The sequence below is a fragment of the Bacillus sp. FSL K6-3458 genome (assembly GCF_038005045.1).
GTDB lineage: Bacteria > Bacillota > Bacilli > Bacillales > Bacillaceae > Bacillus > Bacillus altitudinis.
In genome coordinates, this window is sequence record NZ_JBBOSI010000001.1 from 1 (window position 1) to 113,393 (window position 113,393).

Genomic DNA, 113,393 nt, shown 5'->3' on the forward strand with positions numbered 1-113,393 from the left:
ACTTGATTTTAGCCCTTTGTCTTCTTTTCAGCGTGATAGAAAACCTTTGCAGTCTAGGAAGGACGAGTACTGGCGCGGAGCGAATTTCACATTCGTGAGCACCAGCACGCAGGACTGACAAAGAATGCGAGGGTTTGTCTACACGCTGAAACCATTCATAGACTGAATGATCTTATTTGATGTATTGTCCCATATCGACTTGATTTGCATCAAAGATTTGGTATTCACTGATTCGATTTTTTGTTTTAGAACCATCATACGTCTCTAAAAAGCTTTGGTCATAAAAAGTCAGACCATACATTTGCTTTTCGTTCTCGTACACTCTGATCCAATAAGATTCTTTTGTTTCTTTTTTAGATCCAGTTAATTTCTTTAATTGAATACCCGAAAATTTCTTCAGCAGCTTTTGAATATCCTCTTTCTTGTCCACCACAACGCGCTCATCATCATGCTCAATTTGAATGGAAGTCACTTTATCTTTATCAATCGAGACCACATCATCAAAAGCATATGTTTTGGCATTGATCATAAAATAAAGACCTATTCCGATGAAAATAACGACTACTAAACCAATGATCCACTTCTTCAACCTAACTCCTCCTTCAATTCACGCCATCCCTATACAAACAGCGAGGTCCAATCATCCTCCTCAGAGAATACTTGAATCCCATGCTGTTTCAGCAAGGCAGACGTCACACCGTCCCCAGCCTTTGTCTTCCCGTTAAACTCTCCCCGATAGATCATCCGGCTTCCGCAAGAAGGGCTGTACTCTTTTAACACGACGGATGTTGCGCCAAGAGTCTGAACCTGCTTAAGCGTGTCTTGTGCACCATTTACATACATCTCTGTCACATCTGTTCCATGAACATCAACAACAGCAGCCTGCCCCCGTAAGACATCATGACCATCTCCACCAATAATTTCAGCGGGAGGTCTTGGTGTAGAGAAACCGCCAAGCAGCTCAGGGCAAACTGTTACCGCCTTTCCTTCCTGCACAAGCTCCTCGATACGTTGATCTAATCGATGGCTGCCATTATAACGGACCTTTAATCCCGCAAGACAAGCGCTGACAACGATCATGTATGTTCCTCATTTCTATGTATTGAACGTTTTTTGCTGACTTTAAAATAAATCCATAAAGGCAAACAGAGTATCGTGTACATCAAAAAGGGGAGAGCACAATACAAAACAGCCGCCCACATGGACCCTTCAACTCCTGTGATCCCAAAAAAATAAACAAATAATAGCAAGCTGACAAACAATCCGACGAACGGCATGATAAATACATATTTTTTGAAATTTTCCATCATCTCTTCCACCAACACGGTTCCCTCCCTCAATCATTATCACGAATAACGTCAATATATGTTAATTTTACCATAAAAAAACCGAAAGCATCTAGTTTATAGAAAGCTTTCGGTCCGTTATTTATATCTTTTCCTTCCAAGCCTTTAAGAAGCGCTCAATAACCTGTAGCTCGTCTTCATTAAATTCATGGAGGAATTCTAAATAGGAGGAGACTGCCTGTTCATGAAGCTCATCATGCAGTGCCGCAAGCTGTGTGCCTTCCTCTGTGAGTGAATAATAGACGGATTTCTTGTCACCTTGCCGGTGGCAATAGTCGACCATGCCTTTTTCGATGAGCTTTTTCACAGCCTTTGTAATGGCTGGTTTTGATAGTTTTAGTTGTTGTGAAAGAAATGTATTATTGGATTCATTAGGGTTTGCTTGAATCATAGATAAAATATGAAGCTGTGTAAGTGTCCAATCTTGCTTGAGTGTATCAGTCGTGGTAATCAGTGGATCTGTTGGATCGTTCCGTTTCTTTTCCCTATGCATAATCAAATCTTGAATCGCTTTTAAGACAATCTGCTCGTTTGTTTCCATCTGAACCTCCACTCTTAACTGGTTAATAAAATGGTACTAATAATCAATAAAGGAGTCAAAAGAAATGTGGGGATGAGGAAAAGAATGGGTCATAAGACCTGATAAATAAGAGAACTTTTTTACTAGATTACAAGAGACCGCACAATTTCCTTTTCTTTGCTATTATTTATGATAAGTAACCCTCAATCAAAAAAAGAAGGTGAGAGAATGAAAACAGAACAGCAAATGGCCATTCGCCAGTTAGAAGAAAAAATAAATTTGTTTTCTTCTGTTGTCAACGGATCGTTCCTATCAACGGAAGATTTCGTTTTATCAAACACGCATATATCAACTGACACGTTCAATTTGTTATTACCCATTTCAGCGCACATACAAGATCAACAAAAAGTGGAAGCTGCCATCGAACAAATGCAGCAACAGCAGCTAGCATTCAGCACATGGATTACTCAAAGCCTGCTCCACCCCGATTGGTCGAATATCATGCAGAAATATGGGCTTCAAGAAGTGGAACGCAATACCATCATGATGCTTGAACATACAAACGACATCGATCAAAGGACCTCTCAATGGCTTACGATCAAGGAAGTGACTGACGATCAAACCTTTCTCGATTATCAACATTTATTTATCGAACTTTTCGAAGGATCACCTGAGGCAATCGCTTTAAACAGCTATTTCCAGCGCTTTTCGATTGAACGATTACACCCGAGTACCCGCATGTTCGATGGATATGAACACAACAAACCGGTCACAACGGGCTTATTGATTGAAACAGCAGACAGCTACGGTATTTATGATGTCATCACAAAGGCAGAACACCGCGGAAGAGGACTTGGCAGTGACATGTTTCATTACCTTCTGACCCAAACAGATAACAAACAAAAGTGTGTGATGTTACAAGCCTCAAATGACGGCAAACATATCTATCAGCGTGCCGGATTTCAACCAATTGGAGAAATGGTAGTTTTTGGATAGACGATGACATTTTTCCTGACTTATCAAGGGCAAAGAAAGGCATCCTGTCTCTTCTTTGCCTCTAACATCTCATCACAAAAATGAATGTACATTCATTCACTCCTTTGGTACATTTAAAAAAAGGAGCTGAAGAACAAATGGTTCGACCAGGCGATCAATTTCAAACAAGCAAAACCTATACGCATGAAGATGTGATTCAATTTGGCGAGATGACAGGTGATCTCGGCAAACATCATACCGAGCTAGATGATCAAGGCAGGCTCATGGTACACGGCTTTCTCACAGCAAGTCTAGCCACGAAGCTTGGCGGTCAGTTTCATTTTATCGGTCAAGAGATGACATGTACCTTCATACGCCCTGTTTATACAGGTGACACCATTACCTGTCAGATGGCCGTCACCAAGGTAGAACCCCTTGAAAAATACCATCGTGTCCACCTTTTTTCCCGTTATATCAATCAGCATGGAGAAGAAGTCATTACTGGTAAAAGCGAAGGTGTGGTTTTAAAAAAATAAAAAGCTGCCTACGAGGAGGCAGCTAACAAATACGAAAACGATCTTATTCATTTCTATTCAGCGTGATGCCCTCGATCCATATAAAGCGGCGGTCTCTTTAATGAAATCACTGCACAGCTAAAGGCAATCAGCACAAAAACAGCACCGAATTTAGCCAAATCAACAGATGAACCGGTCATTGTAAACATGACGCCACCCACTGCTGATCCAATGGAAATCCCAATTTGCAAAGCGGATGTATTCAAACTCTGCTGAATATCAGACGTCACAGGGTCTGTTTGAATCAAATAGCTCTGCAAAGCAGGTGTCAGTGCCCAGCTAAGAGCACCCCATAGGACAACCATCACCATAAAGAGCATAAACACTCCCGCTGTATAAGGAAGGATAAACATCACAATGGCAAACGCCATGGTCACAAGCAAAATGGCTTTTCCTGATCCTAGTTTGTCACTCAGCCAGCCGCCAAACCCATTCCCGCCAATCGACGCAAGCCCGAAGACCAAATAACAAATACTAATCCAAAACGGAGTCATATGCAGAACTTCCATCAGAAATGGCGTGAAATAAGAATACAGCATATAGTGACCAGCAAGCATGAACAAACTAATCAAATGTGCACTGAAAATTTTCGGATGCCCTAAAGAACGAATTTGTTCTTTAAGCGGCGTGACTTTTTCAACAGGCATTTTCTCCAATAGAAAATAAATGAGTACCATGGATATGGCTGACAGAATACTGATTCCTAAGAACATCACTCTCCAGCCAAAGCTCTCTGTAATAAAAATACCGATCGGTACACCGAGAACAAGTGATGAGCTAATTCCAATAAAAATCAGACCTAATGCTTTCGCTCGATGCGACGGTTCCACCAGCTTGGCGGTAATCGTCAATGATAGCACCACAACTAGCGCTGTACTCATGGCAATCAGGACCCTAGAGATCATGACAAGGGCAAAGGTGGAACTAAAATATGTGAATACATTGCCTAATGTAAAGACCAATAATGCGATTAAATAAAGACGCTTTCGTTCGATTTTGGCTGTAACGGTCAGTAGCACCGGTGCTGAAATAGCATACACAATCGCAAATACCGTGATCAGCTGCCCAGCTGTCGCAAGAGACACATTGAGATCCTCTGCTAAACTTGGCAAAATGCCCCCGACCACAAGCTCAACTAATCCAACCGCAAAAGTAGAAACAGCTAATAAATAAACTCTCCAGTTCATGTCTAACATCCCTTCTCTATATCATGGCTTTCACTTTTGATACAGGGTGCAGACAAACAAAAAAACCCTGATTACAAAAAAGGAAAGCGCGCTTTTGTAATCAGGATTTATCGGATCCTGGTAGAAACCCTCAAACCATATTATTGAGGTTATACAAGTCTATTTTTTTCTTCAAATATATTAGCATAGCCTTCCATAACGTGCAAGCTGCAAAAATAGAAAATGTTTGCCAATGGCTCTTCGACATAAACGACCTCAGAAAGGCATGAAATGAACTTGCGGACCAACTTGCTTTCTCCCCCATTTACAGGTAAACTGATGAAAAATCAACGAACAAGGATCAACGTAGATCTGGAATAGTAGCTTGAATCGATCTTTACCAGAGAGGGAACGGTGCTGAGAAGTTCCTACTGACATCTTCAAGTGAACCTGCCGATTTAGTTCTGTTTCATACAGCGGTTCATACCGTTATCATGATCGAGTGTAAAGCTGTGCTTTAAATTAGGGTGGTACCACCAGGAATGGTCCCTAACTTAAAGCACAGCTTTTTTGTTTTTTTAAAAGGAGGAAAAAGACGATGTCAAAGAAACAATTTGTTGAGAAAATTACAAGCATGGAAGACGACTTTGCCCAGTGGTATACAGATGTTGTCACAAAAGCGCGTCTCGTCGATTATTCAAGCGTTAGAGGCAGTATGATTATTCAGCCATACGGTTTTAAAATTTGGGAGAATATTCGCGACGAACTTGATCGTCAAATCAAAGAAACGGGTCACGAGAATGTCTATATGCCGCTCTTTATCCCAGAAAGCCTTCTCCAGCAAGAAAAGGATCATATCGAAGGCTTTGCTCCTGAAGTGGCGTGGGTGACACATGGCGGTGATTCGGAATTACAAGAAAGACTCTGCGTCAGACCAACCTCTGAAGTGCTGTTCGCCGAGCATTATAAAAACATCATTCACTCCTATCGTGATTTACCAAAGCTATATAACCAATGGGCCAATGTCGTCCGCTGGGAAAAGACAACACGTCCATTCCTTAGAACCCTTGAATTCCTCTGGCAGGAAGGGCACACTTGTCACGAGACAGAGCAAGAAGCGATTGAAGAAACAGAAAAAATGCTCCATGTCTATGCGTCTATTTGTGAAGAGCTTCTAGCGATCCCTGTCATTAAAGGAAGAAAAACAGAGAAAGAAAAATTCGCTGGCGCTCGCTTCACCTATACGGTTGAAAGCTTGATGCATGACGGAAAAGCCCTGCAAACCGCCACTTCTCACTTCTTCGGCAACGGATTTGCCAAGGCGTTTGGCATTGAATTTTTAAATCGAGAAGGAAAATTAGAGCATGTCCAGCAAACATCATGGGGCTTCACCACAAGAATCATTGGCGCTATGATCATGGTGCATGGCGATGACAGAGGACTTGTCCTGCCGCCAAACATTGCGCCAACCCAAGTACGTGTTGTGCCAATTGCTTCCCATAAAGAAGGTGTCCTCGATCATGCCTATGAATTAAAGGATCGACTCGCCCGCATCGCACGCGCTGACATCGATGCAAGTGATAAACAGCCAGGCTGGAAATTCAACGAATGCGAAATGCAGGGCATCCCATTACGCATAGAAGTAGGACCAAAGGATATGGAAAAAGGCCAGGTCATGCTCGCAAGACGAGACACTGGTGAAAAGCAAGCCGTCACATTAGATGCACTTGAACAAACCATCACGTCCACGCTTGAAGACATTCAACAGACGATGTACGAAAAAGCAAAAGAAAGATTACATGAAAAAACATCAAACGCCCACACAATCAAAGACATCGAGCAGCTTCTTGCTGAAGAAAACAGGTTGATCAAAGCCATGTGGTGCGGTGATGAAGACTGCGAAAACGACATCAAAGAGAGAACAGGGGCGACATCACGCTGTATCCCGTTTGAACAAGAATCCGTTTCTGACACATGTGTCTGCTGCGGGAAACCTGCTTCTGATATGGTGTTCTGGGCAAAAGCCTACTAATCATGCTTCAAATTGTTGACAAGGGCTAAAATGAACTTTATTTTAGCCCTTTGTCTTCTTTTCAGCGTGACGGAAAGCCTTTGGACTCTAGGAAGGACGAGCACTTGCGCAAAGCGAAATTAAAAATCATGAGCGCCAGCATGCAGGGCTGACAAAGAATGCGAGGATTTGTCTACACGCTGAAGCATCTTATACGATGCTTCTTTTTTGTTAAAAAGAGCCAAATATCCATTGACCTCCTTCACACAATCCCCTATAATTCATATTAATATAATCGGTTTTTAAGACTTTAACTGGAGTGGTGATCTATGAAGCGCTGGCTCTCAATTTTTAACGAACGTTGTCCAAAATGTAAAACAGCATTAGATGTCTCGAAGTCCAATGCCTTGCAAGGCAAAGTCGTGAAAACATGCCCCAATCTTCATTATCAAAAAGAGTACCACCCTGCACTTGAAACGTATATCGAGCACGATGACATAAAATAAAAAAGACCAACACATGGAAAAGAGCCCTTGCTCTCATTTGTTGGTCTTTTTCTTATAATAAATCCACCCAGATTTTGATCGCTGTGGCTGTAATCATCACGGCAAGCGCCCATTGCAAATAAACGGCATTGATTTTCTGACCAATTTTCGCCCCAATCGGCGCAGCAATCAGACTGGCCGCCATTAAGACAAGAGCAGGCATGAACATGACTTGACCAGTCAGCACTTTCCCAGCCGATGCGCCGATCGCAGAGAGAAACGTAATCGCCAGAGACGAGGCAATCGTCATCCGCACAGGGATTTTGAGAATCGATAGCATCACCGGCACTAAAATAAAGGCACCGCCTGCACCTAATACACCCGATACACTTCCGATCACAAAGGCAATACCAGCCGCCATTCCTTTATGAAAGGTCACCTCTCCATCCGCTTCTGCCTGCTGACCTTTTTTCGGAACAAGCATTAAAATGACAGCGACAATGGCAAGCAGACCATAGACTACATTGATGCCTTTCTCTGGAAGGAAATGTGATAAATAGCTGCCTAATAAACTCCCTGCCAATATACTGCTCCCCATATATAAGATCAATGGTCGATGTAAAAATCCGCTTTTTCGATACGCCAGCACACCGCCGAGTGTCGAAAATAGTACTTGAATGGCACCAATCCCTGAAACCTCGTGTGCCGATAATGCCATCACTCCGACTAGAGGCGGGATATAAAGCAGCATGGGATAGTTGATCACCGATCCTCCTATTCCGACCATTCCTGATAAGAAGGAACCAATAAATCCGATGATAAATAAAGTAATGAAAAATGCAAAATCCACGCTGATCTCCTCCTTTGCAAAAGGAAAAGGGGCTCCCTCATAGATACCCCTCTCCCCTTTAGGACCCTTTTCTCACCCAGAACTTCAGCACATGCCCTTCATCCGTCTGCGTGACCAATTCATGTCCGCTTGACTTAGCCCATGCAGCCAAATCAGCTTTGGCCCCTTTATCTGTTGCATGTATTTCTAATACTTGGCCTTCTGCCAAGTCGTTCATTTTTTTCTTCGTCCGAATAATCGGCATTGGGCATGCAAGCCCGGTTACGTCTAAAATGTGATCTGATGTCATCTGATCATCCCTCGCTTCTTTATTTTATTGAACATTATCGAATCGCACAACGGTTTGGACCAATTTCCATGTCTCGCTGCGCTTCCTCGTCTGGATGCAGCTTCCCCATATTGGTAGACCGAATGTCTTGATAAGCGTTTGGCTGTGCAGGTAGATCCTGCGTGACCATTTGTCTAAATACGTCTTCATCTTCAATGTTCAGCCCGTGATTTTCTTCAAACAAAGCGCCTAGCTCCTTCCAAACGCTCCCGTCTTCATTCAGCTCATCCACGATCATAAAATGTGCAGGCAGCACAATCAATTCTGCCGAAAGCGCCGTATATCGTGTATAAAGGGTTTCCCTCAAATCACCTACCCAGTCCTCCGCCATACCGGCTAGATCAGGTCGTCCGATCGAATCAATGAACAAAATATCACCTGAAAGGAGGTAACGGCCGTCTACGATAAAAGAGGTTGAACCAATCGTATGGCCCGGTGAATAAAGGGCATGAATCTCAATCTCCGTCGCTCCAATCGTCACACGCTGTCCTTCTTCAAGGTGTTTGTAATCAAATGTCACCTCTTCGGCGTCTTTTGGCGGTAGCCAATAGATAGCACCAGTCAGTTCAGACAGCTTTTTCCCGCCAGATATATGGTCCGCATGAAGGTGCGTATCAAACACATGCGTCACCGTGACTTGATGTTTTTTAGCAAATTGCGTATAGACCTCCGTCATTCTAGCCGCATCAATAATCGCAGCTTCCCCATTCGACATGATCATATAGGACAAGCACCCCTTGCCCATTCGCACAAATTGGTACAACTCTCCACCCCCAGTTAAATCACCGATCTTCACTGGCTCTAAATGCTCACTCCATGCCTTCATGCCGCCTTGCAAATAATGGACCGTTCTACCTGCCTCTGACAGCATCTCTGCCACCATAATAGAAGAGCCTTCTTTCGCACAAACGACCAGTACATCTAGGTCATCCGGTATGTTCTCCACCATATCCTCTACGCCATCAAGAAGCTCAAAGTAAGGCACATTTAAATATTCAACGGCTTTCCCTTCAATTTTCCAGTCCTGCACATCTGATTCGTTTCGTACATCCAACAAAAAGATCGGCTCTTTGTTGATGATCTTTTTTGTTAACTGTTCTGCGGTCATTGCTTTTACAGTCATTGGTTCATTCAGCTCCTATTTTTCAATCTCTCCTGTCCAGCTGTTCATGCCTGGCACTACATTGATCAATTGATGAAATCCTTTTTCTTTTAACTTTTGTGCGGCTAATTCACTTCTTCTGCCTGAATGACAGATGAGGTAAATGAGCGTCTCTCGGTTCAATTCTTCAGCACGTTGTTCCACCTCACCGAGAGGGATGTGAACAGCTCCTGGAATATGACCCGCTTCATATTCATCCGGCTCTCGTACATCTAAAATAAACAATGACTGATCTTCTTTTACCTTCTGTTGAAACATGTTCAACGACATTTCCGAAATCATTGACTGCTCCTCCTCCTGTTTCGCTCCGCCTTTACGAATCAAATGATGAAGCACCTGTCCTTCTACTTTTGTTCCTAAAAATTCATGACCGGCGCTTTTTGACCAAGCTGCTAAATCCGCTGTAGACCCTTTATCGGTTGCTTGCACTTCAAGCACATCTCCTGGCAAGAGCTCATTCATTTGTTTTTTCGTTTTGACAATGGGCATTGGGCATGCCAATCCTTTTGCATCTAGAATTGCTGTTGGTTGCTGCATTGTTTTTCCTCCTTTTATAGGGGTGGGGGTATATTTTAAAGCCTATTTATACCTATAATCGCCAAGCATTCATGCCACCCTTGATATTCGTAATGTGGGTAAATCCCTGTTTTTTTAACAATTTTGCCGCCTGCATACTTCTCATCCCGCTCTGGCAGATCACATACACTTCTTTGTCTTTCTCAAGCTCATGCGCTCGTTCCTTTAACTGGAATAAGGGGATATTTTGAAATCCTTTTATATGATTTGTTTGAAACTCTAAAGGTGATCGCACGTCTATCAGCTGTTGATGCCGACTATGCAATTTAGGTTTCAGATGAGCTGCGTCCATTTGTTTCACACCCCGTACGGGAAGAAAACGGCTCACAAGCAAAGCGATCACAATGATGAGCAAAAGCATTTGAATCATGTATGGACACCCCCCTAGATAAATAAGTTCACATTCCCGATTTCTGCCTCTGCTAAATACGCTGCCACACCGGCATATTGAATGTCTGCTAGTAATTCATTCTCCTGTAACCCTAAAAGATCCATCGTCATCGTACATGCCACGAGATTGATCTCTTGTTCCTTTGCCATATCAATAAGCTGCGGCAGGGTCATGGCATTGTGTTTATTGATCACATGCTTGATCATCTTCGGTCCCATTCCTGCAAAATTCATCTTTGACAGCCCCATTCGATCAGCGCCACGCGGCATCATTTTGCCAAACATTTTTTCTAAAAATCCCTTCTTCAGTGGCACCATCTCTTCCTTACGCAACGCATTCAGCCCCCAAAAAGTATGAAAAATAGTCACCTCGTGATCATAAGCTGCTGCGCCATTTGCAATAATATAAGCGGCCATCGCTTTATCATAATCTCCACTAAATAAAACAATTGTTGTTCGTTTCTTTTGTTCTTCCATCATGCTCCTCCTTATATCAATTACCCATAGGGGTATACTAAAAACAAAAAATATATACACATACCGGTAAGGGTATATTATAACAAGTAAAAAAATTCGTCAACCTCCAAAGGCTGAGGAATTTCTTACCGGCTTTTCACCAAGAGCTCAACCGCTTCTTTGACAAGCCCCTCTGTATCCTTGCCCTGCTCAAGACTTTCACGGACACATTGCTCAAGGTTTGTACTCACAATCACACCCATCGCCCGATCAATCGCATTACGAGATGCAGATAGCTGCGTCACCACCTCGCGGCAATCCTTTCCCTGCTCCATCATCGCAAGAACTCCTTTAATCTGTCCTTCAATCCGGCGAAGACGATTCTTCATCTGCTGATTATACTCCACGTTTAACACTCCTTTCTCTTTTCCCTATGATCAGATAGTATACCCTGATAGGTATTTAGTCAAACATGATGAATCAGTATAAAAGAGCTGCTGAGAGCAAATGTCGCAGCAGCACGTTCTCTTTAAGCACTCGCTTCCTCTCGAGAGCGCTTATTTCCTTTGTAAATAAAATAAAGAGCGATCAGCATAAAGAACAATGCCAATATGCGTTTGAGATCAAGTAAAATCACCAAGCTATGGAACCAGCCAAAATGATCAATGACCATTCCAATGACAAGCTGCCCAGCAATCCCCGCAATATTCGCAGCAATGACACCGATTTTCGGAACAGCGATCACTGTCAGGATTAAATAAGCCGTTCCAAGAAAAGCCGCACTCAACTGCCACTTTGGTGCATGCAAGAGATTCAACAGATGGCCGCTCCCAAAGAATAAAATCAGAATGGTTAAAAACATCGTACCCGTTAAAAAGGTCAAAAAGGTCGTTTCAATCGTACCCGCTCTCCTGCTAAACGTACCGTTTATGGAAGATTGCGCACTTAACGTAATGCCTCCGATTAAAGTAAATATAATTAACAATAATGCCATATCGACTTTCCTCCTAATGAATAAGAATAAGGGCAATGATCATTGAAATGACCGCAAATACCTTCTCTTTGTTTACTCTTGTTCTCTGACTCCCAAGCCAGCCAAAATGCTCAATCACCATACTCATCAACAGCTGACCAATAATGACAGCGACCATCGTTACCCCCACACCAACGAATGGAACACTCACCACAATAGACGTTAAATACACAACCCCCATCGCTCCGCCAAGTAGCGACCATTTTGGTGCCTTCAACGTATAGGAAAGGTCACCTTTGCCAAAAAAGAGCCACAATAGCCCCATAATAATTGAACCGACAAAAAAGTTATAAAAACTCGTTTCTAACTGTCCGATCGACTTCCCAAGCTCCGCATAGATGGCTCCTTCAAAACTAAGTGCCGCACCCGCTAATAGTGCAAGCACATAAAAAATTAAACGCATCATTAAATCTCCTTTGATTCATATATTTATATATCTAGATAAATAGATATATAGAATAGAAAAAAACAGAAATCACACATCCTTTAGATCTCTGTTTTCATATATTGTCCGATCTGTTGGATAAATTCTTCATTTCGTCTATAGTATGTCCATTGTCCATGCCGTACCGATTCAAGCAGACCAGCCTTTTGCATCAAATGTAAGTAGCTAGAGACCGTTGATTGAGAAATTTGCGCCTTTTCTTGAATATCCCCAACACAAACGCCCCCCTTATAACTAACCTCCTTCGGTAAATGAGCGCCTTGCTTAGGAAAATGCTTCTCTGGTTCCTTGAGCCACTTTAAAATATTCAACCTTGTTTCATTCGATAATGCCTTAAACACATCAATAGGTTCCATGGCAGACATTGTATATCTAGAAATACCGATATGTCAAGCCATTGCATATTCACCTCTAAATTGGTAAAAAGGAAATAATCAACGCTATAAGGAATATTTCAAGGAAAGAGGGCAACCCATGACTTTACAGCATTATATTGGATCAAACAAAGAACTGCCACTTGGTACCATTGGTCAAAATCCTACCTATAAACCATTCTCTGAACTCACCTCACCCAAAAACAATGAGTATTTTAAAAGAACATACAGATGCTATTGAGATGTATAAACACCATTTACCAGAAAAGATATAGGCCTGGGGGCAAGAAGCCTCAACGTGAAACTAAACCGGTGCTCATCAGCATCGGTTATGCCCACTTCTCACTGATGGCATAGGATCTCTTTTATATTTAATGGCCATAATAACCTCATCCAAACGATATCTAATCTACCCTTCAATTAAACGTTTCAACTTAAGCTCCGTTTCAGTATCCTCAACTGGAGTATAGACACTGCATCTTAAATCAGTATCCCCATACACTTGTAATGAAGTGAGATTAAACAACATTTTCCCTACCTTAGCATGACGAAATTCAATTAATACTTCAGGTGCATAACTGATCTCATTTTCATTCCATATTTTACGAAACTCAGGATATGCCTGCTCCATTTCTTCTATAAATTGCTCATACCAGTCATCCGCCACATACTGTCCATAATACGTTCTAAATATGGCGATATATCCTCTTACAAAATGCTCCCAATTCACGGCTAAACTTTTAAATTCCTTTCTTGCGAATAGTAAGCGGATGATATTCCTTTCTGCCGGGATGATTTGCTCAAAGTCCAAAAATACATTAGCTGCTGCTCGATTCCACCCAACAATCTGACTTCTTCTATCAGATATAATCGTTGGGCAATAACGAAGTTCCTGCAGAATTTTCACTAAAGCCGGACTGATTTCCTTCTCATTCTCAATGATATAGGATTGTTTCACACCTTCCTCTAACGCTAAAGCGTACAAATATCTCCTTTCATCGTTATTTAATTGTAATGCACTAGAAATCGCATCTAATACCGAAGTAGATACTTTTATATCTCTGCCTTGCTCTAACCATGTATACCAAGTAAGACTCACACCGGCTAGTTGAGCCACTTCTTCTCTTCTGAGTCCTGGTGTTCTTCTGCGGGTTCCTACAGGTAAACCAACCATTTGAGGCGTGATTTTTGAACGTTGGTTTTTTAGAAATTCTGATAATGCTTGAAGTCTTGTTTCAGGTTTCATTAAGGTCTCCTTTTAAAATATTATTCATTATACTAGGATAAACAACAACTTGTAATAGGATAACACAATGGCTAAAGTTAATAAAAACAAGGAGGGAATGATCATGAAAAGAGTAGTCATTACTGGAATGGGAGTTATTTCTCCACTTGGAAATGATATAGATAGCTTTTGGAATCAACTCATGAAAGGACAATCGGGAATATCTCTCATTGATTCTTTTGATACGACTGATTATAAAACAAAAATAGCTGGAATCGTTCGTGATTTCGATGCAGATGAAATATTAGGGAGAAAAGAAGCAAAACGATTAGATCGTTTTAGTCAGTTTGCCTTAGCAGCCGCCGAACAAGCATTAGAACATTCACAATTACAGTTAGATCAAGTAGATCTTGAACGTTTAGGCGTATATGTTGGTTCAGGAATCGGGGGCATACAATCGCTTGTTGATAATGTGAATGTATTAGATAAACGAGGTCCATCGAGAGTAAGCCCCAGCCTTGTCCCCATGATGATTTCAAATGCAGCTGCGGCCCAAATCAGCATTAAATTAGGCGCACAAGGGCCATCATTGTCACCAGTCACAGCTTGTTCTATTGGGAACACCTCTATTGGTGAAGCTTTCAATGCGATCCGAAATGATGAAGCAGATATTATATTTGCCGGTGGAGCAGAAGCTGCCGTCAACCAGATATCTTTGGCTAGTTTTGGAAACGCACATGCACTGTCTACTAGAAACCAAGACCCAAGTCGAGCTAGCCGCCCATTCGATACAGATAGAGATGGCTTTGTTATGAGTGAAGGTGCAGGTATCTTAGTATTAGAATCATTAGACAACGCAATTCTTAGAGATGCGCCGATATTATGTGAAGTAGTGGGATACGGGGCTAGTTCAGATGCACATCATATGGTCGCTTCACACCCAGAAGGTAGGGGTGCCTACTTAGCCATGAAGAAAGCATTGAGAAGTGCAGATATATCAACAAGTGAAATCGATGTTATTAGTGCTCATGCAACAAGTACACAAGTAGGTGATCGTTCAGAAGTTCTAGCCATTAAGAAATTATTTGGTGATCGTTCAGGTGAAATTCCAACAACTGCGAACAAGTCAATGACTGGGCACATGTTTGGTGCTGCTGGCGGAGTAGAAGCGATTGCTTTAGTGGAAAGTTTGAGACGAGGAATGATTCCGCCAACTATTAATGTAGAGAAACAAGATCCAGATTGCAATTTAGATGTTGTATTAGAAGCGAGACAGCTTCCATTGAAATATGGGCTATCCAATTCTTTTGGTTTTGGAGGACATAATTCAGCCATCTTGTTAAAACATTACGATTGAAGTAGTGAAAAGGTGAAATAATGACAAAACAAGGGTTTATAGCCCTTGTTTTTTTATGGATAAGGATGAGAGTTTGGATTTAGTTATTAATTTCAAGACTCAACAATTTGGGAAACATTTAAAGTTCAAATCTTCTATTGGAACACAAACAATACATCTTAATTAAGAAATAAATGAGAACGCCCATAACATTTTAAAGGAAACTATCTTATTAGCCTCCTTCCTTTTATATCAATACACTATTATTGAATACTAAATAGCCTTAATCCCATTTTTCCATATGTACTTTTAATTCTGGTATACTTAATATCCTTTGTATCTCTGTATCATTTTCCGTATCTATATAACTTTCTTCTTCATGAGAAGATGTAACCAGCCATTCTTCTCCATTTTTGAAGAAGGACAAGTCTTCTGGTAAATTTGGTTGCTCCCAATCATATAAAGAATTTGCGAATTCTTTTAGAATACTCTTCGCATTTTCATCTGTATAATAGTAATAAACTTTTGCTGTATTGTTAAATAGCATTGTGCTAGCCCATTCTGATTGTTCTTTCATCTCTTTCAATGAACTTTCAAGTTTTTTTAGGAAGGGATCAAAAGATTTTAAAGATCCCATATCTTTTCTTAAAACTAAATGAAACTCATCACAAATTTCGAAAGCCAAATCAATTAATTTGGAGTACTGCTCACCTTTTGGATTTTGATCAATAACTAACATATTTACACCTTCTCATATACCCGTTTTTTAGATTTTTTGAATGTATGTTCTTTCATGCTTTTTAAACTCAGATTATGCAACATAAGTAACTCCTGTAATAGTCACCGCTAGACCTATTGAAATTAAATGTGCTAAGAGTGCTTCTCCACCAAACGAAGAGATTACTAGAATGAATAGTATATATTTATTTCCAACACCACTTTTAACACATATTTTCATAAAAACACAAAGCTATTATAACAGCTTGTTATTAATGATTAAATACACACAAGATAAATATAGTAATAAATTCCATTTAAAAGGCGTTAATATAGGTTTTCATAATTAATGAAGCGAATAAAAGAATTGAAAACAAATCTATCGAAAGTCAAAATTTCCACAGCAGTCCCTATAAATCTTTGACCTAATTATAGTTTTTTGATTTTTGCTCAGTTTCAAAATAAAGAACTATCGGTTATTATCCTACGTAACTTTTTTGAAGTAGTACTATCTAAATTCAAATGAAATTCCTTAAGCCCATCACCCTTTACACTCAAAAAGATTTGATCAATTATTTTATTTACTCATTTGATAAATAAATATGAAAGGAGGAGATTCCATGTCTACTAACAATAAACCCAACAGATTAATCACTGAAAAATCTCCATACCTTCTCCAACACTCCCATAACCCAGTTAACTGGTATCCATGGGGAAAAGAAGCATTTGATAAAGCAAAAAAAGAAAACAAGCCTTTGCTGGTAAGCATTGGCTATGCCACTTGCCACTGGTGCCACGTCATGGCACACGAAAGCTTTGAAGATCAACAAGTCGCTGACATCCTAAACGAGCATTTCATTTCAATCAAAGTCGATCGTGAGGAGCGTCCAGATATTGACTCGATGTATATGTCCGTTTGTCAGATGATGACTGGGCAAGGAGGCTGGCCGCTCAACGTGTTTGTCACGCCTGATCAAAAGCCGTTTTATGCGGGGACTTATTTTCCAAAAAGAAGTGCTTACGGCCGTCCTGGCTTCATTGAAGCACTGACGCAATTGCTGGATGCGTATCACAACGACCGAGATCATATTGAATCATTGGCAGAAAAGGCAACAAATAATCTGCGAATCAAGGCAGCAGGACAGACAGAGAATACGCTCACTCAGGAGTCGATTCACAAAGCCTATTATCAGCTCATGAGCAGCTTTGATACGCTGTATGGCGGCTTCGGTTCTGCGCCTAAATTTCCCGCGCCTCATATGCTCACGTTTCTCATGCGTTATTTTGAATGGACAGGGCAAGAAAATGCGTTATATGCTGTCACAAAAACGTTAAACGGCATGGCAAACGGCGGTATTTATGATCATATTGGTTCTGGATTTACTCGATATTCAACAGATGAAAAATGGCTTGTGCCGCATTTTGAAAAGATGCTGTATGATAACGCCTTGCTGATAAATGCCTACACCGAAGCCTATCAAATCACTCAACACCCTGAGTACGAAAAGCTTGTCCAAGACCTCATTCAATTTATCAAACGAGACATGATGAATCGTGACGGCTCTTTTTATTCGGCAATCGATGCCGATTCAGAAGGAAAGGAAGGGCAATATTACGTTTGGACAAAAGAGGAGATCATGACCCATTTAGGCGATGACCTCGGCACTTTATTTTGTGCGGTCTACCACATCACAGAGGAAGGGAACTTTGAAGGACAGAACATCCCTCATACCATTTCCACCTCATTTGATGACATCAAAGCAGCTTTTTCAATCGACGACAAAACCCTTCATTCCAAACTGCAATCCGCTCGACACATCTTACTCACTGTAAGACAGCAGCGGCCTGCACCGCTAATCGATGACAAAGTACTCACCTCGTGGAATGCGCTGATGATTTCCGCACTTGCCAAAGCAGGAAGTGTCTTTTATGTAGAAGAAGCCATACGCATGGCAAAACAGGCAATGTCTTTTCTCGAAACACACCTCATCCAACAGGGACGCCTCATGGTCCGCTTCAGAGAAGGGGACGTAAAGCATCTAGGCTTTATCGAGGATTATGCGCACATGCTAACAGCTTATATGTCTTTATACGAAGCGACCTTTGACCTAGATTGGCTGACAAAAGCAAGAGCCGTTGCTGAAAATATGTTTGAACTGTTTTGGGATGAGCAAATCGGGGGCTTTTTCTTCTCAGGCTCAGATGCAGAAGCGCTTATTGTTCGTGAAAAAGAAGTATACGACGGGGCCATGCCGTCTGGTAACAGCACCGCACTCCAACAGCTTCTGAAACTAAGCAGAATGATCGGACGTCAAGACTGGATCGAGACACTAGAGAAGATGTTCAGCGCCTTTTACGTCGATGTCTCTTCCTATCCAAGCGGACATACCGCCTTTTTACAAGGACTATTAAGCCAATATGCCGTAAAACGAGAAATCATTATTCTCGGGAAAAAGGGCGATCCGCAAAAAGAACAGCTTCTACAAGCATTGCAAAAACGATTCATGCCATTTGATCTCATTTTAACTGCCGAAACAGGGCAAGAATTAGCAAGGCTCGCACCTTTTGCAAAAGATTACAAAACGATCAACGACAGCACGACGGTCTATATTTGTGAAAACTACAGCTGCCGCCAGCCGATCACCAATCTCGACGAAGCGATGGAACAATTATTCCAAACTTGAGCTGTCATATGATGACTATGAGAAGACAAAATGAGGACAAACAGATAAAAAACATGTCAATCCGCTAACAATTCGTCTATACGGTTTTATTTTTCCTCTAAAACGGTTAGAATGCGCACTAGATGTTCTCATACCGAAGGGAGAGAAAATAATTGAAAAAAGTATCATATACACTCATTGCTTGTCTGTTATCAGTGGGGCTTGCAGCCTGCTCATCAAACGATGCGAAACAGGATAAGCAAAACGATTCAGCCAAAAGCAAGGAAACAACACAGGCTGACCAAAAAGAGCAGCAAAAGCAAATGGAAGAGATGCAAAAGAAATTAGACGCACAAAAAATTGATGATCAAAAGGTCGTTGCGACCGTCAACAAAGATAAAATCACAGGCAGTGAATACAATAGCGCTCTATCGACCATTCAAGGTCAACTTCAGCAGTCAGGACAAGACCCAACATCTAAAGAAGGCGCAAAAGCTGTCAAGAAGCAAACCATTGATGCGCTCGTAGGTCAAGAGCTCATCCTGCAAGATGCTGAGAAGAAGGGCTATAAAGCCTCTGACAAGCAAGTCGATAAGCAGCTAAAAGAAGAAAAGAAACAATTTAAAGACAATGCTCAATTTGAAGAAGCACTCAAAAAGAGCGGACTGACAATGGATCAGCTGAAAAGTGATATTGCCGACAGCATCAAATACAGCCAATATGTCGACAAAGAAATTAAATCAGCCTCTGTGTCTGAAAAAGACGTCAAAGCGTACTATGACCAATACGCCGAACAAATGAAAAAACAAAAACAAAAAGCACCTGATTTCAAAGACGTCAAATCACAAATCAAGAAGCAGTTAGAATCTCAAGAAAAGCAAAAAGAAGTACAAAAAGAAATTGATCAACTAAAGAAATCTGCAAAAATTGATGTATCAATTTAACCACTATTAAAAATCCGCCATTGTGCGGATTTTTTTCATCACTTCATGAACTGTTTTTCCAAAATAATGACAAAAGCCTCATCATAAACATCTTCTCCATCCGATATGATGGGAGTACAAAAGAAAGCGCTATCAATTCTTTTGTCTCTGAAAAAGTACAAGATCAAAGACAGACCTCGTACTTTTGTTTCAGTCATATCTACAAGAGGAGGATGTTTATGTTCAAATGGTTTAAACCGGCTCCGCATATCGACAGGCTCGATGATGCCAAAACAGACGAAACCTATAAACGGCTGCGGCTGCAAGTCTTTTTGGGAATCTTTATCGGATATGCGGGCTACTATTTGCTGCGCAAAAATTTCGCATTTGCCATCCCTTATTTACAGGAAGAGGGGTTCACAAAAAGTGAATTAGGCTTTGTACTGGCGGCTGTTTCAATCGCTTATGGCTTTAGTAAATTCATTATGGGGATGATCTCAGACCGGTGTAACCCAAGATACTTTTTAGCCGCTGGACTCTTTCTATCAGCTCTTATCAATATTCTATTTGTCTCATTTCCATGGGTGACATCCAGTGTATGGATCATGTTTTTATTCATGTTCTTAAACGGCTGGTTTCAAGGAATGGGGTGGCCGCCATGCGGACGAACGATGGCGCATTGGTTTTCGGTGAGTGAACGTGGAACGAAAATGTCCATTTGGAACGTCGCTCACAATATCGGTGGGGGAATTCTTGCACCGCTTATCACATTAGGAATTGTTTTGTTTGCGACGTGGAAAAGTATCTTTTTCTTCCCTGCCATCATCGCCATTATCGTCTCCTTCGTCATCATTCTTCTCGTACGGGACACCCCGCAATCCGCTGGTCTTCCGCCAATCGAAGAATACCGAAATGACTATCCGGCACAACAATATGAAGATCAAGAAAAAGAATTAACCGTAAAAGAGATTTTATTTAAATATGTATTCAACAATAAATTCCTTTGGTATATCGCCATTGCCAACGTCTTTGTGTACTTTGTCCGTTACGGGGTCGTAGACTGGGCACCTACCTATTTAACAGAAGCAAAAGGATTCTCACCAGAGCATTCACGCTGGTCTTATTTCCTTTATGAATATGCAGGCATCCCTGGTACATTATTGTGCGGGTGGATTAGTGACCGCTTCTTTAGAAGCCGCCGCGCACCTGCTGGCGTACTCTTTATGATTGGCGTATTAATTGCGGTTCTTGTGTACTGGTTAAACCCTGCTGGCAATCCAATGGTTGATAACATTGCCCTCATCAGCATCGGGTTTTTAATTTACGGACCTGTCATGCTCATTGGACTGCAAGCCATTGATCTCGCTCCGAAAAAAGCCGCTGGCACTGCTGCCGGGCTGACAGGATTCTTTGGATATATTGGTGGCTCTGCTTTTGCTAATGCCATGATGGGCGTCGTCGTCGATCACTATGACTGGACAGGAGGTTTCATTTTACTAGTTGGTTCTTGTATCCTTGCGATTGTGTTCCTCGCCATGACATGGAATACAGGAAAGCGCGTAGAGCAAGCTTAATGAAAATCACATAAAAGATTCATCTCCGCCCAACATGCCCTTTACATCTATTTCTTATGATGGAGGCAGTTACCGTAAAAGGAGGATAAAATATGAAGAAAAGTAGATTACTTGCTTTCGTGTTACTCTCTTTTGCTTTACTGTCTTTTGGTTGGGTGCCGACCACCATATCGGCACATGAACATCTTTTATCTCCAGATCGCATTTTAACCGTTGCACACCGCGGAGCATCAGGGTATGCCCCAGAGCATACCCTAGCTTCCTACAAGCTCGCCACAAAGATGAATGCAGATTACCTCGAACTTGACCTTCAAATGACAAAGGATGGACACCTCATCGTCATGCACGATGAAACGGTTGACCGGACGACAAACGGAACCGGCTGGGTCAAAGACCTCACACTCGCCGAAATCAAACAGCTCGATGCCGGTGCATGGTTTAACGAAGCCAACCCCGACAAACAAAATGCCCACTTTATTGGACAGCAAGTCCTCACATTAGATGAGGTATTACGCTACTTCGGTAAACGAGAAAATTATTATATTGAAACCAAAAAACCAGACATCTATCCGCAAATGGAAGAAAAGCTATTGGCCGTCTTAAAGAAACATCATCTTCTTGGAAAACATACGAGAAAAGGGCAGGTCATTATCCAATCTTTCAGCCAAGAAAGTCTATTAAAATTGCAGAAACTCGCCCCTCGGCTTCCAAAAGTACAGCTATTAGATAGAGCACAAATGACGTCTATTACAGATGATCAGCTCGACTTCATCAAATCGTATGCAGTGGGGGTCGGACCGAATTTTAGAGCTTTGACACTTGAAAATGTACAGCAAGTCAGAAGCCATGGACTCCTCCTTCATCCATATACGGTAAACAGCGAAGCAGACATGACACGTCTTCTGCAATACGGCGTCACCGGTCTTTTCACCAACTTTCCAGATGTCTTTCAGCGTGTCAAAGCTTCTCTGTAAACGACAAAAGCCTTGCGGTTGTTCCGCAAGGCTTTTGATTATTTCACCGTTTGATCAGAAGAAGCTGTTTCAATCGGTTTTCGTTTACCAATTCCAAATACAAAAAAGCTAAGCGCCACTAAAATCAAGAACCCAATTGCCACAATGAGAGAAATTCGTGTATCCTGATTAATCAGCATAAACACAAGCACCATCAGCAAGAATCCGATTGTCAAATAGTTAGAAAATGGCGCAAGCGGTAGCTTAAATGGATGCTGATCAAGCGCTGCCCCCTTCGCCTTTCTGAAGCCAATATGACTAATCAAAATGACAAACCAAGGCACCATACCAGGAAGGACACTCGCACTATACACATAAACGAAAATGTTTGGCGGAGAAACGTAATTTAAGACCACCCCAACCGCTAAACCAATCAGCACAGCAAATGTCCCAAAATACGGTACACCATTCTTCGAAATTTTTGTAAAGAAAGCAGGTGCCTGTCCATTCACACCTAATGTATAAAGCATACGTCCCGCACTGAAGATTCCACTATTACAGCCGGACATCGCTGCTGTAATGACAACAAAGTTAATAATACCTGCTGCTGCCGTAATTCCAATTTTCGCAAACGTCGCCACAAATGGACTGCCGAGCGTATTCAGCTGATCCCACGGATACACCGTCACGATGACAAAGATCGCACCGATATAGAAAATCAAAATACGCCAGATGATGCTTTTGATGGCATTTGTCAGCGTCTTTTGTGGATTTTGCGCCTCACCTGCAGTAATCCCAATGAGCTCTACCCCTTGATAGGCAGCAATCACTAGGGACAATGCAAACAAGAAACCGCTAAATCCACCTGTAAAGAATCCGCCGTGCGCCCAAAGGTTAGACAAACCAATCGCTGTTCCACCATTGCCAAACCCAAAGAAAATAATGCCTAAACCTGCAATGATCATTAGAATAATCGTCACAATTTTGATCATCGCAAACCAGAATTCAAACTCACCGAATGACTTAACCGAAATCAAGTTGGCCGCACCTAAAATGATCATGGCGATTAATCCCGGAATCCACGCCGGTAACTCCGGGAACCAATATTTCATATAAGCACCTACGGCGATAATCTCAGACATTCCAACAATGACCCACTGGAACCAGTTACTCCAAGCTGTCATATACCCCGCAAGCGGATGAATATATTGATGCCCAAATGTAGCAAACGATCCCGTACTCGGTTCAAGATACAACATTTCTCCCATCGCACGCATAATAAAAAAGATAAAAATACCACACACTGCGTACGCGAGAAGAACCGATGGACCTGTCCATTGAATGGCTTTAGCTGATCCCATAAATAAGCCAACACCAATTGTGCCGCCAAGCGCAATCATTTGAATATGACGAGCACTTAACCCTCTCTTTAATTCCTTTTGAGCCACTTCTATTCCCCCTCATCAACAAACAACATAAAAAATAAAAAATCAGAATTTTCATTCTGATTCAAAATCTTCAATCTTTCGATGTATATTATCATAATAAATCTACCCTTAAAAAACAATTGTTTTTTTGAGGAAAACACTATTAACAAAATATTCTGACATAAAAAGATATTCAAATTATTTTATATTGATATATCGAATCAGAGGATCATCATCGCTTCAATGACCATCACTTAATAGAAAAGAACCTCCCCTTATATCGACCTCAAAGCTTTTCCCTCCATTTTTATAAACCATTCTCTCCTGATCATCAACACAAGGAAAGTCATTGTGAAAAGTACCTGATCTTTTCTTCACATAACAAATAAATCCATCATTTTCCGGAATTGCCACTTTGACAGAAGATCCAGTTGACGTCGATTTGAGCGAATGCAACATGGCCTTTGAATGTATCTGTACCCTTCTGCCTATTAAATTCAGATCAATATCTGAAAAAGCACCTACCATCTCCACTTTTGACGAAGTAGTACGCAGGCTCAATGTCTGCGTGTTGAGCTGTTGACTAGAGATAAGTCCACCCACTGTCTGCAAGTGCAGATGCTTGATTTCTCCCGTAAACATGGACTTTCCAGAAATCAATTGGCAGTCAGCCTCCTTCACCTTCAGTCCATTCAAGAATAGATTTGCTCCTTTACAATGAATAGACAAGGACTGTAACTGTGCCTGAGGGAGGTAAATCTCCAAATTCGTTTGATGAAGATGAAGCCCCAAGCTGATCGCTCGTTTTCTTTTATCTTGAATGACTAGCCTGCCTTCCTGCACTTGATGATGCAGTAAATACCGATGGGGGAATACGTGATTGGTGGTCTGCTTCATCAATAAATAAGGATGATCATGGTGATAAAGGCGAACATCTCCCACCAGCCAGTTTAACGAAAGTTCCGTTATTGCTTCTTCAATTTGAACCGTATACTTCACATGTCTCATCCCTTTCCCATCATGAATTACCTCGTTTGCAGCCGGCCGAGGCGGCTCCACAATTCCAAGATCACAATGAGGACTGCTGCAATCATCACTCCTGACAGGATGAGGTTCATTTGATCATTGCCATAAATGGCGAGCGATACATTTCCTAAAACAGCACATAAAACAATTGCAGTCAGGACGGTCATCAAAACAGATTTCTTACTCAACCCTATTCTCATCGCCATCATGCCAATCGCTTGAACACAAACAATCAACATAAAGAATGTTTTCATCAATTGAAACAGAGAACCTGCCGTCAGCGTATCGTGAACAATAGGGAAAAACAATTCAGTCACACTAAACACAACAAACGAAGGAATGATACTACACATCATCGCAAACGTTGAAAGGCACACCATCCATATCATATGAGAAAGGAATCTCACTGAATTGGATGTGCGTTCCTGATAAACAGTCTTGCCTACACGCCAATACAGCATAGCTGTGATGATAGAAAAAAAGATCATCCATACTGTACTCGTTAACAAATAAATATTCGTATATTGCTGAAAACCCGGTTCGCGTTCAATTTTTGCAGCAAACGCAATAAAATAGATGAATACTAGCAGCACAATACTCGCGATAAAACTAGCTTGAATATACTGCTTCATGTGGCTTTTTCTTAGCTCAACCTTCATAAAATGAATCATACGTCATCCTCCTATCAGTTGGCATTCTTTATCTTTCGGGCAGATCATACCCGCCAATTTCAGCATAGTGCGCTGTCACCTTTTGAATAAATAGATCACTCACAATATCCACGCCAAGACCCTTCATCATCTGCTTTAAAAAACACAAACGCTGGACCGTTTCTTCATGATTGCGGACAAACAAGGTGGGATTCAACCATATATTCACAAGAAGCAAAAATACTTCTGCCACTTCACCAGGAAACGCAGTTTCCATCGAACCATCCTCAATCCCTTCAATGATTAACTGTTTGATTCTCAAAGCATCCTGATTGACACCTGTCTTCATGCCTTCAATCACAAATTGCGGATTTTTCATCTGATCAATCAAGATCCCATCAATCGAATGAGACTGCGGGTCTGCCACAAGCTGCTCCAGGATAAGCTGCAGCTTCTCTTTCGCATGAGCTGCCTCCGTATGCTCAATTAACTCCTCAAGCTTCTCGGTTGCATAACGAAACTGCCGATCCATCACGCCGCGTAATATATCATCCTTCGATTTAAAATGATGATATATAGCCCCTTTAGACATATTCAATTCATGGATAATATCTTGCAAACTTGTCTTTTCAAATCCCTTTTCCTGAAACAACTTTGTCGACACGTCCAAAATTTGCTGCATCGTCTTTTCTGGATACTTATTTCGCGCCAGTTCAAACGTCTCCTTTTACATACCGACCGTCGGTATGTTTAATTATATTTTTCATTATAAACGGTTCATGCAGATTTGTATACAACAAAAAAAGACCGCTCACACGGTCTTCTCAAGCTCAAAATGCAAATTCATCGGCACATCTGGCAGAGCCGAAGCCTCCACCATATTCGTTGTAGGTGTTTTCTCATCCACTTCCTCAAATCGAAAACCGTCAGCCCAGACTGTTCCATGACCGCTGAGTAGCACTCCAAAATGAATGGATTCACTGCGCGTAGGAACATCTAATACGATCGCATATTGATTCCATTCCGTAGAATCTGTCACAGGTCGATTCTGCATATTATCAAACTGCACCGTATCACCCTTTCCGTCATCTACCCGCATCCAAATTCCTGCTGAAGATACATTCTCTGTTTTCAAGAAAGCAGAGAGCTTCAACCGCTTGCCTACATACTCTTTTGCTTGAAACCCCTGCATCATCGTCGCAAACTGTCCTTCTTGTACGCCTTCTTTAGATGATAAAACACCTGATTGCTTTCCCGTATGAAACTCTGCTGTATCAACACCCATCTCATACATATGCGGATGTGAACCACTCAAACCCCAGCCAGGTACTGCTTCATGTATTGTCATCGAATCTTCCTCCTTTTTCATTTGCATATCTCTCATCATGGACCTGTACATTCCGGGAGGTAAAGAATAAAGATGCTTAAAAGCACGCGTAAAGGCTTCCTGCGATTGGAATTGTAACGAAAAAGCGATGTCTAAAATCCCCTGATCCGTATACAAAAGAAGCTGTGCAGCCGTAGCTAATCTTCGTTTCCGCACATATTCCCCCATCGACAGCCCGGTTTCTCGTTTAAACACACGCAGCAAATGAAAATGTGAATATCCTACTTTATCATGCACCTGTTTCAGCGACAGCTCATCCATCAAATGCGACTCCAAATAAGAAATCACCTCTTGCGTCACCCGACTATACATCATCTCCCTCACCTCTTCTTGATCATAAAACAAATCAGTTCACTCGTTTTGATCAAAATTGCGATGTTTCATCTGTCCAGCTGAGGAGGAAAAACGCTAACGTGAGCGCTCGTTGTTCGATAGAAACTTCCTCACATCATCTGCGATTTCTTTTGATTTCGTATGATGCAAATAATGGCCACCTTTGAAAGTAACGACTTTTCCGTGGTCTACATTTTTCAGCAGCTCTTCATGCATTGGTTTCCAGTTTGGTGTTTCTTTCTCCGTTTGATCCGCTAGATAGAAAGCAACAGGGAGCTTCTTAGGGAAATGTAGGCGTTGAGCGTTTTTAAAATTGTTTCTAAAGTTTTCTGCCTCACTAGCTTGGCTTTCATCCAAGAAATTTCGGAAAGTCAGCATTTTAATCTGAGCTTTCGTTTGATCATCTACTTTAGGCATCACCAGTTGATCTGGATTCATTTTCACTATCAATCTGTAAAAGCCGGATTGATGAAGCAGCTGTAAGCTGGAGACTGGCAATTCATCTGCATCCTCCTGCTTAGGAAAACTACTATCAATTCCAACAAAGGCTTGGACTTCTTTTTCGTATTGATTCACATATTCTAATCCATAGATGCCAGAAATCGAATGACCCATTAGCGTATATTTTTTAATGTTGAGTTTCTGCAAACATTCATGAATCTCATCCACAATGTTTTGACTTGTCCTTACTTTATCTGTGTCGTCACTTAAACCATAACCAAACGGTTCAATCACAACGACTCTATAATATGGCGATAACTCCTTGACTAACGGTTCAAAATCCAGCACGGGTGAAGCAGTTCCATAGCCTGGGAGAAGGACAATCGTTTCTTTCCCATCGCCTTGAATGAGCACATTCATCTGCTTCCCATCCACCCAGACCTTTTGCCCATAAGCTTCTATTTTCCCTTTCTCCCGTTCATTACTAATGAGGTTTACAAAATAAACAGTAGCTAGAAAAACAACCATGACCGTGATAATGGTGCCTATGAAGATCAACATGATTCTCAATATTTTTTTCATTGGTTTTCTCTTCCCTTCATGATGAAGAACTCTAGCTCACATCCATCGATGAAAATTAATATTTTCTTTCACAATAGATGATGCCGATTGTATTTGCGCAAACACTTGATACATACATAAACGTAATTGCTATATAAAACCACTCTGTTGGAGATGAGAATTGATGGACCAAAGATTGAACGACAGCAACCAATATATAGGCTAAAGCCACACCTATAATGGAAAAACTTCCGGCTTTCGCTAAAATAAATTGACCTCGTTCATCATGTTTATATTCACGGTTTTTCTTAAATTGAAAGGCCGTGCTTAAAATAGAAAGGGTAATGAGAGAATAAAGTATGATCGTCGTTATCATTGTTGTTCCTCCTTGTCGACCTCTTGAAATACGTCATACAAATCAACTTCAAATGTCCTAGCAATTTGAAATGCTAATTTTAAAGACAAAGAATATTTACCATTTTCAATCGCTGCCACAGTTTGACGAGTCACACCTAACTTCTCTGCCAAATCCTTTTGTGTCCAGTCTCTTTCTGCCCGTAATACTTTCATTCTATTTTTAATTTCCATTTCAGATTCCTTCCTTAAAGGTTGTTTTATTTAACATAATGTTAAAAATAATTAACATTATGTTAAATAACAATAACCTTTTTTCTGCTGGATGTCAATTTCATATGAATCAAAAAAGAATCATCTACTCTGTAAAATTAAGGACAAGTGAATGTACCTTCTTATAAACAGAGTAAGTTTTATTATTTAATATCACACATTAAATAATTTAAAAGTACATCACTTATATGAGACTGACCCCATAAGATAAGGCAAATAAAAAACACCTTGAAGTTTGAAAGCGGATCGTTGTGATCCGATATAAAACATGGAGGTGTTTTTTCTATGGCGACAAGAGTGAGTTATCCGCTTGAAGTCAAGCAGAGGGCTGTAGAAATGAGATTGGCAGGCGTACTTATGAAAGAGAGGAATTGAATATCAAGAATAAGATGCAGGTTCAGACATGTGTGAGGTGTCATAAAGCTAGGGATACACACAGGTTCGAACAACCTAGATATTATAATTGTAGAATAAAACTAACATGCTTGCTATATTGGCAATATTATATTAAGGTGGAATTTTAACATGGCGATAGATAATATAAAAACGGGAAAACTCTTATATCATTTGACACGATTGTCGAATTTAGACTCTATATTGGAACATGGTTTAATATCAAGGAAATTAGTTAAGGATAATGGTGTTCGTTTCTTTGATATTGCAGATTCAGAGATTATTTCTAAACGTACAGAACTTGGACTGGATGAATATACTCCATTTCACTTTCATCCATATTCTTCATTTGATGTTGCTGTAAAAAGCACATATGAAGATGAAGATTTTATGTATATTTGTATTACAAGAGAATTAGCTAAACATAATAAGTTTAAAATATTACCAACACATCCACTTAATATTGAAGGAAATTATCATTTATATAACTATGACGAAGGTTTTGAAAAAATCGATTGGAATACGATGCACACATTAGGTACGGAAGATCGATATACTAAGAATGTAAAAATGGCTGAATGTTTGACGCCTTTATCTGTTCCTGCTAAGTTCTTTCAGTGCATTTATGTGAAAAATGAAAAAACAAGGTCGGTTGTTCAGAATAAATTGCAATCTAAAGGTATTAACGAAACGCCACCGTTTGTGAATATTGGACGGTGGTTATAGAAAATCTGCTAAAAGAAAGTGGGGTGAAAACGTGATTATTTATACAACTGGTGACTTGCTAGAATCGTCAGCCGAGGCACTGGTTAATACTGTAAACTGCGAAGGGTATATGGGAAAAGGCATTGCATATCAATTTAAGTTGAAATTTCCAGAGAACAATAAGGATTATGTCAAAGCTTGTAAGACAGGTGAGCTGCAGATTGGAAGGCTTCACTATTTTAAAGAAGACGGTAAAATTATAGTGAATTTCCCAACTAAAAATAAATGGAGAGCAAAATCCAAAATGGAATATGTAGAAAAAGGACTGGATGAACTCGTCCCGTTAATTGAAAAGTTAGGTATTCAATCCATAGCTATTCCGCCTTTAGGTGCTGGTAATGGAGGATTAGTTTGGAGCGAAGTGAAAACGATAATTGAGAAAAAATTGGATTTAGTAGATGAAAAGATCCAAATTTACATTTTTGAACCATCTCAAAATTACGTATCACAACCGAAAGTAGAACCTAATCTAAATTTATCAGCGCTTGTATTAATGAGTATTAAACATCACCTTAATAAATTTGATACGTTAAGACTTCAAAAAACAGCTTTCTATATGGACGTTTTTTCTAGGGAAAGTTACTTCAATTTCACTAGACATAAATATGGTCCATACGATAACTCTATTGCCATCATTAGTAAGAATATCAAAGAATTTCAGAAGTATCATGGTGTGATGAATACTGAAGAAGCATATGGGATTCTCTACAATAAAATTGTGAGCGGTCAGATAGAATTAAAAATGGGAACTTTAGAGCCATTTATCCAAAGAGCAGCAGAGTACGTTAACAGTTTGAGTTCTAACCATGAACTGGAATGCTTATCGACAATTACTTATTTATTAAAGGAGAAAGAAGAACTATCTCAGGAAGAAATTGTCGATGAATTTAATTACTGGTCAGAAGATAAGGCAAAGAGGTTTTCTGAAGAGGAAATCATAAATGGAATTGATAAGTTATTCGAAACGGATATTATTGAAAAAACTTTAATGGGATACGCGCTTAGCCAAAGGCGTGCTTTCCATCATAGTTAATTAGCAGAACTTTTTAGCATCTCACATGAGATGCTATTTTTTTATGACCAATCTTAGGAAGATGTGAAGCTCAAGTTTGATTTATAAAAATCTTTGAGTCGGAAAATAGTTTTTTGTTAAGCTCTTTTCAACAGATTTACAGTAATTAAAAGTGGGAGGTCAGTAATCCAAATTATCATAAAAACTTGTGTAAATTCAAGTAATACTTCAGCTAAATTGATTTCTGTTTCTTATTTTGTTTTAAAAAATACTGCACAGTACAAATATACTGTGCAGCAGGAAATTAAAAAGGACTAACCCCACAAGAACGTCCTTATTCAACTAAAAGTGCTTTAGCACAACAACAACATTATATTTTTGTTTTAGTAAATGAAGTCATTTGTTGTACAAAAAAAGGATCGATAGGGCATAATTTCTACTGCTCATCTATCTTTTTTAATTTATCTCTTAAAATGTCTGACATTAAATTGAACTTAATGTTGATAAGGGTTTAAGAAATATCTGGACTAATAATAAAACTTTTTGAAAAGGAATTCCTCAAAATGAATGATTCTTTATTATGATCTGTTTGTATTCTAGCTAAATTAAAACACTTTCCTCTGGTAAATCGCAGTAGAAAGTCCCCAAGACAGCAAGTAGATGAGCATAATCAGTACAGTTGACCCCGTATATACAATAGGGATCGATAAATTCATGATAAAATCAGTGATCCCACTGAATTGCTCTGCTAAATAGAAAACAACAGGCGGTCCCATAGCAGATAAGACGATAAAGCCAATGATCACTGCCGTTGTGATATAACCAGGCTTTAAGATATAAAACAATGGAAACGTACATGCTGCGAACAATAAAAACAACCCGCTGCCAATCGCAATATCTGACAGCGAAAACAGCTTCCCAAACACAAATAATGCAGCACTTGTCAGCACGATCGCAATACTCATATAGAAAATGGCGCCAAGATAACGTGATGCGATAATTTCTTTACGTGTATAGGGCAAGGAATTTAATAGAATATTCGTTTCTGCCTTCTCATCATAAGCATATGTGTTAAATGGAATGAAGACACTAGCGACTAGAAACGTTAATACTGGATGGACATCCATGAAAATGAAAAATAAGATAAACGGAATAAAAATAAGTAACTGCTTCTTTTGCAAAATCACATCACGCTTAATTAAATGAAACATGCGCAACCCCGCCTTTCAAATAAAACATGATATCCTCAAGCGACGCCGGTTCAATCACAACAGCATCCCCAAAAATAAGTTTCACCTCATCAATCCGATCTGTTAATGCTTCAAATCCGGCTGCCGTACGCTGAATATGGATAAACGCCTTTTCTGTGTCTCGATCCAGCAAATCCAGGCTCCCCTTCACCAGCGCATAATTCTCCGCCACCTCATGAATCGACTGTTGAAAGACCAATCTTCCATTTTGTATAAACGCAATATAATCCGCGATGCGATCTAAATCAGTCGTCATATGCGTTGAGAAAAAAATCGTTCGATTTCCATCAATCATCAATTCTTGTAACGTGCCGAGCAGCTCTCTTCTAAAGACCGGATCTAAACCAGCAGTTGGTTCATCCATGATTATCAGCTCTGCATGGTGCGACAGCGCAATCGCAAGCGATGCCTTCATCTGCATCCCTTTTGAAAATGTTTTGATCGCTTTATTCAGCGGAAGACCAAACTGTTCAATATATTGATAAAATAGTCTATCATCCCAGCGTTTATAGGCAGGTGCCACAATTCGTTTGATGTCTTTTAAATTCAATCCTGGGAAAAAAACGTTAGCATCGTAAACAAAGCCAATTCGTTCCTTAATCTCTTTTTCATGGGTGCGATAATCTAATCCAAAAATTTTAACCTCACCAGAATCTGGTTTTAACAAATTCATGATCATTTTAATCGTGGTCGACTTACCGGCTCCATTTTCTCCAATAAACCCCGTAACAAAGCCCTTTTTGACCTGTAAATCAAGATTCTGCACAGAAAAGTCTTTGAACCGTTTTGATACTCCTTTGAATTCAATCACATGCTCCACTCATCTCACTCCTCATACAAGAACTTTAATAACTGCTGCAATTCATCAAAAGATAAGCCTAATTCCTTGCCGTTTGTAACAACCGCTCCAAGCTGTTCCTCAATCACCTTCAATTTTTTCTCTCTCATGACCTCTAGGTTTTGCTCGGCAACAAATGATCCCTTACCGACAATCGAATAAATAAATCCTGCCTTCTCTAACTCTTCATATGCACGTTTTGTTGTGATGACGCTGATTTGTAAATCCTTCGCCAGCTTTCGGATAGACGGCAGTCCCGCACCTTCTGCAAGCTCACCCGTTAAGATCAACGATTTGATTTGCGTCGTAATTTGCTCATAGATAGGCTCCTTAGAATGGTTAGAAATCGTAATTTGCATATAAAAACCTCTTTTTTCTGTACTGGTATTCGCAATGAAATATTGTATATACACTATATATACATTATATACACACTGAAAAAATATTCAACTCCTTTTATGAACTTTTTTGAATGCGATCAACTAAAAAACCGCACAGCTCTTCAGCCATGCGGTTCCTCAACAAATCAATTTATCTCCAATATACCCATTTTCCCATAAGCCATTCCACAGGCCCTCTTCTCCACTTTTTCAAATAGAGATAGCTGATGAACAGCTGAGCTGTGTAAAGTCCAACAGCAAGTACCAGTCCAAACATTGAGCCCATTTGTCCGAATAACCCAAGTCCGTAAGAATAGAAAATCGTTGTACAAATAATAGATTGAGCCAAATAGTTTGATAAAGACAATCGGCCCAGTCCTGCAAGCAAACGTTTCAACCCTTGTGCAGCCTTTGAATAGTAGAAGAAAATAAAAGCTTGAATATAACCGATCGTCAGAACATAGGCTCCTAACGTCAACACCATTTCACTCCAAGGAGCATCACTGAACGTTGCACATTTTAAAGCGAGCCCGATGATAATCATCCAAACCCAGCCTTTACGATAAGCCATGCCTCGATCTTCTTCTGTCAAATGACCTTTTTTCCCGATCGCCATGCCAAGCAGTGCAAATGGACCGATCATGATAGGAGCATAGAGAAGACTTAAAATTGGTGTCAGAGTAAGTGTTACAATTGCCATAATGATGGAGACGATTACCATATCATCTTCGATTGTAATCCGGCTCAACACAATATCGCCATATGTACCAGTTCCATATACATTTGTTAATAATTCAGAATTTCCGTAAATAAAATTCATTAGAGATGGATAAATCACTAAAGATACGGCACCTAAAATACCCGACCATATAAACACTGTTTTGATTCGGCTGTGTATAAACATCATTAGGAAAAACGTACAAGCTCCATAATAGAGAAGAATGTCACCATTCCAAATAAAGATTAAATGCAGCATCCCAAGCACAATAAGACCAAAGCCGCGGCGGACGACAATAGCATTCGTATTCAGCCCCTTGGCCTTTGTGGATTCAATCAGTTTGATAAAAGAATACCCAAACAAAAAGGAGAAAATCGGATAAAATGACCCCTGGAACAAGATTTCCGTGACATATACCCCAAACTCCTGTCCCCATATGCTCGGATCAAACATCTTCTCAAAATCATAATCATATTGAAAATTAAGCATATTCACAATCAAAATACCTAATAAACTAAAACCACGTAAACTATCAATAAACTCAACCCTAGATCCCTTCAACACGACAGCTCCTTCGGAAAATATAAAAATAAAGCATATTTATCCTACCACACTTTTAAAAAATTGGATCTCATCCCCATGTGAAAAATCATGTTTTAAGGTAAATTTAATAAAAAAACCTAGAATTTAGATTCTAGGTATCCTACTTATGATTGATGACTCTTTTCATCCTTCCAAAGCACACGCTTCACATAAAACAAAATCCCCAATCCAAACAAAATCAACGGCAACTCCCAGTCTGCAGAAATCGGCAGCCAATTCAACAGCATGAGAATCAGCAAAACAGCTCCCACACTTGCATAAAAGACCACCGTTTTTTTCAATTCTTGGTTTGATTGAAACAAAGCACTCTCCTCCACAACTCTAATTATGATCGTTTTTCTAGTTTTTTTAATATTTTTTCCCAGCCGGTATCTCCCATTTTCCGATCAATTAATTGTCCCTCTTTATCTATGAGGCAAAAACTTGGCAATCCTTGAATTTTATATTTTGTGACAATCTCATAATCTTGATCCAACACAATGGGAGCAATGAGATTCTTTTCCTCCGCATATTTCGAAACAACCTCTATCGATTTTTCTTCTTCCGTATATGGAACATGGACACAGGTTAAATGGATACTCAACTGATCCACACTATGTAGAATGTGATCGGTTAATTCTTCACAATGCGGACAGTTAACTGACCAAAAATAAACAAGGTGAGTATGCCCTTCAGGTAAACACCGCTGATGTGAAGAATGAATCCAAGGAAGGTGCTCAGGCCATTTAAGTATTTGCGTTTCCACTACTCATCCCCCTTTTCTTTTAATTGAAAAGCGATGATTTTTCCTAGTGCCTCTTCTGCAGCAAAAGGGGCCACATTTCCTGATGGATTCTCTTGTTCCTGTTTTAGGCACTCGTACATATTTTTTTCGATTTTTGATGGGTCAATCCAAGAGATACACCACGACGCCCAAAAACAAGTAGGACCCTTATAGCGTTTTGCCAAAGGCAGAAGAAATGGCAAACTAGGCTGACCAATTCTCATGAGTGAGATCGCAGCCGCCATTCTTGTCTCCTCTTCTTCACTTTCTAACAGTTTGGCAAGAGCTTCTGCTGCGTCCCCTGCATCTGCTCCAAATTCACCAAGAACCGCTGCTGCAATATTCCGCAAAGAACCCTCTTCTTTTAAGGCTTCAACAAGCACTGGCACTGCCTCTTTTCCTGATTTCCTTAACTCCCCCATGGCTTGAACGATCGTTACTTCATTGGTATTGACTAAACGTTGAACCGATTGGGATAGCTTATCTTCTGGTTTCATGACAATCAACTCCTCTTTTTAATGAGTCCCACGGCATCGATAACACATCACATAACATACACATCCAGCAAATACACATGTCATCGTTGTAAACCAGCCATTAGTGAACAGATGAATCCCAATGATGACCGCAGCACTTATGACAGATCCGATGAGCAATGATCGATAATAGATGCCCAAAGAAAGACTCGCTTCTCGTCTCAAAGGCTGCGTAAAGGCAAAGAGCCGTATGGTCAAAAACCAAATATAAACCCCTACCCCATAAATGGCCCAATACAATACATCATGAATCTCTAACAAGATAAGAGAAATCAAGTAGACACCATACAACCAAAAGGTTTGAAACACTTCCAATAGAAGAATCTTTTGATATAAAGCACCCGGAAAAAGATACAGTACTCGCGTTTGCCCGTGTCTTACAATCCCAGCGTAATATGAACTGAGCAGGACAGATGCACCAATGACCAAAAAGAATAGAGTCAACCAATCTGAAAAATAAGAACTGACGACATAGTAAGTACCGATCAACAGCATGGTAGATAACAGATGGAAGGAAGCATACTTTTTGATCATCAATATTTCTAGCCAAAGGAAAGCCCAGATGCCCGTTAATGTTGAAAGCCCCCACCACGTCTTGCTTTTCTTTGGACTTATTGGATTTGCATGAACCTGTTTCCCCTCAAATTCCTCCCAAAATGCCGCCTCTTTGACTAACGACTCCATCATCTCTATACGATGACTCGACCTGTACATCATCATGAAAGATAAAATCATCGCTCCAAGTAATATCAATACAGAAATGAATGAAAACTCCTCTATCATGCGTCCGACTTGATACATCAAAGAAGCAGATATCTCCATCATTGACGACTGTTTCAATATCAATTGATTCAAAGTGAGCAATGAAAGACAACCAAACATCAGTATAAAACCAATGAAGAGCACTCGCTTATATACTTGAATGGTTCTTGCACAAGATACCGCAATCATCCATGTTTCGATCATACATAACAGCGCTGTTAACAGGAGTGATTTACCAAGTAGAAAAAAGTACTGCTGCGTTAAACAAAGAAGGAGGATATCAGCCATCACAGCAGAAACAATGAGAAGAGCACATCGCCAAAAAATGTGATATACCCATACACTCATCACAACTGTCCATAAGGAAGCACCACTTCCATACAACCACATGATATCGTTCATCTGACTAGGCAGCCTATTCGAAAACAAGCCAAAGCCAGTATAAAGAACAAATAAAACGACAATGATCCATCCAGCTGTACTTGCATTCCAATCGCCCATACTTGAGACTGCGCTCAGCTGAAAACCGATGGCAGCCATCATAAGTAGCAAGATCAGAAAGGGCATTTTCTTTTCTTGATTTTTACTGATCAAGCGCCTTTGGGATTTCATCCATAAAAGGGAAAGCGTGTTATTCACTAGACCACTCCCCTAAGAGTTGAATGACTTCTGCCCGCCACTTCATTTGTTCTTCCTGCCGCTTAGGAACAGTGATACTTTTCATGATGGCACCATCTCGAATCAATATCACCCTGCTAGCCGTATCAAGAACAAACTCTAGACTATGAGTGGACACAAGAACCGAACCTCCTTGAAGGCTCTTCTGTATCAGCCAATCTGACAGCCATTGTTTCGAAGGGATGTCTAACCCAACAGTCGGCTCATCTAAAATAAAAAGGGAGGCATCTTGCACAATGGCCCCTGCTAAGACGACACGCTGTTTTTGACCTCTTGAAAGCCTTCCGCACAATTCGTTCATCTTCATTTCGATATGTACTTCTTTCAACGCCTCAAATACCTTTTCTTTGATTTGTTTTAAACCTTTATGATAGCCCCTCGCACGGAATTGAACATGTTCAGCAACCGTTAAATCTGGGTACAAATATGGCTGATCTGGAATAAGAGCTACTTGTTTTTGGACATGAGAATGACCAGGAGGAAATCCCTCTATGAGTATTTCCCCTTGATCAGGTTGATAGAGACCTGTTAAACATCGAATGGTTGTCGTCTTCCCCGCACCATTAGGCCCAAGCAGCGCCACAACCTCCCCTGCTTCAATGGAAAATGAAAGGCCCTCTATCCCATCACCATTGCTATATCGTTTGCTTACATTCTGAACCTCCATGAATGGCATCAAATCTCTCCCTTTTATTAGAGTGATGTATGCTGAGGCTTTTTGGTATGTAGATATCTTTGAAGTTTAAATTGCCATAAGGGCATACAAACGAGCACAAAATTGTGAATAAAATGTGCCGCCAGTACACAAATAAATCCATAATGCATAAAAAGAAAACCAAGAAAACATCCAAAAATAAAAAGATGCGCCCAGCGAATCCATCTTGGATCATAACCAGTAACCTGATGCATAATTGCCCATAAAAAAGATGATATTAAAATGGACAATATCGCATTCCCACTAAACCAAAATATAAGAGAAATCATTAAGAGTCGGTATATTACTTCTTCCCCAATAGAACTTTGTAGACTCATATTAAGCCCTTGTCTTAAAGTAAATCCAGATAAAAACATACTTCTATTCGATAGTTCCGGAGAAATACGTAATTTATTCATTCTCTCTAACAGGTAAAAGACCAGTGATGTGATGCCTAGACTAATTAACCCAGCGCTAAGACCAATAAAAGTTTGTCCAACGATTTCATCTAAAAATTTCATTTCTAATTCATTCGCAAGAGCGCCTCCTGCCAATGAACATATAAATACTACAAATCCTGTCAATAATCCTGCAAACAAAGTAGAGAGTATACCAAGTAATTTAACAGTTTGAACACTCATCCTAGCATCGTAAGCATTTACTATCGTTAACTGTATATCCTCCTTAATTGTGAGAGATTGCACTAGTACAATCATGAAACCCAGCATAAAACTTAATGTGAGGTTAATTTGAACATTCATTAAGACTAAAACTAATATAGCCATGATCATCGCAGCAGCTGATCCTAACATACCTGAGAGACCAAAAGTAGACTCAACTTGTTCATCTCTTATTACTTTATTCATCTGATCCGTTAAAATCTCTGTATCTGTGCCGATATATGTGATCACACCAGATTGCATTTCAACTGTTACCTTAAGTCGGATATCTTCCTTTTCAGCGAGATACCAATATGTTTTAATTTCACGAAAATCCTCTTCTTTTGAACCAGAACCAGTTGGTTTTGTCTTAGCCCATAATCCCTTTGAAGAACAAGTCAATTGATCTTTTAAACCTTCTAGTGAAATCTGACCGTCTTTTTTAGATATTGAAGTTTGCCTTACATCTGCATAAAAAAAGGTCACTTCCCGTTTAGCGTTTACTCCTATCACGAATGATTGGTTTTGGTGAACAAAACGAACACGCCAAGACTCAACCAATCCCATTTCATGAAGTATATGTCGATTTTTTTTAAGTAAACCTAAATGATGTAACTTATTCACTGTTTCATGATCATACCAATAGACTGAATATACCTCCCAAGCTTCCACGTCTATGCCCACAAACTCTCTAATAAAATCGATACCAACTTTTCTTGCCTCAATTTTATCTAAAAGGTTTGATTCTATTGTTGACACTCTATACTTCGCAAACAGGAAGAGCCCTATCACTCCAAGACCTGACCACAAAATAAAAGTCATACTATTCATGAGTGATGCCTGCTCTCTTTTCATTTTCAAAGGGGAGATCTGGCTCGGATAGTTCAACTTTCCCTATACATTTACAGTTTTTCGCTTCACATTTCAATTTCAATAGACGTGTTGGTGAACCAATATCAGAAAAAGAATCAGTTAGAATATGACCTAAAGGAATATCCTCTAATTGACAAGGTGTCACATAACCGTCTGCCCTTATATACCAAGCCAAATAACCCGGTGTACAAAAATCAGTTGTAAAAGAACTATCTTCATGCTCCCAATCAATTATATTCAAATGATGTCCCCACTTAGAACGTGCCTGCTGTAACTGGCTTTGAACACGATGTTCAAATGAAGTTTCTAGCGCTTTAAAATTCTTTGTAGCACGTCCTACGGATAATGTCTTACCAGCACGGAAAATAGAGGCATTTGCTTTTGCACAATGATCAACAACCTCCGCTACTTGATCAGCGTTCATTTCATTGATGGTCATTGCAACAATTACAGGAACATTCACTTCTGTTAACCGCTGGATGGTTTCCATACTTTCCTGAAAAGCACCTTTCCTTCCCCTTAAGGAATTGTGAGTGTCGCTCGTACCGTCAATACTAATTTGTACAGATACATTTCCTAGATGACTGAGTAATTCCACTTCTTCTTGTCTCCAGTTTAAGCCATTGCTAAAAACGTTTACGTTCGTAAATAATGAACTCGCAACCATCACAATTTCTTTAAAACCCTTTATGAGCTTGGCTTCGCCCCCTGTTAAAGTCACATCAGCCACACCTTGCGCAGCTAGTTTTTGCATCACATTAATCCACTGGGAACATGTTAACTCTTCAGGATAGGGCTTACCGGAACTAGCATAGCAAAAGGAACAACCTAAGTTACAAGCGTTTGTTAATTGGAGAGTACAGCTAATGGGCAAATAGGACTGTAAAGATCCTGTAAATTGAATAGGTTGATCCAATAACCCCTGTGTCCAAGCTTCTGTAAAAGGATGAGCACTCAATTCTTCACGCAACTGATCAGCTGTTAGCTTTTCCTTTTTAACGATTTCCCAGATACGAGCAGTTTTGCTCACGTCTTTATTCTTAGATAATAAAAATGCAAGCTGAGCCCCTCTTCCACTCAATCTAAAGTAATACATTGATTTTCTATCTATCATGACTGCGCCATGAGGCTGCAAATGAATCGCTAGTTCAGGTAAATCGTATTCTGCCAGTTGATTACTTGACATAAATAGACACCCCTTTTATAGAATAAGGAGCTAGCAATATATGCTTAACTCCCTATGTTATTCATTAAATAGCTCTCATTGCAGGATGTGGCAGTGCACAAACTCGTGTCATTGCAATACTCTTTGAGGCCCAGCACCCCATACATCCAGCTGCCTTAACAATTGAAGTACCACCTGGACGCTTAAGGCTTTTTTTACTCACAGATTCCCATTCTTTTTGGTTTCTTGTCATAAGTAAAACCTCCTCTAGAAATTTGCATAGTGTCAATAGACCCAATCGCTATGCACCCTGATATTACCATATGAAAAATGTCGAAGTAAGGGGAATCATGTAAAATATTCTAAAAAAATACTTAAAAGGTATTTATATCAATAAATTAGAGAGAACTAAATATAAAAAAGATTGGATATGAAAATCCAATCTTTTATCCCATACTTCCCTTATGCAAAAATTTTTCATTATCTACCTCATCAAGACCATCATTAAGCCAACTCTTAAACCGAATCCATATCCCGACAAGCCCAAGCATCCACCTCAACCTTTAAAGCAGGTGAAGCCAAAGCCACCACATAAATCATCGTCATACAAGGCAGGTGATCCCCTAAAAACTGACCCATGATTCGTTTTCTACTCTCGGCATCAAACTCACCTACCAAATAAAACACAAGCTTTGTTATATCTTCTACTTTCATATCTGCCGCTTCTACATTGCGTTTTACATTCTCTAACGCTAGCTCGAGCTGTTCCATCGGGCTCGCTGGGATGGTCCCATCGACTTCCATCCCCACTTGTCCTGATAAGGTTAACCAACGCTGCGGTCCTGTTGTCTCTATTTGATGGATGTACGGTGCAACTGGCGCGTGAATGTTCTCAGGATTACGTGATGTTTTCATTGATCAAACCCCTTTTCTGAAAATACAATCAATTTACACCTATCATACCAAACTTTCTTCCCATCCTATCTGCGTATGCTCCGAACGAAGCCAAAAAAAAGACCTTTCTTCAAAAGAAAGACCTCTCTAAAATGATGCTCCGCTCCGATGCTCAATTTGATGAATCCAATTCAAATCCGCCTCTAAATGAAGCAACGTTCCAGAAATCAATAAGTACCGACTCTCATCACCTTGCACAAGACATTCCGTTTTCAGCTTCGTGAGTTCCATCACATCTTTCATGATGACGGCTTTCTGCTGCTGAAGCATTTCTTTTTCTTGATGAAATCTGATTTTCCGTGCACAGCCCCATTTAAAGTGAAAATCATCCTTTGCAGCATGATACGGAACAGGCGCCAACAGCCATGATTCCAGCTCTTGTCTGCCTTCTTCCGTCACGTCGTACAACTTTCGATCTTGGTCATCTATTCCCACTGCTGTCACCAATTGATCACGAATTAACCGATCAAGCGTTGTGTAGATTTGACCCGGATTGATTTTTCCTTTTATTCCGAGCAATGACTCCAGCTCTAGCTTTAATTCATATCCATGATGTTGCTGCTGACAGAGCGATGTTAAAATTCCGTATTTCACTGACATATGATTTAACCTTCTTTGAGAGATGATATCATCTCTATTTTACTCGCTGTCGCACTAGAAATCCACGAAGCCGCTAAACTGAGCGCAATTCCTGCGATCACTGCCAGCAACACATGCACAAATGGCAGCTGAAATGAAACAAATCCACCGAGCCAATCAGATTGGCTTGAGACATATAGAAGAATCACACCAAATAAAATGCCGCCAATCACACCTGATAACCCAATGAGCACACCTTCTCCGACGATCATTTTTCTCACCTGCTGCTTTGTCAGCCCAAGCGCCCGCATGGTGCCAATCTCAGATGTACGTTCAAGCGTATTCATCAACAGTGTATTGGCTGTTCCAATGCTCGCGAGCCCCATAATGAAAATGAGCATCATAGAAATTAACTCGTTCATACCAGTTAAAGCCGATGTCGTTGATTCAATCTCATCCTCTACTGTTTTCACCTTTGAAAGCCGCTGCCCAAAGTCTTCCCATAGCTGATCTCGTAAAGACTCACCGGCACCTTTGTCTTTTAACGTAAGCAGGATATCAAGGGGCTGCGTCCACCCTAAATCCTCTTGTAAAAATGTCTGATCGACAAATGCCACATAACCCGAATGATGAGAAGTCTTGACCACATCAATGACTTGTAACTGCTGCCGGCCAGAAGGTGCATTGAGATACACACTCTCTCCAATACGCCCACCCCATTCATCAAACGCACGCTCTCCTAACACGATAGAGGGGTTTTCTGCTAAATGTTGATACAAATCGCCTTTATTGTCATCTTCTATAAAAGACGGTCCCTTTTCCTCTACGCCGATCAGAGAAAATTGTCTTTTCTCTCCATCAGCCGTTTCCCATGTCAAAGGAGCCGCTTCCATCATCGGTTCCACCCGCTCAACAGCCTCATAGGATGACAGCTTTTCTTGATCCGCTTTCGTCCATGGGGCTTCAGAAGTAACCCTGAGATCGCCTCCATACGTTTGACGAATCTCTTTTTCGTAGCCATCTGGAGCCGATTCAATGACCGCACTTAAAAGCAAGATCACAGCAATCCCAACAGCTAGAATCGCCGCCGTATTAGCATTTCGATTCAGTTGCTGCGTGACATACTGCGCTGATAGATGACCTGGATAGCCAAAAACAAGCTTCAAAAGAGGCGCCAACAACCGGTTCAAAAAGAGCAGGAAAAATGGGAATAACAGAACCATGCTGGCTAAAATGGCAAGATAAGCAGCCGGATGATCCACCCATACAAATGAAAGCAAGCCTATCCCTATCGCCGCTCTAATGACCGATTGTTTCTTCGGTGCAGAAGTTTGGGTGGTGGATTTTAAAGTCAGCAGCACAGACGTTTTCCCTGCATGATAGATCGGAAATAACGAAAACAGCACAGGGAACACAATACCAACGATCACTGCTATTACAACAGGCACTTGCCAATCTAACGAATACACCATATCAAAAGCAAACACACCAAGCAGTGTTTGCATGAACACATCCCCAAGCCAAACGCCAATCGGCACCCCAATGACGGTTCCAATACAAGCCAAGATCAAAACCTCAATCAACATCAGCTTAGAAACAGAGCCCTGTGTATAACCGAAGCTCTTCATGATCGCAAATTCTTTTTTTCGTTCCATCACACTCGTATAGATCATATTAAACACGATAAAACCGCTCATAAACATCGACAGCCCTGCGATGAGGTAAAAGAACGTGTACAACCCGCCAATGTCATTACTTTGCCGGTCATCCGCCACCACAGGCTGGACAAAAACATCGGCATCCTTGAACTCTTTCTGTAAAGATTGAAAGAGCTGTTCCCCGCCTTCATTTGTCTGAAATCTCATATAAGAAAGCTGATGATCGAGTCCCGTCCAGTCTCTCAATAAATCAAGCGGCGCCATCACACGAAAGCTCGATGATTCTGCACCCTCCCAGTCACTTGGACTTGAAAGCAGCTGTGTATATTCCACAATGGCAGATACCTTCGCTTCGCCCAAATCAGAAAAACGAATGGTATCACCCACTTTTTTATTCAGCAGCTTCGCCACAACATCTGGTATGACCAACCCCTGATTATCCAAACGCCCTTCAATCACAGGCAGCTTCAGTAAAGAGCTCGTTTGATCTTGTACTCCGGTAATTCGCACCGCCCGTTGGTTAAGAGAGTGATCACCTTCTACCTCAAAAAACGTCTGTTTATCCAGCGCTAATAATGATCCTGTCACATCAGGATGTTTTAAAATGGAGGAGATCTGTTCCTCATCATACGTATGATCATCACTCAACACCCAATAATCTGCATCAGCGACATACATTTGCTCATAGTAATGAAACACATCATTTGTCGTTCGATCGGCAATGAGCATCGACGTGACAAAAGCGATCCCCACCATGATGCCTAAGACAGAAATGGCGAACCGCTTTTTATGCTGAAGCATGTTACGCCATGAAATTCGCCACATACTGAGCATAATCATCATCCTTTCTAGAAATCACTTGATCAATAACACCGTCTTTAAAAAGGATGATTCGATCCGCAAACCCCGCTGCGAAAATATCATGCGTCACCATGATAATCGTCTGCTTGCTTTCTCGATTGAACTTGCACATTAACGCCAAAATATCCTCCGCTCTATGCCGGTCCAAGTTCCCCGTTGGCTCATCTGCTAACAGCACTGACGGCTGATTGACTAAAGCTCTTGCAATCGCTACACGCTGCTGCTGCCCGCCGCTCAGCAAACTAGCCCGTTTCCGCCCAAGCCCATTCAAGCCCACAGCCTCTAACAGCTCTACAACCGTCTGTTGATTCTCCTTTGTTAAACGTCCATCTGCATGCAGCGGAAACGCCACATTTTCTTCGACAGTTAATGTAGGCAGCAGCTGATAATTTTGAAACACAAACCCAATCTGTTTTCTGCGAAAAATCGTTCTCTCTTTCTCATTCATCTCACTTAACTGATGCTCATCTATCAAAATCTCTCCATCAGTAGGCAGATCAAGCCCGCCTAACAGCTGAAGTAATGTACTTTTTCCAGAACCACTCGGTCCCATCACCGCTACAAACTCCCCTTCTTCTACCGTCAAATCAACGCCCCTCAGCACCTCAGTCCGCTCCTGGCCTTGAAAGAATTCCTTCTTCACATGCTTGATCTGAATCATCTGCAAACTCCTCCCATCCCTTTACGGAGTAATTATATACTAAGTATATATTATTTCAACATTTAAATCATGATAATATGTATTTACATCTTATTTATTACTTACTAAATATATAAAAAACCCTTTAGATTTTCATATCCAAAGGGTACATCATGCTATAATTCTTGTTTTCTAAAAAGAAACCATCCGATGAGAAAAAAGAAACCAATCAATACCGATACACCTAGAAAGCTTGTAAGTGCCTGATCCGAATAAGTCCCTCTATGAATCATCTCCTCAGCCGCACTTGTGACACCTTTAGGTGCAAACTTCCCTAATGCATCCTCATAAAACGAAGGAACGGTAAACAGGATGAGGTTGATCAAAAGGGAAACGCCGCCCGCAGTCACTGAACGCTTAAAGAACGCCGATGCACAAATGGTCGACACCACAATAAGCAGTAGGTTTGGATAATACAAAAGCGTTCCTTTTAACACATCGCCCCAAGCCACATGCCCAAATTGAATGTCCACATAATATACGGAAGCAAGCACCGCCACTATCAAACTAAACAAAGTTAAACAGGCATAGGCACATATTTTTGAGGCATAATAACTCATTCGACTGATCGGCTTCACCATAATCATCGCCGTCACCCCAGAGGCACGCTCTCCAGCAATCGTCCCCATCACGATCATAATGAGGATAAACACGCCGAGCGAATCAAATTTACTCAATGCACTGGCTAAAGCTTCTCCAGCACTAGGCTCTGGTATATAAAATGTAGACCCTTCAGGTAAATTCGCTGATTTCGACAAAAGATCTGGCAGCATTTTGAGTGTAATAGGCTGTGTGATCATTAAAATCGTGAAAATGATCGGCACAAATAAGATTTTATAACTAGTGAATAACTCCCTAAATTCCTTTTTCAACATCATCATGCCGTCACAACCTTCATGAAAATATCTTCAAGCGTTAGCTTAGATAGTCGATATTGGAGAAGAACACCGCCAGCTTCAGTGATGAGACCCGGCAGCTCTCTCAATGCCATTTGTTGATCTTTCACTCGTACCTGATAAGTGCCCCCTGTCTCCATGCATTCCTCCACCCAATCCCGCTCCTTTAACAAAGCCATTAGTTTCGTATTCTGTTGTTCTAACTGAAATTCAATCACGGGCTGGATATAGTCTTCTTTGAGCTGTTTCATCGAAGAGGACATCTCAATTTTGCCGCTGTTGATCATGATAATATGATCGGCCACCCTTTCAATGTCATCTAAAATATGGGTCGACATAAAGATCAGCATCTCATGCTTTAGACGCTCAATCAAAGTCAGGACGTCTTTTCTCCCCATAGGATCAAGTGCCGACACAGGTTCATCTAGAATAAGAACCTTCGGGCTGTTGATGAGTGCCTGCGCAATGGCAAGTCTTTGCTTCATGCCTCCACTATAGCTGCCAATAGCACGATCCTTCGCCTCATACACACGGCAAAGCTTCAACAGTTCCTCTGTTTTGGAACGAATGGTGTGTTTCTCTAAATGAAATAACCCGCCAACCCAATGCATCCATTCCTGCCCCGTCATATCCTGATAAAATGCAGGATGCTGCGGACAGTACCCAATCACCTGACTAATTTGATCCATGTCCTTTTCGACATCAAAACCTGCCACCTTCACAACGCCAGACGTAGGACGAGCAAGCCCCGTCAAAATCCGGATCGTCGTTGTCTTCCCCGCTCCATTGGCTCCTAAAAAGCCAACACATCCAACCTCCCCAACAGAAAACGAGACATCTTTTAACACTTCATGCCGTCCATACGATTTCTTCAGCCCGTGACACTCCAACATATTCAAGCAAATCCCCCCTACTAAGATTGTTTACGACCAAAAATGAAATACGCAATAGGACCAGCACTCGCCACAAACACAATCACCAAAGCCCAAACCCACTTCACTTCTCCCCTAATCCTCGATGGATCTCTTTTCAGCAAATCAAACAAACCAATCACCATTAAAATGGCTTGTAGCAAAATAAGAGGTAAAATCATCTTCATGTCCATCCACGCCACTCCTTTTTCAAACGTTAATTTGTTTTGGTATTACTTCTTTTGACGACATGAAAAGAGGATTCGTTCAAACAGATTTTATATTTATCGATCCAATGATCTATAAATATAAAAAAGCCCAGTGAAGGTTATTCACTGGGCTTGCTTGTGATGATCATGACGAATCTCGCAAAATCTTTTCCATTTTCTTTCCCTTGGCTAACTCATCAATCAGCTTATCTAGATACCGAATGTTTTTCATCGTTTCTTCCTCAATGTCCTCTACCCGAACACCACAGATGACTCCTTTGATTAAACTGCGGGAAGGATGAAGCTCAGGAGCCTCAGCAAAAAAGGCTTCAACGTCTATCTGCTTATCCAACTGTTCCTGCAACTCTTCTGGACTGTACCCTGTTAACCAACAAATAATCGTATCAACCTCAGCCTTCGTTTTTCCCTTTCTCTCTGCCTTTGCGATGTAGAGAGGATAGACTTTTGCGAAACTCATTGTGTAGATTTTAGGTTTGGTCATGTATCTGCTCTCTTTCTTCGTTAAATATTTAAACTGTCACGCTTTCTCAAGGGGACGCTCCCTCATTATGCACTTAGTATAATGTGTTAAAAATACAACTTATAAAAGATGATATATGCCTTTATCATTTCTCTCATCTTTCTTGAAAGCTCTATATTTAAGAAATTGAACGATACAAAATCCAAGGAATACACCTATTGGTCCTCCACTTGAGACAGGCCCACCAATTAAACAATAAGAAATGATAAACAATGCAATATAACCAATTATGAAAAAAACAATTCCCCATTTTTCTTTTTTTACGTATCGAATAAAAATAATATTTCCCCCTAAGAATATTTATCATAATAGCAACATGGAAATAGTATCTATCAATCAAAGTTCAGCTTAGATCTTTCAACTGTTAGTTCTATTGACACAAAAATACCCCTTTAGACAATTATATCTAAAAAGGTATCAAAAATCCGATTTTATTGAAACCTACTCCACCGTCACACTCTTCGCAAGGTTACGTGGTTTATCCACATCACACCCGCGGTGAAGTGCTGCGTAGTAAGCGATTAGCTGTAATGGCACAACAGATGCAAGTGGTGCAAGTGCTGGGTGTACAGCTGGAAGGACGAAACGGTCGCCTTCGTCTTCTAGGCCTTTTAGTGAGATGACACATGGGTTTGCACCACGTGCAACGACTTCTTTGACGTTACCGCGAATGCTGAGGTTCACGTGCTCTTGCGTTGCAAGGGCAATGACCGGTGTGCCTTCTTCAATTAAAGCAATCGTGCCGTGTTTGAGTTCTCCGCCAGCAAATCCTTCTGCTTGGATGTAAGAGATCTCTTTTAGTTTGAGTGAACCTTCAAGGCACACATAGTAGTCAAGTCCTCTTCCGATAAAGAATGCGTTACGTGTCACTGTGAAGAAGTCACGAGCGATTTGTTCCATTTCATCTTTTTGATCGACTAGGGCTTCCATTGCGTTTGCTACAATCCCAAGCTCTTTCACAAGATCAAAGTCAAGTGATTGACCATTTAATTCAGCTGCAACAGATGCAAGGATCGCAAGAACAGCGATTTGTGCTGTGTAAGCTTTTGTTGAAGCCACTGCGATTTCTGGTCCTGCATGAAGAAGCAATGTGAAGTCCGCTTCACGAGAAAGTGTAGATCCTGGTACGTTTGTGATCGTTAATGTTTTATGACCAAGCTCTTTGACTTGAACAAGTACAGCACGGCTGTCCGCAGTCTCTCCAGATTGAGAAAGGAAGATGAACAACGGCTTTTTCGATAGAAGCGGCATGTTGTAAGAGAATTCACTTGCTACATGGACTTCTACAGGTACTTTCGCCCAGTCTTCAATATATTGTTTACCAACAAGTCCAGCATGGTAGCTCGTTCCGCAAGCCACAATGTAAATGCGGTCTGCTTCTGCTACTGCGCTTGCGATATCGCCAGCGACTGACAGCTTGCCGTTTTCGTCTTGATATTCTTGGATGATTTTGCGCATCACTAGCGGCTGTTCATCCGTTTCTTTTAACATGTAGTGAGGATATGTGCCTTTCTCAATGTCGCTTGCATCCAGCTCAGCGATATAAGAAGGACGTGTCATAATATCACCGTCAAGGTTTTTAATAATAACCTCGTCTTTAGTAACAATGACCATTTCTTTATCCATTAATTCCGCATATTCGTTCGTTACTTGAAGCATCGCCATTGCGTCAGAAGCCACAACGTTGAAATCTTCTCCGAAACCAACCAATAACGGGCTTTTGTTTTTCGCCACATAGATTGTTTCTTTGTTTTCGTTATCGAAAAGGGCAATCGCGTAAGAGCCTTTTAGTTGAAGAAGCGTTTGACGGAAAGCTTCCTCTGTATCAAGACCTCTATTCACAAATTGTTCGATGACTTGAACAACAACCTCTGTATCTGTGTCGCTTTTTAGTGTGACGTCTTGTAAATATTCGCGTGTCAATTGTACATAGTTCTCGATGACACCGTTATGAACAAGCGTAAAACGGCCAGAAGCACTTTGATGCGGATGCGCATTTAGATGGCTTGGTACACCGTGTGTTGCCCAGCGTGTATGTCCAATTCCTGCTGAAGATGCCACGTTTGCATCAACGACTTCACGAAGCTCAGCGATACGTCCTTTTTCTTTGAACACATGCACGCCATCTTCGTTTGCCACAGCGATACCTGCTGAGTCATACCCACGGTACTCAAGCTTCTCTAAACCTTTTAATAAGATTTCCTTCGCATCATTCTGACCAATATAACCTACGATTCCACACATAAATATTCTTCCTCCCGATCATGTGAAAGGGACAAAGAAAGCCTACTAAAATAGAAGGGACATTTCTTCGTCCCTCTCTACATGTTTATTTTGGGAGATCATGTGTATTCCCTTTGTACAAAGAGTCACCTCTTTGCTTTAAAGAAACACTTACGGCTGTGATCTCTATATTTGATCAGCCGGGAGGCATCCGCCGAAAAATTCGATAACCTCCATCCTCGTCAACTAAGCATCTGTCTCGTTCGATCGCTTAGTTCGGGCGCTATAATTATAAGAGTGGCTGAACATCTACCCTGCCTTTCCTGCTAGAATAAAAATCCAGTAACACAAGGATGATTGTACTATAAGGTCTGACCTCCGTCAATCACAATTTAGCGGGTGATCCCTTTCATGTTAGAAAGTAAGACCTCCCTACACTATATGCGGTGAGGCTTGTCACGTTCTACCTTTGATGTGCTCTCTTATGTATGAAAGCAAGCAGCAAATTGCCCTCGCTTATATCATTCGTATAGAACTTTCCTCTTATGACGTTTATTCGAAAAAAAAGCAAACCGCTGCTTAGCGATTTGCTTTACATCAATTACTCAATACCCATTTCTTCTTTGACAACAGCCGTAATGCGAGCCACGTATTCATCACACAGCTCTTTTGTTTTCGCCTCTGCCATGACACGTACAAGCGGCTCTGTTCCTGATGGACGCACAAGGATACGTCCGTCACCGTTCATCTCTTTTTCAACCTCTTGGATCACAGCTTTTACTTTTTCATTTTCTTCCACTTTATACTTATCAGATACCTTTACATTCACTAGAAGTTGCGGGAATTTCTCCATTTCAGCTGCAAGCTCTGACAATGTTTTTCCTGTTGCTTTTAGTGTATTCACCAGCATGATCGCAGAAAGCATGCCGTCACCTGTCGTATTATAATCAAGGAAAATCAAGTGGCCTGACTGCTCGCCTCCGACATTATAGCCATCCTTTTTCATCGCCTCGACCACATAGCGGTCACCAACAGCGGTTTGAATGCTCTTAATGCCTTGCTTCTCAAGCGCTTTATAGAAACCAAGGTTACTCATGACCGTTGACACGACCGTGTCATCCTTCAATCGGCCTTCACCCTTTAGATAACGTGCGCATATGTACATAATTTGATCGCCGTCTACAATATCACCTTTTTCATCGACTGCAATTAAGCGGTCGCCGTCACCATCAAACGCAAGACCAATATCCGCTCCTTTTTCTTTCACAAAAGCAGAAAGTGCTTCTGGATGAGTAGAACCTACGCCATCGTTGATATTCAATCCGTTTGGTGATGTTCCCATTGTTGACACATCTGCATCTAAATCTGCAAATAAATGTGTTGCAAGAGAAGATGTTGCACCATGTGCACAGTCAAGCGCTACGTGAATACCTGTGAAATCCTCGTCTGCTGTCTGTTTCAAGAATTGCAAGTATTTCTGACCGCCTTCAAAGTAGTCATTTACTGTTCCAAGGTCCGCTCCAACTGGGCGTGGCAATTGATCGACCGGCTGATCCATCAGCTGCTCGATTTCATTCTCCTGTTCATCTGACAGTTTAAAACCGTCACCGCCGAAAAATTTAATTCCGTTGTCTTGAACTGGGTTATGCGAAGCTGAAATCATGACACCTGCTTCTGCATCCATTGCTTTCGTTAAATAAGACACACCAGGTGTTGAGATCACACCTAAACGCATGACTTCAGCCCCAATTGAAAGTAAGCCTGCTACGAGTGCTCCTTCTAACATATGACCAGATACACGCGTGTCTCGTCCAACGAGTACCTTTGGACGTTCTTTATCCTTCGTGAGCACATAGCCGCCAAATCTCCCAATTTTAAATGCGAGCTCTGGCGTTAATTCGCTATTAGCCACACCCCTTACACCATCAGTTCCAAAGTACTTGCCCATGTTTCAATCGCTCCTTTTTTACCATTCAAGAGGACGCTGCGTCCTCTTTGTTATCTTCTTTGACCCGCTGTCTTTGACTCGATTCTTTTTTTGCTTTATCTTGTGTAGATTCCTTTTGACTCTTCTCTTCCTGATCATCATCGGATGATTGATCTTTCCGATCATTCGTAGAAGCCGGCTGATCTTCTGTATCAGTAGAAGTCAGTTTCACTTTGACCTTCGATCTAGATAATGTCCATGTCACATTTTGAGGGCCATTCACTTGTACTTTGACCTCATGTGTTCCTTCGTTTAAGTCCCCGACATTGATATAGGCTTCAATATCTGAAGCCTTTAGTTTATCAATTGCACTCTTTGAACCTTTTGCTGTTAGTGTGAGACGCCCAGAAGACGGACTCACAAATTCAGAGCTAAGATCCTTGCTCAGACCCACGACAGAAATTGGGACATTATCGATCTTTTTTTCTTCAGCTGTTGCAACCTTCACTTTGATTTTAACAGTTTCAGGTGATACCTTTTTCACACCATCTGGCAGTGGAATGTCGGCATCAATCTCTGTATCATCTTTAATCTTGCTTAGGTCGAGCTTAACGCCGTCAATAAAATCAAGTGCATCCAGCACCTTTTGAGAACCGTAGACTGTAACCTCACTTGGGCTTGTCTCGATGCTTGAGATACTGATCCCATCTGGCAAGCTGCCCGTCCGCTCAATCTTAAACGGAACTTTCTTGCTTGGACTCGTAATCGGGACCGTAATATCTACCACAGACGGACTCACTTCGACTGGTAGCTCATTCCCGCTGCTATCATACACAGTGAGCTTCGCTTCTTTCTCAATTTGCTGATCGACATCCTCTAAGTTCACAAATGCTTTAATGACAGAAATTTTGTCGATCACGTCTTTTGAGCCAGTAACCGTGACATTTTTCGGATTCACAATAGGTTGCTCTGGTGAATAGCCGTCTTTAATTTTATTTTGATTATAAAATTCAGTTTCAACAGGGAATTCAGCTGTCGTTTTTTCTTGTATCGTCACAGTCGTCACAGACGGATTAATCGTTAATGTAATTCCTTTCGATACATCTCTTGCCTTCAATTCGACTTTATGTGTACCTGTCGTCAGGTTTTGCATATCTGCGTAAATTTCAAAATTTTTCGTTTGTCTTGCTGTTTTCACAGCACTAGTTGATCCTTTAATCGTGACATTGACTGTCTGCGGCACACCAGTGACTACATACTTTTCGTCGTCATAATATGCTTTAACAGGAATGTCCGTTAAGGTTGCTTCGTCTGTTGTCGATGTTGGGAAAAAGGATTCACCGATTTTTTTCGGCGTGGGCGCTTGCGCTGAATTGACTGCACCATACAGCAATAAAGCGAAGACCAATGCAAGAAACTTAACGGCCCAGCGATTATTCAAAATCTTATCCATTTTTCTTGCCCCTCCAATACCATTTGGTCGAGGAAGCATCTTTGCTGTTCTTACTAAACTCAGCAATCAGCATTTCTTCAAGCGCTTCTTCTGTCAATTCTCGATGGAGATCACCATTTCTTGCGACACTAATGCCGCCTGTCTCCTCGGAGACAATGACGGTTAAACTGTCCGTTACTTCACTAATACCAACTGCCGCCCGGTGACGTGTACCGAGCTCCTTAGAGATAAAAGGACTTTCAGACAGCGGTAAATAACACGCCGCAGCTGCAATCTCATCACGCTTCATAATCACAGCGCCGTCATGGAGCGGTGTATTCGGAATGAAGATATTAATCAGCAGCTCAGAACTGACCTTTGCATTTAAAGGAATTCCGGTCTCTATGTAATCATTCATTCCAGTATCACGCTCAATCGTTAATAGCGCGCCTATTCTTCGTTTTGCCATATAGTTAATTGCTTTTGTAATTGCCTCGATCGTTTTCTGCTGCTGTTCCTCTACAGGTGTTCCGCTTCTAGAGAAGAAACGGCCGCGCCCAAGCTGCTCAAGCGCTCTCCTTAGCTCTGGCTGAAAAATAATAATGATCGCAAGGAACCCCCACGTAATCGCTTGATCCATCAGCCATTGAAGTGTGTTAAGACCGAGATACGCACTCCCCATCCTGACGAGAACAATGACGACAATTCCCTTTAAAAGCTGAACCGCTTTTGTTCCGCGGATGACCATCATTAATTTATATATCACATACCAAACAACGAGAATATCAACAGCATTACCGAGGTACTGCAAAAAAGGAATATCCCCTAAAGCCATTTCCTCGTCCTCCAGAATTTTCAGTTATTCTTCGTTCGATTTATTTTTTATAAAAAAAGAGCCTATGTGTAAGTACATAGCGTGGCTATTATACCACATTTTGTTTCAGCAAGGAAAATAGTTGCCATATCTGGCTAGCATTCAAGTCTGTCCATCAATAGAAAAAGAGCAGTCCCTTAGAGACTGCTCTCAAACTGTTTGATTTACTTTTGCTCCTCTGGCCCAATGACCCGCATCACGTCTTGTGCTGTAGACTTCATTTTGTACCAAACCCAATCAAACACTTCATTAATTTCATTGATTTGACCAGTGACTTGTCCGGCAGAAGCAGTCAGCTGTTCTCCATTGACGACTGTTACGTTTCCATCAACCTTGCCTTCTACAATCAGCTTGCCATTTTTCACAGTGACATCACCTTTGACGGTTTCCCCTTTAGGTACCGTCACTGTATCATTTTCAACCACGAGATTCGGCTGCTTTGACACACTGAAATTATGATCCGTATTCCAGCTAGTAAACAGACTGCCTCCCATCAATATGACAAAGAGGGCAGCGGCGACCATTAGCGGATGAGCTTTGATCCATCTTTGAATCGACACACGCTTTTTCTCCTTTGGAAGACCTGCCATCACCTTTGCAGTGAAATCAGATGGTGCTTCTATATGAGATGTACTCTGCACGAGCGCGATGGATTTCTCAATTTGTTGAAAATGAGTACGGCATTCCTCACACGATTGCAGATGGCTCTTTAATTCTTTTTCATCTTCGGGCTCTATATCCCCGTCTAAATACTGATGCATAAGCAGGACGATTTTTTCCTGACAGCTCATCAAAATCACCTCACTCAAAGGTCTCTCAACTGTTTCCGGAGAGCCTCTCTACCCCTGTGTATTCTCGTTTTCACCGTACCAACTGGTATATTCAGAATCTCACTAATTTCTTTTAACGAGAGTTCATCAATATACTTTAATACGATGACCGAGCGATATTTATCGGGTAATCTTAAAATTTTTTGCTGAATGGTGCTCGATAATTCAAGCGACACCACCTCGTCCTCTGGCAAAATGCCGTCAGCCGCAATTTGAGAATACATATTCAGTCCTTCTGTCCCTGCCACCTCTGCATCTAAATAATAATCCGGCTTTTTTTTACGAATACGGTCGATGGTCAGGTTGGTTGCAATGCGGTACAGCCACGTGGAAAACTTACGATTCACATCAAAGCTCTCAATATTCACATAGGCACGAATAAACGCCTCCTGCGCAATATCTTCTGCTTCATGTGCATTCCCAAGCATACGATAGCACAGCTGATAAATTTTGTCTTTATACAGGTCTACGATGTCTGCAAATGCGTTCTGGTCGCCTTTTTTCACTTGCTTAATTCTCTTTTTAATCATTGTTTCCATAGTATATTCAACCTCTGCCTTCACCGGTCTTTATGTATACGAACCTCGTTCCAAAAGGTTTCATTCTCCTCTAAAAAATAGTGTAACAAATTTTTGACAGCATGTTACGCTTATCAGCCGGTAAAAACCTTAACATATCCTTAAATTTCCCCAAAATTAAAAAAAAGCGGGAACAAGTCCCGCTCTATAATAGCTTTTCACCCATTAAAGAACCAATTAATGCAACTGCCGCTTCTGCTGTTTTATTTTTCTCATCTAATACCGGATTCACCTCAACAAACTCAGCAGAAGTCAAAATACCTGCTTCCTCTAAAAGCTCCATTGCAAGATGACTCTCTCTATAACTGATGCCGCCAGCAACCGGCGTTCCCACGCCAGGGCACTCCGCTGGATCAAGGCCGTCTAAATCAAGCGACAAATGAACACCATCTGTTCTTTCTTTTAAATACGCAATGGCTTCCTCCATTACTCTCGTCATCCCTAATCGATCGATTTCATGCATCGTATACACTTTAATGCCTTTTTCTCTAATCAATGCCCGCTCTCCTTCATCTAAAGAACGAGCACCAATCAAGATCACATTCTCAGGCTTTACTTTAGGTGTATAACCGCCAATATTGATTAAATCAGCATGCCCAAAGCCGAGACTGACAGCAAGCGGCATCCCATGAATATTTCCAGAAGGAGAGGTTTCCTCTGTATTTAAATCACCGTGTGCATCATACCAAATGACACCTAAGTTTTCATAATGCTTGGATACACCGGCTAGTGTACCAATTGCAATGCTATGATCCCCGCCTAAAATCAGCGGAAACGAACCTGACTGCACAATACTGCTAACCTTTTCAGCAAGAAGCTGGTTCGCACCAGCATTCTCCGTTAAGTTTTTCAGTTTTTCACTTGTATAGAGACCTTTCTCATCATCCCTTTGCTCAACGGGAATGTCCCCTAGATCTTCGACATCAAATGAAAGCGATTCCAATTTTTCTTTTACACCAGCACAGCGAATGGCACTCGGCCCCATATCGACGCCCCTTCTCATTTGACCGAGATCCATCGGCACCCCGACAATTGTGACCTTCTTTTGATCTCCCATATGTACATCCCCTTTCCGTTCATGCTTATATTTTACTTTCTCGGTGTCTTCTGACTCAACTCAACAATATTTTGAATAGTTATACATTCCAATCGTCAAAATAAAAAAAGACACCTTTTTAAAAAAGGTGTCTTAACTGGGCTAGCTGGATTCGAACCAACGCATGACGGAGTCAAAGTCCGTTGCCTTACCGCTTGGCTATAGCCCAAAAATGGTGGAGGGGGGCGGATTCGAACCGCCGAACCCGGAGGGAGCGGATTTACAGTCCGCCGCGTTTAGCCACTTCGCTACCCCTCCACATATGGAATTGATAAAAGAAAAACAGTGCCGGCAAGAGGACTTGAACCCCCAACCTACTGATTACAAGTCAGTTGCTCTACCAGTTGAGCTACACCGGCATATGGTGGAGGATGACGGGCTCGAACCGCCGACCCTCTGCTTGTAAGGCAGATGCTCTCCCAGCTGAGCTAATCCTCCACATGATGGTGACCCGTACGGGATTCGAACCCGTGTTACCGCCGTGAAAGGGCGGTGTCTTAACCGCTTGACCAACGGGCCAGTTTGTCAAGTTTACTGTTTCCGTGAAGCTGACAAAAGTTATTATATACAGGTTGTCCCCCTTTTGTAAAGGGGATTTTTATTTTTTTTATTTTCTAACTATTCAACCCTCATCAGCACAACATTTCGACTGAAATATAATTTCAGTATTTAAATATAATATTGAAATTTCATGTCATACTCAATATACTGAAAATGAAGAAATAAGGAGGTATGTCACATGCAGCCATCTCAACTGCGTTCTTTGACAACAGAATCAAGAAACCCTAACACCATGAGAATTTCACAAGCAAGCCCGCTAGAAATACTCCAAATGATAAATGCGGAAGATATGAAGGTCGCTGAAGCCGTCAACCGTGTCCTTCCAGACGTAAAGACAGCAAGTGACTTGGCCTTTGAATCCATCTCGAATGGGGGCAGACTCATTTATCTAGGCGCTGGAACAAGCGGCAGAATTGGGGTAATGGATGCGGTCGAATGTCCACCTACCTATAGCATTTCACCTGATGTCATCGTAGGCATCATGGCCGGTGGAGACTCTACCTTTTCACATGCAGCAGAAGATGTGGAAGACAGTGAAGAAGCTGGTCAAAAAGATTTAGAACACATTCACCTGACATCAAAAGATACGGTTGTCGGAATCGCGGCGAGCGGTAGAACACCCTATATCATTGGCGCTTTAAACTATGCTAGAACCATTGGAGCAAAAACAGTAGCCCTCAGCTGCAATGAACAAGCAGAGATTAGCGAACTAGCAGACTGCGCCATTGAAGTCGTCGTAGGACCAGAAGCCATCACTGGGTCAACACGAATGAAAGCCGCATCCGCTCATAAAATGATTTTAAATATGCTTTCCACCTCTGTCATGATCAGACAAGGCAAAGTATATGAAAACCTGATGGTAGATGTAAAAGTAAGCAATCATAAACTGAAAGAACGCGCCATCACCATCATTCAGCATGTGACCAATGCTTCCTACGAACAAGCCGTAAAAGCCCTTGAAGCAGCTGATTTAGAAGTTAAAACAGCCATCGTCATGCTCCAAACCAAAACAGATAAAAAGACAGCCAAAGACCTGCTCAACAAAGCAGATGGTCACATCGACAAAGCCATCTTACGTCATCAATCTTAAAGGAGGAAACTCATGTCAGCAGGCGGACTCACCCTACTACACACAATGAAATCAAAGCTTCCCCAATCTGAAAAAATCATTGCAGACTATATCCTTGCCCATCCTGACAAAGTCATTAAAAGCACAGTGCATGAAATTAGTCAGGCTGCCGGTGCAAGCAGCTCTGCCGTCATCCGCCTCTGTAAGTCTCTCGGGCTGGATGGCTATCACGATTTGAAAATGCGGATCGCTGGAGATTTAATGCACACTGATAAACAAGGCTACCGGGATATCGAACAAGATGAACCACTTCAATCCATTATTCAAAAGACAGCAGGAAACACCATTCAATCGATCAAAGATACAGCCTCTATTTTAAATGTAGAAGCTTTAGAAAAAGCTGTTCAACTGCTGCTGAATGCAAACCAAATCCATTTTATCGGTGTGGGTGCATCTGGCATCGTCGCAGCTGATGCCCAGCAGAAATTTCTCAGAATCAATTATGCAGCTACAGCCTTTACTGACATGCACATCGCATCTACGGTCATCGCAAATGCTGGAAAGAATGACATTGTGTTCGGTATATCCTTTTCTGGAGAAACGTTAGACATCATCCAAGCCCTTCAGCTCGCCAAAGAAAATGAAGTAAAAACCATTGCTTTAACGCATCCAGGGCATACAAGCGTTTCTGCATTGTGTGATGTTCATCTATCGACGTCTGGTTCCAATGAAGCACCTTTTCGCAGTGCTGCCACTTCCTCTAGAATGGCACAGCTCTATTTAATCGATGTCTTGTTCCTCAGTTTAGCCTCTCGTCAATATGAACAGACGGCACAATATATTGACAAAACAAGGCATGCCATCCGCTCCATGAAACGAAAAACAAAGGGGGATTCAACATGAGTCATCAAAAGAAATATCAGCAGTTGGCGAAAGAAATCCTTTCACTCTGTGGTGGTTCTGAAAACATTTCTTCCCACACACATTGTATGACACGTCTCCGAATTACACCCATTGATCGTGAAAAAGTGCAAACCACCGCGATCAAAGAACTCGATGGCGTCATTGGCGTCGTCGAAGCGGAAACACTGCAAATCATTTTAGGAACAGGTGTTGTCAACCAAGTATCAAGTGCATTTGAACAGCTGCTCAATGCCTCAGGTTCATATGACTTAAACAACGAAGCACAGAAAAACAAACAAGCCATTTCACAAAAGAACCGCACACCATTCAAGCTGTTCTTACGGCGGATCGCCAGCATTTTCATTCCCATTATTCCAGCACTAGTTGCATCGGGTCTTATAACGGGTATTACAAAAGCGGTCGTGCAAGCAGGCTGGCTCGATGAAAAATCTCAAGCTGCGATTATCCTAACCGTTATAGGCTCAGGCTTGTTTGCTTATCTCGGTATATTAGTAGGAACAAACGCCGCAAAAGAATTTGGTGGCTCTCCTGCATTAGGCGCATTAGCAGGTATTCTCATCATTAACCCAGCTGCCGCTGATATTATGTTATTTGGCACTAATATTCTACCAGGTAGAGGCGGACTTATCGGTGTTCTTCTTGCAGCTATTTTTATGGCACTTGTTGAGACCCGGATCAGACGCTTCGTCCCGCAATCACTCGATATCATCGTCACACCAACCATCACACTACTCATTACAGGCATTTTCACGTACGTTATCTTCATGCCAGTCGGCGGATTTATATCTGATGCCATCACCTCTGGACTTACTTATCTATTAAACATTGGCGGTATTTTTGCCGGATTTGTTCTTGGTGCTACCTTCCTTCCTCTTGTTGTCACTGGACTTCACCAAGGCCTAACACCTATTCATATGGAACTGATTAATTCAATTGGAGATGACCCGCTTCTGCCAATCCTCGCTATGGGAGGCGCAGGACAGGTCGGTGCTGCTTTTGCCATTTATATGAAAACAAAAAAGAAAAAGCTGAAAAGAGCCATTGCAGGCGGACTTCCTTCAGGAATGCTTGGAATTGGAGAACCGCTCATTTTCGGTGTCACACTCCCGCTCGGAAGACCCTTCCTCACTGCTTGTCTCGGCGCTGGAATCGGCGGAGCATTTCAAGCCTATTTCCAAATCGCCACTAAAGCAATCGGGGTATCAGGTCTCCCATTAACCTTTATCGTTCACACACATCAAATGCTGCTTTACTTAATAGGTCTCTTCATTGCATATGTCGCTGGATTTATCTTCACATACTTATTCGGATTTCATGATGATATGGCTGTTGAATTCGAGGAAAATAAGCAATAGGAGGTCTAGCTCTTGAAGAAATATTTTCTCATCATCACAAGTCTGTTCATGCTCCTAGTGTTACCAGTACAAACATTTGCAACTAGCTCCCATCCTGTATCGTCTTTGTCTAAAACAGCACCTGAAGAATATCCCGTCTTAAAAAAAGCAAAACGACCGGAACAAGTAGGTTTTTCTTCTAGGCAGCTTAGGAAGGTTGATCACATGATTCAAAACGATATCAACGCAGGATTTACAGGGGCAGCACTCATCATTATCAAGGATGGTCAGATCGTCCATCAAAAAGCCTATGGCTACAGACAAAAATATAAAGGGACAACAGAACTCAAATTCTATAAGAAAATGAAAAAGAACACACTGTTCGATTTGGCATCCAACACAAAAATGTATGCCACCAACTATGCCCTGCAAAAGCTAGTATATGAACAAAAACTAGATGTAAATGAAAAAATACAAACCATCCTGCCTGACTTTCAAGATGAACCAGATGCAAAGGTAACCGGCAAAGATCAGCTTCGAGTCAAGGATCTTCTCACCCATTCTGCCGGACTGCCTTCCAGTGTTTTATTTTATAGCAAAGAGCAAGCGGGCTCTTTTTTCTCTCAAGATAGACAAACAACCATGAAATGGCTACCAAAGGTGCCTCTGCAATACAAGCCAGGCACTCAGCATATTTATAGTGATATTGATTACATGCTGTTAGGCATGATCATTGAGAAAAAAACCGGTATGCCACTTGATCAATATGTAGAGTCGACGATTTATCGACCGCTTGGTCTAAAACATACCATGTTCAATCCGCTGAAAAAGGGATTCAAGCCAAAGCATTTTGCAGCAACCGAGCGTCTAGGCAATACACGCGATGGTGTCATTGATTTTGAAAACATTCGCAGGTATACCTTGCTAGGTGAAGTCCACGATGAGAAAGCCTATTACTCAATGGCAGGTGTCTCCGGACATGCTGGACTTTTCTCTAATACATCAGATATGGCCGTACTGCTTCAGCTGATGCTCAATAAAGGAGGCTATGGGAAAACAACCATCTTTAACCAAGCTTCTATCGATCTCTTTACGGAATCATCAGACACGAACCCAACTTACGGGCTAGGCTGGCGGAAAAACGGCAATACTGACATGGAATGGATGTTTGGGAAGTACGCAAGTAAAGAAGCGTATGGACACACAGGCTGGACCGGAACGATGACTTTGATTGATCCAAAACACAATCTAGGCGTCGTCTTGCTGACAAATAAAAAGCATTCACCCGTCGTTTCACCTGAAGTCAACCCAAATCAATTTGAAGGTGACCTTTTCCCAACTGGTACTTATGGAAGCATCATGACTGCAATCTACGAATCTTTTAAGTAAAAGGAGGAATTCGATGTTAAAAGCTCTGTTCCCCGCTGCACTCGTTTTGGCCCTGCTCACCTCTTCCATTCCAACGGAAAAGGTGAGCTCCGCCCCTCTCCCAACTGCCAAACAAATGGTTCAGGACATGTCCTTGGATGAAAAAATTGGCCAAATGCTCATGCCAGACTTTCGCAATTGGCAAGCAGAAGGTGAATCAGCTCCCACAGGCTTCACAAAAATGAATAAAGAAGTCTCTCACCTTGTAGAAAAATATCATTTAGGCGGTGTCATCTTATTTGCAGAAAATGTCGTTGATACGAAACAAACCGTCAAACTCACACATGAATTTCAACAAGCATCACCCAACATTCCTTTACTCATTTCCATTGATCAAGAAGGCGGAATCGTCACAAGACTACAAAAGGGAACACATTTCCCAGGAAATATGTCGATTGGTGCCTCTCGAAGTAAGAAAAATGCTTATGACACTGGAAAAATCATCGGCAAAGAATTAAACGCTCTAGGTATCAATACAAATTTCTCTCCTGTTCTTGATGTAAATAATAACCCGAATAACCCCGTTATCGGTGTCCGTTCCTTTAGCTCTGACCCTGAACTTGTCACGAGACTTGGTCTGCAAACCATGAAAGGACTTCAAAAGGAAAAGACCATTTCCACATTAAAGCATTTCCCAGGACATGGTGATACAGCTGTTGATAGTCACTATGGTCTTCCGCTTGTAGAACATGATCTAGATCGTCTTAAAAAGGTGGAGCTGTATCCATTTCAACAAGCAATCAACGCAGGGGCAGATATGGTCATGACCGCTCATGTTCAATTCCCAGCCATTGATGACACAACGTATAAAAGCAAAAAAGATGGCGAGGACATTATGGTTCCAGCAACCTTATCAAAAAAAGTCATCACAAACTTATTAAAAGAAGACATGGGTTTTCAAGGAGTGGTTGTAACAGACGCCCTCAATATGAAAGCGATTGCAGACAACTTCGGACAGGAAGAAGCTGTGGTAATGGCTATTAAAGCAGGCGTCGACATTGCCCTCATGCCAGCACCTGTCACGTCCTTAAAGGCAGAAAAAAACCTAGAGAATGTGTTCAATGCTTTAAAAAGAGCAGTTCTCACAAACGAAATTCCGATATCTCAGATCAATCAATCTGTCGAAAAAATCCTTCAATTAAAGATCAAACGCGGCATCATTTCCGCCAATAAATCAGTAAGCCTTGAGAAGAAAATCAAAAAAGCCACACAGCTCGTTGGTCAAAAGTCGCACCGAAAAGCAGAACAAAAAATGGCACGCGAAGGAATCACTCTCCTTAAAAACAACGACAAAACCTTGCCTTTTAAGCCTAAAAAGAATGACAAAATCGTACTCATGGCACCGTACGAAGATCAAACAAAAGCAATGTCCGTCACAATTGAATCTCTGATCAAACAGAAAAAGATCAAACCTGTGCAAATCCAATCATACGCATTTGCAGATAAGAGCTTCTCCAAAGAAACAGCCAAACTCATTCAAAATGCTGACTATGTCATTACCGGCTCTTACGTTGTCCAAAATGACCCGGCTGTGAATGATGGCGTCATTGATGACGGTGTACAGGATCCGAAAAAATGGGCAACGGCCTTCCCTCGTGCTGTCATGAAAGAAGCAGCAGCACAAAACAAAAAATTGGTCATCATGAGTCTTAGAAACCCTTATGATGCGGCAAATTTTGAAGAAGCTGATGCCTTACTAGCTGTGTACGGTTTTAAAGGGTACTCAAACGGACAATTCAATCAACCGAATATTCCTGCGGGACTAGAAGTGATTTTTGGAGCGACCTCACCTAAAGGGAAATTACCCGTCGCTATCCCATCAGTCACTCATCCTAATCAAACCCTTTACCCATTTGGCTATGGACTCAATTTAAAAGGAAAACAGATCAAATAGGAGGGATTCTCTTGAAAAAGACAGCAAGCTTGATACTCGCTAGCATTCTCATGATCAGCACATTGACCGCCGCCTCCCCCGCAGATTCAGAACGAACAGATACAAAAGGAAAAAAAGCAACAGTCAAAACAGGTATCGAAACATTACTCTCAAGTAACCTCTCTTGGCTTAAAGGGAAAAAAGTAGGGCTTATTACGAATCCTACAGGCATTGATGCAAACATGAAAAGCAGTGTCGATCTGCTATTTGAACACCCCGATATTAAACTGACTGCCTTGTATGGGCCTGAACATGGCGTGCGTGGTGATGCACAAGCAGGAGAAGGCGTCGAATCGTATACTGACGAAAAAACAGGCCTGCCTGTTTACTCTCTTTATGGAAAAACAAGAAAGCCAACTCCTGAAATGCTCAAAAATGTAGATGTCCTGCTATTTGATATTCAAGACGTTGGTGCTCGTTATTACACCTATATTTACACGATGGCCTATGCAATGGAAGCAGCTAAGGAAAACAACATTCCATTTGTTGTCTTAGATCGTCCAAACCCAATAGGTGGGGTAAAAGTAGAAGGACCCGTATTAGAGCCAGAACACGCCTCTTTTGTAGGTCTCTATCCCATCCCATTAAGACATGGGATGACAACTGGAGAACTTGCATACATGTTTAACAAAGAGTTTCATATCAACGCTGATGTAAAAGTGATCAAAATGAAACATTGGAAACGATCCATGACGTTCGATGACACGAAGCTGCCGTTCGTCCTCCCTTCACCTAACATGCCGACCGTTGATAGTACCTTTGTTTACCCAGCAACAGGATTAATCGAAGGCACAAACGTTTCTGAAGGCAGAGGAACGACAAAACCGTTCGAACTCATTGGCGCTCCATATATCAATAGCAATGAGCTAGCAGATCATTTAAATGGGTTAAAACTAAAAGGCGTTCAATTTAGACCTGTCTCATTTACCCCTACCTTTTCAAAACATGCCGGGACTTTGTCTCATGGGGTACAGCTGTATGTCACAGACCGAAAATCATTCGAAGCAGTCAAAACAGGTCTATCCATCATCAAAGCAATACATGACTTGTATCCTAATGACTTTCAATTCCTACAAACAGGCAGCTTTGATAAGCTCATCGGGAATAGCTGGATCAAAGAAGAAATCAATAAAGGCACTTCCATCAAACACATCATGAAACAATACCACCATGACCTGAAAACGTTCGAAAAGAAACGGAAGAAATACCTCATCTATTAATCGCAAAAAAACCTCCATCTTAAAGGATGGAGGTTTTTTCATGATAAAGACTTAGTCACAGCAGGTACTTTCAGCTCGAAACGATGAAGTAAAAAGCCAAACAAGGCTGCAAGCACTTGCTGAAACAGCATGCCAATCACAACAGGAACAGCAACAGCAGGCGGGAAAAAGCTAATGGCAAGCACAGCACCCGCGCTAATGTTCCGCATACCGCCCGTATACACAATCGCCACAATTTCTCCTTGGGTACATTTCATCGCCTTTCCAATCAACCACGCAAAAGCATACCCACTCATCGCAATGAAAAAGACAGTCGCTGCTTTGCTAAAAAACGCCGCATCCAGTTCACGCAAATATGGGGCGACAACAGAACTGTTAATCGATACGACAACAAACAAGCCTAATTTTGAAAAAGGAGCCAAGGTCTGACTCATTGCTTTTGTCACCGATGGCTTTGCATACTGACGAACGAGCATCCCTAAAATAGAGGGCAGCACCACCATACCGAATAGTCCTTTCATGATCGCCATCATGTCCATATGGACCTGTGTACCAACGAAGATTGACAAGCTTACTGGCACAATCAATGGCGATAGCAATGTATCAATTAATATGATAGATAACGTTAACCCCACATTCCCTTTATACATTGCCGCCCATATTAAACTAGACACACCTGTCGGAATCACCATCGCAAGCGTCAAACCGGTGATCGTCATAGAATCACCCGCAAATATCAAATGCCCCGCTGACCATGCATAAAGGGGCATCAGCACATGCAAAATCATAAACGATAAAATCAAAGGCAATGGATGCATCACCGTATGCTTTAAAGCTGAAAAAGTAGATGACAAGCTCCCTGAAAATGTCATCACAGCAAACACCCAAGGCACCAAAAAGGTGAAATCTTTTAAATACGCCGCCAATAATACACCAAGTAGCACGCTGACAGGCGTAATGAGCGGCATCATCCGGCCGAGCACCTGATTCAAACGGACAAGCATGCCGGCCACCTCCATCCTTCACTTTCTTCCTTGTTCTATTGTAACAAACAGAAAAGTCTCTTTAAGATCCGATCACTTGTTTCATAAGTTTTTGACTAGACGTATCCATTCCAACTACGTCCACCTCTACACCAGCTGTACGATATTTTTCCTTCACACGTTCAATCGCGGCCACACCTGATTCGTCCCATATACGCGCTTCAGACAAATCAATCACAACCGTTTTCAGGTCGTTTCCATGATGGAAGGCTTGAATCAATTCAGTCACGGAAGCAAAGAAAATTTGTCCCTTAATTCGATAAATCCATGTACCAGCTTGGCTTTCTGTAGAGGTGATATGAAGTTTTGATATTTTAGCTACAAAGAATACGGCACTAAGCAGCACCCCTGCAAAAACACCCTTGGATAAATCATGAGTGAACACCACCGTCACGACCGTGACAAGCATCACAAGTGAATCTGTTTTTGGGTTCTTTTTCAGCTGCTGGAATGAACTCCAATCAAAAGTACCAATAGAAACCATGATCATGACGGCCACAAGTGCAGCCATCGGAATTTGAACAACCACATCACCGAGCACAAAAATCAATACCATTAAAAATGCACCAGCCACAAAGGTAGAAAGCCTGCCTCGTCCCCCTGCCTTTGTATTAATCACAGATTGACCAATCATCGCACAGCCAGCCATACCGCCAAAAAATCCTGCCACCACATTGGCAATTCCTTGGCCTCTCGCTTCCTTATTTTTACGACTAGACGTTTCCGTCATATCATCTACAATCTGCGCTGTTAATAAAGATTCAAGTAAACCAACCATCGCAAGTGCTAAGGAATAAGGAAAAATGATAGCAAGTGTTTCCCAGCTAAACGGTACATTGGGAATAAGAAAAGTTGGCAAAGAGCTAGGAAGCTCTCCCATGTCCCCAACTGTTCTGACATCAATATGCCCAAATACAGCAATCATCGTCATCACAATAATTGCAATAAGTGGAGAGGGAATAACTTTTGTGACCATCGGCAATACATAAATGATCAACAATGCTCCACCTGTCATGATATACATAGCCATGGATTCCCCAACGAAATGCGGCAGCTGGGCCATGAAGATCATAATTGCCAACGCATTGACAAAACCAACCATCACAGACCTCGGAATAAATTTCATCAGACGAGAAACACGGCACAATCCAAACACAATTTGAATCAAGCCTGTTAAAATCGTAGCTGCGAACAAATACTGCAATCCATGATCTGCAATCAAATTGACCATGACCAGCGCCATAGCACCAGTAGCGGCAGAGATCATACCTGGCCGTCCACCAACAAACGAAATCACAATCGCGATACAAAACGAAGCATACAAACCGACCTTAGGATCAACGCCCGCAATAATCGAAAACGCAATCGCCTCAGGAATCAAAGCCAAGGCCACTAAAATACCCGCCAGCACATCCTGACGCACATGTCCAAACCATTCTTGCTTTACAAATAAATCTTTCAAACCATCTACTCCTTTTTATATACATACCGTACAAGGAAAAAGAAGGCGAATAAAACCCGGAGATACAGAAAGGGAAAAACAATAACCAATTTCGGGGAAAAAGAGGAACGTACAGAGTCTTTTGTAAGAGAGGATGTCATCACTTTAGTAAGGATAAAAGAAATACGCCGAAGAATCAAGAACAAATAGAAGGAGTATATAGAAAGCTAAAGCAAAGCTTCCATCAAAATCGCTCGAGTCATTTTCTATTTTCATGAGCCTAACTAAGATCAATAAACGTCAATTTATTTTAAAACAAACAAAAAAAGCCTTCTCATCAACGAGAAACCTTAACATTTACCATTATCATATAGAGGAAAGCTTCCAAGCGGGCTCGAACCGCTGACCTCTTCCTTACCATGGAAGTGCTCTACCTACTGAGCTATGGAAGCATGGCTCCGCAGGTAGGACTCGAACCTACGACCGATCGGTTAACAGCCGATAGCTCTACCACTGAGCTACTGCGGAATGGATAAAGTAACTTCTTCCATTGGAAGGATATAAACAAAAAGCTTGGCGGCGTCCTACTCTCACAGGGGGAAACCCCCAACTACCATCGGCGCTGAAGAGCTTAACTTCCGTGTTCGGTATGGGAACGGGTGTGACCTCTTCGCTATCGCCACCAAACCTGATGGAGAGAATGTTCTCTCAAAACTAGATAACAATGTTCATTTTTCACATTAGAATATAGGTTAAGTCCTCGATCTATTAGTATCTGTCAGCTCCACGTGTCACCACGCTTCCACCTCAGACCTATCAACCTGATCATCTTTCAGGGATCTTACTTCCTTGCGGAATGGGAAATCTCATCTTGAGGGGGGCTTCATGCTTAGATGCTTTCAGCACTTATCCCGTCCGCACATAGCTACCCAGCGATGCCCTTGGCAGAACAACTGGTACACCAGCGGTGCGTCCATCCCGGTCCTCTCGTACTAAGGACAGCTCCTCTCAAATTTCCTGCGCCCGCGACGGATAGGGACCGAACTGTCTCACGACGTTCTGAACCCAGCTCGCGTACCGCTTTAATGGGCGAACAGCCCAACCCTTGGGACCGACTACAGCCCCAGGATGCGATGAGCCGACATCGAGGTGCCAAACCTCCCCGTCGATGTGGACTCTTGGGGGAGATAAGCCTGTTATCCCCGGGGTAGCTTTTATCCGTTGAGCGATGGCCCTTCCATGCGGAACCACCGGATCACTAAGCCCGACTTTCGTCCCTGCTCGACTTGTAGGTCTCGCAGTCAAGCTCCCTTGTGCCTTTACACTCTGCGAATGATTTCCAACCATTCTGAGGGAACCTTTGGGCGCCTCCGTTACATTTTAGGAGGCGACCGCCCCAGTCAAACTGCCCACCTGACACTGTCTCCCTGCCCGATAAGGGCAGCGGGTTAGAAGGTCAATACAGCCAGGGTAGTATCCCACCGATGCCTCCACCGAAGCTAGCGCTCCGGTTTCCAAGGCTCCTACCTATCCTGTACAAGCTGTACCAACATTCAATATCAGGCTGCAGTAAAGCTCCACGGGGTCTTTCCGTCCTGTCGCGGGTAACCTGCATCTTCACAGGTACTATAATTTCACCGAGTCTCTCGTTGAGACAGTGCCCAGATCGTTGCGCCTTTCGTGCGGGTCGGAACTTACCCGACAAGGAATTTCGCTACCTTAGGACCGTTATAGTTACGGCCGCCGTTTACTGGGGCTTCAATTCGCACCTTCGCTTACGCTAAGCGCTCCTCTTAACCTTCCAGCACCGGGCAGGCGTCAGCCCCTATACTTCGCCTTACGGCTTCGCAGAGACCTGTGTTTTTGCTAAACAGTCGCCTGGGCCTATTCACTGCGGCTTCTCGGGGCTTTAACACCCTAAGAAGCACCCCTTCTCCCGAAGTTACGGGGTCATTTTGCCGAGTTCCTTAACGAGAGTTCTCTCGATCACCTTAGGATTCTCTCCTCGCCTACCTGTGTCGGTTTGCGGTACGGGCACCTCTCACCTCGCTAGAGGCTTTTCTTGGCAGTGTGGAATCAGGAACTTCGCTACTAAATTTCGCTCGCCATCACAGCTCAGCCTTCACGGGAAACGGATTTGCCTATTTCCCAGCCTAACTGCTTGGACGCGGATATCCAATACCGCGCTTACCCTATCCTCCTGCGTCCCCCCATTGCTCAAATGGTGAGGAGGTGGTACAGGAATATCAACCTGTTGTCCATCGCCTACGCCTTTCGGCCTCGGCTTAGGTCCCGACTAACCCTGAGCGGACGAGCCTTCCTCAGGAAACCTTAGGCATTCGGTGGACGGGATTCTCACCCGTCTTTCGCTACTCATACCGGCATTCTCACTTCTAAGCGCTCCACCAGTCCTTCCGGTCTGACTTCACTGCACTTAGAACGCTCTCCTACCACTGTTCGTAAGAACAGTCCGCAGCTTCGGTGATACGTTTAGCCCCGGTACATTTTCGGCGCAGAGTCACTCGACCAGTGAGCTATTACGCACTCTTTAAATGGTGGCTGCTTCTAAGCCAACATCCTGGTTGTCTAAGCAACTCCACATCCTTTTCCACTTAACGTATACTTTGGGACCTTAGCTGGCGGTCTGGGCTGTTTCCCTTTCGACTACGGATCTTATCACTCGCAGTCTGACTCCCAAGGATAAGTCATCGGCATTCGGAGTTTGACTGAATTCGGTAACCCGGTAGGGGCCCCTAGTCCAATCAGTGCTCTACCTCCGAGACTCTTACCTTGAGGCTAGCCCTAAAGCTATTTCGGAGAGAACCAGCTATCTCCAGGTTCGATTGGCATTTCACCCCTACCCACACCTCATCCCCGCACTTTTCAACGTGCGTGGGTTCGGGCCTCCATTCAGTGTTACCTGAACTTCACCCTGGACATGGGTAGATCACCTGGTTTCGGGTCTACGACCACGTACTCATGCGCCCTATTCAGACTCGCTTTCGCTGCGGCTCCGCATCTTCTGCTTAACCTTGCACGGGATCGTAACTCGCCGGTTCATTCTACAAAAGGCACGCCATCACCCGTTAACGGGCTCTGACTACTTGTAGGCACACGGTTTCAGGATCTATTTCACTCCCCTTCCGGGGTGCTTTTCACCTTTCCCTCACGGTACTGGTTCACTATCGGTCACTAGGGAGTATTTAGCCTTGGGAGATGGTCCTCCCGGATTCCGACGGAATTTCACGTGTTCCGCCGTACTCAGGATCCACTCTGGAGAGAACAACATTTCAGTTACAGGGCTGTTACCTTCTTTGGCGGGCCTTTCCAGACCTCTTCGCTTATATCGTTCCTTTGTAACTCCGTATAGAGTGTCCTACAACCCCAAGAGGCAAGCCTCTTGGTTTGGGCTGTTCCCGTTTCGCTCGCCGCTACTCAGGGAATCGCATTTGCTTTCTCTTCCTCCGGGTACTTAGATGTTTCAGTTCCCCGGGTATGCCTTCTCATACTCTATGTATTCAAGTATGGATACTACTCCATTACGAGCAGTGGGTTTCCCCATTCGGAAATCTCCGGATCAAAGCTTGCTTACAGCTCCCCGAAGCATATCGGTGTTCGTCCCGTCCTTCATCGGCTCCTAGTGCCAAGGCATCCACCGTGCGCCCTTTCTAACTTAACCATTTCTTACTTTAGAAAGAATCACTATGTGTGATGAACTTTGCATTGCATTCAATGTGAATGTATTACTTATTGTTATCTAGTTTTCAAAGAACAATCCTGTCTCGCTAGAGACATGTTTTGAAGGAATGATCCTTCAAAACTAAACAAGACGAAAAACGTACGCTGCTCCATATATCCTTAGAAAGGAGGTGATCCAGCCGCACCTTCCGATACGGCTACCTTGTTACGACTTCACCCCAATCATCTGCCCCACCTTCGGCGGCTGGCTCCATAAAGGTTACCTCACCGACTTCGGGTGTTGCAAACTCTCGTGGTGTGACGGGCGGTGTGTACAAGGCCCGGGAACGTATTCACCGCGGCATGCTGATCCGCGATTACTAGCGATTCCAGCTTCACGCAGTCGAGTTGCAGACTGCGATCCGAACTGAGAACAGATTTGTGGGATTGGCTAAACCTTGCGGTCTCGCAGCCCTTTGTTCTGTCCATTGTAGCACGTGTGTAGCCCAGGTCATAAGGGGCATGATGATTTGACGTCATCCCCACCTTCCTCCGGTTTGTCACCGGCAGTCACCTTAGAGTGCCCAACTGAATGCTGGCAACTAAGATCAAGGGTTGCGCTCGTTGCGGGACTTAACCCAACATCTCACGACACGAGCTGACGACAACCATGCACCACCTGTCACTCTGTCCCCGAAGGGAAAGCCCTATCTCTAGGGTTGTCAGAGGATGTCAAGACCTGGTAAGGTTCTTCGCGTTGCTTCGAATTAAACCACATGCTCCACCGCTTGTGCGGGCCCCCGTCAATTCCTTTGAGTTTCAGTCTTGCGACCGTACTCCCCAGGCGGAGTGCTTAATGCGTTAGCTGCAGCACTAAGGGGCGGAAACCCCCTAACACTTAGCACTCATCGTTTACGGCGTGGACTACCAGGGTATCTAATCCTGTTCGCTCCCCACGCTTTCGCTCCTCAGCGTCAGTTACAGACCAGAGAGTCGCCTTCGCCACTGGTGTTCCTCCACATCTCTACGCATTTCACCGCTACACGTGGAATTCCACTCTCCTCTTCTGCACTCAAGTTTCCCAGTTTCCAATGACCCTCCCCGGTTGAGCCGGGGGCTTTCACATCAGACTTAAGAAACCGCCTGCGAGCCCTTTACGCCCAATAATTCCGGACAACGCTTGCCACCTACGTATTACCGCGGCTGCTGGCACGTAGTTAGCCGTGGCTTTCTGGTTAGGTACCGTCAAGGTGCAAGCAGTTACTCTTGCACTTGTTCTTCCCTAACAACAGAGCTTTACGATCCGAAAACCTTCATCACTCACGCGGCGTTGCTCCGTCAGACTTTCGTCCATTGCGGAAGATTCCCTACTGCTGCCTCCCGTAGGAGTCTGGGCCGTGTCTCAGTCCCAGTGTGGCCGATCACCCTCTCAGGTCGGCTACGCATCGTCGCCTTGGTGAGCCGTTACCTCACCAACTAGCTAATGCGCCGCGGGTCCATCTGTAAGTGACAGCCGAAACCGTCTTTCATCCTTGAACCATGCGGTTCAAGGAACTATCCGGTATTAGCTCCGGTTTCCCGGAGTTATCCCAGTCTTACAGGCAGGTTACCCACGTGTTACTCACCCGTCCGCCGCTAACATCCGGGAGCAAGCTCCCTTCTGTCCGCTCGACTTGCATGTATTAGGCACGCCGCCAGCGTTCGTCCTGAGCCAGGATCAAACTCTCCGAAAAAGTACAAAACCGAAGTTTTGCTTTTCGCCAGTTTGACTGACTACCTATGATGTATCATAGGATTTTTTTATAAAAACTCGAATTAACAGGTACGTTTTGTCTTGTTTAGTTTTCAAAGATCATCTTCGCCGTTCTTAGCGGCTTTAATAATATAACATTTCGCTTCATCTTATGTCAACAACTTTTTTCAAGTTTATTTCCCGAAGCGTTTGTGTTTGTCACTGTGTGTCAGCGACGATTAATAATATATCACGAAAACATTCTGTTGGTCAACGCCTTTTCATAACTTTTTTTAAAATAGTTTTATCGTGCATGTTAAACCCTTGTCCTGCATACAATCAAGTAACAATCTTGGACAAGGCAGGAGTGTTTGAATTGAGTCGATTATATGTGTTGCCTATTAAACGGCTGAAGCAAGTAGTCATTATTCTTGTAGCAGCCCTTGCAGCTGCAACCTTTTTTTATGTACAAAAGGCACCGCCGCTGTCGGTATTTAAAACAGAACAAGGACCCCGAGCAATTTATAAAGGAGAGACCTCATCAAAACACGCATCCCTTACGTTTAATATTGGCTGGGGAGACGAGAAGGCTGTTCCTATTTTAAATGTCCTCCGAGAGTACGATATAAAGAACGCCACTTTCTTTCTGTCTGCTTCTTGGGCTGAGCGTCACCCGGATATTGTGAAAAGGATTAAAGAGGACGGCCATCAAATCGGCAGCCTTGGCTATGCATATAAAAATTATAGCCAGCTTGAAGAAAACGAAATTAAGCGAGATCTTGTCCGTGCACAAAATACATTCCAAAAGCTTGGACTGGAAGACATTCAATTATTAAGACCGCCAACTGGGCAATTTAATGAAACGGTATTGAAAATTGCAACACAGTATGGCTATACCGTTGTCCATTACAGCATCAATTCTCAAGATTGGCTGAACCCGGGCGTCGACCAGATTGTTCATAATGTAAATGATCGAATGAAAAGCGGAGACATCATTCTCCTTCACGCCTCAGATTCAGCCACCCAAACCGCTCAAGCCTTACCAGCCATTTTAAAACACTTAAAAGACAAGAATTTAAGAAACGTCACGGTTGGCGAGCTTATCTCTAATACAAAAACAAAGTCAACTGAGGTTAAGTAGCTTTTGCTTTTGAAAACCGCGGCATAGCTAATAACTGAAACGCATTACAACCTAATAGCGGGAATAGCATTAAATATAGCCAGTCCTCTTCATTGACTCTAAGCGCCGGAAACCATTCTAACGACGTGATGACGACCATGAGAAACATTGCAGAAATAAATGTTTTCTTAGAGGACTGCTGCTGTTTAAAATAAGACACGATCAATGCAAACACACCGATAAAAACAGGCAGCCACAAGTATGGAAGAAATGATTCATTCTCCCCGAAAAACAAAAATCGCAAATAAGCTAAATCAAACAGCACGAAAATCACAAGGAATAACTGAATGGTATTCCATAAAGAATGCGACCTGAAAATCTCCAGCGCAAACCGGTGCACTGTCAAAAAGACAACAAACCCCATCTGACTGATTACACTAAAGATCATCCCCACACCAATAAACCAAAATAACACAGACGCAATCTCTAAAATCTCAAACGATACAAACAGCTTCTGATATTTCCCCCACTCCAGCGCAAAACCTACCACGCTTGTAATGACCGCTCCAACAGCCAGCACAGAGAAGAAAAAACGAACTAAATCCCGACTTTTCATTGAAATGACCCAACCCCTATTTTTGTTATGTATAAATTCATGTGAAACATTCATATTAAAAGTAAGACATGTAACGAAAGGAGCCACAGTATGTCAAAAGGCATCTTGCGTATAATGAGCTGTTTTCTTCTTTTATCTCTAACAGCTTGTGCTCCCAAAACCCAATCCTCATCTAATATGGACTATGACGAAACGAAAAAAATGGTCGTCGATATTTTGAAAACAGATGACGGTAAAAAGGCCATTCAACAGTTATTAAATGACGAGGCAATGAATGAAGCTTTGGTAATGGATGAACAAACTGTGAAAAAAACAATAGAGAAAACACTGACTTCTGATAAAGGCAAAGAGTTCTGGAAGAAGGTCTTTGAGGATTCTAAATTTGCCGAGACTTTCGCAAAATCCATGCAGCAACAGCATGAAAAGATGTTAAAACAATTGATGAAGGACCCTGACTATCAACAAATGATGATGGATATTCTCAAGGATCCTGAAATGGAAAAGAAATACGGTGAACTGGTCAAAAGCAAAGAGTTCAGAAAGCACTTAGAGAAAGTCATCACAGAAACATTGAGCAGCCCTCTCTATAAGAAGAAGTTCGAAGATGAGCTAAAAAAAGCAGTCTCTGAAAGCAGCAATGATTCCGGTTCACAAGGAAGCGGCAGTTAAACATCACCCGAGTGGCACAAGGTCCACTCGGGCTTTCATTATGCTTTCACTGTTAATTGTTCAATGACTTTATTGGCAATGTGTTGATACACTTCCCCTGTCGGATGACTCGCATCATAGACAGAAGGTGCAAAATCGTCCTCATTCCAATCAGGCTGTCTTAAAGGGATTTGACCAAGAACTGATACACGCAGCTCCTCCGCCAGCTTGTCCCCGCCGCCCTTTCCAAAGACATATTCCTTCTCACCTGTTTTTTTGCTTTCATAGTAACTCATATTCTCAACGACCCCTAGCACCTCGTGATCTGTTTGCAGTGCCATTGCGCCTGCTCTAGCAGCAACGAAAGCCGCTGTTGGATGCGGTGTCGTCACAATGATTTCTTTACAGCTCGGAAGCATCGTATGAATATCAAGTGCCACATCACCTGTTCCAGGCGGAAGGTCTAATAGTAAGTAATCTAATTCTCCCCACTCTACTTCGTGGAAGAAGTTATTTAACATTTTACCAAGCATCGGTCCTCTCCAAATGACCGGTGCGTTTTCTTCAACAAAAAAGCCCATTGAAATCACTTTGACGCCAAAGCGTTCCACAGGAATAATCTTTTCCCCTTTAACTGTCGGTCTGACGGTGATTCCCATCATATCCGGTACACTAAAGCCGTAAATATCAGCATCGATCAGTCCCACTTTTTTCCCTAGACGAGCCAGTGCCACAGCCAGGTTAACGGAAACAGTTGATTTCCCAACGCCGCCCTTTCCACTCGCAATCGCTAAGAACTCAGGCGGATTTTTAGAGTTGAGCAGGTTTTCTTCCTCATCTTGTGACGGCATAAACCTTTCAAGCGTTTCTTGAGGCAGTTCTTCAAAACGAAGTCCTACAGTGTTCGCGCCCGCTGCTTTTAAAGCTTGTACGATGTCTTGCTGCAGCTTCATCTGCTCAGCAGTGCCTGTTTTGGCAATCGCCACTTTTAAGCTCACATGCTCTTTTTCAGGTTTTAGGCTGATTTCCTTGATGGCATCCAGCTCACCGAGCGGTATATGAAGGAAAGGTTCGTCCATCTTCCCAACTAGTTTTCTCACATCATCTTGTCCGATCATAGCAGAACCTCACCCTTTATTGAATTCGTTTACAATCCAAGTATATCATACATATCCTTACAATGTCTGTCCTCTTTGCCTGCGATAAACAGGAAAAAGCCCCTTATTCAGGCGGCTCTTTTTGCTCTGTTAAATATCTTAAAATGCCTTTATAAATCGAAGCAGCAATTTGATCCTGATATTTAGGAGTCGCCAGCTGACCAGCCTCTTTTGGATTCGATAAAAATCCGATTTCGACAAGCGCTCCTGGCTTCGTGACATTTTGCATTAAATAAATCCCGTTGATTCGCTTCGCCTTGCGATCTGTGTTTTCAAGGTTGTTGCGCAATTCATCTTGAATGAACTTCGCTGCTTTTTCATTCTCTTCATACTTTCCGTAAAAGAACGTCTGTGCCCCGCTCCATTTGTTCGATGGGATCGCATTTAAATGAATGCTTAAATAGAGATCCGCTTCAGATTCATTGATGACTTTCACACGGTTTCTCAAATCCTCCGCTTTCTTTCGGGCATAACCCTTTGTATTCTTTGATGATAAATCAGAGTCATCCTCCCGGGTCATGAGAACAAGCGCTCCCTGCTCCTGCAAATAGTCTCTTATCTTCATGGACACATCCAGTGCAATCTCTTTTTCGAGCAACTCGCCGCCAACAGCACCGCCATCTGGACCGCCGTGACCCGGATCTAAATAGATGATCTTGCCGCTCAAAGGCAAGTTCCACGATTTCCACGAATCATCATTTAGAAACTGAAATCTGAATAAGAATAAGAGGACAATAAACCCGATTAAAAACCCTGTCCATTTCAGCTTTCTTTTCATCCCTGTCCCTCCCATACACCATTATTTTATAGATATGGGACAAGGGCTGGAAATATGCTTAGTGCAGTCGAAGCTTATGCCTTTTTTCTGATTCCCGAAAGCCTTCCTGCCACCACTTACTTAAAAATTCCTTCGCAAATGGATACAGACACGACATCTTACGCTCCATTCGGAACATATTCCCCCATGATTGCAAACACCCTGCTAGCTCCTCAACCAGCTCATCTTCTTCATGAACTGACCGCTTTTTTATATCATCGAAGGATTCACCATACTTACTCGACTCACCGTATCTCCCACCTGCTAAAAAAGCCTCAATGGCGAAATCAATACAGCCATCACTCATAATCCCAGCTGGATCATCTGCAAATGGGAACAGCTTCCTCGTGAATTTCTCGGAAGCGACCGTCACCTGTTGAAGAGACAATGTACGCAACAGTTTCTTTTCAAGCGTGACATCTCGTTTTGTTTTCAATTGATAAAATGAAAGAACTTCTGCCATGGACTGAACTCCTTTTTTCTTTGTATTGTTCGTTGGTTTGAACAAAACATGCAGTTCAGTAAATGGAAATCAATGCGCTAACGGATTGGAAAATTGTGATAAAATGAACATTTATATATAGAAAGCATAGAAAAGGGGCAAAATTCATGAAGAAGTGGATGTATATCCTGTTGCTACTAACAGTCGTCTTATCTGGATGCGGCAGTCAAGCGACAGAGCAGAAGAGCGACATAAAAGGAATAGAAGACATATCATTAAAACAGCTCTCCAAACACAAAAATTCTTATATTGGAGACAACGGAGCAGTCGGCGCTATTTTATCAGATCTTCCAGGTAACGTGATTCGCGAATATGAAATCGTAGATGAAAAAGCGCTAAAAGTAACATACGGCGTGAAAGAAAATACCAATGATACAGAAGAACAATTTGATGCATTTTGGTTTGATAAGAAGGATACCATTGAAAAAAACTACTTATATAATGCATTAGCACTTTTTATTCTTATCGATAACGTAGAGCAAGTGACGCTCAAGATGAACGCTAAAGACGAGCCATCCGTCACGTTTAAAAGAAAACAGCTAGAAAAAAAGTTGCCTCACTCTTTTAAAGAGTACAAAGACGATACAGCGCTTTGGCAAAAGGAACTGGTTGATGGAGTTGTGAAGTCAAAAGATAAACGTCAAGATGTATACAAAGCGTTTCCGGTGAAACAATCATAAAAAGCAGAGGGATGCCACCTTCTGCTTTTTATTTGAAATCAAGCTGCAGCTTCATCCCATCATGCGTGGCTTCAAACCCTAATTTTTCATAAAAATGGCGTGCTTCTGGCCTCTGTTTGTCAGTTGTCAGCTGATCATATGACACCCGCGGTCACTTGCGCGTTGAATAGCCCGTTTGATCAACAATGTGCCAATTCCTCTTCCTCTATGAGTCGAGGCTGTACGAACTCCTTCTATTGAAGCTCTCCATCCTCCTTGATACGTTAGAAATGGAGTCATTGTTAATTGGAGAACACCGACTACCTCTTCCCGATTACAAGCGACAATTAGTTCAATATTGGGATCCTGTTCGATCGAATGAAAGGCACTGAGGTAGCTTTCTCTTAATGGACGAGAGTAGCGTTCTCTCTTTTGGCCTAATTTGTCATCTGAAAGCATCAAAACGATGTTGTCGAGGTCTCCTTGGACGGCTTCTCTAAATGTCAATTGATTCAGATTCAATGAACACACCTCCTATCACGGAATGGAAACCTTTATTCATTTTCCAAAATACCAATTGATAGCGTTCTCATATAAAATTTTATCCGCCGCTTCCTCATCAAACATCTGTTGAATCAATTCAATATCAAAGTGTTCAAATGGCCGTTTCGCCCTTGTAGATGGAAGATCTGTACCAAACATCAGTGCATCAGGATTCGTTTGATAAATAGACGTCAATGCATGTTCGACCTTTAAATCAACACGCCCAAAGCCAGTCGCTTTCACACGAACACCTTTTTCAACCAGCTTGAGCAAATGCGGCAAACCTTCTTCAGATAAGCCTAGATGATCAATGGAAACGGCCGGCAGCTGTTCAAGCGTTGATGAGATGTCAGGAAGATGCTTAGCGTCTATGTAAATCTCACTATGCCACCCAGCCAGCTCATACACCCTTCTCGCAAAATAGTCGAGCTTTGAAATATCCTCCGAACCGCCCCGCTTCACATTAAAACGTAAAGCCTTTACCCCTTGTTGATTCAATTGAACAATCTCATCATCGGCTGCGGTAAAAGGTAATTGAGTCACACCGCAAAAAGCCGGTCCCATTTCATCTAGTGCTTTCAACAAATAGCCTTGATCAAAGCCCTGAAATGACCCTGATACAATCGCTCCACCTACAATCCCTAAATCAGCCGTCTCTCTCCTATAATCATTCACCACATAACTCGGTGGTGTATATCCTTGGTTTTCTTGAATGGGAAAATCAAAATCAATGATATGAAAATGTGCATCAAAGATCCTCATGCCCGCACCCCTCTTCTGCTTATTTGACCTGATTATATCAATAGCGAAAGCCAAGGGATATTTGGAATGACGAATTACTTCATATCATGAAAACTTATCAAGTTTTCCATTCCTCTCGTAAGATGGCATAATAAAACTCATCCCACCACTCATTTCCTTGTGGTATACATTTTTTAAAATATCCCTCTCTTCTCATCCCCATTTTCTCCATCACTCTCCATGACGGCACATTTTCAGGCTGACAAGTGGCAATAATTCGATGTAAATTCATTGTGTGAAAACCATGATGTAGGACAGCATAAGCAGCTTCTGATGCATAGCCTTTGTTTTGATATGCAGAATTGAAGACCCAGCCAATTTCATATGTGTGCTCACCAAAGTAAGGATGAAACACGATATGCCCAATGCCTGTATGATCTTCTTTTAATAGAACAGCAAAATTCTTGCCTGTCTCAAGACGATTATTTTTGACAAATTCCTGCGCCTCTTCTCTAGAAAAAACACCTTCTGGCATATACCTCATCACCACCGGATCAGATGTATATGCATAGACATCCTGCCAATCATCCTCATTAAACGGTCGAATGAGACATCTTTCTGTTGTTAGATTCATAAATGCCATCCCCCTTTAACATCATTTTTTAAACAGAAACCTGACTATGATCCTATTTTATATGTTTCCAGACAGAAAAAAACACAAATAAAAAAGCACCAGCAGGATGCTGATGCTTTTCATATAGGGTTTGTCTGTACAAACCCTTGTAAAACGTCCATACAATATAAAATTGATTAACGTTTTGAGAACTGAGGTGCGCGACGTGCGCCTTTAAGACCGTATTTCTTACGCTCTTTCATACGAGAGTCACGAGTAAGAAGTCCAGCACGTTTAAGTGGTGTACGGTACTCAGGATCTACTTCTAGAAGAGCACGAGAGATACCGTGACGAATTGCTCCAGCTTGACCAGAGAATCCACCACCGTGAACATTTACAAGAACATCGTAGCTGTTAGCTGTTTCTGTGATGTTCAAAGGCTGTTTCACGTCTTCGATTAAAGCAGCGAATGGAATGTATTCAGTAATTTCACGATTATTAACGACGATACGGCCTTCACCTGGAACTAAGCGAACGCGCGCTACAGAACTTTTACGACGACCTGTACCGTAATATTGAACCTGTGCCAAATTGTTAACCTCCCTTATAATTAACCGCGAAGTTCGTAAACTTCAGGTTGTTGTGCTTGATGTGGATGCTCAGAACCACGGTACACATTTAATTTTTTGAACATTTGACGACCTAGTGGACCCTTTGGAAGCATACCTTTGATAGCAAGCTCCAACATTTTTTCAGGGTAGTTTGTACGCATCTCAAGAGCAGTTCTTTGTTTCAAACCACCTGGGTGCATCGTATGACGGTAGTAAATTTTGTCCGTCAATTTCTTACCAGTTAATTCGATTTTCTCAGCATTGATGATGATCACGTGATCACCTGTATCAACGTGTGGTGTATAAGTTGGTTTGTGCTTACCGCGCAAAAGTGATGCTACTTCAGTAGAAAGACGACCTAGAGTCTTGCCTGCCGCATCAACCACTAGCCATTTGCGCTCAATTGTGCTTGCGTTCGCCATTGGTGTTGTACGCATGAGTTTCCCTCCTAAATAAATCAATGAATTTTCCTGAATCAAATGCTACGTTCTATTTCAAAACACAGATAAGTCTTCCGGGGCTTATTTGTGGGGTTGAAATACATACCATATGATATCTTATAACTTTCTGCTTCCTGTGTCAAGAACATGTTACACCTGGTTTAGTTGTCATAGAAAACTTCCCATAAATACAGTCCGTGACTGGGCGCAGTCTTGCCTGCCGCTTCGCGATTTCGGGCGGCAAGCATGGCTTTTATCTCCTCAGGGTGAAATTTACCAGAACCAATTTCAAGTAACGTTCCAGCGATAATTCGCACCATGTTGTATAAAAAGCCATTCCCTCTCACACGCATTTCAAGCCCGTCTGAGACGTTTTTCCACTCAAGGGCATAAATCTCCCTCACCTTGTCCTGAACCTCTGTATTGGCCGCACAAAAGCTTGTGAAATCGTGTATGCCAATGAGGTGCCCCGCAGCTTCTCTCATTTTGTCTGCATCCAGCCGGTAAGGAAAGTGGCAGGCATACTGTCTCGTGAACACATTTTGGTGCGTTTCCGTTGAGACCTTATAACGGTATTCCTTCGAAACGACACTAAAACGTGCATGAAACGATTCATCCACTTCCTCAGCCTTTAGAACCCTGATGTCATCAGGCAGGAGACTATTGAGGGCAAAAGGCCATCTTTCCATCGGGATGGCAAGCGGGGTGTCAAAATGGATGACCTGCCCCTTTGCGTGAACGCCACTGTCTGTCCGGCCAGAAGCCACAATCGGAATCAGTTCATCTTGTTTATGCATTCTAGCAAGAGCAGATTCAATCTCCGTTTGTACAGTACGCTGTCCTGGTTGCACTTGATACCCTTTAAAATGTGTCCCATCGTATGATACGGTACATTTTACTTTCATCTAGGCATCACCTAATTTCTAAGCAGCACAAGGAGTGCTGTTAACAGGATGAATAGAAGCAGCGTGAACGTGTCTTTCATGCCCCAGACAAGCTGACGGTATTTCGTACGCCCTTCTCCCCCGCGGTAGCCTCTCGCTTCCATAGCGGTCGCCAATTCCTCCGCACGCTTAAACGCACTGACGAAAAGCGGGACAAGCAACGGAACAATCGCTTTTAAACGATCTTTCACGGGTCCGCTTGTAAAATCAACACCTCTTGCCATTTGGGCTTTCATGATTTTGTCTGTTTCTTCGAGTAAAGTAGGAATAAATCGAAGAGAAATTGACATCATAAGAGCAAGTTCATGAACAGGTAGCTTGATTTTACGGAAAGGATGCAGCAGCTTCTCCATACCGTCTGTCACTTCGATAGGCGTTGTGGTCAACGTCAGAAGTGTTGTCATCATGATGAGATAGACAAAACGGAGTGAAATGAAAATCCCCTGTTTTAGACCTTCTTCATAAATATTCAGAAAACCAAAGTGAAAGAGCAAAGCGCCATCCTTTGTCATGAAGATATGCAGAATAAAGGTAAACAGAACAATCCAAAGGATGGGTTTCATTCCTTTGAGAATAAAGTACAGCGGCACCTGAGACACCATCACCACAAGGATCGTAAAGACCCCTAAAAGCCCGTAAGTGATGTAGTTATTCGCAAAAAAGACAATAAAGACAAAAAAGAAAATTGATAACAGCTTTGTCCTTGGATCAAGACGATGGACAAAGGATGTACCTGGCACATATTTGCCGATAATCATACTATCCATCATGATGTCGTGTCCTCCTGATATAAAGCTGTTAAGGCTTCTGCCATTTCATCCATAGTCAGAAGCGGTCTTGGAAACGTCATCCCCAGCTTTTCTTCGACAGCCTGCTGGAATTTGATCGTTTCCGGGAGGTCCAGTCCGAAAGAAGACATGTCGGTACGATTGGCAAATAGCTCCCTCGGCGTACCTGTCGCCTTTACTGTTCCTTTGTGCATCACAATCATTTGATCCGCATAATGAGCGGCATCTTCCATACTGTGTGTCACAAGGATCGTCGTCAGGTTGGCTTTTTGATGAAGCTCATAGAACATGTCCATGATTTCTTTACGTCCGCGTGGATCTAATCCCGCAGTCGGCTCATCAAGCACAAGCACTTCTGGCTCCATCGCTAGAACACCTGCAATCGCCACACGTCTCATTTGACCACCGCTTAATTCAAAGGGTGATCGAGATAACAAGGATTCAGGAAGGCCTACAAGCTTCAGCATCTCTTTAGCCTTGGCTTCTGCCTTTTCTTTTGGAACACCGAAATTCATCGGACCAAAACAGATATCCTTCAGAATGGTCTCCTCAAAGAGCTGGTGTTCAGGAAACTGAAACACGATGCCGACCTTTTTGCGAAGGGGTTTCATATCCTTCTGCTTTTTATTGGCTTGTAAGACCGTATCTCCAAGCGCAATGTTCCCCTTTGTTGGTTTGAGCAGTCCATTTAAATGTTGCAGCAATGTCGACTTGCCAGAACCCGTATGACCGATGACAGCCACATAGCTGCCTTCTTTGATGGAAGCATTGACATCATACAAAGCAAGACGCTCAAACGGCGTTTTCATTTGATAACGATGCTCTAATTCTTTGATCGTAATGTCCATAGCTCTTTCACCAATCCTTCTTGTGTCAAATGGGCATTTGCAAGCGGCACACCTTGCTGCTTCAATTGCTTACTCAACCGGTAGGAAAATGGCAGATCAAGTCCAATCTGAACCAGCTGTTCATCTAGTTCAAATACTTCCTCTGGTGTTCCCTCGGCAAATTTCTTCCCACCATTCATCACAATAACGCGGTCTGCCTTCGCAGCCTCGTCTAAATCATGTGTGATGGAAATGACCGTGACCGTTCCTTGTTCCTTCAGCAGTCTGACGGTTTCTAGCACTTCTTCACGGCCAATCGGATCAAGCATTGATGTTGCTTCATCCAAGATCATGATGTCAGGGCTTGCGGCAAGTACACCTGCGATTGCTACTCTCTGCTTTTGCCCGCCTGATAGATGGTGCGGCTCTTGATCAAGAAACTCCTGCATATTGACCTGTTTGACAGCCCAATCTACACGCTCTATCATCAATTCCCGCTCAACCCCGTTATTTTCTAAACCAAAAGCCACATCATCACGAACCGTTGAGCCAACGAATTGGTTGTCTGGGTTTTGAAAGACCATGCCGACCTTTTTGCGAATATCCCAAACACTTTCTTCTTTCAGCTCAATCTCACCAACCTTGACCGTTCCTGCATCCGGTAAAATGAGCCCATTCAGTACACGGGCAAGTGTGGATTTACCTGAACCGTTGTGGCCAACAATGGCAAGCCATTCATTTTGATTCACATGCAATGACACTTGGTCTAAAGCGGGCTTGTCCGCATCTTTGTGATAACGAAATACAATGTCTTTTACGTCAATTAATGTCTTCTCCATCTCTACCGGACCTCCTCTCAGCTCAACCTCTACTTTGCCTGTTGCTAAAAAGCCGTAGTATCTAAAAAAGGGCATAGATCCAGTTATGAACTGTCCCGCCCTTTCTTAGATACACGATATGTGATTAAACTAATTCAATGACAGCCATTGGTGCGCCATCGCCGCGACGAGGTCCAAGCTTCATGATACGAGTGTATCCACCTTGGCGATCTTCGTAGCGAGTTGCAACGTCAGCGAATAATTTTTGAAGTGCATCTTGGTTTGTTTCAGCGTTAGCTACTTCGTTACGAATGTAAGCTGCAGCTTGACGGCGAGCATGAAGATCTCCGCGTTTGCCAAGAGTGATCATTTTTTCAACTACAGAGCGAAGTTCTTTCGCACGTGTTTCAGTTGTTTCGATGCGTTCGTTGATGATCAAATCAGTCGTTAGGTCACGAAGCATTGCTTTACGTTGTGCACTAGTGCGTCCTAGCTTTCTGTATGCCATGTGATGTCCCCTCCTTAATTAGAGATGCTGTATGAATAAAAAACACACGAAAATCCTAGTTCACAATGAAACTAGTCAATCGTCTTTACGAAGACCCAGTCCAAGTTCTTCTAGTTTCGCTTTCACTTCTTCAAGAGATTTACGTCCAAGGTTACGAACTTTCATCATATCCTCTTCTGTCTTGTTAGCAAGCTCTTGAACAGTGTTAATACCCGCACGCTTCAAACAGTTGTAAGAACGAACAGAAAGATCAAGCTCTTCAATTGTCATTTCAAGCACTTTTTCTTTTTGGTCTTCTTCTTTTTCAACCATGATTTCTGCATGCTGAGCTTCGTCAGTTAACCCAACGAAAATATTTAGGTGTTCAGTTAAAATCTTAGAACCTAGAGCGATCGCTTCTTTCGGTCCTGTGCTTCCATCAGTCCATACATCTAGTGTTAATTTATCATAGTTTGTGATTTGCCCAACACGGGTGTTCTCCACTTGATAAGTTACACGAGATACAGGTGTATAGATTGAGTCGATCGGAATCACGCCGATAGGCTGATCGTCTCTTTTGTTTGCATCAGCAGGATTATACCCGCGACCTCTTTGTGCAGTCAAACGAACACGGAAGCTCGCATTTTTGCCAAGAGTTGCGATGTGGAGATCTGGATTTAAGATTTCAATATCGCTGTCGTGTGTAATATCAGCAGCTGTTACAGTTCCTTCATCTTGTACATCAATTTCAAGCGTCTTCTCTTCTTCAGAGTAGATTTTGAGTGCAAGCTTTTTAATGTTTAAGATAATCGTTGTAACATCTTCAACCACGCCTTCGATCGTTGAGAATTCGTGTAAGACACCATCTATCTGGATCGATGTTACAGCTGCACCAGGAAGTGAGGATAAAAGGATACGACGAAGGGAGTTCCCTAAAGTGGTACCATATCCACGCTCAAGTGGCTCTACGACAAACTTGCCATACTTGGCATCGTCGCTGATTTCAACCGTTTCGATTTTTGGTTTTTCAATTTCGATCATCTAATAAAACCCTCCTTCAAAACGTCGAAACCTCGAATAGAATCATATGAGATTCCATCCGAAATTCCTCATTGTTTAGTCCCGTATGTGCTCAGGCAACGAGTCGTGTATTCGTCTCATAAATAACTGTATCATAACCCATTATTGACAGGGACACAAAATCTATACAAACAAATTACACGCGGCGACGTTTTGGTGGACGGCATCCGTTATGAGGAACTGGAGTTACGTCTCTGATTGCAGTAACTTCAAGACCTGCAGCTTGAAGCGCACGAATTGCAGCTTCACGACCAGAACCAGGACCTTTAACAGTTACTTCAAGTGTTTTAAGACCATGTTCGATAGAACCTTTAGCAGCAGTTTCAGCAGCCATTTGTGCAGCGAAAGGAGTAGATTTACGAGAACCTCTGAATCCTAATGCACCAGCACTTGACCAAGAAATTGCGTTTCCATGAACATCAGTAATCGTTACAATCGTGTTGTTGAAAGTGGAACGGATATGAGCGATTCCAGCTTCAATATTCTTTTTCACGCGACGTTTACGCGTATTTTGTTTACGAGCAGCAGCCATTCTTTAACTACCTCCTTTACTTATTTTTTCTTGTTAGCTACAGTACGACGCGGACCTTTACGAGTACGCGCGTTGTTTTTTGTGTTTTGTCCACGAACAGGAAGTCCTCTACGATGACGGATTCCGCGGTAGCTTCCGATTTCAATTAGACGCTTAATGTTAAGTGAAACTTCACGACGAAGGTCACCTTCTACTTTAAGTTTGTCAATGATATCACGGATTTTACCTAGTTCGTCTTCAGTTAGATCGCGAACGCGAGTGTCTTCAGAAACACCTGCTTCTTTAAGGACTTGTTGAGCCGTCGTACGACCAATTCCAAAAACATATGTTAAAGAAATGACAACACGCTTATCACGTGGAATATCTACACCAGCAATACGAGCCATGATTTGGGCACCTCCTTGTTATTAGCCTTGTTTTTGTTTATGTTTTGGGTTTTCACAGATCACCATTACTTTTCCTTTTCTGCGAATCACTTTACATTTTTCACAGATAGGTTTAACAGATGGTCTCACTTTCATGTGTTTCCAACCTCCTTCTTCCGGAGTTGCTTTATTTGTAACGGTACGTAATTCTACCACGAGTTAAGTCATATGGAGATAATTCTACCGTAACTTTGTCTCCAGGTAAAATGCGAATGAAGTGCATACGGATTTTTCCTGATACATGAGCCAAAACTGTATGACCATTCTCTAGTTCAACTTTGAACATTGCATTTGGCAAAGTTTCTGCTACAGTACCTTCCACTTCAATTACATCGTCTTTCGCCATTCAAGTGTTCTCCCTTCTTCAAATCAGTAACTTGCTCTCTGATAAATGTTCAAATGAGATGTTCTCAATTGTCCATCTATCACCCGACCTGTTTTGAATATACTGTTCTGAACTTCCGGAGATACGCAATCATAAAAGGTTAAATGATTGATATTTTTTCTTAGGAGAATGAATTTACGCTTTTCTCCGTCTGCGATTAGTACATGGCAGCCATCGAACATGCCGATGACAACTGTATACTGATCTTGTTCTTTCCTTGGACTATACAGACAACCTGCCCGATTTGGGCCTGAAAGGCTTCAGTGAAGACCTAAATCTTAGTCAGTATATCAAAACCTGTATCTGTAATCGCAATCGTATGCTCAAAGTGAGCACACTTTTTCCCATCAACCGTTACAACCGTCCAGTTATCAGCCAATGTTTTCACATATCGGCTGCCTGCGTTCACCATCGGTTCGATGGCCAACACCATTCCAGGTTTGAGCCGTGGGCCTTTGTTCGGTGGACCATAATGAGGAATTTGAGGGTCCTCATGAAGATCCTGTCCGACCCCATGTCCAACATATTCTCTAACAACTGAGAAATTCTCATCTTCAACATACGTTTGTATGGCATGGGAAATGTTTGACAGACGTTCACCTGGCTTTGCTTCCTGTAAGCCCTTATATAGAGATTCCTCTGTGACTTCCAGTAGTTTGCGGTCCTCATCACTGATTACCCCAACTGGATAAGTCCAAGCAGAGTCACCATGATAGCCATTTAACTTTGCGCCGATATCGATACTAATGATGTCTCCATCACGTAAAACCCGTTTACCAGGAATACCGTGAACGAGTTCTTCATTCACCGAAACGCAAATGCTCCCGCGAAAACCATTATACCCTTTAAAAGATGGGATTGCACCCTGCTTTGTAATAAAACGTTCGGCAATTTGATCCAATTCTTTTGTCGAAATACCTGGTTTTATATGTTTCTTCAGCTCTTCATGAGTCAGTGCGACAATGCGTCCAGCTTCTCTCATAATCTCAAGCTCGCGAGGAGTTTTACAGATAATCATTTATTTAATCCCCCAAGCAGGTCCTTGATATCAGCGTAAACATCGTTAATGTGCTTCGCACCATCAATGTTTGCAAGATATCCTTTTTCTGAATAGAAGTTCAGTAAAGGTTCAGTCTGCTTTAAGTTCACTTCAAGTCTTGTCGAAACGGTTTCTGCATTATCATCTGCACGTTGATAAAGCTCGCCTCCACACTTGTCACAAACATTTTCTTTCGCAGGTGGATTGAATACTAAATGATATGTTGCTCCGCAATCTTTGCAAATTCTTCGGCCAGTCAGACGCTCCATCAAAGCATCTTTATCGACTTTAATATTAATGACATAATCAATCGTTCTGCCAAGGTCCTTTAGAATGTCTTCTAAAGCTTCAGCTTGAGCGACTGTTCGCGGAAATCCGTCCAGAAGAAAACCTTGTTCACAATCATTCTTGCCAAGTCTTTCTCTAACAATACCGATTGTGACCTCATCAGGAACAAGCTCTCCTTTATCGATAAAGGATTTTGCTTCGAGTCCAAGTTGTGTCTCCTCTTTCATAGCAGCACGGAACATATCTCCTGTTGAGATATGAGGGATCCCATAATCATCAACAATTCGTTCTGCCTGAGTGCCTTTACCAGCACCCGGAAGCCCCATTAAGACTAAGTTCATTTCGGATTTCCCCTTCCTTACTTAGAGAGGTTGGGCAGGAGCCCAGCCCTCTGTTTTATTTCATAAATCCACGGTAGTTTCGTTTCACTAATTGGCTTTCAAGCTGTTTCATTGTTTCAAGTGCAACACCTACAACAATGAGAAGACTTGTGCCGCCAATTTGTGCAGCGGAAGGTAATCCAGCGAATTGAATGAAAAAGATAGGAAGTATTGAAATCACGGCTAAGAAAATGGCGCCCACAAACGTGAGTCGGTACAAAATGCTCGTAATTCTATCTTGAGTCATTTTCCCTGGACGAACTCCCGGGATATAGCCACCCTGCTTTTGCAGATTTTCAGCCATTTGTTCAGGGTTTACTTGGACAAAGGCATAAAAATATGTGAAAGCAACAATCAGTGCTACATAAATCGTCATACCGATTGGCTTAGTATAGTCAAAGTTGTTAGTTATCCAGGTTGTCACATTATTTGTTCCGAAGAACGATGCAATCGTCTGCGGAGTAATAATGAACGAAACGGCAAAGATGACTGGAATCACCCCTGCTGGATTCACTTTCAATGGAAGGTGCGTTGCTTGACTAGCAGACATTTGTGCACGGCCAGTTCCTTTTGAATACTGAATCGCAATCTTTCTCACTGCCATTTGAATGTAAATAACACCGATAACAATGACAAGAATAGCAATCACAATAAGGGCAATTTTCAGGATTTGCATGAACAGCTGTCCATCTCCACCTACAAATTGCTGAGCGTACACTTGCTTTAATGTTTGAGGGATACCTGCGATGATACCGGCAAAGATAATAATCGAAATACCGTTACCAACACCGTGAGCAGTAATCTGCTCTCCCAGCCACATTAAGAATGCTGTTCCCGCAGTGAGTACGACCGCAATTAAGAGATACGTTGAAACACCTGGGTTTTCAATCAGCATGCCTCCTGCCATATTGTTAAATCCATATGACATTCCTAACGCCTGGATAAATCCTAGAACAATTGTAAAATACCTTGTGAATTGTGCTAATTTTCGGCGGCCAACCTCTCCTTGCTTTGACCACTCAGTAAACTTCGGTACAACATCCATCTGCAAGAGCTGGATGATGATCGAAGCAGTGATATACGGCATAATCCCCATTGCAAGAATGGAGAATTGGAAAAGTGCCCCGCCCCCAAACGTGTTGAGGATTCCGAAAACACTCATTTGATCCTGTGCCTGGAGAACTTCGGCGTTCACATTAGGCACAGGGATGAAAGCACCTATACGAAAGACGACTAACATTAAAAGTGTAAATATAATCTTATTCCGTATATCTTTCACGCGCATAAAATTGGAGATTGTCTTAAACAAGTTAGATCACCTCGGCTGTACCGCCAGCAGCTTCAATCGCTTCTTTAGCAGAAGCAGAGAATTTATTGGCTTTTACAGTTAATTTTTTTTCTAATTTACCGTTGCCAAGAATTTTTACTCCTGCTTTTAACTTGCTTATTGCACCAGTCTCTAGAAGAAGTTCAGGAGTGACTTCCGTTCCTTCGTCAAAACTGTTTAATCTGTCTAAGTTGATTACCGCGTAATCTTTACGGTTGATGTTTGTAAAACCACGTTTTGGAAGGCGTTGGAATAAAGGCATTTGACCACCTTCGAATCCAGGGCGTACACCGCCGCCAGAACGAGCGTTTTGACCTTTATGACCTTTACCAGAAGTTTTACCGTTACCTGATCCAATACCACGACCAACACGGTTGCGTACTTTACGTGAACCTTCTGAAGGCTTCAATTCATGAAGTTTCATTTGGGCACCTCCTTATCGATTAAAAATGTTTTATTGTTCTTTAACAGAAACTAAATGAGACACCTTGTTAATCATGCCGCGGATCGCTGCATTGTCTTCATGTACGACTGTTTGGTTTGTTTTCTTTAGACCAAGAGTACGAACAGTGACACGCTGATCTTCCGGGCGACCGATTACACTGCGTTTGAGGGTAATTTCTAATTTATTTGCCATTATTGTTCCCTCCTTATCCTAACAGGTCTTCTACAGATTTTCCACGAAGCTTCGCTACATCTTCAGCACGTTTAAGTTCACTTAAACCTTGAAGTGTTGCGCGGATCATGTTGATCGGTGTATTAGAACCTAGAGATTTAGAAAGGATATCAGCTAGACCAGCAAGCTCAAGTACCGCACGCACTGGGCCTCCAGCGATAACTCCTGTACCTTCTGAAGCAGGCTTCAATAGAACGTTTCCTGCACCGAATCGACCGATGATTTCATGTGGAATTGTAGTTCCAACCATTGGTACTTCAATTAAATTCTTTTTCGCGTCTTCAACAGCTTTGCGGATCGCTTCTGGTACTTCTTGTGCTTTACCAGTACCGAATCCTACATGACCGTTTTTGTCACCGACAACAACTAAAGCTGCAAAACGGAAACGACGTCCACCTTTAACAACTTTCGCTACCCGGTTAACCGTAACTAAGCGTTCTTCTAACTCTAATTTGCTTGGGTCAATACGACTCATTCGGATGTGTCCCTCCTTCTTTTATTAAAATTTAAGTCCAGCCTCACGAGCAGCTTCAGCTAGAGCTTTTACACGTCCATGATATAAGTATCCTCCGCGGTCAAATACCACGTTAGAGATGCCTTTTTCAACAGCACGTTTTGCAACAAGTTCGCCAACTTTAGTAGCAGCTGCAGCGTCAGAACTATTCTCGATCTTTAACTCTTTATCAAGAGTAGAAGCACTTACAAGTGTTACACCGTTAACATCATCAATTACTTGAGCGTAGATGTTCTTGTTAGAACGGAAAACGTTAAGGCGAGGTCTTTCAGCAGTACCTGAAAGTTTCGCACGAACACGAGCGTGTCTTTTAAGACGAGTAGCGTTTTTGCTAGTTTTCGTAATCATCCGAGTCACTCCTTTCTTCACATTAAGCGATCTTACTTACCAGTTTTTCCTTCTTTACGGCGAACGAATTCACCTTCGTAACGAATTCCTTTACCTTTGTAAGGCTCTGGAGCACGGACAGCGCGGATGTTAGAAGCTAGAGCTCCTACACGCTCTTTATCGATACCTTTAACGATTACTTTCGTTTGAGATGGAACTTCTACTTCTACTCCAGCCTCAGGAACGATTTCAACTGGGTGAGAGTATCCAACGTTAAGAACAAGTTTGTTTCCAGATTTAGCTGCACGGTAACCGACACCGATTAGTTCTAAACCTCTTTCGAAACCTTTAGATACACCTTCAACCATGTTTGCAATTAAGCTACGTGTTGTACCATGTAATGCACGGTGTTCTTTATTTTCAGACGGACGGCTTACAGTTAAGACGTTGTCCTCAATTTTAATTTCCATATCAGGGTGAAATGCACGAGTTAGTTCACCTTTTGGTCCCTTTACTGTCACTGTGTTATCGTTGTTTGTCACAGTTACTCCTGAAGGGATCTCGATTAGCTTTTTACCTATACGAGACATACCAAGCACCTCCATTCATCTTAAACTTTTTTTACCATACGTAAGCAAGTACTTCTCCACCAGCTTGTTTAGCACGGGCTTCTTTGTCCGATAAAACACCTTGTGATGTAGAAATAATTGCGATTCCAAGTCCGTTAAGTACACGTGGTACTTCATTTGATTTCGCATATACGCGTAAACCAGGTTTACTGATTCTTTTAAGACCAGTGATAACACGTTCGTTGTTTTGGCCGTATTTAAGGAACAAACGGATAATTCCTTGTTTGCTGTCTTCGACGTACTCAACGTCACGGATAAAACCTTCACGCTTTAAAATTTCAGCAATTTCTCTTTTGATTTTTGAAGCCGGTACTTCTAGCTTCTCATGACGTACCATGTTCGCATTGCGAATACGAGTCAGCAAATCTGCAATCGGATCTGTCATAACCATTATTTAATAACCTCCTTCCCATTTATGGGGATTACCAGCTGGCTTTTTTAACGCCAGGAATTTGTCCTTTATATGCAAGTTCGCGGAAACAAATACGGCAAAGTTTAAACTTGCGAATTACTGAATGTGGACGTCCACAACGTTCGCAGCGCGTATACTCTTGAACTTTAAACTTTTGTTTGCGTTGTTGTTTCGCAATCATAGACTTTTTAGCCACGATTTCGCCTCCCTTTCATTGATTATTTCTGGAACGGCATACCTACTTGAGTTAATAACTCACGTGCTTCTTCATCCGTGTTGGCAGTCGTAACGATAACGATATCCATACCGCGGACTTTTGTTACTTTATCGTAATCAATTTCTGGGAAGATTAACTGTTCTTTAATACCAAGCGTGTAGTTTCCACGACCGTCGAAAGATTTCTTAGAAATCCCGCGGAAGTCACGTACACGTGGTAAAGATACAGAAATAAGTTTATCAAGGAAATCGTACATGCGCTCTCCGCGAAGTGTTACTTTCGCACCGATTGGCATTCCTTCACGTAGACGGAATCCAGCAATAGACTTCTTCGCACGAGTAACGACAGGTTTTTGACCAGCGATAAACGTTAATTCTTCAACAGCAGTATCGATTGCTTTAGCGTTTTGAACGGCGTCACCAACACCCATGTTGATCACGATTTTTTCGATTTTTGGCACTTGCATTACTGATTTGTATTCAAACTTAGAAACTAATGCAGGTGTAATTTCTTTTACATACTTTTCTTTAAGGCGGTTCATGAGAAAGACCTCCCTTCCTTATTTACTATTTATCTAGAACTTGCCCAGATTTTTTCGCTACACGGACTTTCTTTCCGTCCTCAACTTTATATCCAATACGTGTCACTTCACCCGTTTTAGGATCAAGCGGCATTACGTTTGATACGTGGATCGGCGCTTCTTGTTCAGAAATTCCGCCTTGAGGGTTAGCTTGGGTTGGTTTAGAGTGTTTTTTCACAAGGTTAATACCTTCTACTAAAACACGGTCCTTTTTAGGGAAAGCAGCAAGGATGACACCTTGTTTACCTTTATCTTTACCAGAGATAACCACTACTTTATCGCCCTTTTTAACATGCATTTAATCGCACCTCCTTGAGTCGCGGATTGTATTCATTAAAGTACTTCTGGTGCTAAAGAAACAATTTTCATATAGTTGTTTTCACGAAGTTCACGTGCTACTGGTCCGAAGATACGAGTTCCACGTGGGCTCTTGTCGTCACGGATGATGACACATGCATTTTCATCAAAACTGATGTAAGATCCATCGTTTCTGCGAGCTCCGCTCTTAGTACGAACGATAACTGCTTTCACAACTTCACCTTTTTTGACAACGCCTCCTGGTGTTGCTTGTTTAACCGTACAAACAATGACATCACCGATGTTAGCCGTTTTACGTCCAGAGCCACCAAGAACTTTAATCGTTAGTACTTCGCGTGCGCCAGAGTTGTCAGCTACTTTTAAACGAGTCTCCTGTTGAATCATTAATGTTACCTCCCTTCGGAAAAAGAAATCCGAACTTTATTAGATAATAACAGCTTCTTCGACAACTTCAACTAGACGAAAGCGTTTAGTCGCAGATAATGGACGAGTTTCCATGACCTTTACGATGTCTCCGATTTTTGCTTGGTTGTTTTCATCATGTGCTTTGAACTTTTTAGAGTATCTTACACGTTTGCCATAAAGTGAATGCTTTTTGTATGTTTCAACTACAACAGTGATGGTTTTATCCATTTTGTCAGAAACAACACGACCTTGATACACTTTACGTTGGTTACGTTCGCTCATGTTTGCGGGGCCTCCCCTCTAATTATTATTTATTAGCAGCGATTTCTCTTTGACGAATCACAGTTTTCATGCGTGCGATTGATTTACGCACTTCACGAATGCGAGCAGTGTTTTCAAGCTGCCCAGTCGCTAATTGGAAACGAAGATTGAAAAGTTCTTCTTTAAGAGACTTTACTTTTTGTTCAATTTCAGCAGTGGTAAGGTCACGAATTTCATTAGCTTTCATTTGATTCACCACCAATTTCTTCACGTTTTACGAACTTCGTTTTAATTGGCAATTTGTGAGATGCAAGACGAAGAGCTTCACGAGCAACTTCTTCAGACACACCAGAAATTTCAAATAAAACTTTGCCCGGTTTTACTACAGCTACCCAGCCTTCTGGAGCACCTTTACCGGAACCCATGCGGACCTCTAGAGGTTTAGCTGTGTATGGCTTAGAAGGGAAAATTTTAATCCAAACTTTACCGCCACGTTTCATGTAACGAGTCATAGCAATACGAGCAGCTTCGATTTGACGGTTAGTGATCCAAGAAGCTTCAAGAGCTTGGATACCGAACTCACCGAAATGTACTTCAGTGCCGCCTTTTGCACGACCACGCATTTTTCCACGATGTTCTCTGCGATACTTCACGCGTTTTGGCAATAACATATTATTTTCCTCCTTCCGCAGTATTCTTCTTAGTTGGAAGGACTTCTCCACGATAGATCCATACTTTTACGCCAAGCTTACCATAAGTAGTATCAGCTTCAGCAGTAGCATAGTCGATGTCAGCACGAAGTGTGTGCAATGGAACAGTACCTTCACTGTAATATTCAGAACGAGCAATATCTGCACCGCCAAGACGACCAGAAACCATTGTTTTGATTCCTTGTGCTCCAGCACGCATTGTGCGTTGGATTGTTTGTTTTTGTGCACGACGGAATGAAATACGATTTTCAAGTTGACGAGCGATGTTTTCAGCAACTAGCTGAGCATCAAGATCTGCTCTCTTGATTTCAAGAATGTTGATGTGTACACGTTTGCCAGTTAGGCTGTTAAGAGCTTTACGAAGTGCTTCAACTTCAGATCCGCCTTTACCAATTACCATACCTGGTTTAGCCGTGTGGATTGTGATATTTACGCGGTTTGCAGCACGTTCGATTTCTACTTTAGAAACAGACGCGTCAGACAAACGCTTGCTGATGAATTCACGGATTTTCAAGTCTTCATGTAAGAAGTCAGCGTAATCTTTTCCTGCGAACCATTTAGATTCCCAATCACGAATGACGCCAATACGAAGACCTACTGGATTTACCTTTTGACCCACGGATTATCCCTCCTTCTTTTCTGATACAACGATTGTAATGTGGCTAGTACGTTTGTTAATTGCGCTCGCACGACCCATAGCACGTGGACGGAATCTCTTAAGTGTTGGACCTTCGTCAACGAATGCTTGAGTAATCACTAGGCTGTTAGCGTCCAACTCGTAGTTGTGCTCAGCATTTGCGATAGCAGATTTTAATACTTTTTCAATAATTGGTGAAGCAGCCTTAGGTGTAAGGTTTAAGATAGAAACTGCTTCTCCTACTTGCTTACCTCGGATCAGGTCCATTACTAGACGTGCTTTACGAGGAGCAATACGGACTGTTCTTGCGACAGCTTTAGCTTGCATTTAAAAGCCTCCTCTCATTAGCGTCTTGTTTTTTTATCGTCACTAGCATGACCTTTGTAAGTACGGCTTGGTGCGAATTCGCCCAATTTGTGACCTACCATATCTTCAGAAATGAAAACAGGTACATGTTTGCGTCCGTCATAGACAGCGATTGTGTGACCGATGAATTGTGGGAAAATTGTAGAACGACGAGACCAAGTTTTTACGACTTGCTTTTTGTCAGTTTCATTCAATTTCTCGACTTTAGCCATCAAATGATCATCAACAAATGGTCCTTTTTTTAAGCTGCGAGCCATTGTGGAACCTCCCTTCGTGATTGAACTACGGTCCTAAATGAACCGTAGACAACCCCGTTACTTGTTTTTACGACGACGTACAATGAATTTATCAGACTTGTTGGTTTTCTTACGAGTCTTGAATCCAAGAGTCGGTTTACCCCATGGAGACATTGGTGATTTACGTCCGATTGGAGCGCGTCCTTCACCACCGCCGTGTGGGTGATCGTTAGGGTTCATTACAGAACCACGAACTGTTGGGCGTACGCCTTTCCAGCGAGAACGTCCAGCTTTACCGATGTTGATTAGTTCGTGTTGTTCGTTTCCAACTTGACCGATAGTCGCACGGCAAGCAGAAAGGATCATGCGTACTTCACCAGAGTTCAAACGTACAAGAACGTATTTACCTTCTTTACCTAGAACTTGAGCAGAAGTACCAGCAGAACGAACTAATTGTCCACCTTTACCTGGTTTTAATTCAATGTTATGCACAACTGTACCAACTGGGATGTTGATAAGTGGAAGAGCATTACCTGGTTTGATGTCAGCTTCTGGTCCAGAAGTAACTTCAGTACCAACTTGGATTCCTTTCGGAGCAAGAATGTAACGTTTCTCACCATCTGCATAGTTTACAAGAGCGATGTTCGCTGAACGGTTTGGATCATACTCGATTGTAGCAACGCGTCCAGGTATACCGTCTTTATCACGCTTAAAGTCGATGATACGGTATTGACGTTTGTGACCGCCACCTTGATGACGAACAGTCAATCTACCTTGGTTGTTACGTCCGCCTTTTCTGTGAAGCGGTGCAAGCAACGATTTTTCTGGTTTGTCAGTCGTGATTTCAGCAAAATCTGAAGTAGTCATGCCACGACGACCATTACTGGTTGGTTTATACTTTTTAATCGCCATTTTGAATTTCCCTCCTTCTTTTTAAGATTTACGCTTCAAAAATTTCGATTTCTTTGCTGTCAGCAGTTAATTTCACGATCGCTTTTCTGCGACGGCTAGTCATACCAGTGTAGCGTCCAACGCGTTTTGATTTACCTTTGTAGTTTTGAACGTTGACTTTCTCAACTTTCACTCCAAAGATTTCTTCAACAGCGTCTTTCACTTCTGTCTTGTTAGCTCTGACATCAACTTCGAACGTGTACTTCTTCTCTGTCATTAGATCAGCAGAACGTTCAGTAATGATAGGGCGCTTTAGAACATCACGAGGATCTTTCATTATGCAAGTCCCTCCTCTACTTTTTCAACCGCTGCTTTAGTGATCAGAAGTTTGTCGTGGTTGACAACGTCAAGAACGTTGATACCGTTAGCTTCAACAACTGTTACTCCAGGGATGTTACGAGCAGATAAAGCAACTGTTTCGTTTGCATCCGCAGTGACGATCAATGCTTTCTTCTCAACAGATAACCCTTTAAGGATGCCTGCGAATTCTTTCGTTTTCACTGCATCAAGAGTAAGATCCTCAAGAACGATGATGTTGTTGTCGATTACTTTAGAAGACAATACTGACTTGATAGCCAAGCGGCGAACTTTTTTAGGTAATTTATAAGAATAGCTGCGTGGTGTTGGACCGAATACGATACCGCCTCCGCGCCATTGTGGTGAACGGATAGAACCTTGACGAGCACGACCTGTACCCTTCTGTCTCCAAGGTTTACGACCTCCGCCACGTACTTCAGAACGAGTTTTTACTTTGTGAGTTCCTTGACGTAAGGAAGCTCTTTGCATAAGAATAGCATCGAATACTACGCTTTCGTTTGGCTCAATTCCAAACACAGAAGCGTTTAATTCGATTTCACCGTTAGTAGAACCGTTTTGGTTAAATAATGCTACTTTTGGCATGACTTGTTTCCTCCTTTCCTAAGAGAGTTATTTAGTTTTAACTGCACTCTTTACAGTTACTAGAGATTTTTTAGCTCCTGGTACGTTTCCTTTGATCAACAGAAGATTGCGTTCTGCATCAACTTTAACGATCTCAAGGTTTTGGACAGTGATTTGCTCTCCGCCCATACGTCCTGGAAGAAGTTTACCTTTGAATACTCGGTTTGGATCAACAGGTCCCATTGAACCAGGACGACGGTGGTAACGTGAACCGTGAGTCATTGGTCCGCGTGATTGTCCGTGGCGCTTGATAGCCCCTTGGAATCCTTTACCTTTTGATGTTCCTGTTACATCTACGATATCTCCATTTGCGAAAATATCAACTTTGACTTCCTGACCAACTTCATACGCATCTAACTCCACACCGCGTAATTCTTTTACGAAGCGCTTAGGAGCAGTTTCCGCTTTAGCAACGTGGCCTTTCTCTGGTTTGTTAGAAAGCTTCTCACGTTTGTCGTCAAAACCGATTTGGATTGCTTCATAGCCATCCGTGTCAGTAGTCTTCTTCTGAAGAACAACGTTAGCAGCAGCCTCAACAACAGTTACAGGGATAAGGTCACCGTTTTCTGCGAATACTTGCGTCATACCAATTTTTCTACCTAAGATTCCTTTGGTCATTCGTCACACCTCCTATAATATGTGTTTTCTATTTGAATTAAAGTTTGATTTCGATATCTACACCGGATGGTAAATCTAAACGCATAAGTGCATCAACTGTTTGTGGAGTTGGATTCACGATGTCGATTAGACGTTTGTGAGTACGCATCTCAAATTGCTCACGAGAATCTTTGTACTTATGCACCGCACGAAGGATTGTGTAAACTGATTTTTCAGTTGGAAGCGGAATTGGACCAGATACACTAGCACCAGAACGCTTAGCCGTTTCAACAATCTTCTCAGCAGATTGATCAAGAATTCTATGATCATATGCTTTTAAACGAATACGAATTTTTTGTTTTGCCATTATTTTCCCTCCTTTTCGCCTACTTACGTTAGACAGTTCTCCGTGAGAAAAACCTGATCACCTTGCCATGGCAAAGCGGCCGGGTGTGTCAGCAACCTCTCACTTCATCGCAGTCAAAGACCAACATGCACTATTGTACCAAATTGGCCTGCGTGTTGCAATAATAAATCGGATAAATTTATGATTTGCACACTTTTCATATTATACAGGGGTTCAGCCTATAAATCAAGCTTTCCCTGAAGATGATGTGTAGCTGTCTTCCTGACGATACGAATAAATTCTTCTGGCTCTTCAATATGCGGAGAATGCGCAGATTCTTTAAAAGTAAACCACTCTTTTATTGGTGCTGTAAGTTGATCAACATATGGTTTTGATACAGCAGCTGGTGTAATCATGTCATGTTCCCCGATGATAAAGTAGCAGGGTATTAATATAGAAGAAACTCGGTATTGAATGCTTTCGTTCATCAGCTCGTCCCACAGCATATCCTGGCTATACTTCTGTCCCATAAGGAATTTCCACTTATCTTTTAGCTGATAATGCTTACTAACGAGAAATGCAAACAGCATTTGAAAAAGTGGCTTCCACCTATGCGTGAGCCCTACTTTTGCGAACTCTTTGTATAGAGAGAACAAAGCATGAGCAGAGGTGCGTTTCCAAGGGGGTGGTGTCAGCAATCTTAGAAATCTAGTGAAGAAATGCTTGCCTTGATATTTTTTTAGAAGAAGTTCGTACGATACAATATCCTCTTTTAATACATCAACCACCTGACTAATTCCATAATAGGCATGATACAAATCTGGTCGTTTATGTACAGCTTGTATCGCAATTAATGATCCCCATGAATAACCCGCAATGTATATTTTCGTTTGATCATTATAAGAAAGCAGTTTTTCTGTAATCTCAATCGTATCCTCTACGAATTGCCCAATGGTCATAGAAGACTCAGGAATGTCTTTTTGATAAGACAGTCCTGCACCGCGCTGGTCCCAATGAACAACAGTGAAGTCTTGATCAAGTTCCTTATGAAAGGAATCGATATAACTCATTTGAGCTGACCCTGGGCCACCGTGTAAAAATAATAAAACGGGTTTTGTTTTTTCTGCTTGATCTTCTTTTATCATAATCCATTGATCAAGCCCGCCAATCAGCCACTTTTTCAACATTGTCTTCGCCATTCCAGTGATCCTCTCGGTTCCATTTAGATTCTATAGCTTATAGTAGCTGTTATGCACTGGAAAAGCAAAAAAAGAGACCCTTTTGCAAGGAGTCTCTTTTAACTGTTATTACTTAATGATAGTAGAAACGACGCCAGAACCTACAGTACGTCCACCCTCACGGATAGAGAAACGAGTTCCTTCTTCGATAGCGATAGTAGAGATAAGTTCAACTTCCATCTCAGTGTTATCGCCAGGCATTACCATTTCAGTACCTTCTGGAAGATGTACGATACCAGTTACGTCAGTTGTACGGAAGTAGAACTGCGGACGGTAGTTAGTGAAGAATGGAGTATGACGTCCACCCTCTTCTTTAGAAAGTACATAAACTTCAGCTTTGAAACGGCTATGTGGAGTGATTGTACCTGGTTTAGCAAGTACTTGACCACGTTGGATATCTTCACGAGATACACCACGAAGTAGTGCACCGATGTTGTCACCAGCTTCAGCATAGTCAAGAAGTTTACGGAACATTTCAACACCTGTAACAGTTGTTTTACCGTTTTCTTCTTGAAGACCGATGATTTCAACTTCGTCACCGACTTTAACTTGTCCACGCTCAACACGACCAGTAGCAACTGTTCCACGACCAGTGATTGAGAATACGTCCTCAACTGGCATCATGAATGGCTTCTCAGTGTCACGCTCTGGAGTTGGGATGTACTCATCAACCGCATCCATAAGTTCGAAGATTTTTGCTTCGTAATCAGCATCACCTTCAAGAGCTTTAAGAGCAGAACCTTTGATAACTGGTACATCGTCACCAGGGAAGTCATAGTCAGAAAGAAGGTCACGAACTTCCATTTCAACAAGTTCAAGTAACTCTTCATCGTCAACCATGTCACATTTGTTAAGGAATACTACGATGTAAGGAACACCTACGTTACGAGAAAGTAGGATGTGCTCACGTGTTTGTGGCATTGGACCATCAGCAGCAGATACTACTAAGATCGCGCCGTCCATTTGAGCAGCACCAGTGATCATGTTTTTAACATAGTCAGCGTGTCCTGGGCAGTCTACGTGTGCATAGTGACGAGTTTCAGTTTCATACTCAACGTGTGCAGTTGAGATTGTGATTCCACGCTCGCGCTCTTCTGGAGCACCATCGATTTGGTCATAAGCCATAGCTGTACCTTTACCAGATTTCTTATGAAGAACTGTTGAGATAGCAGCAGTTAGAGTTGTTTTACCATGGTCAACGTGTCCAATTGTACCAATGTTAGCATGCGATTTGGAACGGTCGAATTTTTCTTTAGCCATTCTAAAAATCCTCCTTAAAGGTTCATTGTATTTGGTATGAGTGATAGAAAGTGAAGAGTTACCTCTCACTTTCTGATCTTCAATAGTAGTTATACTTTAGTTTAAAGGCAAAATCAATTATTCACCTTTATTTTTTTTGATGATTTCTTCACTGATGCTCTTAGGCACTTCTTCGTAGTGATCCATGTGCATAGTGAAAGTACCGCGTCCTTGTGTGTTAGAACGGAGTGCAGTTGCATATCCGAACATTTCAGAAAGTGGAACCATAGCGCGAACAACTTGAGCGTTACCGCGAGCTTCCATACCTTCTACACGTCCACGACGAGATGTGATATCACCCATGATGTCTCCCATGTATTCTTCTGGGATAACGACTTCTACTTTCATCATTGGCTCAAGTAGAACTGGGTTACATTTGCTGACAGCATTTTTCAATGCCATAGATGCAGCAATTTTAAACGCCATTTCGTTAGAGTCAACATCGTGGTAAGATCCATCGAATAATTTTGCTTTGATGTCGATTAATGGGAATCCAGCTAATACACCATTTTCTAGTGAATCTTCAAGACCTGCTTGAATTGCTGGAATGTATTCACGTGGAACAACCCCACCGACGATTGCATTTGTGAATTCGAAGCCTGCGCCTTCTTCGTTTGGTTCGAATTCGATCCAAACGTGTCCGAACTGACCGCGTCCACCAGACTGACGTACGAATTTACCTTCAACTTTTGCACTAGAACGGAATGTTTCACGGTACGCAACTTGAGGAGCTCCTACGTTAGCTTCAACCTTGAACTCACGCTTCATACGGTCAACAATGATATCAAGGTGAAGCTCACCCATACCAGAGATGATCGTTTGACCAGTTTCAGTGTTTGTTTGTGTACGGAATGTTGGATCCTCTTCAGCTAGTTTAGCTAAAGCGATACCCATTTTATCTTGGTCAGCCTTAGATTTAGGCTCGATAGCTACATCGATAACTGGCTCTGGGAATTCCATAGACTCAAGGATAACAAGATTTTTCTCGTCACAAAGAGTATCACCAGTAGATGTATCTTTAAGACCAACAGCTGCTGCGATATCCCCTGCATATACAGTAGAGATTTCTTCACGGCTGTTTGCGTGCATTTGAAGGATACGTCCAACACGCTCACGCTTGTTCTTAGAAGAGTTCTTCACGTAAGAACCAGAATCAAGTGTTCCAGAGTATACGCGGAAGAAAGTTAGTTTCCCAACATAAGGGTCAGTCATAACTTTAAATGCAAGAGCTGCGAATGGTGCGTCATCAGTAGACTCACGTACAACCTCTTCATTTGTATCTGGCAATGTACCTTTGATTGCAGCAACATCAGTTGGTGCAGGAAGGTAGTCAAGCACAGCGTCAAGTACAAGCTGAACACCTTTGTTTTTGAAAGCAGATCCAACAAGAACTGGGTAGAATTCAACATTCAAAGTTCCTTTACGGATTGCAGCTTTCAATTCAGGAATTGTGATTTCTTCACCCTCAAGGTATTTTTCCATAAGCTCTTCATCAAGCTCAGCGACAGCTTCAATCAAGCTGCTGCGAAGCTCTTCAGCTTTGTCTTTATACTCAGCAGGGATTTCTTGTGCATCAGAGCGAGTTCCAAGGTCATCTTCGTAGAAGTATGCTACGTTTTCTACAAGGTCGATGATTCCTTCGAATTGATCTTCAGCGCCGATCGGCAATTGAATTGCATGAGCGTTCGCTTGAAGACGATCTCTTAATGTGCTTACAGAGTAAAGGAAGTCCGCACCGGTTTTATCCATTTTGTTAACGAATACGATACGAGGTACTCCGTAAGTTGTTGCTTGGCGCCAAACTGTTTCAGTTTGAGGCTCTACACCTGATTGTGCATCAAGAACAGCAACCGCACCATCAAGTACACGCAAAGAACGTTCAACTTCAACAGTGAAGTCTACGTGTCCTGGTGTATCAATGATGTTTACACGGTAACCTTTCCATTGTGCTGTAGTAGCAGCAGAAGTGATTGTAATACCACGTTCTTGCTCCTGCTCCATCCAGTCCATTTGTGAAGCTCCTTCGTGAGTTTCACCAATTTTATGGATACGACCAGTGTAGTACAAGATACGCTCAGTCGTTGTCGTTTTACCGGCATCGATGTGAGCCATGATACCAATATTACGAGTTTTGTCTAAGGAGAACTCTCTTGCCATTGGGTAATTTCTCCTTCCTTATTAGGGAATAGTTTTTTTAGTTTGGTATAAATCCTACCAGCGGTAGTGAGCGAATGCTTTGTTCGCTTCTGCCATTTTGTGTGTATCTTCACGTTTCTTAACAGCAGCACCAGTGTTGTTAGCTGCGTCAAGGATTTCGTTAGCAAGACGCTCTTCCATCGTTTTTTCTCCACGAAGACGAGCGTAGTTTACTAACCAGCGAAGACCTAAAGTCGTACGACGATCTGGGCGAACTTCTACAGGAACTTGGTAGTTAGCTCCACCTACACGACGTGCTTTAACTTCAAGAACTGGCATGATGTTTTTCAAGGCTTGTTCGAAAACCTCCATCGCTTCATTACCAGTACGTTCTTTGATGATATCAAATGACTTGTAGAGAATAGTTTGTGACTTTCCTCTTTTACCGTCGATCATCATTTTGTTGATCAAACGAGATACAAGTTTAGAATTGTAAATTGGATCTGGCAAAACGTCTCTTTTTGCTACAGGACCTTTACGTGGCATCTGAATAGCCTCCCTTCTCTTTTAAAAGGATTTCTATCTGTCTTTCATCTCAATTTCATTGTCAGCTGCCTGACTCCACTGATCTGAACTCAACTTCTAAAAACCCTTATGTTTGTTTATATTATTTGCTTTGTTTAGGGCGTTTTGTTCCGTATTTAGAACGTCCTTGCATACGACCGTCAACTCCGGCAGTATCAAGCGCACCACGAACGATGTGGTAACGTACACCCGGTAAGTCTTTTACACGTCCGCCACGGATAAGTACTACACTGTGCTCTTGTAGGTTATGTCCGATACCAGGAATGTAAGCTGTTACCTCAATCAGGTTAGACAAACGTACACGAGCATATTTACGTAGTGCTGAGTTTGGTTTTTTCGGTGTCATTGTACCGACACGAGTACAAACCCCGCGCTTCTGTGGAGATGTTACGTTAGTGTGCTCTTTTTTGAAACTGTTGTATCCTTTGTTAAGTGCAGGAGACTTTGAGTTTTCAACTTTACTCACGCGTCCTTTGCGTATTAGCTGATTAATTGTAGGCATGTTGTTATTCCTCCCTTCATTACTTTTTTTATAACCCACATACCCAGGTGGTTCATCAAAAGGCAAAAAACAATGCTTTTGCATTTTAAGCATGCAAAAACAAAACAAGTACGCTATAACATAATGGCAACAGCTGCTGCCCCAACTTCAATTCCGCAGGCCTTGCCGAGCTTTTTCATGGAATCTACCACTAAAATGTCTACACCCTTCTCTTGCGCTAGTTTCATTACACTAGCGGTTAAAGCAGGGTCAGCATCTTTCGCTACGACGATTTCCTTCACTGAATCTCGTTTCAGAGCTTTTACTGTTTGCTTCGTACCAATAATAATGGATTGAGCCTGTGATACTTTATCATAAGACATCGAATATCCTCCAAAGTAACAGGTTTTATTTTGAGCACCTTGGTTATATTATCATCATGGCAGAAGGATGTCAATATCGTTTGACAGATTATCTTGACATCCTTCACCATTTTTTGATGATTTTTATAGAAATCTTAAGAGAAAGATTACTCTACAGGAACCATATCGTCAGACGGCTGCACTTGTGAAACCGGCTTAACTTTACGGTAGTTTGGCATTCCAGTTCCAGCAGGAACAAGTTTACCGATGATGACATTCTCTTTCAAGCCAAGCAGTTCATCACGTTTTCCTTTGATCGCCGCATCTGTTAGGACACGAGTCGTTTCTTGGAAGGATGCTGCAGACAAGAATGAGTCTGTTTCAAGCGATGCTTTTGTAATACCAAGAAGAACTGGACGGCCTGTTGCAGGACGTTTGCCTTCGAATAGTACTTTTTTGTTCGCTTCTGTGAATTGGTGTACATCAAGAAGTGTGCCTGGTAATACATCTGTATCCCCTGCATCAGCGACACGCACTTTACGAAGCATTTGGCGAACCATTACTTCTACGTGCTTATCTCCGATTTCTACCCCTTGCATACGGTATACTTTTTGTACTTCATGAAGCAGATATTCTTGAACAGCTGTCATGTCAGTCACTTTAAGAAGTTCTTTCGGATCGATTGAACCTTCTGTCAGTACTTGACCACGAGTGACTTTGTCACCTTCAACAACTTTCAGACGTGCATTGTAAGGAGCTGTGTAAGAGCGAGTTTCAACTTCGCCTTGAACCACAATTTCCTGTTGCTTGTCACGAACATCGTTAATTTCAGCAACGACACCATCAATTTCAGAAATGGTTGCCTGCCCTTTCGGATTACGCGCTTCAAATAACTCTTGGATACGAGGTAAACCTTGAGTGATATCGTCTCCTGCTACCCCACCGGTGTGGAACGTACGCATTGTAAGCTGTGTTCCTGGCTCACCGATCGATTGTGCAGCGATGATTCCAACTGCTTCACCGACTTCAACGTCAGTACCAGTTGCAAGGTTACGGCCGTAGCATCGTTTACATACACCATGAGGCGTGTTACATGTAAATGCAGAACGGATCCATACTTCCTCGATTCCTGCTTCAACTACTTCAAGTGCTTTATCTTCATCAATTAGTTCGTTTTCGCCAACAATGACTTCGCCCGTTTCAGGATGAACAATTGGTTTTCTTGCAAAACGTCCGATCAGACGTTCTTCAAGTTTCTCAATAATTTCATTTCCTTCTTTAATGGACTTCGCCAAGATTCCACGGTCTGTACCGCAATCTGTTTCACGGATGATAACATCCTGCGCAACGTCAACGAGACGACGCGTGAGGTAACCAGAGTCAGCTGTTTTAAGAGCTGTATCGGCAAGACCTTTACGCGCTCCGTGAGTGGAAATAAAGTATTCCAATACGGTTAAACCCTCACGGAAACTAGATTTGATCGGAAGTTCAATGATACGTCCAGCCGGGTTGGCCATCAGACCACGCATACCAGCCAGCTGAGTGAAGTTAGATGCGTTACCACGCGCTCCAGAGTCACTCATCATGTAGATTGGGTTGACTTCATCAAGGGACTTCATCAGTTTACCTTGGATGACATCTTTAGAAGAACTCCAGATCGAAATGACTCTCTCGTAACGCTCTTCTTCAGTAATCAAACCACGTCTGAATTGCTTCATGACGTTATCTACTTTTGCTTGCGCTTCTTCGAGGATCTTCTGTTTATCATCTAATACGACGATATCAGACACCCCAACCGTAATACCCGCTTTAGTAGAGTATTTGAAACCAAGATTTTTCATGCGGTCAAGCATTTTAGATGTCTCAGTGATATGGAATCTCTTAAAGATTTCCGCAATGATTTTACCTAAAATACCTTTTTTGAACGGCGCATTGATTTCTTGTTTCTCGATCGCAGCTTTGACATCTTCACCTTTTTCAAGGAAGAAGCGGTCAGGCGTTTTTTCTTCAATATTGCTCTTTGTCGGCTCATTCATGTAAGGGAATGATTCCGGTAAGATTTCGTTAAAGATTAGTTTTCCAACTGTTGTAATCAACAATTTAGAACGCTGTTCATCAGTGAATGTCACATTCTTCAACGAGTTAGCTGCAACAGCTACACGTGTATGAAGATGCACATATCCATTTTGATAAGCTAGAAGGGCTTCGTTCGTATCTTTGAAGACCATACCTTCTCCGATAGCACCTTTACGCTCAAGTGTAAGGTAGTAGTTACCTAGCACCATATCCTGAGATGGCGTAACAACAGGTTTTCCATCTTTCGGGTTCAAAATGTTTTGAGCAGCAAGCATTAAGATACGAGCTTCAGCTTGAGCTTCAGCAGATAATGGTACGTGAACCGCCATTTGGTCACCATCAAAGTCAGCGTTGTAGGCAGTACATACAAGTGGATGCAGACGAATTGCGCGTCCTTCCACAAGTGTAGGTTCAAACGCTTGAATACCAAGTCTGTGAAGAGTTGGTGCACGGTTTAGTAAGACTGGATGCTCACGAATCACTGATTCTAAAACATCCCAAACTTCCGGCTGCACGCGCTCAATCTTACGTTTCGCGCTCTTAATGTTGTGAGCTAATCCTTTTTCAACAAGCTCCTTCATCACGAATGGTTTGAATAGTTCAAGAGCCATTTCTTTCGGAAGTCCACACTGATACATTTTCAAATGTGGTCCAACGACGATAACGGAACGTCCAGAATAGTCAACACGTTTACCAAGCAAGTTTTGACGGAAACGCCCTTGTTTCCCTTTCAGCATGTGAGAAAGAGATTTCAATGGTCTATTTCCTGGTCCTGTTACTGGTCGGCCTCTACGTCCATTATCAATCAAGGCATCGACAGCTTCTTGAAGCATACGCTTCTCGTTCTGAACGATGATGCTTGGCGCGCCAAGATCTAATAAACGTTTCAGACGATTGTTACGGTTGATGACACGACGATAAAGGTCGTTCAAGTCAGAAGTAGCAAAACGTCCGCCATCAAGCTGAACCATTGGACGTAATTCTGGTGGAATAACCGGAAGTACATCAAGGATCATCCAAGACGGTTTGTTTCCTGAGTTACGGAAAGCTTCCAACACTTCAAGGCGTTTGATCGCACGTGTACGACGCTGTCCTTGAGCTGTTTTTAGCTCTTCTTTGAGTGTATCTACTTCTTTCACAAGATCGATATCTTGAAGAAGTTTGTTAATTGCTTCTGCACCCATAGCTGCTTGGAAGGTGTTACCGTATTTATCTAAATAAGCACGGAATTCTTTCTCAGAAAGAAGTTGTTTCTTCTCAAGCGGTGTGTTGCCCGGATCAGTCACGACGTAAGAAGCGAAGTAAATCACTTCTTCTAACGCACGTGGTGACATATCTAGAACAAGACCCATACGGCTTGGGATACCTTTGAAATACCAAATGTGGGAAACTGGGGCAGCCAGTTCGATATGCCCCATTCTCTCACGACGGACTTTTGCCCGTGTTACTTCTACACCACAACGGTCACATACAACACCCTTATAACGAACGCGTTTATACTTCCCACAATGACATTCCCAGTCTTTTTGCGGTCCGAAGATACGTTCACAAAAGAGACCATCTTTTTCCGGTTTCAGTGTACGATAGTTAATCGTTTCAGGCTTTTTCACTTCACCAAAAGACCAAGAACGGATTTTATCAGGTGATGCGAGACCGATGTTCATATACTCAAAATTGTTCACATCTAGCAAGGGGCCTACCTCCCTTTTAATCTTCGGGTTATACCCTAGTCACTTGCTCTAATCGTTTCTGCTATTCTTTTGTGACTGCGTCACGTTCAAGATCGACAGGTGCGAGGTCTGCAGCATCTTCGTCATTAGATAACGCTAATCCGTCTGCTTTCTTCGTTTCCTCATCGTCTTCTAAATCTCTCATTTCTATCTCTTCTTCATCGCCAGATAGGATTTTCACATCCATACCTAAACTTTGAAGTTCTTTAATTAATACTTTGAATGATTCAGGGACACCTGGTTCAGGTACGTTATCCCCTTTGACGATCGCTTCGTATGTTTTCACACGACCCACAACGTCATCCGATTTTACAGTTAAGATTTCTTGAAGTGTATATGCTGCACCGTAAGCTTCAAGTGCCCATACTTCCATCTCTCCGAAACGCTGTCCACCAAACTGTGCTTTACCGCCCAGTGGCTGCTGCGTAACAAGTGAGTATGGTCCAGTTGAACGAGCGTGAAGTTTATCGTCAACCATGTGAGCCAGTTTGATCATGTACATGATTCCGACTGATACACGGTTATCGAATGGTTCACCAGTTCGACCGTCATAAAGGACTGTTTTCGCATCACGGGACATACCTGCTTCTTCAAGCGTTTCCCAAACATCTTCCTCACGAGCACCATCAAATACTGGTGACGCAATGTGGATGCCTAGGTAACGTGCAGCCATACCCATATGAAGCTCAAGTACCTGACCGATATTCATACGAGATGGTACCCCTAGAGGGTTTAACATGATATCAATCGGTGTTCCATCTGGAAGATACGGCATATCTTCTTCTGGAAGGATTTTAGAGATAACACCTTTGTTACCATGTCGTCCGGCCATTTTGTCACCTTCAGAAATTTTACGCTTCTGAACGATGTATACACGGACTAACTGGTTAACACCTGGTGGTAATTCATCTCCATCTTCACGGTTAAAGACTTTGACATCGTGGATGATTCCGCCGCCGCCGTGTGGTACACGTAGAGACGTATCACGTACTTCACGAGCCTTTTCACCGAAGATTGCATGTAATAGACGTTCTTCAGCTGTTAGTTCTGTTACACCTTTAGGCGTTACTTTCCCGACAAGAAGATCTCCGTCTTTTACTTCTGCACCAATACGGATGATTCCACGCTCGTCAAGGTTGCGTAAAGCATCTTCCCCAACGTTTGGAATATCACGCGTAATTTCTTCTGGTCCAAGCTTTGTATCACGAGCTTCTGATTCATATTCTTCAATATGAATAGAAGTGTAGACGTCATCTTTTACAAGGCGCTCACTCATAATGATCGCATCCTCATAGTTGTAACCGTCCCAAGTCATGAAGCCGACCATGACGTTACGTCCTAGAGCCAATTCACCTTTTTCCATAGAAGGACCGTCTGCAAGGATTTCTCCTTTGACGACTTCATCTCCAACACTTACAATTGGGCGCTGATTGTAGCAAGTCCCTTGGTTAGAGCGGACAAATTTCAGCAAGCTGTATTTGTCTAGGTTTCCTTTGACTTGTTGTCCGTCAACGTCTTCATAACGGCGAACCCAAATATTCTTCGCTTCAACACGTTCTACAACACCTGGGTAACGACAGATCACAGCAGCACCAGAGTCTTTACCTGATACATACTCCATACCTGTACCAACAATCGGTGATTCCGGCTGCATCAAAGGCACAGCCTGACGTTGCATGTTCGCTCCCATTAGAGCACGGTTAGAGTCATCGTTTTCTAAGAATGGGATACATGCTGTCGCTGCAGAAACAACCTGCTTCGGCGAAACGTCCATGTAGTCAACGCGGTTTCGAGGAACAACGGTGTTTTCCCCTCTGAAACGAGCGATAATGTTATCATCGATAAACGAACCATCATCAGCTAGCTGAGCGTTCGCTTGTGCTACAACGTAGTTATCCTCTTCATCAGCGGTTAAGTAATCGATTCTCGGCGTCACTTTACCTGTTTCAGGATCAACCCGACGGTAAGGTGTTTCGATAAATCCGAAGCGGTTCACTTTCGCAAATGAAGATAGAGAGTTGATCAAACCAATGTTTGGACCCTCTGGTGTTTCAATCGGACACATACGACCATAGTGAGAATAGTGAACGTCACGAACTTCCATTCCTGCACGCTCACGTGTCAAACCACCCGGTCCAAGCGCTGATAGACGACGTTTGTGTGTCAATTCAGCAAGCGGGTTTGTTTGATCCATGAACTGAGAAAGCTGAGAGCTACCAAAGAACTCTTTGATAGAAGCGATCACAGGACGGATGTTGATCAGCTGCTGAGGTGTGATCGTGTTCGTGTCTTGAATCGACATTCTTTCACGAACAACACGCTCCATTCTGCTTAAACCAATACGGAATTGATTTTGCAGAAGTTCACCTACAGAACGCAGACGACGGTTACCAAGGTGATCGATATCATCTGTGTCACCTACTCCATGAAGCAGGTTAAAGAAGTAACTGATTGAAGCAATGATGTCAGAAGGCGTGATGTTCTTCACAGCTTCCTCTACATATGCATTACCAATCACGTTGATCACTTGCTCGCCTTCTTGATCAGTTGGTGCATAAATCTTGATAGATTGAAGTTCTACTTCATCCTCTACTACGCCACCATTTGGATAAAGCTTTCTAAATCCGATGCCGTTTTCTAAGTATGGAAGAACTTTATCAAGCACTCTTCTATCTAAAATTTGACCTTTTTCTGCTAGGATTTCACCTGTTTCAGGATCAACTAGCGTTTCAGCCAATTTTTGATTGAATAGTCTATTTTTAATATGAAGCTTCTTATTAATCTTGTAGCGTCCAACATTTGCTAAGTCATATCTCTTCGGATCAAAGAAGCGAGAGTCTAGCAAGCTTTTCGCATTTTCAACAGTTGGTGGCTCTCCGGGACGAAGACGCTCGTAGATTTCGAGAAGTGCTTTATCGGCATTCTCTGTATTGTCTTTTTCCAACGTGTTGCGTAAGTATTCATTCTCGCCAATGAGGTCAAGAATCTCTTGATCAGAGCTGAAGCCGAGAGCACGCAAAAGAACCGTAACCGGCAACTTACGTGTGCGATCGATGCGTACATAGACTACATCCTTCGCATCAGTTTCGTATTCTAACCATGCGCCACGGTTTGGAATGACAGTCGCAGTAAAACCTTTTTTACCGTTTTTGTCTACTTTACCACTGAAATATACACTTGGAGAACGTACTAACTGAGAAACGATTACACGTTCCGCACCATTAATGATAAAAGTACCTGTGTCTGTCATGATTGGGAAATCCCCCATAAACACATCTTGGTCTTTTACTTCTCCAGTTTCTTTGTTAATTAAACGAACTTT

124 protein-coding genes, 7 tRNA genes, 3 rRNA genes, 2 pseudogenes and 1 riboswitch (1 of these 137 running past the window's edge) are annotated in these 113,393 nt (G+C 42.2%); of the genes and pseudogenes, 22 read left to right on the forward strand and 114 right to left on the reverse strand.

What is annotated here, in order from left to right; genetic code table 11:
• Positions 1 to 172: 172 nt before the first annotated feature.
• From MHH23_RS00005 to MHH23_RS00015, 3 genes are all read right to left on the reverse strand, one after another.
• On the reverse strand, positions 173 to 589 hold the full coding sequence (locus MHH23_RS00005; protein ID WP_327872070.1) for a hypothetical protein: 417 nt from the start codon (positions 587 to 589) through the stop codon (positions 173 to 175).
• A 29-nt stretch (positions 590 to 618) separates the two neighbouring features.
• Entirely contained in the window at positions 619 to 1,080 is a 462-nt protein-coding gene (locus MHH23_RS00010; protein ID WP_041091698.1) for a DUF523 domain-containing protein, read from the reverse strand.
• A 348-nt stretch (positions 1,081 to 1,428) separates the two neighbouring features.
• A complete protein-coding gene (locus MHH23_RS00015; RefSeq protein ID WP_024719151.1) occupies positions 1,429 to 1,887 on the reverse strand; it encodes a MarR family transcriptional regulator in 459 nt (152 codons plus the stop codon).
• 207 nt (positions 1,888 to 2,094) lie between these two features.
• Here MHH23_RS00015 and MHH23_RS00020 point away from each other — a divergent pair, with 207 nt between their 5' ends.
• Both MHH23_RS00020 and MHH23_RS00025 read left to right on the forward strand, forming a co-directional pair.
• Complete coding sequence (locus MHH23_RS00020) at positions 2,095 to 2,862, forward strand: GNAT family N-acetyltransferase (RefSeq protein ID WP_327872069.1); 768 nt, start codon at positions 2,095 to 2,097, stop codon at positions 2,860 to 2,862.
• Positions 2,863 to 2,999: 137 nt separating this feature from the next.
• Complete coding sequence (locus MHH23_RS00025) at positions 3,000 to 3,377, forward strand: hotdog domain-containing protein (protein ID WP_073415831.1); 378 nt, start codon at positions 3,000 to 3,002, stop codon at positions 3,375 to 3,377.
• Between the two features lie 53 nt (positions 3,378 to 3,430).
• Here MHH23_RS00025 and MHH23_RS00030 read toward each other — a convergent pair whose 3' ends face one another.
• Complete coding sequence (locus tag MHH23_RS00030) at positions 3,431 to 4,603, reverse strand: MFS transporter (protein WP_340958644.1); 1,173 nt, start codon at positions 4,601 to 4,603, stop codon at positions 3,431 to 3,433.
• Between the two features lie 77 nt (positions 4,604 to 4,680).
• A riboswitch (purine riboswitch) is annotated at positions 4,681 to 4,780 on the reverse strand.
• A 400-nt stretch (positions 4,781 to 5,180) separates the two neighbouring features.
• On the opposite strand from MHH23_RS00030, the gene proS reads away from it, so the two are divergent.
• Positions 5,181 to 6,614: a proline--tRNA ligase gene (proS, locus tag MHH23_RS00035; protein WP_058336287.1), complete on the forward strand. Its 1,434-nt coding sequence runs from the start codon at positions 5,181 to 5,183 to the stop codon at positions 6,612 to 6,614.
• A gap of 308 nt (positions 6,615 to 6,922) precedes the next feature.
• Positions 6,923 to 7,099, forward strand: a complete 177-nt coding sequence (locus tag MHH23_RS00040) for a hypothetical protein (RefSeq protein ID WP_164071373.1) — start codon at positions 6,923 to 6,925, stop codon at positions 7,097 to 7,099.
• A 52-nt stretch (positions 7,100 to 7,151) separates the two neighbouring features.
• Here MHH23_RS00040 and MHH23_RS00045 read toward each other — a convergent pair whose 3' ends face one another.
• From MHH23_RS00045 to MHH23_RS00090, 10 genes are all read right to left on the reverse strand, one after another.
• On the reverse strand, positions 7,152 to 7,928 hold the full coding sequence (locus tag MHH23_RS00045; protein WP_340958645.1) for a sulfite exporter TauE/SafE family protein: 777 nt from the start codon (positions 7,926 to 7,928) through the stop codon (positions 7,152 to 7,154).
• Positions 7,929 to 7,986: 58 nt separating this feature from the next.
• Positions 7,987 to 8,217: a sulfurtransferase TusA family protein gene (locus MHH23_RS00050; RefSeq protein WP_047946121.1), complete on the reverse strand. Its 231-nt coding sequence runs from the start codon at positions 8,215 to 8,217 to the stop codon at positions 7,987 to 7,989.
• 34 nt (positions 8,218 to 8,251) lie between these two features.
• Positions 8,252 to 9,379, reverse strand: coding sequence for an MBL fold metallo-hydrolase (locus MHH23_RS00055; RefSeq protein ID WP_340958646.1), 1,128 nt, complete (start codon positions 9,377 to 9,379; stop codon positions 8,252 to 8,254).
• 15 nt (positions 9,380 to 9,394) lie between these two features.
• Entirely contained in the window at positions 9,395 to 9,955 is a 561-nt protein-coding gene (locus MHH23_RS00060) for a sulfurtransferase TusA family protein (RefSeq protein WP_024719146.1), read from the reverse strand.
• A gap of 52 nt (positions 9,956 to 10,007) precedes the next feature.
• Positions 10,008 to 10,364 carry a rhodanese-like domain-containing protein gene (locus MHH23_RS00065; protein WP_041508159.1) on the reverse strand — a complete coding sequence of 119 codons (357 nt, stop codon included), beginning with the start codon at positions 10,362 to 10,364 and terminating at the stop codon, positions 10,008 to 10,010.
• A 14-nt stretch (positions 10,365 to 10,378) separates the two neighbouring features.
• On the reverse strand, positions 10,379 to 10,861 hold the full coding sequence (locus tag MHH23_RS00070; RefSeq protein WP_008343885.1) for a DsrE/DsrF/DrsH-like family protein: 483 nt from the start codon (positions 10,859 to 10,861) through the stop codon (positions 10,379 to 10,381).
• Between the two features lie 125 nt (positions 10,862 to 10,986).
• On the reverse strand, positions 10,987 to 11,247 hold the full coding sequence (locus MHH23_RS00075; protein ID WP_003217059.1) for a metal-sensitive transcriptional regulator: 261 nt from the start codon (positions 11,245 to 11,247) through the stop codon (positions 10,987 to 10,989).
• A 122-nt stretch (positions 11,248 to 11,369) separates the two neighbouring features.
• Positions 11,370 to 11,834, reverse strand: coding sequence for a DMT family transporter (locus MHH23_RS00080; RefSeq protein WP_340958648.1), 465 nt, complete (start codon positions 11,832 to 11,834; stop codon positions 11,370 to 11,372).
• Positions 11,835 to 11,847: 13 nt separating this feature from the next.
• Positions 11,848 to 12,276, reverse strand: coding sequence for a DMT family transporter (locus MHH23_RS00085; protein ID WP_008343887.1), 429 nt, complete (start codon positions 12,274 to 12,276; stop codon positions 11,848 to 11,850).
• A gap of 83 nt (positions 12,277 to 12,359) precedes the next feature.
• A complete protein-coding gene (locus tag MHH23_RS00090; protein ID WP_008343888.1) occupies positions 12,360 to 12,674 on the reverse strand; it encodes an ArsR/SmtB family transcription factor in 315 nt (104 codons plus the stop codon).
• Positions 12,675 to 12,792: 118 nt separating this feature from the next.
• Here MHH23_RS00090 and MHH23_RS00095 point away from each other — a divergent pair, with 118 nt between their 5' ends.
• Positions 12,793 to 12,933, forward strand: coding sequence for a hypothetical protein (locus tag MHH23_RS00095; RefSeq protein ID WP_164071249.1), 141 nt, complete (start codon positions 12,793 to 12,795; stop codon positions 12,931 to 12,933).
• 168 nt (positions 12,934 to 13,101) lie between these two features.
• Here the strand turns inward: MHH23_RS00095 and MHH23_RS00100 are convergent, their stop codons facing one another.
• Positions 13,102 to 13,938: a helix-turn-helix transcriptional regulator gene (locus MHH23_RS00100; RefSeq protein WP_061417724.1), complete on the reverse strand. Its 837-nt coding sequence runs from the start codon at positions 13,936 to 13,938 to the stop codon at positions 13,102 to 13,104.
• Positions 13,939 to 14,041: 103 nt separating this feature from the next.
• On the opposite strand from MHH23_RS00100, the gene fabF reads away from it, so the two are divergent.
• Positions 14,042 to 15,274 (forward strand): beta-ketoacyl-ACP synthase II, encoded by a 1,233-nt coding sequence (fabF, locus tag MHH23_RS00105; protein ID WP_326111531.1) that lies wholly within the window; start codon positions 14,042 to 14,044, stop codon positions 15,272 to 15,274.
• A 262-nt stretch (positions 15,275 to 15,536) separates the two neighbouring features.
• Here the strand turns inward: fabF and MHH23_RS00110 are convergent, their stop codons facing one another.
• Positions 15,537 to 15,992, reverse strand: coding sequence for a hypothetical protein (locus tag MHH23_RS00110; protein WP_048002323.1), 456 nt, complete (start codon positions 15,990 to 15,992; stop codon positions 15,537 to 15,539).
• A gap of 598 nt (positions 15,993 to 16,590) precedes the next feature.
• Between MHH23_RS00110 and MHH23_RS00115 the strand changes: the two genes are divergently transcribed.
• The 4 genes from MHH23_RS00115 to MHH23_RS00130 all read left to right on the forward strand — a co-directional run bounded on the left by MHH23_RS00115 (position 16,591) and on the right by MHH23_RS00130 (position 22,104).
• The gene (locus tag MHH23_RS00115) at positions 16,591 to 18,654 is read left to right on the forward strand and encodes a thioredoxin domain-containing protein (protein ID WP_340958651.1); all 2,064 of its coding nucleotides are present in this window, start codon (positions 16,591 to 16,593) and stop codon (positions 18,652 to 18,654) included.
• 152 nt (positions 18,655 to 18,806) lie between these two features.
• On the forward strand, positions 18,807 to 19,577 hold the full coding sequence (locus tag MHH23_RS00120; protein WP_008359353.1) for a SurA N-terminal domain-containing protein: 771 nt from the start codon (positions 18,807 to 18,809) through the stop codon (positions 19,575 to 19,577).
• Between the two features lie 218 nt (positions 19,578 to 19,795).
• Entirely contained in the window at positions 19,796 to 21,130 is a 1,335-nt protein-coding gene (gene glpT, locus MHH23_RS00125) for a glycerol-3-phosphate transporter (RefSeq protein ID WP_340958653.1), read from the forward strand.
• Between the two features lie 92 nt (positions 21,131 to 21,222).
• Complete coding sequence (locus MHH23_RS00130; protein WP_017358710.1) at positions 21,223 to 22,104, forward strand: glycerophosphodiester phosphodiesterase; 882 nt, start codon at positions 21,223 to 21,225, stop codon at positions 22,102 to 22,104.
• Positions 22,105 to 22,142: 38 nt separating this feature from the next.
• Here the strand turns inward: MHH23_RS00130 and MHH23_RS00135 are convergent, their stop codons facing one another.
• The 8 genes from MHH23_RS00135 to MHH23_RS00170 all read right to left on the reverse strand — a co-directional run bounded on the left by MHH23_RS00135 (position 22,143) and on the right by MHH23_RS00170 (position 28,496).
• Positions 22,143 to 23,531: an amino acid permease gene (locus tag MHH23_RS00135; protein ID WP_008343901.1), complete on the reverse strand. Its 1,389-nt coding sequence runs from the start codon at positions 23,529 to 23,531 to the stop codon at positions 22,143 to 22,145.
• A 219-nt stretch (positions 23,532 to 23,750) separates the two neighbouring features.
• Positions 23,751 to 24,518, reverse strand: coding sequence for a DUF4097 family beta strand repeat-containing protein (locus MHH23_RS00140; RefSeq protein ID WP_335352546.1), 768 nt, complete (start codon positions 24,516 to 24,518; stop codon positions 23,751 to 23,753).
• A gap of 17 nt (positions 24,519 to 24,535) precedes the next feature.
• Positions 24,536 to 25,207, reverse strand: coding sequence for a bacitracin ABC transporter permease (locus MHH23_RS00145; protein WP_340958658.1), 672 nt, complete (start codon positions 25,205 to 25,207; stop codon positions 24,536 to 24,538).
• Positions 25,208 to 25,235: 28 nt separating this feature from the next.
• Entirely contained in the window at positions 25,236 to 25,868 is a 633-nt protein-coding gene (locus MHH23_RS00150) for a TetR/AcrR family transcriptional regulator (RefSeq protein WP_144668339.1), read from the reverse strand.
• Between the two features lie 129 nt (positions 25,869 to 25,997).
• Entirely contained in the window at positions 25,998 to 26,888 is an 891-nt protein-coding gene (locus MHH23_RS00155; protein WP_340958660.1) for an AraC family transcriptional regulator, read from the reverse strand.
• Between the two features lie 93 nt (positions 26,889 to 26,981).
• On the reverse strand, positions 26,982 to 27,929 hold the full coding sequence (locus MHH23_RS00160) for an alpha/beta fold hydrolase (protein WP_340958661.1): 948 nt from the start codon (positions 27,927 to 27,929) through the stop codon (positions 26,982 to 26,984).
• A gap of 55 nt (positions 27,930 to 27,984) precedes the next feature.
• On the reverse strand, positions 27,985 to 28,284 hold the full coding sequence (locus tag MHH23_RS00165; RefSeq protein WP_008343907.1) for a hypothetical protein: 300 nt from the start codon (positions 28,282 to 28,284) through the stop codon (positions 27,985 to 27,987).
• Positions 28,281 to 28,496, reverse strand: coding sequence for a helix-turn-helix transcriptional regulator (locus tag MHH23_RS00170; protein WP_008343908.1), 216 nt, complete (start codon positions 28,494 to 28,496; stop codon positions 28,281 to 28,283). The genes MHH23_RS00165 and MHH23_RS00170 overlap by 4 nt, the downstream gene beginning before the upstream one ends.
• Positions 28,497 to 28,820: 324 nt before the next feature.
• Here MHH23_RS00170 and MHH23_RS00175 point away from each other — a divergent pair.
• From MHH23_RS00175 to darG, 3 genes and pseudogenes are all read left to right on the forward strand, one after another.
• Positions 28,821 to 28,987, forward strand: a pseudogene (locus MHH23_RS00175) (IS3 family transposase); the annotation flags it as partial.
• A 73-nt stretch (positions 28,988 to 29,060) separates the two neighbouring features.
• Positions 29,061 to 29,654: a DarT ssDNA thymidine ADP-ribosyltransferase family protein gene (locus tag MHH23_RS00180; RefSeq protein ID WP_340958664.1), complete on the forward strand. Its 594-nt coding sequence runs from the start codon at positions 29,061 to 29,063 to the stop codon at positions 29,652 to 29,654.
• Positions 29,638 to 30,726 (forward strand): type II toxin-antitoxin system antitoxin DNA ADP-ribosyl glycohydrolase DarG, encoded by a 1,089-nt coding sequence (gene darG, locus MHH23_RS00185; RefSeq protein ID WP_340958666.1) that lies wholly within the window; start codon positions 29,638 to 29,640, stop codon positions 30,724 to 30,726. Before MHH23_RS00180 ends, darG begins: the two co-directional genes overlap by 17 nt.
• 584 nt (positions 30,727 to 31,310) lie before the next feature.
• On the opposite strand, the gene MHH23_RS00190 is transcribed toward darG, so the two are convergent.
• The 32 genes from MHH23_RS00190 to MHH23_RS00345 all read right to left on the reverse strand — a co-directional run bounded on the left by MHH23_RS00190 (position 31,311) and on the right by MHH23_RS00345 (position 57,412).
• On the reverse strand, positions 31,311 to 31,916 hold the full coding sequence (locus MHH23_RS00190; RefSeq protein ID WP_035390634.1) for an ABC-2 transporter permease: 606 nt from the start codon (positions 31,914 to 31,916) through the stop codon (positions 31,311 to 31,313).
• A complete protein-coding gene (locus MHH23_RS00195) occupies positions 31,900 to 32,775 on the reverse strand; it encodes an ABC transporter ATP-binding protein (protein ID WP_024719131.1) in 876 nt (291 codons plus the stop codon). Before MHH23_RS00195 ends, MHH23_RS00190 begins: the two co-directional genes overlap by 17 nt.
• A gap of 5 nt (positions 32,776 to 32,780) precedes the next feature.
• Positions 32,781 to 33,152, reverse strand: coding sequence for a GntR family transcriptional regulator (locus tag MHH23_RS00200; RefSeq protein WP_008343911.1), 372 nt, complete (start codon positions 33,150 to 33,152; stop codon positions 32,781 to 32,783).
• Between the two features lie 172 nt (positions 33,153 to 33,324).
• Complete coding sequence (locus MHH23_RS00205; protein ID WP_340958669.1) at positions 33,325 to 34,452, reverse strand: DUF418 domain-containing protein; 1,128 nt, start codon at positions 34,450 to 34,452, stop codon at positions 33,325 to 33,327.
• Positions 34,453 to 34,598: 146 nt separating this feature from the next.
• Positions 34,599 to 34,796 (reverse strand): hypothetical protein, encoded by a 198-nt coding sequence (locus MHH23_RS00210; RefSeq protein WP_047946106.1) that lies wholly within the window; start codon positions 34,794 to 34,796, stop codon positions 34,599 to 34,601.
• A gap of 23 nt (positions 34,797 to 34,819) precedes the next feature.
• Complete coding sequence (locus MHH23_RS00215; protein ID WP_047946105.1) at positions 34,820 to 35,239, reverse strand: TlpA family protein disulfide reductase; 420 nt, start codon at positions 35,237 to 35,239, stop codon at positions 34,820 to 34,822.
• Complete coding sequence (locus MHH23_RS00220) at positions 35,239 to 35,754, reverse strand: HEAT repeat domain-containing protein (protein WP_024719127.1); 516 nt, start codon at positions 35,752 to 35,754, stop codon at positions 35,239 to 35,241. Before MHH23_RS00220 ends, MHH23_RS00215 begins: the two co-directional genes overlap by 1 nt.
• A gap of 18 nt (positions 35,755 to 35,772) precedes the next feature.
• Positions 35,773 to 37,167, reverse strand: coding sequence for a sporulation killing factor system integral membrane protein (skfF, locus tag MHH23_RS00225; protein ID WP_340960122.1), 1,395 nt, complete (start codon positions 37,165 to 37,167; stop codon positions 35,773 to 35,775).
• Between the two features lie 19 nt (positions 37,168 to 37,186).
• Positions 37,187 to 37,909 carry an ABC transporter ATP-binding protein gene (locus MHH23_RS00230; RefSeq protein ID WP_340958673.1) on the reverse strand — a complete coding sequence of 241 codons (723 nt, stop codon included), beginning with the start codon at positions 37,907 to 37,909 and terminating at the stop codon, positions 37,187 to 37,189.
• 17 nt (positions 37,910 to 37,926) lie between these two features.
• On the reverse strand, positions 37,927 to 39,417 hold the full coding sequence (locus tag MHH23_RS00235) for a CPBP family intramembrane glutamic endopeptidase (RefSeq protein ID WP_340958674.1): 1,491 nt from the start codon (positions 39,415 to 39,417) through the stop codon (positions 37,927 to 37,929).
• A complete protein-coding gene (gene skfB, locus MHH23_RS00240) occupies positions 39,410 to 40,645 on the reverse strand; it encodes a sporulation killing factor system radical SAM maturase (RefSeq protein ID WP_340958676.1) in 1,236 nt (411 codons plus the stop codon). The genes MHH23_RS00235 and skfB overlap by 8 nt, the downstream gene beginning before the upstream one ends.
• A gap of 64 nt (positions 40,646 to 40,709) precedes the next feature.
• Positions 40,710 to 40,877 carry a sporulation killing factor gene (gene skfA / locus MHH23_RS00245; protein ID WP_017366484.1) on the reverse strand — a complete coding sequence of 56 codons (168 nt, stop codon included), beginning with the start codon at positions 40,875 to 40,877 and terminating at the stop codon, positions 40,710 to 40,712.
• Positions 40,878 to 41,140: 263 nt separating this feature from the next.
• The gene (locus MHH23_RS00250; RefSeq protein ID WP_340958678.1) at positions 41,141 to 41,539 is read right to left on the reverse strand and encodes a RidA family protein; all 399 of its coding nucleotides are present in this window, start codon (positions 41,537 to 41,539) and stop codon (positions 41,141 to 41,143) included.
• Positions 41,540 to 41,665: 126 nt separating this feature from the next.
• The gene (locus MHH23_RS00255; RefSeq protein WP_048002314.1) at positions 41,666 to 42,178 is read right to left on the reverse strand and encodes a PadR family transcriptional regulator; all 513 of its coding nucleotides are present in this window, start codon (positions 42,176 to 42,178) and stop codon (positions 41,666 to 41,668) included.
• 5 nt (positions 42,179 to 42,183) lie between these two features.
• The gene (locus MHH23_RS00260) at positions 42,184 to 44,649 is read right to left on the reverse strand and encodes an FtsX-like permease family protein (RefSeq protein WP_326111558.1); all 2,466 of its coding nucleotides are present in this window, start codon (positions 44,647 to 44,649) and stop codon (positions 42,184 to 42,186) included.
• Positions 44,618 to 45,337, reverse strand: coding sequence for an ABC transporter ATP-binding protein (locus MHH23_RS00265; protein ID WP_047946097.1), 720 nt, complete (start codon positions 45,335 to 45,337; stop codon positions 44,618 to 44,620). Before MHH23_RS00265 ends, MHH23_RS00260 begins: the two co-directional genes overlap by 32 nt.
• Positions 45,338 to 45,492: 155 nt before the next feature.
• Entirely contained in the window at positions 45,493 to 46,257 is a 765-nt protein-coding gene (locus MHH23_RS00270; protein ID WP_327855626.1) for an ABC transporter permease, read from the reverse strand.
• Positions 46,254 to 47,171, reverse strand: coding sequence for an ABC transporter ATP-binding protein (locus tag MHH23_RS00275; protein ID WP_340958682.1), 918 nt, complete (start codon positions 47,169 to 47,171; stop codon positions 46,254 to 46,256). The genes MHH23_RS00270 and MHH23_RS00275 overlap by 4 nt, the downstream gene beginning before the upstream one ends.
• Before the next feature lie 14 nt (positions 47,172 to 47,185).
• Positions 47,186 to 47,377, reverse strand: coding sequence for a PLD nuclease N-terminal domain-containing protein (locus tag MHH23_RS00280; protein WP_003217265.1), 192 nt, complete (start codon positions 47,375 to 47,377; stop codon positions 47,186 to 47,188).
• A 160-nt stretch (positions 47,378 to 47,537) separates the two neighbouring features.
• The gene (locus MHH23_RS00285; protein ID WP_212362028.1) at positions 47,538 to 47,894 is read right to left on the reverse strand and encodes a DUF2200 domain-containing protein; all 357 of its coding nucleotides are present in this window, start codon (positions 47,892 to 47,894) and stop codon (positions 47,538 to 47,540) included.
• 480 nt (positions 47,895 to 48,374) lie between these two features.
• The gene (gene glmS / locus MHH23_RS00290) at positions 48,375 to 50,177 is read right to left on the reverse strand and encodes a glutamine--fructose-6-phosphate transaminase (isomerizing) (RefSeq protein ID WP_340958687.1); all 1,803 of its coding nucleotides are present in this window, start codon (positions 50,175 to 50,177) and stop codon (positions 48,375 to 48,377) included.
• 580 nt (positions 50,178 to 50,757) lie between these two features.
• Positions 50,758 to 52,104 carry a phosphoglucosamine mutase gene (gene glmM, locus MHH23_RS00295; RefSeq protein ID WP_008360584.1) on the reverse strand — a complete coding sequence of 449 codons (1,347 nt, stop codon included), beginning with the start codon at positions 52,102 to 52,104 and terminating at the stop codon, positions 50,758 to 50,760.
• Positions 52,105 to 52,129: 25 nt separating this feature from the next.
• A complete protein-coding gene (locus tag MHH23_RS00300; RefSeq protein WP_125590822.1) occupies positions 52,130 to 53,536 on the reverse strand; it encodes a CdaR family protein in 1,407 nt (468 codons plus the stop codon).
• Positions 53,529 to 54,350 carry a diadenylate cyclase CdaA gene (gene cdaA / locus MHH23_RS00305; protein ID WP_008344027.1) on the reverse strand — a complete coding sequence of 274 codons (822 nt, stop codon included), beginning with the start codon at positions 54,348 to 54,350 and terminating at the stop codon, positions 53,529 to 53,531. Before cdaA ends, MHH23_RS00300 begins: the two co-directional genes overlap by 8 nt.
• Positions 54,351 to 54,553: 203 nt before the next feature.
• The gene (rsiW, locus tag MHH23_RS00310) at positions 54,554 to 55,180 is read right to left on the reverse strand and encodes an anti-sigma-W factor RsiW (protein WP_008344028.1); all 627 of its coding nucleotides are present in this window, start codon (positions 55,178 to 55,180) and stop codon (positions 54,554 to 54,556) included.
• Positions 55,181 to 55,194: 14 nt separating this feature from the next.
• Positions 55,195 to 55,758, reverse strand: a complete 564-nt coding sequence (gene sigW, locus MHH23_RS00315) for an RNA polymerase sigma factor SigW (protein ID WP_007498553.1) — start codon at positions 55,756 to 55,758, stop codon at positions 55,195 to 55,197.
• A 184-nt stretch (positions 55,759 to 55,942) separates the two neighbouring features.
• The gene (rocF, locus tag MHH23_RS00320) at positions 55,943 to 56,854 is read right to left on the reverse strand and encodes an arginase (protein ID WP_277687456.1); all 912 of its coding nucleotides are present in this window, start codon (positions 56,852 to 56,854) and stop codon (positions 55,943 to 55,945) included.
• A gap of 136 nt (positions 56,855 to 56,990) precedes the next feature.
• Positions 56,991 to 57,062: transfer RNA gene (locus MHH23_RS00325), tRNA-Gln, on the reverse strand.
• A 4-nt stretch (positions 57,063 to 57,066) separates the two neighbouring features.
• Positions 57,067 to 57,151: transfer RNA gene (locus tag MHH23_RS00330), tRNA-Tyr, on the reverse strand.
• A gap of 28 nt (positions 57,152 to 57,179) precedes the next feature.
• Positions 57,180 to 57,252: transfer RNA gene (locus MHH23_RS00335), tRNA-Thr, on the reverse strand.
• A 3-nt stretch (positions 57,253 to 57,255) separates the two neighbouring features.
• A tRNA-Val gene (locus tag MHH23_RS00340) sits at positions 57,256 to 57,331 on the reverse strand.
• A 6-nt stretch (positions 57,332 to 57,337) separates the two neighbouring features.
• Positions 57,338 to 57,412 (reverse strand) — tRNA-Glu (locus MHH23_RS00345).
• Between the two features lie 220 nt (positions 57,413 to 57,632).
• Between MHH23_RS00345 and murQ the strand changes: the two genes are divergently transcribed.
• The 6 genes from murQ to MHH23_RS00375 are packed head-to-tail and all read left to right on the forward strand — an operon-like array spanning position 57,633 to position 65,362.
• Positions 57,633 to 58,544 carry an N-acetylmuramic acid 6-phosphate etherase gene (murQ, locus tag MHH23_RS00350; protein ID WP_340958693.1) on the forward strand — a complete coding sequence of 304 codons (912 nt, stop codon included), beginning with the start codon at positions 57,633 to 57,635 and terminating at the stop codon, positions 58,542 to 58,544.
• 12 nt (positions 58,545 to 58,556) lie between these two features.
• The gene (locus MHH23_RS00355; protein WP_007498558.1) at positions 58,557 to 59,426 is read left to right on the forward strand and encodes a MurR/RpiR family transcriptional regulator; all 870 of its coding nucleotides are present in this window, start codon (positions 58,557 to 58,559) and stop codon (positions 59,424 to 59,426) included.
• Positions 59,423 to 60,802, forward strand: coding sequence for a PTS transporter subunit EIIC (locus MHH23_RS00360; RefSeq protein ID WP_008344031.1), 1,380 nt, complete (start codon positions 59,423 to 59,425; stop codon positions 60,800 to 60,802). Before MHH23_RS00355 ends, MHH23_RS00360 begins: the two co-directional genes overlap by 4 nt.
• A 12-nt stretch (positions 60,803 to 60,814) precedes the next feature.
• Positions 60,815 to 62,170, forward strand: coding sequence for a penicillin binding protein PBP4B (pbp4b, locus tag MHH23_RS00365; protein WP_340958695.1), 1,356 nt, complete (start codon positions 60,815 to 60,817; stop codon positions 62,168 to 62,170).
• A gap of 13 nt (positions 62,171 to 62,183) precedes the next feature.
• The gene (locus MHH23_RS00370) at positions 62,184 to 64,103 is read left to right on the forward strand and encodes a glycoside hydrolase family 3 protein (protein WP_340958697.1); all 1,920 of its coding nucleotides are present in this window, start codon (positions 62,184 to 62,186) and stop codon (positions 64,101 to 64,103) included.
• A gap of 50 nt (positions 64,104 to 64,153) precedes the next feature.
• Positions 64,154 to 65,362 carry an exo-beta-N-acetylmuramidase NamZ family protein gene (locus tag MHH23_RS00375; RefSeq protein ID WP_409333915.1) on the forward strand — a complete coding sequence of 403 codons (1,209 nt, stop codon included), beginning with the start codon at positions 64,154 to 64,156 and terminating at the stop codon, positions 65,360 to 65,362.
• Between the two features lie 38 nt (positions 65,363 to 65,400).
• Here the strand turns inward: MHH23_RS00375 and MHH23_RS00380 are convergent, their stop codons facing one another.
• The 7 genes from MHH23_RS00380 to MHH23_RS00410 form a co-directional block, all read right to left on the reverse strand.
• Positions 65,401 to 66,366: a bile acid:sodium symporter family protein gene (locus MHH23_RS00380; RefSeq protein WP_340958698.1), complete on the reverse strand. Its 966-nt coding sequence runs from the start codon at positions 66,364 to 66,366 to the stop codon at positions 65,401 to 65,403.
• A 61-nt stretch (positions 66,367 to 66,427) separates the two neighbouring features.
• Positions 66,428 to 67,867, reverse strand: coding sequence for a SulP family inorganic anion transporter (locus MHH23_RS00385; RefSeq protein ID WP_268431171.1), 1,440 nt, complete (start codon positions 67,865 to 67,867; stop codon positions 66,428 to 66,430).
• Positions 67,868 to 68,225: 358 nt separating this feature from the next.
• Positions 68,226 to 68,298: transfer RNA gene (locus MHH23_RS00390), tRNA-Thr, on the reverse strand.
• Position 68,299: 1 nt separating this feature from the next.
• A tRNA-Asn gene (locus MHH23_RS00395) sits at positions 68,300 to 68,374 on the reverse strand.
• Positions 68,375 to 68,417: 43 nt separating this feature from the next.
• Positions 68,418 to 68,533, reverse strand: a 5S ribosomal RNA gene (gene rrf / locus MHH23_RS00400).
• Between the two features lie 61 nt (positions 68,534 to 68,594).
• Positions 68,595 to 71,525: ribosomal RNA gene (locus MHH23_RS00405) — 23S ribosomal RNA — on the reverse strand.
• Between the two features lie 183 nt (positions 71,526 to 71,708).
• Positions 71,709 to 73,257 (reverse strand): 16S ribosomal RNA (locus MHH23_RS00410).
• Together the 16S, 23S and 5S rRNA genes with 2 tRNA genes alongside form the textbook arrangement of a ribosomal RNA operon.
• A 375-nt stretch (positions 73,258 to 73,632) precedes the next feature.
• On the opposite strand from MHH23_RS00410, the gene pdaB reads away from it, so the two are divergent.
• Positions 73,633 to 74,397 (forward strand): polysaccharide deacetylase family sporulation protein PdaB, encoded by a 765-nt coding sequence (gene pdaB, locus MHH23_RS00415; protein WP_017366469.1) that lies wholly within the window; start codon positions 73,633 to 73,635, stop codon positions 74,395 to 74,397.
• Here the strand turns inward: pdaB and MHH23_RS00420 are convergent.
• On the reverse strand, positions 74,390 to 74,992 hold the full coding sequence (locus MHH23_RS00420; protein WP_008345196.1) for a KinB-signaling pathway activation protein: 603 nt from the start codon (positions 74,990 to 74,992) through the stop codon (positions 74,390 to 74,392). The two genes, pdaB and MHH23_RS00420, sit on opposite strands and share 8 nt — an antisense overlap.
• A 90-nt stretch (positions 74,993 to 75,082) precedes the next feature.
• Here MHH23_RS00420 and gerD point away from each other — a divergent pair, with 90 nt between their 5' ends.
• Entirely contained in the window at positions 75,083 to 75,661 is a 579-nt protein-coding gene (gerD, locus tag MHH23_RS00425; protein WP_007496366.1) for a spore germination lipoprotein GerD, read from the forward strand.
• Between the two features lie 38 nt (positions 75,662 to 75,699).
• Here gerD and MHH23_RS00430 read toward each other — a convergent pair whose 3' ends face one another.
• The 3 genes from MHH23_RS00430 to MHH23_RS00440 form a co-directional block, all read right to left on the reverse strand.
• Positions 75,700 to 76,758, reverse strand: coding sequence for an Mrp/NBP35 family ATP-binding protein (locus MHH23_RS00430; protein WP_340958705.1), 1,059 nt, complete (start codon positions 76,756 to 76,758; stop codon positions 75,700 to 75,702).
• A 103-nt stretch (positions 76,759 to 76,861) separates the two neighbouring features.
• Positions 76,862 to 77,575, reverse strand: a complete 714-nt coding sequence (gene cwlD, locus MHH23_RS00435) for an N-acetylmuramoyl-L-alanine amidase CwlD (protein WP_017359175.1) — start codon at positions 77,573 to 77,575, stop codon at positions 76,862 to 76,864.
• A 58-nt stretch (positions 77,576 to 77,633) separates the two neighbouring features.
• A complete protein-coding gene (locus tag MHH23_RS00440) occupies positions 77,634 to 78,077 on the reverse strand; it encodes a YbaK family protein (RefSeq protein ID WP_035389125.1) in 444 nt (147 codons plus the stop codon).
• 146 nt (positions 78,078 to 78,223) lie between these two features.
• Here MHH23_RS00440 and MHH23_RS00445 point away from each other — a divergent pair, with 146 nt between their 5' ends.
• Complete coding sequence (locus MHH23_RS00445) at positions 78,224 to 78,796, forward strand: DUF4825 domain-containing protein (RefSeq protein ID WP_268418550.1); 573 nt, start codon at positions 78,224 to 78,226, stop codon at positions 78,794 to 78,796.
• A 28-nt stretch (positions 78,797 to 78,824) separates the two neighbouring features.
• On the opposite strand, the pseudogene MHH23_RS00450 reads toward MHH23_RS00445, so the two are convergent.
• From MHH23_RS00450 to rpoB, 47 genes and pseudogenes are all read right to left on the reverse strand, one after another.
• A pseudogene (locus tag MHH23_RS00450) lies at positions 78,825 to 79,297 on the reverse strand (GNAT family N-acetyltransferase).
• 36 nt (positions 79,298 to 79,333) lie between these two features.
• Positions 79,334 to 80,080, reverse strand: a complete 747-nt coding sequence (locus MHH23_RS00455; RefSeq protein ID WP_340958709.1) for an amidohydrolase family protein — start codon at positions 80,078 to 80,080, stop codon at positions 79,334 to 79,336.
• A gap of 97 nt (positions 80,081 to 80,177) precedes the next feature.
• On the reverse strand, positions 80,178 to 80,693 hold the full coding sequence (locus MHH23_RS00460) for a GNAT family N-acetyltransferase (RefSeq protein WP_268431984.1): 516 nt from the start codon (positions 80,691 to 80,693) through the stop codon (positions 80,178 to 80,180).
• 176 nt (positions 80,694 to 80,869) lie between these two features.
• The gene (rpsI, locus tag MHH23_RS00465) at positions 80,870 to 81,262 is read right to left on the reverse strand and encodes a 30S ribosomal protein S9 (RefSeq protein ID WP_007496354.1); all 393 of its coding nucleotides are present in this window, start codon (positions 81,260 to 81,262) and stop codon (positions 80,870 to 80,872) included.
• Between the two features lie 20 nt (positions 81,263 to 81,282).
• Complete coding sequence (gene rplM, locus MHH23_RS00470; protein ID WP_003217042.1) at positions 81,283 to 81,720, reverse strand: 50S ribosomal protein L13; 438 nt, start codon at positions 81,718 to 81,720, stop codon at positions 81,283 to 81,285.
• 164 nt (positions 81,721 to 81,884) lie between these two features.
• Complete coding sequence (gene truA, locus MHH23_RS00475; RefSeq protein ID WP_110487780.1) at positions 81,885 to 82,628, reverse strand: tRNA pseudouridine(38-40) synthase TruA; 744 nt, start codon at positions 82,626 to 82,628, stop codon at positions 81,885 to 81,887.
• Positions 82,629 to 82,639: 11 nt separating this feature from the next.
• Positions 82,640 to 83,437 carry an energy-coupling factor transporter transmembrane component T family protein gene (locus tag MHH23_RS00480; protein ID WP_008345215.1) on the reverse strand — a complete coding sequence of 266 codons (798 nt, stop codon included), beginning with the start codon at positions 83,435 to 83,437 and terminating at the stop codon, positions 82,640 to 82,642.
• Positions 83,434 to 84,303, reverse strand: a complete 870-nt coding sequence (locus tag MHH23_RS00485) for an energy-coupling factor ABC transporter ATP-binding protein (protein WP_335350609.1) — start codon at positions 84,301 to 84,303, stop codon at positions 83,434 to 83,436. The genes MHH23_RS00480 and MHH23_RS00485 overlap by 4 nt, the downstream gene beginning before the upstream one ends.
• A complete protein-coding gene (locus MHH23_RS00490) occupies positions 84,279 to 85,121 on the reverse strand; it encodes an energy-coupling factor ABC transporter ATP-binding protein (protein WP_008345218.1) in 843 nt (280 codons plus the stop codon). The genes MHH23_RS00485 and MHH23_RS00490 overlap by 25 nt, the downstream gene beginning before the upstream one ends.
• 124 nt (positions 85,122 to 85,245) lie before the next feature.
• Positions 85,246 to 85,608: a 50S ribosomal protein L17 gene (rplQ, locus tag MHH23_RS00495; protein WP_003216944.1), complete on the reverse strand. Its 363-nt coding sequence runs from the start codon at positions 85,606 to 85,608 to the stop codon at positions 85,246 to 85,248.
• 75 nt (positions 85,609 to 85,683) lie between these two features.
• On the reverse strand, positions 85,684 to 86,628 hold the full coding sequence (locus tag MHH23_RS00500) for a DNA-directed RNA polymerase subunit alpha (protein WP_003217009.1): 945 nt from the start codon (positions 86,626 to 86,628) through the stop codon (positions 85,684 to 85,686).
• A gap of 175 nt (positions 86,629 to 86,803) precedes the next feature.
• Positions 86,804 to 87,199 carry a 30S ribosomal protein S11 gene (gene rpsK / locus MHH23_RS00505; protein ID WP_003217231.1) on the reverse strand — a complete coding sequence of 132 codons (396 nt, stop codon included), beginning with the start codon at positions 87,197 to 87,199 and terminating at the stop codon, positions 86,804 to 86,806.
• 20 nt (positions 87,200 to 87,219) lie between these two features.
• Positions 87,220 to 87,585, reverse strand: coding sequence for a 30S ribosomal protein S13 (rpsM, locus tag MHH23_RS00510; RefSeq protein ID WP_003217023.1), 366 nt, complete (start codon positions 87,583 to 87,585; stop codon positions 87,220 to 87,222).
• Positions 87,586 to 87,606: 21 nt separating this feature from the next.
• Positions 87,607 to 87,720, reverse strand: a complete 114-nt coding sequence (rpmJ, locus tag MHH23_RS00515) for a 50S ribosomal protein L36 (RefSeq protein WP_003156543.1) — start codon at positions 87,718 to 87,720, stop codon at positions 87,607 to 87,609.
• Positions 87,721 to 87,751: 31 nt separating this feature from the next.
• Positions 87,752 to 87,970, reverse strand: coding sequence for a translation initiation factor IF-1 (gene infA / locus MHH23_RS00520; protein WP_003217190.1), 219 nt, complete (start codon positions 87,968 to 87,970; stop codon positions 87,752 to 87,754).
• A gap of 310 nt (positions 87,971 to 88,280) precedes the next feature.
• Positions 88,281 to 89,027 (reverse strand): type I methionyl aminopeptidase, encoded by a 747-nt coding sequence (gene map, locus MHH23_RS00525; protein WP_017359166.1) that lies wholly within the window; start codon positions 89,025 to 89,027, stop codon positions 88,281 to 88,283.
• On the reverse strand, positions 89,024 to 89,677 hold the full coding sequence (locus MHH23_RS00530) for an adenylate kinase (protein WP_007496336.1): 654 nt from the start codon (positions 89,675 to 89,677) through the stop codon (positions 89,024 to 89,026). Before MHH23_RS00530 ends, map begins: the two co-directional genes overlap by 4 nt.
• A 55-nt stretch (positions 89,678 to 89,732) precedes the next feature.
• Complete coding sequence (secY, locus tag MHH23_RS00535; protein WP_007496334.1) at positions 89,733 to 91,025, reverse strand: preprotein translocase subunit SecY; 1,293 nt, start codon at positions 91,023 to 91,025, stop codon at positions 89,733 to 89,735.
• Between the two features lies 1 nt (position 91,026).
• Positions 91,027 to 91,467, reverse strand: a complete 441-nt coding sequence (gene rplO, locus MHH23_RS00540; protein WP_003216888.1) for a 50S ribosomal protein L15 — start codon at positions 91,465 to 91,467, stop codon at positions 91,027 to 91,029.
• A gap of 30 nt (positions 91,468 to 91,497) precedes the next feature.
• On the reverse strand, positions 91,498 to 91,680 hold the full coding sequence (rpmD, locus tag MHH23_RS00545; RefSeq protein WP_003217067.1) for a 50S ribosomal protein L30: 183 nt from the start codon (positions 91,678 to 91,680) through the stop codon (positions 91,498 to 91,500).
• Positions 91,681 to 91,693: 13 nt separating this feature from the next.
• Positions 91,694 to 92,194 (reverse strand): 30S ribosomal protein S5, encoded by a 501-nt coding sequence (rpsE, locus tag MHH23_RS00550; RefSeq protein WP_007496332.1) that lies wholly within the window; start codon positions 92,192 to 92,194, stop codon positions 91,694 to 91,696.
• Between the two features lie 24 nt (positions 92,195 to 92,218).
• Positions 92,219 to 92,581 (reverse strand): 50S ribosomal protein L18, encoded by a 363-nt coding sequence (gene rplR / locus MHH23_RS00555; protein ID WP_003216951.1) that lies wholly within the window; start codon positions 92,579 to 92,581, stop codon positions 92,219 to 92,221.
• 32 nt (positions 92,582 to 92,613) lie between these two features.
• Complete coding sequence (gene rplF, locus MHH23_RS00560; protein WP_008345395.1) at positions 92,614 to 93,150, reverse strand: 50S ribosomal protein L6; 537 nt, start codon at positions 93,148 to 93,150, stop codon at positions 92,614 to 92,616.
• A gap of 31 nt (positions 93,151 to 93,181) precedes the next feature.
• Positions 93,182 to 93,580: a 30S ribosomal protein S8 gene (gene rpsH, locus MHH23_RS00565; protein WP_007496327.1), complete on the reverse strand. Its 399-nt coding sequence runs from the start codon at positions 93,578 to 93,580 to the stop codon at positions 93,182 to 93,184.
• A gap of 31 nt (positions 93,581 to 93,611) precedes the next feature.
• A complete protein-coding gene (rpsN, locus tag MHH23_RS00570) occupies positions 93,612 to 93,797 on the reverse strand; it encodes a 30S ribosomal protein S14 (RefSeq protein ID WP_008356542.1) in 186 nt (61 codons plus the stop codon).
• A 22-nt stretch (positions 93,798 to 93,819) separates the two neighbouring features.
• Positions 93,820 to 94,359: a 50S ribosomal protein L5 gene (gene rplE, locus MHH23_RS00575; protein WP_003217159.1), complete on the reverse strand. Its 540-nt coding sequence runs from the start codon at positions 94,357 to 94,359 to the stop codon at positions 93,820 to 93,822.
• 25 nt (positions 94,360 to 94,384) lie between these two features.
• On the reverse strand, positions 94,385 to 94,696 hold the full coding sequence (gene rplX, locus MHH23_RS00580; RefSeq protein WP_007496325.1) for a 50S ribosomal protein L24: 312 nt from the start codon (positions 94,694 to 94,696) through the stop codon (positions 94,385 to 94,387).
• A 35-nt stretch (positions 94,697 to 94,731) separates the two neighbouring features.
• Positions 94,732 to 95,100, reverse strand: coding sequence for a 50S ribosomal protein L14 (gene rplN / locus MHH23_RS00585; protein ID WP_003216882.1), 369 nt, complete (start codon positions 95,098 to 95,100; stop codon positions 94,732 to 94,734).
• A gap of 39 nt (positions 95,101 to 95,139) precedes the next feature.
• A complete protein-coding gene (gene rpsQ, locus MHH23_RS00590) occupies positions 95,140 to 95,403 on the reverse strand; it encodes a 30S ribosomal protein S17 (protein WP_003216906.1) in 264 nt (87 codons plus the stop codon).
• A gap of 25 nt (positions 95,404 to 95,428) precedes the next feature.
• Positions 95,429 to 95,629, reverse strand: coding sequence for a 50S ribosomal protein L29 (rpmC, locus tag MHH23_RS00595; RefSeq protein WP_003217155.1), 201 nt, complete (start codon positions 95,627 to 95,629; stop codon positions 95,429 to 95,431).
• Positions 95,619 to 96,053 carry a 50S ribosomal protein L16 gene (gene rplP, locus MHH23_RS00600; protein ID WP_003225801.1) on the reverse strand — a complete coding sequence of 145 codons (435 nt, stop codon included), beginning with the start codon at positions 96,051 to 96,053 and terminating at the stop codon, positions 95,619 to 95,621. The genes rpmC and rplP overlap by 11 nt, the downstream gene beginning before the upstream one ends.
• Before the next feature lies 1 nt (position 96,054).
• Positions 96,055 to 96,711 (reverse strand): 30S ribosomal protein S3, encoded by a 657-nt coding sequence (rpsC, locus tag MHH23_RS00605; protein ID WP_003217241.1) that lies wholly within the window; start codon positions 96,709 to 96,711, stop codon positions 96,055 to 96,057.
• Between the two features lie 3 nt (positions 96,712 to 96,714).
• Entirely contained in the window at positions 96,715 to 97,056 is a 342-nt protein-coding gene (gene rplV / locus MHH23_RS00610; protein WP_007496316.1) for a 50S ribosomal protein L22, read from the reverse strand.
• Between the two features lie 17 nt (positions 97,057 to 97,073).
• On the reverse strand, positions 97,074 to 97,352 hold the full coding sequence (gene rpsS / locus MHH23_RS00615) for a 30S ribosomal protein S19 (protein WP_003216920.1): 279 nt from the start codon (positions 97,350 to 97,352) through the stop codon (positions 97,074 to 97,076).
• A 57-nt stretch (positions 97,353 to 97,409) separates the two neighbouring features.
• Complete coding sequence (rplB, locus tag MHH23_RS00620; RefSeq protein WP_007496314.1) at positions 97,410 to 98,243, reverse strand: 50S ribosomal protein L2; 834 nt, start codon at positions 98,241 to 98,243, stop codon at positions 97,410 to 97,412.
• A 28-nt stretch (positions 98,244 to 98,271) separates the two neighbouring features.
• Positions 98,272 to 98,559 carry a 50S ribosomal protein L23 gene (gene rplW, locus MHH23_RS00625; RefSeq protein ID WP_003217016.1) on the reverse strand — a complete coding sequence of 96 codons (288 nt, stop codon included), beginning with the start codon at positions 98,557 to 98,559 and terminating at the stop codon, positions 98,272 to 98,274.
• Positions 98,559 to 99,182, reverse strand: a complete 624-nt coding sequence (gene rplD, locus MHH23_RS00630; RefSeq protein WP_007496312.1) for a 50S ribosomal protein L4 — start codon at positions 99,180 to 99,182, stop codon at positions 98,559 to 98,561. The genes rplW and rplD overlap by 1 nt, the downstream gene beginning before the upstream one ends.
• Positions 99,183 to 99,209: 27 nt before the next feature.
• Positions 99,210 to 99,839 (reverse strand): 50S ribosomal protein L3, encoded by a 630-nt coding sequence (gene rplC, locus MHH23_RS00635; protein ID WP_007496311.1) that lies wholly within the window; start codon positions 99,837 to 99,839, stop codon positions 99,210 to 99,212.
• Positions 99,840 to 99,876: 37 nt separating this feature from the next.
• The gene (gene rpsJ / locus MHH23_RS00640; RefSeq protein WP_003156464.1) at positions 99,877 to 100,185 is read right to left on the reverse strand and encodes a 30S ribosomal protein S10; all 309 of its coding nucleotides are present in this window, start codon (positions 100,183 to 100,185) and stop codon (positions 99,877 to 99,879) included.
• A 218-nt stretch (positions 100,186 to 100,403) separates the two neighbouring features.
• A complete protein-coding gene (locus MHH23_RS00645) occupies positions 100,404 to 101,363 on the reverse strand; it encodes an alpha/beta fold hydrolase (protein WP_340958710.1) in 960 nt (319 codons plus the stop codon).
• 108 nt (positions 101,364 to 101,471) lie between these two features.
• Positions 101,472 to 102,662, reverse strand: coding sequence for an elongation factor Tu (gene tuf / locus MHH23_RS00650; protein ID WP_007496302.1), 1,191 nt, complete (start codon positions 102,660 to 102,662; stop codon positions 101,472 to 101,474).
• Between the two features lie 117 nt (positions 102,663 to 102,779).
• Positions 102,780 to 104,858 carry an elongation factor G gene (gene fusA / locus MHH23_RS00655; protein ID WP_007496301.1) on the reverse strand — a complete coding sequence of 693 codons (2,079 nt, stop codon included), beginning with the start codon at positions 104,856 to 104,858 and terminating at the stop codon, positions 102,780 to 102,782.
• A gap of 54 nt (positions 104,859 to 104,912) precedes the next feature.
• Entirely contained in the window at positions 104,913 to 105,383 is a 471-nt protein-coding gene (gene rpsG / locus MHH23_RS00660; RefSeq protein ID WP_003216884.1) for a 30S ribosomal protein S7, read from the reverse strand.
• 121 nt (positions 105,384 to 105,504) lie between these two features.
• Positions 105,505 to 105,924, reverse strand: coding sequence for a 30S ribosomal protein S12 (gene rpsL / locus MHH23_RS00665; RefSeq protein WP_003216962.1), 420 nt, complete (start codon positions 105,922 to 105,924; stop codon positions 105,505 to 105,507).
• 113 nt (positions 105,925 to 106,037) lie between these two features.
• A complete protein-coding gene (locus MHH23_RS00670) occupies positions 106,038 to 106,286 on the reverse strand; it encodes a 50S ribosomal protein L7ae-like protein (RefSeq protein WP_008345416.1) in 249 nt (82 codons plus the stop codon).
• Between the two features lie 146 nt (positions 106,287 to 106,432).
• The gene (gene rpoC, locus MHH23_RS00675) at positions 106,433 to 110,032 is read right to left on the reverse strand and encodes a DNA-directed RNA polymerase subunit beta' (RefSeq protein ID WP_007496298.1); all 3,600 of its coding nucleotides are present in this window, start codon (positions 110,030 to 110,032) and stop codon (positions 106,433 to 106,435) included.
• A 61-nt stretch (positions 110,033 to 110,093) separates the two neighbouring features.
• Positions 110,094 to 113,393, reverse strand: partial view of a DNA-directed RNA polymerase subunit beta gene (rpoB, locus tag MHH23_RS00680; RefSeq protein ID WP_024425866.1) — the 3' portion only. Its footprint extends 282 nt past the window's final position; 3,300 of the gene's 3,582 nt are visible here — the last part of the coding sequence; its start codon lies off the right edge, out of view; the stop codon is at positions 110,094 to 110,096.

What these genes read in the sequence shown, in the direction of transcription:
- MHH23_RS00010 (WP_041091698.1), bottom strand. Translation starts at nt 1,080, where the DNA reads ATGATCGTTGTCAGCGCTTGTCTTGCGGGATTAAAGGTCCGTTATAAT.
- MHH23_RS00015 (WP_024719151.1), bottom strand. Translation starts at nt 1,887, where the DNA reads ATGGAAACAAACGAGCAGATTGTCTTAAAAGCGATTCAAGATTTGATT.
- MHH23_RS00020 (WP_327872069.1), top strand. Translation starts at nt 2,095, where the DNA reads ATGAAAACAGAACAGCAAATGGCCATTCGCCAGTTAGAAGAAAAAATA.
- MHH23_RS00025 (WP_073415831.1), top strand. Translation starts at nt 3,000, where the DNA reads ATGGTTCGACCAGGCGATCAATTTCAAACAAGCAAAACCTATACGCAT.
- MHH23_RS00030 (WP_340958644.1), bottom strand. Translation starts at nt 4,603, where the DNA reads ATGAACTGGAGAGTTTATTTATTAGCTGTTTCTACTTTTGCGGTTGGA.
- proS (WP_058336287.1), top strand. Translation starts at nt 5,181, where the DNA reads ATGTCAAAGAAACAATTTGTTGAGAAAATTACAAGCATGGAAGACGAC.
- MHH23_RS00040 (WP_164071373.1), top strand. Translation starts at nt 6,923, where the DNA reads ATGAAGCGCTGGCTCTCAATTTTTAACGAACGTTGTCCAAAATGTAAA.
- MHH23_RS00050 (WP_047946121.1), bottom strand. Translation starts at nt 8,217, where the DNA reads ATGACATCAGATCACATTTTAGACGTAACCGGGCTTGCATGCCCAATG.
- MHH23_RS00055 (WP_340958646.1), bottom strand. Translation starts at nt 9,379, where the DNA reads ATGACTGTAAAAGCAATGACCGCAGAACAGTTAACAAAAAAGATCATC.
- MHH23_RS00060 (WP_024719146.1), bottom strand. Translation starts at nt 9,955, where the DNA reads ATGCAGCAACCAACAGCAATTCTAGATGCAAAAGGATTGGCATGCCCA.
- MHH23_RS00065 (WP_041508159.1), bottom strand. Translation starts at nt 10,364, where the DNA reads ATGATTCAAATGCTTTTGCTCATCATTGTGATCGCTTTGCTTGTGAGC.
- MHH23_RS00070 (WP_008343885.1), bottom strand. Translation starts at nt 10,861, where the DNA reads ATGGAAGAACAAAAGAAACGAACAACAATTGTTTTATTTAGTGGAGAT.
- MHH23_RS00080 (WP_340958648.1), bottom strand. Translation starts at nt 11,834, where the DNA reads ATGGCATTATTGTTAATTATATTTACTTTAATCGGAGGCATTACGTTA.
- MHH23_RS00085 (WP_008343887.1), bottom strand. Translation starts at nt 12,276, where the DNA reads ATGCGTTTAATTTTTTATGTGCTTGCACTATTAGCGGGTGCGGCACTT.
- MHH23_RS00090 (WP_008343888.1), bottom strand. Translation starts at nt 12,674, where the DNA reads ATGGAACCTATTGATGTGTTTAAGGCATTATCGAATGAAACAAGGTTG.
- MHH23_RS00095 (WP_164071249.1), top strand. Translation starts at nt 12,793, where the DNA reads ATGACTTTACAGCATTATATTGGATCAAACAAAGAACTGCCACTTGGT.
- MHH23_RS00100 (WP_061417724.1), bottom strand. Translation starts at nt 13,938, where the DNA reads ATGAAACCTGAAACAAGACTTCAAGCATTATCAGAATTTCTAAAAAAC.
- fabF (WP_326111531.1), top strand. Translation starts at nt 14,042, where the DNA reads ATGAAAAGAGTAGTCATTACTGGAATGGGAGTTATTTCTCCACTTGGA.
- MHH23_RS00110 (WP_048002323.1), bottom strand. Translation starts at nt 15,992, where the DNA reads ATGTTAGTTATTGATCAAAATCCAAAAGGTGAGCAGTACTCCAAATTA.
- MHH23_RS00115 (WP_340958651.1), top strand. Translation starts at nt 16,591, where the DNA reads ATGTCTACTAACAATAAACCCAACAGATTAATCACTGAAAAATCTCCA.
- glpT (WP_340958653.1), top strand. Translation starts at nt 19,796, where the DNA reads ATGTTCAAATGGTTTAAACCGGCTCCGCATATCGACAGGCTCGATGAT.
- MHH23_RS00130 (WP_017358710.1), top strand. Translation starts at nt 21,223, where the DNA reads ATGAAGAAAAGTAGATTACTTGCTTTCGTGTTACTCTCTTTTGCTTTA.
- MHH23_RS00140 (WP_335352546.1), bottom strand. Translation starts at nt 24,518, where the DNA reads ATGAGACATGTGAAGTATACGGTTCAAATTGAAGAAGCAATAACGGAA.
- MHH23_RS00145 (WP_340958658.1), bottom strand. Translation starts at nt 25,207, where the DNA reads ATGATTCATTTTATGAAGGTTGAGCTAAGAAAAAGCCACATGAAGCAG.
- MHH23_RS00150 (WP_144668339.1), bottom strand. Translation starts at nt 25,868, where the DNA reads ATGCAGCAAATTTTGGACGTGTCGACAAAGTTGTTTCAGGAAAAGGGA.
- MHH23_RS00155 (WP_340958660.1), bottom strand. Translation starts at nt 26,888, where the DNA reads ATGATGTATAGTCGGGTGACGCAAGAGGTGATTTCTTATTTGGAGTCG.
- MHH23_RS00160 (WP_340958661.1), bottom strand. Translation starts at nt 27,929, where the DNA reads ATGAAAAAAATATTGAGAATCATGTTGATCTTCATAGGCACCATTATC.
- MHH23_RS00165 (WP_008343907.1), bottom strand. Translation starts at nt 28,284, where the DNA reads ATGATAACGACGATCATACTTTATTCTCTCATTACCCTTTCTATTTTA.
- MHH23_RS00170 (WP_008343908.1), bottom strand. Translation starts at nt 28,496, where the DNA reads ATGGAAATTAAAAATAGAATGAAAGTATTACGGGCAGAAAGAGACTGG.
- MHH23_RS00180 (WP_340958664.1), top strand. Translation starts at nt 29,061, where the DNA reads ATGGCGATAGATAATATAAAAACGGGAAAACTCTTATATCATTTGACA.
- MHH23_RS00190 (WP_035390634.1), bottom strand. Translation starts at nt 31,916, where the DNA reads ATGTTTCATTTAATTAAGCGTGATGTGATTTTGCAAAAGAAGCAGTTA.
- MHH23_RS00200 (WP_008343911.1), bottom strand. Translation starts at nt 33,152, where the DNA reads ATGCAAATTACGATTTCTAACCATTCTAAGGAGCCTATCTATGAGCAA.
- MHH23_RS00220 (WP_024719127.1), bottom strand. Translation starts at nt 35,754, where the DNA reads ATGAAACCAGAAGATAAGCTATCCCAATCGGTTCAACGTTTAGTCAAT.
- skfF (WP_340960122.1), bottom strand. Translation starts at nt 37,167, where the DNA reads ATGAAATCCCAAAGGCGCTTGATCAGTAAAAATCAAGAAAAGAAAATG.
- MHH23_RS00230 (WP_340958673.1), bottom strand. Translation starts at nt 37,909, where the DNA reads ATGCCATTCATGGAGGTTCAGAATGTAAGCAAACGATATAGCAATGGT.
- MHH23_RS00235 (WP_340958674.1), bottom strand. Translation starts at nt 39,417, where the DNA reads ATGAATAGTATGACTTTTATTTTGTGGTCAGGTCTTGGAGTGATAGGG.
- skfB (WP_340958676.1), bottom strand. Translation starts at nt 40,645, where the DNA reads ATGTCAAGTAATCAACTGGCAGAATACGATTTACCTGAACTAGCGATT.
- skfA (WP_017366484.1), bottom strand. Translation starts at nt 40,877, where the DNA reads ATGACAAGAAACCAAAAAGAATGGGAATCTGTGAGTAAAAAAAGCCTT.
- MHH23_RS00250 (WP_340958678.1), bottom strand. Translation starts at nt 41,539, where the DNA reads ATGAAAACATCACGTAATCCTGAGAACATTCACGCGCCAGTTGCACCG.
- MHH23_RS00255 (WP_048002314.1), bottom strand. Translation starts at nt 42,178, where the DNA reads ATGTCAGTGAAATACGGAATTTTAACATCGCTCTGTCAGCAGCAACAT.
- MHH23_RS00260 (WP_326111558.1), bottom strand. Translation starts at nt 44,649, where the DNA reads ATGCTCAGTATGTGGCGAATTTCATGGCGTAACATGCTTCAGCATAAA.
- MHH23_RS00265 (WP_047946097.1), bottom strand. Translation starts at nt 45,337, where the DNA reads ATGATTCAGATCAAGCATGTGAAGAAGGAATTCTTTCAAGGCCAGGAG.
- MHH23_RS00270 (WP_327855626.1), bottom strand. Translation starts at nt 46,257, where the DNA reads ATGATGATGTTGAAAAAGGAATTTAGGGAGTTATTCACTAGTTATAAA.
- MHH23_RS00280 (WP_003217265.1), bottom strand. Translation starts at nt 47,377, where the DNA reads ATGGACATGAAGATGATTTTACCTCTTATTTTGCTACAAGCCATTTTA.
- MHH23_RS00285 (WP_212362028.1), bottom strand. Translation starts at nt 47,894, where the DNA reads ATGACCAAACCTAAAATCTACACAATGAGTTTCGCAAAAGTCTATCCT.
- glmS (WP_340958687.1), bottom strand. Translation starts at nt 50,177, where the DNA reads ATGTGTGGAATCGTAGGTTATATTGGTCAGAATGATGCGAAGGAAATC.
- glmM (WP_008360584.1), bottom strand. Translation starts at nt 52,104, where the DNA reads ATGGGCAAGTACTTTGGAACTGATGGTGTAAGGGGTGTGGCTAATAGC.
- MHH23_RS00300 (WP_125590822.1), bottom strand. Translation starts at nt 53,536, where the DNA reads ATGGATAAGATTTTGAATAATCGCTGGGCCGTTAAGTTTCTTGCATTG.
- cdaA (WP_008344027.1), bottom strand. Translation starts at nt 54,350, where the DNA reads ATGGCTTTAGGGGATATTCCTTTTTTGCAGTACCTCGGTAATGCTGTT.
- rsiW (WP_008344028.1), bottom strand. Translation starts at nt 55,180, where the DNA reads ATGAGCTGTCAGGAAAAAATCGTCCTGCTTATGCATCAGTATTTAGAC.
- sigW (WP_007498553.1), bottom strand. Translation starts at nt 55,758, where the DNA reads ATGGAAACAATGATTAAAAAGAGAATTAAGCAAGTGAAAAAAGGCGAC.
- rocF (WP_277687456.1), bottom strand. Translation starts at nt 56,854, where the DNA reads ATGGGAGATCAAAAGAAGGTCACAATTGTCGGGGTGCCGATGGATCTC.
- murQ (WP_340958693.1), top strand. Translation starts at nt 57,633, where the DNA reads ATGCAGCCATCTCAACTGCGTTCTTTGACAACAGAATCAAGAAACCCT.
- MHH23_RS00355 (WP_007498558.1), top strand. Translation starts at nt 58,557, where the DNA reads ATGTCAGCAGGCGGACTCACCCTACTACACACAATGAAATCAAAGCTT.
- MHH23_RS00360 (WP_008344031.1), top strand. Translation starts at nt 59,423, where the DNA reads ATGAGTCATCAAAAGAAATATCAGCAGTTGGCGAAAGAAATCCTTTCA.
- MHH23_RS00370 (WP_340958697.1), top strand. Translation starts at nt 62,184, where the DNA reads ATGTTAAAAGCTCTGTTCCCCGCTGCACTCGTTTTGGCCCTGCTCACC.
- MHH23_RS00375 (WP_409333915.1), top strand. Translation starts at nt 64,154, where the DNA reads ATGATCAGCACATTGACCGCCGCCTCCCCCGCAGATTCAGAACGAACA.
- MHH23_RS00380 (WP_340958698.1), bottom strand. Translation starts at nt 66,366, where the DNA reads ATGCTTGTCCGTTTGAATCAGGTGCTCGGCCGGATGATGCCGCTCATT.
- MHH23_RS00420 (WP_008345196.1), bottom strand. Translation starts at nt 74,992, where the DNA reads ATGAAAAGTCGGGATTTAGTTCGTTTTTTCTTCTCTGTGCTGGCTGTT.
- gerD (WP_007496366.1), top strand. Translation starts at nt 75,083, where the DNA reads ATGTCAAAAGGCATCTTGCGTATAATGAGCTGTTTTCTTCTTTTATCT.
- MHH23_RS00430 (WP_340958705.1), bottom strand. Translation starts at nt 76,758, where the DNA reads ATGATCGGACAAGATGATGTGAGAAAACTAGTTGGGAAGATGGACGAA.
- cwlD (WP_017359175.1), bottom strand. Translation starts at nt 77,575, where the DNA reads ATGAAAAGAAAGCTGAAATGGACAGGGTTTTTAATCGGGTTTATTGTC.
- MHH23_RS00440 (WP_035389125.1), bottom strand. Translation starts at nt 78,077, where the DNA reads ATGGCAGAAGTTCTTTCATTTTATCAATTGAAAACAAAACGAGATGTC.
- MHH23_RS00445 (WP_268418550.1), top strand. Translation starts at nt 78,224, where the DNA reads ATGAAGAAGTGGATGTATATCCTGTTGCTACTAACAGTCGTCTTATCT.
- MHH23_RS00455 (WP_340958709.1), bottom strand. Translation starts at nt 80,080, where the DNA reads ATGAGGATCTTTGATGCACATTTTCATATCATTGATTTTGATTTTCCC.
- MHH23_RS00460 (WP_268431984.1), bottom strand. Translation starts at nt 80,693, where the DNA reads ATGAATCTAACAACAGAAAGATGTCTCATTCGACCGTTTAATGAGGAT.
- rplM (WP_003217042.1), bottom strand. Translation starts at nt 81,720, where the DNA reads ATGCGTACAACACCAATGGCGAACGCAAGCACAATTGAGCGCAAATGG.
- truA (WP_110487780.1), bottom strand. Translation starts at nt 82,628, where the DNA reads ATGAAAGTAAAATGTACCGTATCATACGATGGGACACATTTTAAAGGG.
- MHH23_RS00480 (WP_008345215.1), bottom strand. Translation starts at nt 83,437, where the DNA reads ATGATGGATAGTATGATTATCGGCAAATATGTGCCAGGTACATCCTTT.
- MHH23_RS00485 (WP_335350609.1), bottom strand. Translation starts at nt 84,303, where the DNA reads ATGGACATTACGATCAAAGAATTAGAGCATCGTTATCAAATGAAAACG.
- MHH23_RS00490 (WP_008345218.1), bottom strand. Translation starts at nt 85,121, where the DNA reads ATGGAGAAGACATTAATTGACGTAAAAGACATTGTATTTCGTTATCAC.
- rplQ (WP_003216944.1), bottom strand. Translation starts at nt 85,608, where the DNA reads ATGGCATACAGAAAGCTAGGACGCACTAGTGCACAACGTAAAGCAATG.
- MHH23_RS00500 (WP_003217009.1), bottom strand. Translation starts at nt 86,628, where the DNA reads ATGATCGAAATTGAAAAACCAAAAATCGAAACGGTTGAAATCAGCGAC.
- rpsK (WP_003217231.1), bottom strand. Translation starts at nt 87,199, where the DNA reads ATGGCTGCTGCTCGTAAACAAAATACGCGTAAACGTCGCGTGAAAAAG.
- rpsM (WP_003217023.1), bottom strand. Translation starts at nt 87,585, where the DNA reads ATGGCTCGTATTGCTGGTGTAGATATTCCACGTGATAAGCGTGTTGTC.
- rpmJ (WP_003156543.1), bottom strand. Translation starts at nt 87,720, where the DNA reads ATGAAAGTGAGACCATCTGTTAAACCTATCTGTGAAAAATGTAAAGTG.
- infA (WP_003217190.1), bottom strand. Translation starts at nt 87,970, where the DNA reads ATGGCGAAAGACGATGTAATTGAAGTGGAAGGTACTGTAGCAGAAACT.
- map (WP_017359166.1), bottom strand. Translation starts at nt 89,027, where the DNA reads ATGATTATCTGTAAAACTCCTCGCGAGCTTGAGATTATGAGAGAAGCT.
- MHH23_RS00530 (WP_007496336.1), bottom strand. Translation starts at nt 89,677, where the DNA reads ATGAACTTAGTCTTAATGGGGCTTCCGGGTGCTGGTAAAGGCACTCAG.
- rplO (WP_003216888.1), bottom strand. Translation starts at nt 91,467, where the DNA reads ATGAAACTTCATGAATTGAAGCCTTCAGAAGGTTCACGTAAAGTACGC.
- rpmD (WP_003217067.1), bottom strand. Translation starts at nt 91,680, where the DNA reads ATGGCAAATAAATTAGAAATTACCCTCAAACGCAGTGTAATCGGTCGC.
- rpsE (WP_007496332.1), bottom strand. Translation starts at nt 92,194, where the DNA reads ATGAGTCGTATTGACCCAAGCAAATTAGAGTTAGAAGAACGCTTAGTT.
- rplR (WP_003216951.1), bottom strand. Translation starts at nt 92,581, where the DNA reads ATGATTACGAAAACTAGCAAAAACGCTACTCGTCTTAAAAGACACGCT.
- rplF (WP_008345395.1), bottom strand. Translation starts at nt 93,150, where the DNA reads ATGTCTCGTATAGGTAAAAAGCTAATCGAGATCCCTTCAGGAGTAACT.
- rpsH (WP_007496327.1), bottom strand. Translation starts at nt 93,580, where the DNA reads ATGGTTATGACAGATCCGATTGCAGATTTGCTGACTCGTATTCGCAAT.
- rplE (WP_003217159.1), bottom strand. Translation starts at nt 94,359, where the DNA reads ATGAACCGCCTTAAAGAAAAGTATGTAAAAGAAATTACACCTGCATTA.
- rplX (WP_007496325.1), bottom strand. Translation starts at nt 94,696, where the DNA reads ATGCATGTTAAAAAGGGCGATAAAGTAGTGGTTATCTCTGGTAAAGAT.
- rplN (WP_003216882.1), bottom strand. Translation starts at nt 95,100, where the DNA reads ATGATTCAACAGGAGACTCGTTTAAAAGTAGCTGACAACTCTGGCGCA.
- rpsQ (WP_003216906.1), bottom strand. Translation starts at nt 95,403, where the DNA reads ATGAGCGAACGTAACCAACGTAAAGTGTATCAAGGTCGTGTTGTTTCT.
- rpmC (WP_003217155.1), bottom strand. Translation starts at nt 95,629, where the DNA reads ATGAAAGCTAATGAAATTCGTGACCTTACCACTGCTGAAATTGAACAA.
- rplP (WP_003225801.1), bottom strand. Translation starts at nt 96,053, where the DNA reads ATGTTATTGCCAAAACGCGTGAAGTATCGCAGAGAACATCGTGGAAAA.
- rplV (WP_007496316.1), bottom strand. Translation starts at nt 97,056, where the DNA reads ATGCAAGCTAAAGCTGTCGCAAGAACAGTCCGTATTGCTCCTCGTAAA.
- rpsS (WP_003216920.1), bottom strand. Translation starts at nt 97,352, where the DNA reads ATGGCTCGCAGCTTAAAAAAAGGACCATTTGTTGATGATCATTTGATG.
- rplB (WP_007496314.1), bottom strand. Translation starts at nt 98,243, where the DNA reads ATGGCGATTAAAAAGTATAAACCAACCAGTAATGGTCGTCGTGGCATG.
- rplW (WP_003217016.1), bottom strand. Translation starts at nt 98,559, where the DNA reads ATGAAAGATCCTCGTGATGTTCTAAAGCGCCCTATCATTACTGAACGT.
- rplD (WP_007496312.1), bottom strand. Translation starts at nt 99,182, where the DNA reads ATGCCAAAAGTAGCATTATTTAACCAAAACGGTTCTACTAACGGTGAA.
- rplC (WP_007496311.1), bottom strand. Translation starts at nt 99,839, where the DNA reads ATGACCAAAGGAATCTTAGGTAGAAAAATTGGTATGACGCAAGTATTC.
- rpsJ (WP_003156464.1), bottom strand. Translation starts at nt 100,185, where the DNA reads ATGGCAAAACAAAAAATTCGTATTCGTTTAAAAGCATATGATCATAGA.
- MHH23_RS00645 (WP_340958710.1), bottom strand. Translation starts at nt 101,363, where the DNA reads ATGGCGAAGACAATGTTGAAAAAGTGGCTGATTGGCGGGCTTGATCAA.
- tuf (WP_007496302.1), bottom strand. Translation starts at nt 102,662, where the DNA reads ATGGCTAAAGAAAAATTCGACCGTTCCAAATCGCATGCTAACATTGGT.
- fusA (WP_007496301.1), bottom strand. Translation starts at nt 104,858, where the DNA reads ATGGCAAGAGAGTTCTCCTTAGACAAAACTCGTAATATTGGTATCATG.
- rpsG (WP_003216884.1), bottom strand. Translation starts at nt 105,383, where the DNA reads ATGCCACGTAAAGGTCCTGTAGCAAAAAGAGACGTTTTGCCAGATCCA.
- rpsL (WP_003216962.1), bottom strand. Translation starts at nt 105,924, where the DNA reads ATGCCTACAATTAATCAGCTAATACGCAAAGGACGCGTGAGTAAAGTT.
- MHH23_RS00670 (WP_008345416.1), bottom strand. Translation starts at nt 106,286, where the DNA reads ATGTCTTATGATAAAGTATCACAGGCTCAATCCATTATTATTGGTACG.